Raw genomic sequence first — 114,285 nt, 5'->3', positions numbered from 1 at the left:
GCCGCAGCCTGATCGATCATCGGCCGCTGGCCGCGAGCCTTGACTCCACTTTCGCGGAGGTTGCGCGCAGCCGTGACGGTCGTCAGTCGTTCGTCGGACAGTCTCACCGGGATCGGTTCGACGGCCCGCTGCAGTCGTTTGGCGAATGCAGTCGCGATACCGGCGGCTTTACCTTGCTCACCGCGCAGCGTCTGTGGCAGTCCGACGATAACCTCAACGGCCTCGTATTCGGACACGATGGCGATAATGCGCCGGATATCCGGCGCGTCGGGCCCACGCTCCTTCGAGCGTGGAACCGTTTCCACCGGTGTCGCGAGGATGCCGTCGGGGTCGCTTGACGCGACGCCGATGCGAACACTGCCGACGTCGATGGCGATGCGCCGCCCGCGACCAGGGTCGTCGATGCCGGGGCGATCGGGACCCTGCTGCGTAGCCACCACCGTCAGCTGCCGCCCGCCAGCTCTCCGACTCTGTCCCGGATCGCATCGAGCGCTGCCGGGATTCCGGCGGAGTCCGAACCCGAGCCCTGGGCCATGTCGGGCTTTCCGCCGCCGCGGCCACCGATCTTGGGACCGAAGGACGCGACAAGCTCGCCGGCCTTCACACCGAGACCCTGGGCTGCCTTGCTGGATGCGACCACGAACGGGACCTTGCCGTCGACGTCACCGAGGAGAGCTACAACGGCAGGTTCGGAGCCGAGTCGGCCCTTGATGTCCGTGACGAGGCTGCGCAGATCGTTGCCGCCGACTCCCGCGGGAGCAGGCTCGGCAATGACCAGGACGCTACCGATGCGCTTGGCCTTGGCGACGTACTCGCCTGCCGACGCCAGCACAGCCTTGGCCTTGGTCTGCTCGAGTTCCTTCTCGGCCACCTTGAGTCGCTCGACGAGAGCCTCGACTCGAGCAGGCACCTCTTCCGAAGGAACCTTCAGCGAGGAGGAGAGCCCGGCCAGCAGCGCGCGCTCCTTGGCGAGGTAGCGGTAGGAGTCCAAACCGACGTACGCCTCGACGCGTCGGATTCCGGAGCCGACCGACTGCTCACCGAGCAGCGTGACCTGACCGATCTGGGCGGAGCTTCCGACGTGAGTACCGCCGCACAGTTCCATCGAGAACGGACCGCCGATTTCGACGACACGAACCTCGTCGCCGTAGTTCTCACCGAAGAGTGCCATCGCACCCATCGCCTTGGCCTTGTCGAGATCCGTGACAAATGTGTTGACCGCGTAGTTGGACGCCACGGCTTCGTTGGTGAGTGCCTCGATGTCCTGCTTCTGGGAGTCGGACAGCGCACCCTGCCAGGAGAAGTCGAAGCGGAGGTAGCCCGGCTTGTTGAGCGAACCCGCCTGAACGGCGTTGGGGCCGAGCACCTGACGCAGCGCCGCGTGCACCATGTGGGTACCGGAGTGCCCCTGGGTTGCACCCTTGCGCCACTCGGCGTCGACGTGCGCGAGAACGACGTCGCCCTCGGTGATCTCGCCCTTCTGCACCGTCACCTTGTGCGTCCAGACCTTCTTGGCGATCTTCTGCACGTCGTTGACCTCGGCTTCGAGGCCCGGCGCGGTGAGCGAACCGATGTCGGCGATCTGTCCACCGGACTCGGCGTAGAGCGGGCTGCGGTCGAGGATGACCTCGACGTCCTGACCGGCCTTCGCGACCGGCACGCGGACACCGTCGACGATCAGTGCGAGGACGTGAGCCTCGGAGACAAGCTCGTCGAAACCGGTGAACTCGGTGGCACCTCGATCGAGCAGTTCCTTGTAGACCGTGAGGTCCGCATGCGCGTGCTTGCGCGCTTGAGCGTCGTCCTTGGCGCGCTTGCGCTGCTCGGCCATGAGCGTGCGGAAGCCGTCTTCGTCGACGGTGAGACCGGCCTCGGATGCCATTTCGAGCGTGAGGTCGATCGGGAAGCCGTAGGTGTCGTGCAGTGCAAACGCCTGATCGCCGGCGATGACCGACTTTCCGGACGACTTGACCGTCTCGGCAGCATTCTCGAACAGGGCCGAACCCGACGCCAGCGTCTTGAGGAACGCGGTCTCCTCACCGACGGCAACGTTCTCGATGCGCGTGAAGTCGGTTTCCAGAACCGGGTACGACGGCGCCATCGTGTCGCGGACGACGATCATGAACTCGCGCATGGTGGGCTGCTCGCTGCCGAGCAGTTTGGCCGAGCGCACGATACGACGCAGCAACCGGCGCAGGACGTATCCGCGGCCGTAGTTGCCGGGGTTCACACCGTCGGCGATCAACATCGCGGCGGTGCGTGCGTGGTCGGCGATGACGCGGAAACGGACGTCAGAAGTGTGATCGGTCCCGTACACGCTGCCGGTCAGTTCGGCGGCCTTGTCGATGACGGGGCGGAGAAGGTCTGTCTCGTAGACGTTTTCGACGCCCTGCAGGAGGAACGCAACGCGCTCGACGCCCATGCCGGTGTCGATGTTCTTCTTCGGCAGCGGTCCGAGGATCGGGTAGTCGCCCTTGTTGGTGCCCTCGCCGCGCTCGTTCTGCATGAACACGAGGTTCCAGATCTCGATGTAGCGATCCTCGTCGGCTTCCGGGCCACCCTCGACGCCGTACTCGGCGCCGCGGTCGTAGAAGATCTCCGAGCAGGGGCCGCACGGTCCGGGTATGCCCATGGACCAGTAGTTGTCCTTCATGCCGCGGCGCTGGATGCGCTCTTCGGGCACACCGACCTCGTCGCGCCAGATCGAGAACGCTTCGTCGTCGTCGAGATAGACGGTTGCCCACAAACGCGTGGGATCGATGCCGTATCCGCCGTCCTCGACCGAACCTGTCAGCAACTGCCAGGCGTGGGAGATGGCTTCCTTCTTGAAGTAGTCACCGAAGGAGAAGTTGCCCGCCATCTGGAAGAAGGTGTTGTGGCGGGTGGTGATGCCGACCTCTTCGATGTCCAGGGTGCGGACACACTTCTGCACAGACGTCGCGCGCGAATAGGACGGCGTCTGCTGCCCGAGGAAGAACGGCACGAACGGAACCATGCCCGCGTTGACGAACAGAAGGTTCGGGTCGTCGAGAATCAGCGAGGCGCTGGGCACCTCGGTGTGGCCGGCCTTGACGAAGTGGTCGAGGAATCGCCTGCGGATCTCGTGGGTTTGCACTAACCGGTCCTTACCTTCAAGAGCGTCGAGCTATGGGTGTCCAGACTAACGCGTCGACCGGTGGAACCTGGCAGGCGTCAGCCACGAACGATTCGGCGGAGTTTGCTCACCCGATCGGCGATCTCTCGCTCGTTGCCGTGTGCGGTGGGCTGGTAATAGTCGACACCCACCAGATCGTCCGGTGGATACTGTTGCCGCAGAACACCATCACGTGTGTCGTGCGGGTACTTGTATCCGACTGCGTTGCCCAATTGCTCGGCACCCTTGTAGTGCCCGTCACGCAGATGCGGCGGTACCAGTCCGGATTTTCCGGCGGCCACGTCGGCCATGGCTGCACCGAGAGCGGCGATCACCGCACCCGATTTGGGAGCCGTCGCCAGATGAATGGTGGCCTGTGCCAGCGCCAGACGAGCCTCCGGCATACCGATCAGCTGCACTGCCTGGGCAGCGGCGGTGGCAGTCTGCAGCGCCATCGGGTCCGCCATGCCGATGTCCTCGCTGGCATGAACCACCAGACGCCTCGCGATGAAACGAGGGTCTTCGCCCGCGGTCAGCATCCGAGCGAGGTAGTGCAGGGCGGCATCGACGTCGGAGCCGCGAATGCTCTTGATGAAGGCGCTGATGACGTCGTAGTGCTGATCTCCGGCACGGTCGTACCGAACCGCGGCCTTGTCGACACTGGCCTCGACGGTCGCGAGGTCGAGCACCACCGGGCCCGAAGAGTCACCGGCCGTGTCCAGTGCAGCTCCGGCAGCGGCCTCGAGTGCCGTCAGGGCTCGGCGTGCGTCACCGGCCGCCAGACGAACGAGGTGTTCCATCGCGTCGTCGTCGATCGCGATCGCTCCCCCGAACCCGCGCTCGTCGGTGACCGCACGCTCGAGCAGTTCCTGGACATCCGCAGCGGTGAGCGATTGCAGTTGCAGGACCAACGAGCGCGACAACAGCGCGGAGACGACCGAGAAGGACGGGTTCTCGGTGGTCGCGCCGACCAGGAGCACGATCCGGTTCTCGACCGCGGCGAGCAAGGCGTCCTGCTGGGTTTTGGAGAAACGATGGACCTCGTCGATGAACAAGACGGTCTGTTCGCCGTTCAGCAGACGACGGCGGGCAAGTTCGATGACACCGCGGACTTCCTTGACGCCGGCGGACAGGGCAGACAAAGCCTCGAACCGGCGGCCGGTAGCGCCCGAGATCAACGAGGCGAGCGTGGTCTTGCCGGTGCCGGGAGGTCCGTACAGGAGAACCGATGCGGCGCCGGACCCCTCGACCATTCTGCGCAGCGGAGCACCAGGGCCGAGCAGGTGCTGTTGACCGACAACTTCACCGAGAGTGAGGGGGCGCATGCGGACAGCCAGAGGAGCACCGGGTGGCACCGAGGACAATGCGCGCTCGGCGACAGACACGACATCGGGTTCGTCGACGATCGCGGATTCCTCCGGAGTTGCCTCGAACAGGCCGTCTTCCGCCACCACGCCGTCTTCCGCCACCACGCCGTCTTCCGCCACCACGCCGTCTTCCGCCACCACGCCGTCTTTCGCCCCCACACTGTCTTCCGCTTGCCAATCGCTCACGAATCGACGCTACTAGAGACCACCGACGCTTGACACAACCCGCAGTTCCGCCAGCCCTCACGTCCTCGGCAAAGGCGCTGTAATAGCGTTGTCGCCATGAGCACCTCCGAGATCGCCACCGTCCTCGCGTGGCACGATGCACTCAACTCCCAAGACATCGACACGCTTCTGCAGTTGTCGAGTGACGACATCGAGGTAGGCGGCCCCAAGGGCGCGAGCCAGGGACTCGCTGCCCTGCGCGAGTGGGCCACCAACGCCGGCATCACGCTCGTCCCCGGGAAGATGTACGTCCACCATGGCGTGGTCGTCGTCGAACAGACCGCAACGTGGGCGGCCGAACCGGACAAGTCCGCGACCCTGGCCTCGGCTTTCCGAGTCGTGGCCGACCAGGTGACGTCGACGTTCCGCCATCCTGATCTGGCGACGGCGCTCGCGGCGACGGACCTGTCCGAGAACGATCTGGTCTCCGACAACTGAGCGGACTCGACCGAAAAAGGGCGCTCGTGCTGCATGCACGGGCGCCCTTCTGCGTGTGATCAATCAGAAACTCAACTGAACTCGGTGCGCAGCGCCGCCACGACGTCGCGGGCGTGTGCCTCGACGGCGTCGTTGCCGGCGAGCTTCGCCGAACGCGCGAGCCTTGCCCAGCGTCCCACCAGTGCGTCGGCGCGTGGAATCGAGAGATAGTGCTCGCGGACAGCGGCGATACGTGAATGATCCTCGGGCAGGTACAGATAGGTGCTGAGCCAGACCCAGATGAGTTGGGCCTCGACGATCCTGCGCCCCAATTCGGCCTCGTCGGCCAGGGCCGGCCACATCCCGACGACCTCGGCCCGCCAGGCATCGACCATCGCCGACGCCCGCTCTTCGGTCAGGTCGATGTTGCACAGGCAACCGGGGAACGACACCAACGCGTAGGTGATGTCGAGGAGGGCGTCGCGGTAGCCACCCCACTCGTAGTCGAGGAACTGCACGCCGTCGTCATTGACGATGATGTTGTCGGGGCACAGGTCCGACGGGCTGAAGGCGCGGAATCGACCGCCACTGAACAGTGTCTGCGCGTGCTGAACCTGCTCGAGAATGTCCGAACTCACATCGATGCCGAGACTTTCCACCAACATCGCGGGAACACCGGCCACTGCGCGTCCCACTTGATCCGCCACTTCATCGGAGCAATGGGCGACCTCGGCTCGACGCAGCAGTGCGGTGAAGTCGTCCTCACGGCCGACGGTCGCGGCGTGCATGCGCCCCATGGCCTGCGCCATGGCCATCAGCGTGTGAGTGACGGTGTCCGGGTCGGAGTCTTCGAGTCGGACGCTGATTGCGGTGGCGTCGCCGAGATCACTCAGGATCAAGAGGCGAGCATCGAGGTCGGACGCCAACAGTTCGGCGCCGGGGCGTGCGTCCTTGGCAAGCGCGTTGGCGAACTGATACGACACCGCTTCACGAAGGAAAGCGGTCTCGACGTCGAAGTCACCTTCGGACGCGGCGGGGAGCGCAATCGCGGTTTTGGTGGCTCCCTGGAAGTTGTCGCGGACCTGCTTGATCACCAGCGTTCGAGGCAGCGAGAACGGGTTCTCGGCGACACGTACGCGTAGCACGACGGTGCGGCCACTCCCCCCGAGATCGACTGGATCCACCAGGGTTACGGGTGCCCCTGTGCGGCGTGTCAGCAACTGCTCAGCAGCTGCGACGACTTCGGAAACGGGGTCTGCCAGTAATGCGGTCATCACCGACCAACTTACCCGTTAGTGACTCCGATCATGCCCAGCTCATCCACTCACAGCGGCGAATTCAAGCTCTCACAGCGACAGAAATTGCCGTCTACCTGCGGTGATGACAAAAGTCCCTAATCGCCACACCGGCACACAGTTCTCGCGAGAATTCTGCTGTCGGTGAGCAGAACTCCGAACCGGTGATGTCATGGAGTTTTGTCCTCGTCGACAAATCGAGAAATGCCTTTCAACGCTGCTTCGAATTCCTCGTCGGCCCGGGTTCTAACCCAGAGGACGAGCACGCAGGCAGTGACGATCCCGACCAGGTTGACAGCCAGTTGCAGCGACGACAACCCGGCGATCCGCCATTCTCCGTTTGCTGCCGCAACCACCGCGAAACCGGCGGCAGGAACCGTGGTGACGGAGATGAACACTCCGACCAAGGCAGCGGACTTCGACGAGACGAGTGCCAGCATCCCAGCCGCACCGGCAAGAAGCGCGACGACAAACGAGATGGGCCCGACCTTGTAGACGAAATCGACCTCGTGGAGCGATTCGAGACTCACGACGTCCATCCACCCGAAGAACTTCACCACGAACGTTGCGGCGAGAGTCACGCCCATCGCGATGGGGAATCCGACGGCGAGCGCGAGAATCGAACGTCGACGCAACCGTCGATCCCGCCGTACGAGTGCCACAGCCAGCGCGGCCAGCGGCCCGAACTCCGGGCCGACGACCATGGCGCCCACGATCGTGATCTGAGAGTCGGTGACAACGCCGATTGCCGCGAGCAGACATGCGATCGTCAGGAACGCGACGAACAATCCGTTGAGAGTTGATTCTTCCCGAGTGCGGGACAGCAATTCCTCCCACACGACGGAATCCGCGGGATCACCCGGCACGTCGCGCTCAGCTTTGCGCGCCGCCGCCGACAACACCGTCTCGACTGGTACGAGCGTCATTCCGCCGTCCTCGGCGACGCCGAGAGCGGTCAGAGCATCGACGACGTCGTTGGCCGCCTCACGGGCGACGTCGGCCTCCACCATGTCGCCGGCGGGATGAACCGCGACATCACGTAATACGACGATGTGTGTCGCGCCCCGCTGCGACGCGAGCGCACCGAGAACTTGCTCGGTGCGCTCGGTCGGGCAGATCACCCGCAAATGCAGCATGGCGATCCGGTGTCGGCTCTACTTGGCTTCGACGGTGTCGCCTTCGGACTTCTTGTCCTCTGACTTCTTCTCGGGCTTCGCATCAATACCCGATTCCTTGCGCTGCTGCGCAGAAATCGGTGCCGGAGCATCCGTCAGCGGGTCGACGCCGCCACCGGACTTCGGGAACGCGATGACCTCACGGATGGAATCCATGCCGGCGAGGAGAGCTGTGATGCGGTCCCAGCCGAAAGCAATTCCGCCGTGCGGAGGCGCGCCGAAGGCGAAGGCGTCGAGAAGGAAGCCGAACTGCTCCTGCGCCTCTTCCTCGGAGATACCCATCACCTTGAACACTCGTTCCTGAATGTCCTTGCGGTGGATACGAATACTGCCGCCGCCGATCTCGTTGCCGTTGCAGACGATGTCGTAGGCGTAGGCCAGAGCGGAATCCGGATCGGTGTCGAATGTGTCGAAGAACTCCGGCTTCGGCGACGTGAACGCATGGTGCACGGCGGTCCAGGCGGAGTGGCCGAGCGCAACGTCACCGGATGCAGTGGCGTCTGCGGTCGGCTCGAACATCGGAGCGTCGACGATCCACACGAAGGCCCACGCGTCGGGATCGATGAGGTCCTTCTTGCGTGCGATCTCACCACGGGCTGCGCCGAGAAGGGCGCGCATCGGCTTCGTTGCGCCGGCTGCGAAGAAGATGCAGTCACCCGGCTGAGCTCCGACGTGGGCGGCCAGGCCCTCACGCTCGGCGTCGGTCAGGTTCTTGGCAACAGGTCCACCGAGAGTGCCGTCTTCGCCGACCAACACGTACGCCAGGCCCTTGGCCCCGCGCTGCTTCGCCCATTCCTGCCAGGCGTCGAGTTGCTTGCGCGGCTGGCTTGCACCGCCGGGCATCACGACGGCGCCGACGTACTCCGCCTGGAACACGCGGAACGTCGTGTCCTTGAAGAAGTCCATGCACTCGACGAGTTCGATGTCGAAACGCAGGTCCGGCTTGTCGCTGCCGTAACGACGCATTGCCTCGGTGTAGGTCATGCGGTCGATCGGCGTCTTGATCTCGTGGCCGACGAGCTTCCAGAGCGCCGTCAGGATTTCCTCGGCAAGCAGGATGATGTCGTCCTGGTTGACGAAAGCCATCTCGATGTCGAGCTGAGTGAACTCGGGCTGACGATCGGCGCGGAAATCCTCGTCGCGGTAGCAACGCGCGATCTGGTAGTAGCGCTCGATGCCGCCGACCATGAGTAGCTGCTTGAACAGCTGCGGGCTCTGCGGCAGTGCGTAGAAGCTACCGGGCTGCAGGCGTGACGGTACGAGGAAGTCACGGGCACCCTCCGGCGTCGAACGCGTGAGCGTCGGAGTCTCGACCTCGACGAACTCGTGGTGCGCGAGTACGCCGCGCGCTGCAGCACTTACCTTGGAACGCAAGCGAATTGCGGATCCGGGCCCTTCACGACGCAAGTCGAGGTATCGGTACTTGAGGCGTGCTTCTTCGCCGACCTGATCGTCGAGCTGGAACGGCAGCGGTGCGCTTTCGTTGAGAACCTCGAGTTCGGTGGCGTTGACCTCGATTGCTCCGGTGGGGATCTCGAAGTTCTGGTTGCCCTCGGGGCGAACCTCGACCGTTCCGGTTACGCGAACGCAGTATTCCGCGCGCAGACGGTGCGCCTGCTCGGCCACGTCACCTGCCCGGAAAACTACCTGCGCAACTCCGGATGCATCACGGAGATCGATGAAGATCACTCCGCCGTGATCACGACGCCTGGCTACCCAACCGGTGAGCGTTACGGTCTGCTCTGCCTGCTCGGGTCGCAATGAACCGGCGAGATGTGTGCGCAGCACGGGATTCCTTTCGAACTACTTCCAATAACCGACGACCGACTACTTTGCCTGCGATCCTACGGAGCGAACTGCGCAGAGCGGAAACGCGGACCCGCATCCCATGCGAAGCTATCTCCAGAAGTGACGGCAAGCACTTGTTCACGACAGCAGAAAGCGGACATAGATGACCTTCAACGAGGGGGCCCGCGGCGAAGCGGGACGCGTTCAGGTTCAAGGCGGCGGGGGCGGCGGTGGCCGCGGCGGCAAAATCGCGATCGGCGGTGGCGCGGGCGGCATCATCGTTCTGATCCTGGCACTGTTGTTCGGCGGTGACCCCGGCTCACTACTGGGCACGTCCACCGAAACTTCGAGTTCGTCGACCGGACTGTCGTCGGTCGACGAGTGCACCGGCGCTCAGGCAAACGCCGATGTGAACTGCCGCGTCACACTGACCGTCGGAAGCCTCGACGACGTTTGGGAACAGCAGTTGGTCAAGCAGACCGGTACGGCGTACGTGCGACCCGAAGTCATTCTGTTCAGCGGTTCGGTCAACACCGGTTGCGGCCAGGCGTCGAGCGATGTCGGTCCGTTCTACTGCCCGGCGGACCAAACGGCGTACTTCGATACGAGCTTCTTCCAATTGCTCGTCGACCGTTTCGGTTCCAGTGCCGGACCGCTCGCACAGGAGTACGTGGTCGCTCACGAGTTCGGACATCACATCCAGAATCAGCTCGGCGACATCGGCCGCGCGCAGGCCGACCCGCAGGGTGAGCAGTCGGGTGCGGTTCGCACCGAACTCCAGGCCGATTGCTACGCAGGCGTCTGGGCGCATTTTGCCGACACGATTCCCGATCAGGCGACCGGTCAACCGTTCCTGAAGCCCTTGTCAAAAGACGACATTCGCGACGCGTTGTCCGCCGCCTCGTCGGTGGGCGACGACCGTATCCAGAAGTCCACGACCGGTCGGGTCAACCCTGAAGGCTGGACACACGGTTCCTCGGCACAGCGTCAGGCGTGGTTCATGACCGGATACCAGACCGGCCAGATCTCGTCGTGTGACACGTACTCGGCGCGGGATCTGAACAATCCGCCCGATCTGAAGCGGTAGAGAACCTCCGAAATACCATCCCGCCGACAATTTTTTCTGTCTTGACAGATTTGGTTGTCGGTGGGATGGTTTTCTCATGTTGGAAGTTGCAGTCATCGATCGTCCCGCAGCTGCCGAGGCCTCGCTCGATCCGATCCGCCAACGGATTCTGGCTGAACTGGCAGTTCCGGCATCAGCATCCTCGCTGGCACCCCGAGTGGGTTTGACACGCCAGAAGATCAATTACCACTTGCGCACTCTCGAGGAACACGGACTCGTCGAACTCGTCGAGGAGCGCAAGCGGGGAAACATGACGGAGCGGATCATGCAGGCCAGCGCCGCGTCGTACGTCATCTCCCCCGCTGCAATGTCGGCGCTCGCGCCGGACCCGAGCCGGTTCCCGGATCAGCTCTCGGCGCGCTGGCTCGTCACTCTCGCGGCGCGGATCGTCCGAGAGGTCGGCGAACTGATCGCCGGCGCAACTGCGGCCGGAAAACCGTTGGCGTCCTTTGCCATCGACAGCGACATCATCTTTGCCACGGCGGCCGACCGCGCCGCCTTCGCCGGCGAACTCGGGGAGTCGATCAACTCACTTGTGGCCAAATACCACGACGGCAATTCCGAAGCCGGGCGCAAACACCGCTTGGTTGTCGCCCTGCATCCCAGTCTCACCACACCCCACGTCACCACACCCGAAACGGAGCAGTAGCGATGTCCGAGAAATTCGAAATCCGCCGCGAGGTGGTCGTCCCCGGAACTCCCGAGCAGATCTGGGCCGCGATCTCGGCAGAGACGGCCGGCTGGATGTTCCCGTCTCCGCTCGAAATCCCTGCGGACGGCAGTAGTCCGGACAGCCCGATCATCGCGACGTGGGAGCCGCCCCGCGAGCTCGCCATCCACATGCAAGGCCCCGACGGCTGGTTCAACAACCTCGAGTACGTCGTCGAGGCCCGCGACGAGAGCACCGCCGTTGTCCGCTACGTCCATGCCGGAGTGTTTGCCGAGGACTGGGACAACCAGTACGACGGCGCGGGTAAGCACACGGACTTCTACCTGCACAGTCTCGGACAATACGTGCGGTACTTCGCCGGCAAACCCGTCACCTATGTCTCGGCCGAAGGCCCGGAATCCTCGTCCTCGCCGCAAGCGATGGGAACGCTTCGCAGCGCCCTCGGAATCACCTCGGGCACCGCTGTCGGTGACGCCACGTCGGTGGAAGTCCCCGGAATCGGAACCGTCGACGCGATTGTCGACTACATCAACGACTGGTTCATCGGCTTGCGTACCGAGGACGCATTGCTGCGGTTCTACGGACGAAACGCCTTCGGCGGCACCGTCGACGCGGCCCATCACCTCTTCGCAGAGGGCGCTGACGGTGGATCAGCAACGACAGCGTGGCAGGCCTGGCTCGACGGCGTGTTCGCCTGAGTCGTCACACTCCCCGCTCTGCTGACACGCGACCGTCGTCGATCGCGGTCAGCAAAGCGGCATGATCGCGTGCGTTGCGTTTGGCGTAGGCAGCCGCGAACTCCCCGATCGCGAAATCGAATTCGGTTCCGTCACCGAGATATTCGGCGATCGCAATCCGATCGGACGAGCGAGCATGCGCATAGGCCAGGACCCTCGCGCATAGTCGCCCGTAGAGTTCCATCCCTTCGGGTTTCATGGTTTCGATGACCGCTGATCCCTTGCCGTCCCGAAGTTGGCGGATGTAGAAGTCGTGCTCATCCTCGTCGAGTCCCGGTCCGCGCTCCCACCCCAGGAAGATGTCACTGGTGGCCTGCATCAGGCGCTGCCCGTTCACTACTCGTTCGCCCTCGTTGGAGAAGGTGGGGCCATCGACGTACGCCGAGAGAACGGACGGCTGCGCCTCCTTGACCTGCAGGATCAACGGATCGTCGTCGTCGACGCCTTTCATCAGGATCATCCACGCGCGCGTTCCGACGCTCCCGACACCGACAACTTTCCGCGCGATGTGCGTCATCTCGAAGCTTTCGAGCAACACCCGACGGTCCCACTGCAACGTGCTTCGATAGGAACGAACGCGCTGACGTAGCAACTCCTCGATCTGAGTGAGGTCGGTGCCCGCGAACAATTCCTCTGCCGGCACGATCAGCGGCGGGTCACTGATGAACCGCCTTCTCCCGTCGACGATTTCGGTGAATTTTCCGGCAGCCTGAGCGCTGTCTCGGCGACGAGCCTTGTCCAACGTCGCCTGGGTCCGCTCGAGCATTCGCTTCTTCAAATCGACGCGAAGTTCTTCCAGTCCGTCTTCGGGTGCGATGTGCGCGTACCAGACTGCAAGGTTCCCCAATCCTGCCTGAGCGATCAGGGTTTCGCGATACTCGGCCGCACACCCGCGAACGATCTTCTTACGCTCTTTGCCGGAGTATCCGTTGTCCTTCGCTGCGATCGCCAAACTGGCGGCCAGTCGTTTCACGTCCCATTCGAACGGCCCCGGGTACGTTTCGTCGAAGTCGTTGATGTCGAACGCGAGCTTTCGCTCGGGCGTCGCATAGATACCGAAGTTGCTCAGGTGTGCGTCGCCGCAGAGTTGGCTGTTCAGGCCGGAATCAGGGCTTCGGGACAAGTCGTCCGTCATCACCAGGGCAGCACCACGGAAGAACGAGAACCGGGACGCCGACATGCGCCCGTATCGGATGGGCACCAGGTCCTGTACCCGCGACTTCGCCTGCAATTCCAGCAGTGATATCGGATCGCGGTCACTCTCAGTCAGATCCGCGAGCGCGGCCAATGGCGTATCTCTACGCGCCTGGCGACCGCGCGCCCGCCTCTCGTCGACAGTGGGATGCTCGGTACGCACTGCTGTCATCTGCCCGACCTTTCACTCGCAACGGCTATCGCTACGAACTCGACGCGTCGGGCGTCGTTCGGCCTCCTGATCCGCGCGCTGCGCGTACCAGGAGTTCCGGACTTGACACCAACGCCTTGCGCCACGGAAGTACCCCGTCGATCTCGATCTGAATCGACAGGCTCAACACGGTCCGAATCAGAACGATCATGCCCAGAACTGCGGCGTCGGTCAGCGACGGTGAAGACGTCACAGTCTTCACCAGATCAGCGGCGACAAGGATCTCGAGCCCGAGAAGGATGACCGCACCCATCGTCTCGCGCAGAGTGCGAAACGCTGAACTACCGTCGCGCGTTCGACTCCAGGCGCGCCCCGCGATCACGAATGCGAACACGAACCCGAGGACCATGGCGACAACACCGAGTACTTCGAACCATTCGGTGACAAGCTCGAAGAACCTGATTTTGTCCATGATCATGATTCTCGAGGTAATGCACCGATAAGTCGAGGTGACACGACGGAGTCAGCTGAAGATCCGCTCGATGTCGTCGAGTCGCAGCTCGGTCGCGCGAGGAGAATAGCCCGAGCCCCACAGGCTGTCGTCGACGTAATGGACGTTCCCCGAGCGGACAGCGGGAAGACGCTCCCAGAGCGGGTTCATTGCCAACTGCGCGCGGACGTCCTGCTGGTCCTGGAATGCACCCACGATGATCACGTCGCTGGTCACCTGATCGAGTTGCTCCGCTGTGAGTGTGCGGGTGAACTCCTCCGATGTAGCTCGATCGCCCGGGAAACCGAGAGCATCGAGAAGAGCGTCGACCTGGTTGTAGACGACACCGTTCTCGCCGGTACGCAGCAGCATCACCGACGGTAGCGAGCCGAGGGCCGAGAGCCGATCCTTGATTGCGAGGAGGCGCTCTTCCGTTCTCGCGTTCAATTCCGCAGCAGCTTCTTCCCGTCGGACCGCGACGCCCATCGAGGTGACCAACTTCTTCATCTCGTCCCACGTGAGGTACCCGTTGAAGCCGGCGAACACTGGAACACCGGTCGCAGAGAGTTCGTCGTAGGACTTTGCCGCATAAGCATTTCCGGCGGTCAGGAGCATGACGATCAGATCCGGCGACGCGCCGATGATCGCTTCCTTGTTCCACGTTCCCGCCGTGCCGAGGTTCGGGATGTTCGCCGCCTCCGGCATCGTGCGCAACACCGCGTCGCCGCCCACCCCTTCGAGACCGAAGAAGCCGCCGACGATCTTCTCCGGCGGCACACCGAGGTCGAGGACCGTCGCCATGGCGCTGACGTGGGCGATGACCATTCGCTGCGGATCCGACGGAATCTCGACTCTGCCCGTCTCATCCTGCACTGTGACGAGACCACTTGGCGCCGAGCCGTTTTCGTCGCTGCTGCACGCTGCCAGCAATGTCGCAGCCGCGACACCGAGCCCGGCGCCGAGGAATCCCCTGCGTGTCAGCGCATCGACGATGCGTTCCCACCGCTCGTCTGTATCGAGTGTGGTGTTATCGAGTGCGGGCGCCAGGCAGATCGAGTTCGGCACAGTTCGGTCCATTCGTTCGAGCGGTCGAAGATCTCCTCGATTGTGGCTATCGAACCGTCGAAACTGAACAGGATTTCGAGCCGACATCTATCGCTGTCCGGTCACACCTTCTTGACGACGCTCGACTTCAATTGCATCGGTCCGATGCCGTCGACCTTGCAGTCGATGTCGTGGTCGCCAACGCCCTGAACAAGGCGGATGTTGCGCACTTTCGTACCTGACTTGATGCCGGTCGGACTGCCCTTCACCTTGAGCGTCTTGACGACCGTCACCGTGTCTCCGTCCGCAAGGATGTTGCCTACGGCATCTTTCACCACACCCAGTTTCACCACACCCGAGTCCTCGCCGGCACTATCGGTCGGCGCCCACTCGTGCGCGCAGGACGGGCAGACCATCAACGCGCCCATCTCGTAGGTGTATTCGCCGGCGCATTCGGGGCAAGGGGGCAAGGTGTCTTCCACGCGGTTCATCCTATCCACCAGGCACCCGATCCCCATTTTTTGCATTTCATGAGGCATTCTTGGGCGAAATATTGCATTCGATGAAACTTTGCACTCTGTGCAATTATGGATGAAATGGGAACCGAAACTCTCGGATTGCGCGAACGAAAACGAATTGCGACGAGGCAGCTGATCGAGCACACTGCCGTCGAACTCGTCCTCGACCTGGGCTATGACGAAGTGACCGTCGAGAAGATCTGCGAGGCCTGCAATCTGTCGACCCGCACGTTCTTCAACTACTTCCCCACCAAGGACGCGGCGATCGGTGGGCTCATGCTCGTCGTGCCAAGTGAGGCAACCATGCTCACGCTCATCGGCGAGCACCCGGACGATCCGCTGCGCGGCGCCCTCGCGGTCTTCGAGGCGGCGATGCAGATCGTCGACGAGCGACCCGATCTGCTCGCGCATCGACGCGAATTGTTCGAACGTCATCCCACGCTGTTGCAACAACATCTGGCCACCTTCCACGATCTTGAAGACACGCTCACCCGGATCCTCACGCGGGAGTTGTCGCACAGAACCGAGTATCGCCGCCTGCACTCGGATACAGCCGCTGCCGACGAAGCCACGGCAACGGTCATCACCGCAGGCGCCGCGATGCGTTACGTCTTCCGAAAATGGCAGAACAGTGAACGGGCAAGCCCCAGAACCGACTTGCTTGATCCGGCGCTACTCCTGATGGCTCGAATACTCAGGTCCGAGAGCTGATCCACACTCTCGCACCAGCTGTCACTCAACTAAGGAACTACATGTCCACTCGAGAAGCTGCGACCGTCGAGCCCGACGGCACGCATACCGATACCGAGGCCGCGCCGGACAAACGGTCGATCATCCTCGTTTTTGTCGGGCTTATGATCACGATGCTTCTGGCATCGCTCGACCAGATGATCTTCAGCACCGCGCTCCCGACCATCGTGGGTGAATTGAACGGCGTCAACCACATGGTCTGGGTGACGACGGCATACATCCTCGCCTCGACCGTCATGATGCCGGTGTACGGAAAACTCGGTGACCTGATCGGCCGCAAGGGCCTCTTCATCGGCGCCATCAGCATTTTCATCGTCGGTTCGGTGATCGGCGGCCTGTCCCACGACATGACCACACTCATCGCTGGTCGAGCCGTGCAAGGACTCGGCGGCGGCGGATTGATCCTGCTGTCCCAGGCGATCATCGCCGACGTCGTCCCCGCCAGGCAACGCGGCCGGTACATGGGTGCGATGGGCGGCGTGTTCGCACTGGCTTCGGTTGCCGGCCCCCTTCTCGGTGGATGGTTCACCGAGGGCATCGGCTGGCGCTGGGCATTCTGGATCAACATCCCCCTCGGGCTCCTCGCCATCGCGAGCGCAATGGCATTCCTTCACCTGCGGAAGCCGAACCTCGGCAAGCCTCGCATCGACTATCTGGGAATGGTCTTGGTCGCAACGGCCGCAACCTGTCTGATCCTGTTCACCACTTGGGGCGGCAACACCTACGCCTGGGGGTCAGGCGTCATCATCGGGTTGATCGTCGGCTGCATCGTGACCGCAGTGGCGTTTGTCTTCGTTGAGAAGCGTGCTGACGAACCGGTAATTCCGATGCACCTGTTCGCTCAACGAAACTTCGTGTTGACCACGGTCGCGGGTCTGATCATCGGCATCGCGATGTTCGGTGCGCTCGCCTACCTGCCGACCTACATCCAGATGGTGACCGGTAAGAACGCCACCGAAGCAGGACTGATGATGATTCCGATGATGGCAGGCCTGCTGGTCGCCTCCATCGGATCCGGTCAGCTGGTCAGCAAGACCGGCCGCTACAAGATCTTCCCCATCGTCGGAACATCCATCGTCGCAGTCGCTCTTGTCCTGCTCTCACGTCTGACGCCGTCGACCTCACTGCTGGTCTTCGGTTGCTACATCGCACTCATGGGTATCGGCCTCGGCCTCGTCATGCAGATCTTGATCTTGATCGTGCAAAACACCTTCCCCGCGGCGGAAGTGGGAACGGCCACCGCGTCGAACAACTTCTTCCGTCAGATCGGTGCGTCGTTGGGCAGCGCGATCGTGGGCAGCCTGTTCGCCTCGCGTCTGACCAATCTCCTGGCCGAGCGACTCCCCGCGAATGGCGGCGCGGTCGGTGGTGACGAGAACTCCTTGACCCCGGGAATCCTCTGGAAGTTGCCCAGCCAGGTTCGCGAGATCATCGTCGGTGCGTACAACGACGCGCTGGCGCCGATCTTCCTGTACCTCGTCCCCTTGGTCATCGCGGCAGTTGTCCTGTTGCTCTTCGTCAAGGAGAAGCCACTCGCGACGACGATCGATCGCTCGGCACCCCCGCTCGAGTAATTGACTATCGTGGCGTGATGTCGCACGCACCGAATACGCCCAGACGCACTCTCGCTGTTCTGGGCGTATTCGGCGTTGTGGTGGTCGTAGTTGTCGCCGGCGCACTGTGGTGGTTCGCGCGCGGCGACGACGCTCTTGCCGGCGAGAATCTCGATTCGTTCCCGGCCGTCGACCACAGCATTCTCGGCGCTCAGCAGAGTGCGTTACTGGGCGTCCTCGAGCAGGAGTGGGAGTCAGGGAGTCCCGGCACCAAGTACGCCGAGGGTGTCGAAGAATCGTGGTGTGCCGATTTCGTGAGCTGGTCGATGAACCAGATCGGCACGCCGTTCTCGAACCCCAACTCAGGGTCGTGGCGCATCCCCGGGGTGTACACGCTGCAGGAGTATTACGAGTCCGTCGACGCGTTTGTCCCCTACGGTCAGGACTACCAGCCCAAGGTCGGCGACACGATCCTGTACGGCGACTCGAGCCCCTTCGGCCAACACGTCAACGTCGTTCTGGTCAACGACGGCGGCACTCTGACGACCGTCGGCGGCAACGAGAACAACAAGGTCATGCTCCATCGCATCGTCCCGTCGGAAGTCCCGGGGATCGTCGGGTTCGGCGTCATCTGAGCCACCCCCGCCGTCGTAGCTTGATGGTTCTTGCGATGTGCAGAGGTGAGGCTACAGATTCGGGGTTGCCGTTGGATGGCACTTGCTATCAACCAATATTCGGATAATTCCGTGTTTCCGTCATTGACAGATATTAGACATCTGTGAAGAAGTTTCCCTGCCAACTAGATTCGTATCCAGCTGTCCCCCACCCAGAACAGGAATTCGATGCGCCCTGGTGAGCTCACCACTCTCGAGCAGATACAACTCATGGCCCGCGCGGCTGCTACGCAGGCCATGAGCACGCCGTCGATGCTCCGGCTGCGGCTCGGCCGCTACCCCGCTCGCACACCCGAACTGCGCAAACGCCCACTCCCCGACACCAAGCTGTGCAGCGAAGCGCTCGATCACGCCAGAGGAACCCTCTCCCCCGCGGTCTTGAACCACAGCCTGCGCTGCTGGATCTGGGCCGACGCCTTCGCGCAGATCGATGCGATCGAGTACGACCCCGAAGATCTCTTCACTGCGTGCGCCCTTCACGATGTCGGACTGGGCGCAGAAGGATCGGCCGAGCACGGGTGTTTCACCTACATCAGTGCCGCAGACGCAGAAGAACTCGCGACCCGAGTGGGAACTTCGGAGAGGTCGGTACGGCGAATCGGCGAAGCGATCCGTCTACACATGGATCTGACCGTCGACCGCGGCGCGGGCGCTGACGCCTATCTACTGCATGCCGCAGCGCATTTCGACGTTGCCGGTCGGCGTGCGCCCGAAATTCCGCGAGCAACTGTTGATGCAACAATCGCGGAGTACCCGCGAACAGGGTTCACCGACGAGTTCGCGCAATCGATGCGGCGCGAGGTCGAGCTCCGTCCGCACTCTCGCGCGGCGACGCTCTGGAGATCGGGAATGGCCCTGCCGTTGCGTACCAATCCCCTGGATTGGAAGAGCCGGTAACTACGAAAAGTCCTCGAGCACTGCAGTTCGCGGCCCTCCGACGTTCCCGGTATTCACCACGCCGACGGGTTCGATCAACATCACCTCCGCTTCTTCCTCGGCGATCGGGCAATGTTCGACTCCGCGAGGTACCACGAACAGTTCACCGGGCCCCAGTGGAACATCTCCGTTTCGGAGTTGGATTCGAATCTGCCCCTTCGTCACCAGGAACATTTCGTCGGTGTCGGTGTGGGAGTGCCAGACGAATTCACCTTTGATCTTGACGATCTTGATCTCGTAATCATTGAGGGCCGCAATCTTCTTGGGCGACCAGTGCTCGGCGAACTGACCGAACTTCTCGCGGAGCGATACCGCTGTTGCCGAACTGTTCATGTTGTTCCTCCCTCGGGCGCGACACCATCGCGATGACGACCCCGCCACTCTTCGTCACCCGCGGCAGCTGCGTCTTGTACGTTTCTGACATGGATCCCCGCGGCGCACAGATCACCGCGTGGGCACCGGGCCTCGCGGGAATCACCGAGGTCTTCCATGCCGATTTCGTCGGACACGCCTATCCCAAACACACGCACGATCAGTGGTCTCTGATGCTCGTCGACCGGGGCACGATTGCATACGACCTCGATCATCGCGCTCATGGCGCAGCACCCGAGATCGTGACTCTGTTGCCGCCAGGCATCGCACACGACGGAGTTCCGGTCACCGAGGCCGGATTTCGTCAACGAATCCTTTACCTCGACACGTCAGTTCTCGGTGAGGTCCTCATAGGCCCGGCGGTGGACAGCCCCGAGATTCGAGACCCTCTGCTGCGCCACCGCATCGATCAACTGCACTCTGCACTCGGCCCACACGGCGAATCACTCGAAGCCGAAAGTCGCCTGGGGTTCCTCGCTGAAAGATTGAACGAGATCCTCACACCGGCCACAGGTCGATCCCGTCACATGCCGACCGTTGACGAACGCGTTGCCGATCAACTTCGGGACCTGCTCGATGCGCGACTCACAACGGGAATCACGATGCGGGAAGCGTCGAACATCCTGCAACGGAACCCCACGTATCTGATCAAGAACTTCGCGAAGCATTTCGGGCTTCCGCCTCACAAGTACGTGACGGGACGTCGAATCGATCTGGCGCGACGCGCAATCCTCGCCGGGCGCGAATTGGCGGACGTGGCCGTCGACGTCGGATTCCACGATCAATCCCACCTGTCGCGGCACTTCGTCAAGCATGTCGGGGCGCCGCCCGGTAAATACGCACTGAACGTGGTCGGCAGAGCGCGCTAGTCGAAGCACCTGGCACAGGTTTCGTCGAGCAGACACTGGTTCCGGTCAGCTGGAGTCAGTGTCCACTGAATGAAAACGGTGTCAGGTCCCAACGATCAAGCAGCCGTCTCGAGGTCGACCAGGAGGAAGTCCTCGCGCAGCGGCCCGTATTGACGATCGGTCAGCTGATACGAGCGCAACGCGCGAGGCGCGCGGGCCAACTCGTAGAACCGCTCGGACCCGGACACGAATTGCCTCGATGCCCAACCCCAGTTCGGGCCGTGCGGAAACTTCGGGTCGGGCAGCATGTCGGACTCCATCGACATCAGCCGTAGACGGCGAACCACTCCGGTAGTGGAGGCATTCTCGTCGAAATCGGTCCACGCCTGACGGGCATTTGTGTCGTCACGAGGAGTTCCGGAGGAACGAACCACCGAAGACGCAGAGCGTCGACCACTACCGGCGTGATCATCGTGTCGAAGTTCGCCGACGCACCGACCACTCGACCGGCTCCACCGCATCGTCCAGCCCGAGAACCACGCGAGCTGCATTGCGCCCTTGATCGAACAGGGACTGGCGAACTGTGGTCAAGCCGGCGTCCGATGCGGCTGTTGTGTCGTCCCATCCGACGACTGCGACATCGTCGGGCAGCGCGAGGCCGAGTTCACGGGTCGCGTCCAGAACCCCCAGAGCCAGTTCGTCACTCATCGCCAAGATGACATCGGGCCTTCGGCTCTCGGGAACGTCGAGAAGGGACCGAGCCATCCGCGCACCCTCGCTCCGCTCGTTGACGGTGACGACCCCCACCCGCACCGAGGGCCAATCGAGGCCCGCGTCGCGGACGGCGCGCTCGTAGCCCTCGAGCCGATGGCGGGACACCGGAAAGAACGCTTCACCTGGATCCACGGCCATCCGAATCTCGGACCGACGCTCACGATCCCACGGAAGGCTGATCACCGCGGGCCGCTGCGCCCCCGACAACCCGACTGCCGCGATCGCAACGGCGCCGGCAACATCGTCCATCCCGACGAGATCCACACCCTCGTGCAACGGCCCACCCTGGATGCATGCGGGTTTTCCGGTGCCGACAATCGCGTCAAGGATGGGATCGTCGAAGACGGTGGTCCAGACGACAAAGCCGTCTACTGCCGCGTCGCGAACTCTGTCGACGTCTCCCGGTTTCCCCGAGTTCGGCAGCATCATCAATCCGGCGTTCGCATCCAGGCACGCTTCGGCGACTCCCGAGAGGAATCGCCGAGCTACTGCGTCTTCGAAGGCATACGTCAGCTTCTCGCTGAAGACGACCGCGATGTTATTGAATTTCCCGCTCCGCAAGGACTGCGCCGCCCGGTTAGGGCCCGCGTACTCGAGCTCTTCGGCGGCGGCGAACACCTTGGCTCGCGTTGATTCAGACACGCGCTCGGGCTGTGCGAAGGAGTACGACACCGACATCACCGACACGCCTGCGGCCTTGGCGACGTCGGCCATCGTCGGTCGACTCGAACGCTGCGCACGTATGGCCATGAGCATCAGCATAGCGAGTGCAAAATATCCATTGCGCAGATGTGTATCGATACATGTATCGTTACACAACATGACTGCTCGACTGCCGAAGGCAACCACGCTACGGCTGATGACACTGGCCGGAGCAGCCTTCGCCTACGTGACGGCCGAAATGCTCCCCGTCGGACTGCTCAGCGAAATCTCGACGGACCTCGACGTCACCGAAGGGCGTGTCGGCCTACTGCTGACCTTCTACGCATACGGTGTCGCGGCCTTGACGCTTCCGCTGATCGGAGCGGTCAAAACCTGGCCGCGACGACGCGTCGTCGTTCTGACGGTGGCCACCCTCGCGGTGTCGCAACTGGTCGCAGCATTGGCCGTCAACTATCCGATGCTGGTGATCGGACGATTGCTCTGCGCTGCGACGCACGGCGTGTTCTGGGCTGTCGTTGCCCCGGTCGCAGCCACTCTGGTTCCGCGCGGACAACAGGGCAAGGCCATCGCGATGGTGTATGCCGGTACGTCTCTCGCATTTGTTCTCGGAGGTCCACTGTCTTCGGCGATCGGCCAATCCTGGGGTTGGCGGACTGCGTCGGCGGCAATCGGTGTGGTGGCAGTGGTCATCGCTTTCTCACTGCATCGTGCGTTGCCCGAAATGCCGGTCGATCAACTCCATCGGAGCAAGCGAGACAAACCGAAGCCGACACCGGCGATGAAACGGGCACTCGCCGTCATCTGCGCGGCAACGCTGTTTGCCGCCCTGGGGCAGTTCGCTTCGTACACGTTCTTCACACTTCTGGTGGAGGAAAGCCTCGGCTCGTCCGGTGGCATCCGTACCGCGATGCTTCTGGTCTACGGCGCCGCCGGCGCAGTCGGAGTGTGGGTCGCCGGCAAGTACTACGACCGCCGACCGCGTCTCTTCACGCTCATCTCGATCGCGACGGTGGCAGGCGCGCTGGCCATCTTCTGGCTCTTGGCGCCGTCGATGGGAGCGTTCGCAGTTGTCGCCACGATCTTGTGGGGTGCGGCGTTCACCACCGTTCCGATCTGCCTCCAGTCCTCGGTTCTGCGCGCCGCTCCGATCGGGACCGACCGTGCCTCGGCCATCTACGTCGTCGTGTTCCAGATCGCGATTGCAACGGGCGCTCTGCTCGGTGCGGCCGTCGTCGACAGTGGCGGGCTCTCACATCTGGCGGGCATAGGGGTCGCTCTGATGATCGGTTCGTTGGTGATAGTCGGGTTCGGCCGACGCGCATTTCCCCGCGAACCGCAGCGGTCTACTCACTCCCCCACCGACGCGGCAGCGACGGTCGCGTCGTAGATCAGGGTGTATCGCCAGAAAAGTCGTCTCCTGATCCGGCTACCGGGCAAACACAACGCGGCCGCGCGTCGGACGTCAGCCATCGACTCACCCGGTTCCGCGGTGGGAACCGTCATCGCCTTCAGTGGCTCGGAGGCAACCCGTCGATGCTTGACGACGCCGACGACGGGATTGCACACGGTCGCCAACACCGACAGGAGTGCGTCGGTTGCTGTGGTCGATCGATAACACCCGACCACGACGAGCCGCCCGCCCGATTCGAGCAGGCCGCTCAGCCGCTTCATCGACTCTTCAAGTGGAAGATGATGCAACGCCGCGACGACTGTGATCGCGTCGTACTTCGCCTCGGATGCAAAGTCCTCGATCCGCCGTGCTTCGATGATCACGTTCTCGTCGTCGACAAACCTTGCGCGTACGGCGGCCGACGTCGTCAGGTCGGGTTCCACACCGACCACCACGTCGAACCGCCGCCGCAAGAGGTCGATCAGATTGCCGGTCCCGCTCCCCACGTCGAGAGCGCGACCGGACCTGACCCCGCGCAGATTACGTAGAACCCACCGGCCGTAGTGATCGTTGTGACTCCACGGATGGCGTCGGTTGAAACCGTCCAAGCGCGCAATCACACCCATACCCGACGGTATCAATCCGACCCCGGGCACCGGCCGTCACAACCGCGGGTCAACCGGCTCCGATTCGAGAGCCAACACTGCGAACACGGCCTGGTGCGCTCGCCACAATGGTTCACGGTCGACGAGCCTGGATACCGCCTCCATGCCGAGCGCGTACTCGCGCAGCGCCATCGACTGCTTGTGTCCGAGGTTGCGGTTACGCAATCTCGCAAGAGTCGACGGTTCGAGGTAGTCGGCACCGTAGATCAATCGCAGGTACTCCCGGCCGCGGACCTTGATCCCCGGCTGAACCTTCGCGTTGTACCCCCGCGGTCCGTGAATCTGATTCGCCAGCGGTTTGACGACCATCCCCTCACCACCGTCACCGGTGAGTGACTCCCACCACTTCGTCGCTTCGGACACCGAGTCTTCGGAACCGAGATCGACCACCAGGCGACGTGTAGTGGTAAATCGACTCGGGTCGGCCGCGGCCAGGCGGTCCGAAATACCCAGGTGCCATTCGTGATCCCGTTCCCCGTACGACTTGCCCTCGGCCGCCAGAATCTGGAACGGCGCGATGGTGACGCCGTCCAGTCCGTTCGTCGGCCACACGTACCGTCGGTACGCCTCTCCGAAGCGCTCGATACTGGCGGCCCGAACAGTTGTCTGTTCGAACATCTCCGCCACGTCCAGGCCCCGCGCCCCGGCCTGCGCCAACACGGCCTCGCGAGCTGTGAGGTCTGATCGCCCGGCCGCCGCGACCGACGCGTACTGCGAGCGCAGCAGACCTTCCGCTTTGACGTTCCACGGCAACAGTTCGCAGTCGAGGAGCAGCCAGTCGGTGCCCAACTCTTCCCACAACGCAGCGGAGGTGACTGCGGCGGCGATGTCGTCGATCAACTGCTGAGTCAGGTCGTCGTCGAAGAACTGGCGGCCGGTGCGGGTGTGCACCATCCCGCTGAGCGCATCCGGTGCGTCGAAGCGGGACTGAGCAACCGATCGATCACGGCACACGAGCACCACTGCCCGCGAACCCATGTGCTTCTCTTCGCAGATCACTGTTCCGATTCCGCCGGCCCGGTATGCGTCGAACGCGGTCGACGGGTGTTCCAGATAATCATCGGATTGGGCGCTCGCGCAGGGCGCCATGGTCGGCGGTAGGTACCGCAGCCATTGCGGCGCGACGGCGAATCGGCTCATCACTTCCAAGGCGCCGGCAGCGTTGTCGGCGCGAACGGACACTCGACCGCGCAGTTCGGTGTCGACGCCTGTTGTTTCGAGGACGTCGGCGAGATCGAGCACGTCCGGATCGCGAGTCGGCGGTGCCAGCGGTACCACCGGCTCGTACCAAACCTGCTCCGCCGGAACCGACACGATCTCTCGTTCCGGGTATCGAAGGGCGGTGAGGGATCCACCGAACACACAGCCGGTGTCGAGGCACGCGGTGTTGTTGATCCATTCCACCTCGTGCACCGGAGTGTGACCGTAGAGGACCATCGCTGATCCTCGGTAGTCCTGCGCCCACGGGTATCGAACGGGCAAGCCGAATTCGTCCGTCTCACCGGTGGTTTCACCGTAGAGCGCAAAGCTTCGCACTCGGCCGGAGGCCCTGTTGTGGTAGTCCTCCTTGAGACCGGCGTGCGCGACAACGAGTTTGCCGTCGTCCAGGACGAGGTGCGCGACGAGACCGTCACAGAAGTCGACGACGCTTTCGCGGAACTCCGCCGACTCGGTGGCCATCTGCTCGAGGGTCTCGGCGAGTCCGTGACTCGGCGTGACCTTCTTACCGCGCAGCGCCTTGACGAGTTTGTTCTCGTGGTTACCCGGAACCGCTATCGCATGTCCCGCCGCGACCATCCCCATGACCAGACGCAGCACACCGACCGAATCCGGACCTCGATCCACGTAGTCACCGAGGAAGACGGCAGTTCGCCCGTCCGGCGGCACCGCATCGACAGCTCTGCCATCCGTCCCGAAGTCGACGGTGTAGCCGAGTTTCACGAGGAGCGTCTCGAGCTCACTTCGACATCCGTGGATGTCACCGATGACGTCGAACGGACCACGCTCGACACGCAGATCGCTGCGGAGCGGGTGGCGCAAGAATGTGGCTTCGGAAACCGCGTCCTCACCTCTGAGGATGTGAACCGAACGGAAGCCTTCCTTACCCAACCCGCGGAGCGAGCGAGTCAACTGTTGGTGCTGGCGGCGAATCACGTCGCGTCCGAACGTCCGATCAGAGCGAGCGTCGTTTCGTGCAGAACAGACCGATTCCGGAACATCGAGCACGACTGCCACCGGCAGTATGTCGTGCTCGCGAGCCAACGCAACGAGTCGCTTGCGCGCAGCGGGCTGCACGTTGGTCGCGTCGACCACCGTGAGGCGTCCGCGTCGCAAACGCTTGGCCGCGACGAACTCCAGCACTTCGAAAGCATCGGACGTCGACTCCTGTGAGTTCGGATCGTCACTGACCCACCCTCTGAATGTGTCACTCGAGAGGGTTTCGTAGTCACCGAAGTGGCGCGCCGCAAAGGTCGACTTTCCCGAGCCACTGACGCCGATGAGTACTACCAGGGCGAGATCTGGAATCTCGTACACCGTCATGTCGTTCGTGCCTCCTTCGTGAAGATTGCCATCTGTGTCGGCCCGCCGAGGACCGGATCAATTGCTCCGATAAATTCGAACTCCACGCAATAGCCGTGGACTCGGGCCGTTTCGGTTGCCCAGTCGTCGAATTGGGTCCGTGAGAACTCGAACCTGTGATCGGGGTGCCTGAACTCTCCCGCGGCCAATGCCGGATACAGCACGTTGTAGTCGGCATTCGGAGTAGTCAGCAGCACATACTGCGGTGCTGCGTCCACGAAGACCGATCTGACCAGCGCCGGCAGGCGCGCCGTGTCGACGTGCTCGACCACCTCCATCAGCACGGCTGCGTCGAAGCCTTTCAAGCGTGCGTCGCGGTACGTCGCGGACGACTGCATCAAAGACACACGTTCACGCTGGACGTCGGACATTTCGGTGAACTTCAATCTGCGTTGCGCCCGTGTCAGTTCGCGCGCGCTCACATCGACGCCGACAAGTTTGTCGAATCGAGCGTGCGGCATCAGCGCCTCGAGCAATTTACCTTCGCCACAACCGATGTCGACAATTGTTCTCACGTGCAGTCGCTGAAGCGTCGCCAAAACTGCGTCGACGCGAAGGCGTGCCAGCGGCGGATCCGGTCTCGGTGCTTCGATCTGCGCCTCAGCTTGTTCGGGAATCAGTCGATCGACCACCGATTCGACCAGGTCGCGTCGACGAGCCAGGTAGCGGGACATGATCAGCGCGGAATCCGGATGCGACGCCAACCACTCTCCAGCGACGCGGATCAATTTGTCTGCCTCGTCAGGTCCCACCCAGTAGTGCTTCACATCGTCGAGGACGGGCAACAGCACGTAGAGGTGCCGTAGGGCACTCTGCACCGTGTGTTCCCCGGTCAGTGTCAGCGACACGAAGTCGGAGTTTCCCCACGTCGGTAGGTGCGGATCAAGCTGCACCGGTATCGCGGTCACGTCCCAGCCCAGCGGCTCGAACAGCCGACGAGGCAATTCCGCATCGCTGCCACACGGAACCACCGGAATCGAGACGGTCAACGCGAGTTCGGCTCCGACGAGTTCCGGGTGCGACTTGCACGTTCCCGTCAACGCGGTGCGAAACAGCTTCGACAGAGCAACCGAGAGTATGGACGACGCCGCATACGGCCGATCGTTGACGTACTCCCCCAGCGAAAAGTTGTCGCCACTCTTGCCGCGTCGATACCTACTCTGCACAAGTTCGATGGGGTCGACGTCCACAATCACTGCCACCGTGGTCTTTTCGGCCGTGGCCTCCGGGTACAGAACCGTGGCGGTGCCGATCGCCAAGTCGAAGCTTTGCACGCGGTCGGGATGTTTGTGCAGCAGGTAGCTCAACGCGGTCGCATCAGGAGTCTGCGGGGTCGGGGTGGACGTCAGTGTGAGTAGCACCAGGCGAATGTAGCCCGGCAAACGTCCGGGGCGCCTCCGATTTACGCGCCCGCGGCCGTCAGAACAAAGTGAGAGCTGCTCCCGCACCCACCAGTTCCCGAGGCGCCTCACGCGGTTCACTGCCAGCCGCACTGACGTCTCGATGCTCCGAACGACCACCCAACCCATGACGCTCGATCAATGGCTCGACACGGCTTGCGAGCCAACGCTTGTATTCGGGAGTGACATACGCACCCCGCCCGTACAGCTCGCGGTAGCGACGGATGAGTGCCGGATGTTCCTGAGCAAGCCAATTCATGAACCAACCCCGAGTACTCCCCCGCAGGTGCATCGGGAAGACCGTCACACTCGTCGCACCGGCTTCGGACAGTGCCTCGAACAGACCGTCGAGGTGACTGGTGGAATCGGTGAGGAACGGAATGACCGGCGCCACCATGACATTGCACGAGAATCCCGCGTCGGTGATGGCCCGGATCATCTCGAGACGCGCCCGCGGTGACGGGGTACCAGGCTCGATCTGCTTCTGAAGTGCAGCGTCGTTGATCGCCAATGACACTCCGATTCCGACGTCGACCTGCGCCGCCGCCATTTTCAACAGCGGCAGGTCCCGTCGGAGCAGAGTTCCCTTCGTCAAGATCGAGAAGGGAGTTCCCGATTCGGTCAACGCGCGAATAATGCCGGGCATCAAGCGGTATCGGCCCTCGGCTCGCTGATAAGGATCAGTGTTGGTACCCAGTGCCACTGCCTCCCGTTTCCAGGACTTTCGCGCCAATTCCTTGCGGAGCACCGCGGCAATGTTCGTCTTCACGACCACTTGGGAATCGAAATCCGCGCCGGCGTCGAGGTCGAGGTACTCGTGACTCGGTCTCGCGAAGCAATATCGGCATGCGTGCGAGCAACCACGAAAAGCGTTGAGGGTGAAGCTGAACGGCAACGTCGACTCTTCGGGCATCTTGTTGAGCGCGCTCTTGCAGAGCACCTCGTGAAACGTGATTCCCTCGAACTCGGGAGTCTGCACGGAGCGAACCAACCCGGCCCGTTCGAGTCCGGGTAGCGCTCCGTCATCTGCATCCAATGCCTGACCCGACCACCTCATGGCCCCAAGTCGAACACTTGTTCTAAGGTATGTCAAGATGGAGCGAATACCCGACCGTGCCTCACCACGGCCGGGAAGTTGTTGGCAGAATTCGGTGCATGTCGAACAGAATCAATATTTCGTCCGGTTCCGAATGGGAACCCAAGATCGGTTACTCCCGTGCCGTGCGCATCGGTAACCAGATCGCAGTCTCTGGCACCACCGCTCCTGGTGAGACCCTCACAGATCAGACCCGCGCAGCGCTCGAAACTATCAAGGCAGCACTTGCCGAGGCCGGCGCCTCGCTCGACGACGTCATCCGCACTCGCATGTACCTGCGCGACATGACGCAGTGGGAGCAGGCCGCTCTCGCGCACGGTGAAGTGTTCGGCGAGATTCGTCCCGCCACGACCATCCTCGAGGTCAGCTCGCTGATCGACCCCGCTCTGCTCATCGAGATCGAGGCCGACGCGGTTCTCAGCTGATCGCCAATCCGGACATTTGTGAAATGGGCGCCTAGTCTGAGCCGATGAAACCGATGCGGCTGTATCCGTTGACGCTCGCGCTCGGCATCACCGCCGCTTTCCTCTCGCCCGGTTCTGCACTCGCAGATCCGGGCGAGAGTCTTTCGACGGCTTGCGGCAGCCAGTTGAGCAATGCCGAGGTGGGCCGGATTGCCGAACTCAGCGACGTCACGACGCTGAACGGTGCCGGACTGCCTCGGCTCGAGACCGCTGTCGAACGTCATCGTGAGATCACGTCGATCCTCGTCTCACACCACGATTGGCGAGGCTTGTTCTCCATCGGCCTCGACGCTGTCGAACACGAGGCGGTGATGCCTCTTCAGCGAGACCCTGCAGCCTTCGCCGATGACGAGTGGGCCCATTCCGTCAGCTTCGACTTGCTGCGCAGGTACCTGGTGAACGTCCATGCGGAGTTCACCGATACTCCCACCGATCCGGCGTGGACCAACTACTTCGCCCTGACACGTCAGTGCGACGCCAGTCCAGCACGGGTTGCCATGGCCGGCTACAACGCGCATCTCACCGTCGACCTCGCTCACGCCGTCGCCACGTCCGGAACCACTGCGGAGGATGTCACCGATTTCTACAAGATCGTCGATTCCATTGCCGTCAAGGGTGGTTCGATCGTGACCCTCACCAAGGCCGAGTACGACGCCGATCTGGGGCCGCTCTGGCGGTTCTACTTCGTCGGCGAAGGACTCGACCGATTGGCCGGAAACTCGCAGCCCTCGGAACTGCTGCTCCGCGCCGCCGACAGCGGATACAACACCATCACACTGGCCAACGGATTCGCCCTCCAGAATCCGCAGACACGTCCGGGCGCAGAACAGGAGATCGACGCACTCTGGCGTACTACGGATTCCGCTCTCGACGTACTCTCGCGACTCGGCGGTCTCTGACATCTCACCCTCCGCTGCCTGAAACGGACACACCTGCGACAATGACCCCATGACGGGGCACTCGGCGGGGCAAGGCATCCAGAGTCCCGCCATGCGCCGGGTGCGAGACCTGTTGCGCGGGCCCGCAATTGTCTGCGACGGCCAGGCAACCATCCGCGAGGCCGCGAAGTTGATGACCGATGCGGGCCGCCGTGCTGTTGTGATCCCGACGGAGACAAGCGGTTTCGGAATCTTCACCGAAGGTGACCTACGCGCTCGCGTGGTAGTCGGTGGTATCGACAGCAATCAGCCGGTATCAACAGTGATGACGCCGTCAGCAGTGACAGTCGATCCGGATCGATTGGGCGCCGACGCCGTGACCGACATGCTCGAGTACGGATTGCGCCATCTCCCGGTCGTGACCGAGGCAGGCGCACTGATGGGTGTGCTCGAACTCAGCGACCTCCTGACTTCGGCCACCAATCAGGGTTTCGAACTGCGCGCAGCGCTCGCCACAGCACAGGACGACGCCCACCTCGTCGAAACAGCCCGCGCGGTCCCTGTTCTGGTGACGGAATTGGTGGCCTCACGGGTCTCACCGCTCGACATCGGCGCGACGCTGGCCGTGCTGATCGACGTGACGGTCAGGCGAGCCATCGAATTGGTGGTGGGCGGAGACGAGCGACCGGATTTCGCGTGGCTGTCGCTCGGCAGCGTCGCCAGGCGTGAAGCGCTCCCCTCTTCGGATATCGACAGTGCGCTGGTGTGGGGCGGCGAATCACATCACGAGGGAGCCGACGCCGCGAAGACCATCCACGACATCCTCGATCTCTGCGGGTTCCCTCGCGACACCAAGAACGCCGTCGCGACCCAGGCCAGGTTTGCTCGGACGCTCCCACAATGGCGCACTGCGCTGCGGAAATGGGTATCCAATCCGTACCAGGACCAAGCCCTGGTCATGTTGTCGATGCTGGCGGATGCCCGCGTCGTCGCAGGCGATCCGGCGTTGGATCCTCGCCCTGCGGCGTTGGATCAACTGCGACTGCACCCGGCCGTCATGCGACTGCTCCTTCGCGAAGCGGTCGGCGACAAGGCAAAGCTCCATTCGTTCAAGGACGTGATGACGCGTCGGACCGGAACCGTCGACCTCAAAGCCAGCGCCGTCCAACCGATCGTGAACATCGCTCGATGGGCGGGGATTTCCGTGGGCGCCCGCACGAGTTCGACACTCGAACGCCTCAAGGCTGCGGCGGGAAGCGGTTTCCTACTCGACGACGACGCCCAGGTACTGATCGAATCTTTCGAGGTGTTGCAGCAGATTCGTGTCCGCCACCAGACCGATCAGTTCGCGGCAGGTCGGCCACCGACCGACGAAGTCGTGATCTCCGAACTCACTCCGCTCTCGCGGAGCTTGCTGAGCAATGCAGTGCGCGAGGTCGCAGGTGTGCAACGACGACTCGAATATGCCGCGTCCGCGTCGGCGCTACCCGACATCGACCCGTGAATCGCACTGCGCTCGAACAGGTTCTGGCGGCGGAGCGCCTCGAAGGCTGGGATCCGAGTAACGAGCAGATCGCGGAACTCGAGGCCGTCATGATCGGGATGCTTTCTCGGCGTGAGTATTTCGAGCAGGAGTTGGCGCGAGCCGTCGGCCTGTCGTCACCAATTCCCCCGCGGATCCGCTGGCGAAGATCAGCGCCGTACGTCTATCGCGGTACATCGGTGCTCGAGAACAATTTCGACGTGCGAGATCCCGCCGCACTGCAATCACTCGAGTTCGCGGCGACCGCGCTTCGTCTGGGTGAGGCGCATCTCGGCGGCGACCTCGTACCGCACACGCGAGACACAGCCGAACTTCTCCTACTTCACCAGCACGTTTTCCAAGATCTGTACCAGTGGGCCGGACACATCAGAACCGTCGACATCAGGAAAGGTGCGGCAACGTTTGCTCCGGTCTCGGCGATTCGGAACTACCTGTCCGAGGTGGAAGAGATCATCGCCGCCGTCGATTGGGTAGCGCTCGATCACGGCGCTGCGTCGTTCGCGCTCGCATCGGTGTACTCGACGCTCAATCATGCCCACCCGTTTCGGGAAGGAAACGGGCGAACCGGAACACTCTTCCTGCACCGACTCGCCGCCGACACCCGATATCAGCTCGACTTGTCGCGGGTGAGCAGAACCGAGTGGGTATCCGCGTCCAGGGATTCTGCGCCTTTCCGGCCCACCGGGACCCCGTCGCCTCGCCCGTTCATCGATCTGTTCAATCGCGCTCTGACTCGCTGACGCAAACATCTGCTGCCCGTTCCAGGCGGACTGAACACCGTTACTGCTGAGTGAGCACCGCTTCCGACACGCTGGAAGCGGTGCTCACTCGAAGAAAAGGGTGCTCACTCGACCATCAACCGGGCAGCGCGAACTCTCCTGCGTCGGACCAGCGCTGACGCTCGGCTCCGAATGCGACGGACTGCATCGCGCGGAACTCCTCGATCGAGCGCGAGTTCGACGCGAGGAACTCCTGATGCTCAGCCAGCGAGAAGCTGCCGTCCTCGATCTCGACTCCCCCGCCGCGGCCGGCCGCAGTGTCCGCGCGCAGATCCATCAGCTCTTCCGGCTCGACGGGGTACCAGGAGATCCGGTCGAAAAATCGCAGCAACCAGGGAGTGCCCTCCTCGAACGGGCCCGACTTCGCGGGGTGGCGGTGATTCCACACCTGCGTCGTACGCCCGACGAACTGGTACCCGCCCGGGCCTTCCATGCCGTAGATGCAGAGGTAAGCCCCACCGATCCCGACGGCGTTTTCGGGGGTCCAGGTGCGGGCGGGGTTGTACTTGGTCGTGACAAGGCGATGACGTGGGTCGAGCGGCGTCGCGACCGGAGCTCCGAGGTAGACGTCGCCGAGCCCGAGCACCATGTATTCTGCGCCGAAAACGGTGTCGAACACGTCGTTCACGGATTCGAGACCGTTCATCCGGCGGATGAACTCGATGTTCCACGGGCACCACGGCGCGTCTGCGCGCACTCCGTGCATGTACCGCTGGATCGCTTCGCGCGTAGCCGGGTCGTCCCACGACAGTGGCATCCGCACAGTGCGACTGGGCACAACGAGTTCGTTGGCCGCAGGCAAGGTGTCCTCCGCCTCGGCGAGCATTCCCATCAGTTTGCCGACGGGCAGCACGTCTGGGTCGACGCGGACCTGCAGGCTACGGATTCCCGGGGTGAGATCGAGTAGTCCGGCCGGCTTCTCGGCTTCGAGTCGCTGATGCAGTGCATGTGCACGCGCACGTAACGCCAGGTCGAGATTCATGTCGCCGTATTCGACCAACACATTGTCATCGCCTGAGCGCCGGTACGTGACCGCGGTGTCGCCGTCACGGCGGGCTATGACGCCGTCGTCGCCGTCACCACCGGAGGAATGCACAACCGAATTGGACGCTCGACGCGATACTCCGAGGTCACGGCGGGAGGCTGCCCGGTCGGCGCGGACCGGCACGAAGCGAATCTTGTTCCCGGGAGCCAACTGTCCAAGCTTCCAGCGATCAGCAGACACCACCGTGATCGGGCAGACGAAGCCGCCGAGGCTCGGTCCGTCGGGTCCGAGGAGGATGGGCGTGTCGCCGGTGAAGTCGAGTGCACCGATCGAATACGCGTTGTCGTGGATGTTCGAAGGGTGAAGTCCCGCTTCGCCGCCGGTGGTTCTGGCCCAGTCAGGTTTCGGACCGATCAACCGGACTCCGGTGCGGTCGGAGTTGAAGTGGACCTCGTACTCGGTCGCGTACAGCGTGTCGATGTCGGAGCGGGTGAAGAACTCCGGCGCCCCGTGCGGGCCCTCGGTCACCGCAAGTTCCCAGCACGTGTGTATCGCCGGAACATGCTCGGCAGGAACACCTCCCGCTGCCCCGGTCGCCTGTCCGAGTTTGAGAACGTCCCCCGCCCGCAAAGTCCTACCTTCGTGTCCACCGAACCTGCCCAGGGTGAAGGTCGACGCACTGCCGAGATAGTCGTCGGTCTCGATTCCGCCCTGTACGAGTACGTAGATGCGCAGTCCTGGGCCGCTGAGCGTCCCGACGTCGAGCACCGCTCCAGCGGGGACGAAAACAGGACGCCACTGACCGTGGGCGATGCCGTCGACGGTCACAGACACCGGAGCGCCCGTGACGCACACCGTGGTGTCCTCGTCGAACGTCATCGCAGGTCCGGCCATCGCGCATTCGATGCCGGGTGCGCCTTCGGGATTTCCGAGTGCGGTGTTTCCCAACCGAAACGACAGGTCGTCCATCGGGCCCGACGGTGGGACACCGATCTGCCAGTACCCGACGCGCCCTGGATAGTCCTGAACCGTCGTCAACATTCCGGGACGCACGATGGTCAGTTTTGCGTTCATTCGTCTGCCTCCGGCCGTGTGACGATCATGCGGACGGCCGTCGGATCGAAGCCGTTGCACGGGTTGTTGATCTGCGGGCAGTTGGACACGAGGACGAGCGCGTCGCGTTCGGCACGCAACGCGAGCCGCTTGCCTGGCGCAGACAGTCCGTCGACGATTCCGAGTGTGCCGTCGGGGTCGACCGGGACGTTCATGAAGAAGTTGATGTTGGACACCAGGTCCCGCTTGCCGAGCCCCCATTTTGCGCCCTCGACGAGGAAGTTCTCTACGCACGCGTGCTGATGCTTGGTGTGGTGGCCGTATCGCAGGGTGTTCGATTCCTGTGAGCACGCTCCGCCGACGGTGTCGTGGTTTCCGACCTCGTCCGCGACCAGGGTCATGAGTGGAGTTCCGTCGTCACTTCGGAGCACGGATCCTGTGGTCAGAAACAGATTCTGCTGCGCTGTGACCGTCGCTGCTGCCGAGTACCGAACGCTGTGATCGTCACCGGCAAAGACGAGTGTGTCGACGGCTTGATTTCCGTGCAGATCGACGATTGTCAGGACGTCGCCGGCGCGGACAACTGCGGACCACGGCCCGAACGCGTCAGCAATCTCGTCGAGGATCACCGTTCCGGGAACGAGGGCGGGGACATCCAAGGTGGTGGTCATGCGATCTCCTCCAGGTTCGAAGCCGTCCAGGCGTCTTCGGTATTGAGCACTGCGCGTTGGTATTCCGGCCCGAGATCGTCAAGGCTGCCGAGTTCGTCGGCCGCGTTCCACGCGAGCACTTCGAGGGACGTGGTGGGAAACTCCAGCGCCGGATCGAGTGGGTGCGCGGTGTTGGCGATCATCACGATGACCGGCAGGTGGATCAGAAGGTCGACCGTCGCGCCGGCGCCGGCGGAACCCGTACTGGTGAGAGCGCCGTCCGCCTCGACGCGGACACCATGGAAGAAGGACAACGGCGGCGCAATGTCCTGCGGCCCGAGTCCGTTCTTCGCGGCAGCGACGGTGAACAGTTCACGACCGGCGGGTGAGGCACTGTGCAGCGAACCCTGCCCGTACTTCGCCTCGTTGGTAGCGCGTGACGTCGTTCCGCAGAACGCGTCGTGGTGACCCGACGTGTCGGCGACCACCGTCGCGAGTACTCGCCCCTGATCGGAGAGCAACGGGTGCCCGACACCGAGATAGGCCTGCCATGGCACCTTGACGGTATCGGCGACGTTGAGACGCTCCCAGGGGGCGTCGGCGCGGTAGAGCAAGATGTTTGCACAGGCGCTGCCGACGATGTCGCGAAGTCGTAATCGGGTTCCACGGGCGAGAACCTTGGTCGTGTATCGCCCACCCGGCACTGTTTCAGCCCAGGTCAGACTCTCGGAAGCGACGTCCGCGGGCGGGTTCGGCCAGCGGGTGGCCGGCAACACCGGCATGGAATCTGTGATCGTTCCGGCCTGGGACCGGGCATGCTCGCGCGCTCCGGCGGTGGTCTGAGTACTCATGGTCAGGCTCCGATCGTGACGGGATTCGGGGTGGCGCGGCCACGTGGGAAGCAAGCGACTCCCAGCCCCACGACCAGCGCTACCGTGATGGGCGCGGCCCACTGCAGAATGGGGTACTCCCCGGTGGGGTTGAAGATCTCGGCTCGTGGCCAGGACAGGTTGATCACCATCAGCGCGCCGTACACAACCGCGGCGATGTTGACCGGAACTCCCCAGATGCCCAGGGAGAAAAGCTTTTTGCCTTCGGCGTCGAACTTGGGGCCGACTGCCGTGCGAGGCCATCCCTTGAGACGCTGAACCAGCAGCGGCACCGTCACCATGAGGTAGGCCAAGTAGATCAAGATGATGCATACGCTGGACAGGGTTGCGAAAATTGCCGAGTTGCCTACGTTGACGGCCAGGACGGCAATGCAGACCAGACCGATGAGGACGGACGGCGCGATAGGTGTTCCGGTGCGGGGGTTGACCTTTGCCAGTACCTGCGAGGCAGGAAGCCGCCCGTCGCGGGCCATGGAGAACATCAGCCGTGAAGCAGCAGTCTGAATGGCCAAGGTGCACACGAACACTGCGATCGAGACGTCGATCAACAAGACCGTGCCCCACGGCGAACTCAGAATAGAGGTCAGTACGTACGGCAAACCTTCCGTGGCCAGGCGTCCGTCGGTCAGTGAGGGCGCTGCCATCAACGCGCCGAGGATCATCAAGCCGCCGCCGAGCGCGGAAGCGGAGAGTGCAAGGCGGATCGTACGAGGTGCGACGCGTCGGGGGTTGCGGGTCTCCTCGGCCAGTTCGCCTGCCGAACCGAAGCCGACCATGACGTAGGCAGCCATCAGTCCGGACATGATCCACGCCCAGGCGTATCCGGGCTGACCGCCGGCACTGCCGGTGTCGAAGACGACGTCCGGTCCGCGCTGAGCGTGGGTGAAGAACATCCCGATCACCGCGATGACACCGACGATTTCGCAGGTCACGCCGATGTTGTTGATACGCGACATCCAATTGACGCCGATGCAGTTGATGAAGGTGGTCAGAACCAGAAGTACCGAACCGAGCAGTACGGCATTGGCAGCACCGCTCGAGGAGGTGAGTGCACTGTCCTCGCCGATGATCTGGAACCCGCTCCACACATTGGGGAGCACGACCTGCAAGGCGATCGCGGCGGCGGACGCGGTGACGATCTGAGCGAGAATCATGAACCAACCGGCGAACCAGCCGACGATTTCACCACCCATCCGCCGCGACCACTGGTAGATGGCGCCCGAAATCGGATATCTGGCAGCAAGTTCCGCGAAGTTGAGAGCAACCATGAACTGACCGATGAAGACGACGGGCCAGGTCCAGAAGAACGCCGGACCCGCGAAACCGAAACCGAGGCCGAACAATTGAAAGATCGTGGTCAGGATGGAAACGAAGGAGAAGCCCGCGGCGAACGACGCGAACTTTCCCAGCGATCGATGCAGCTGCTGCTCGTAGCCGAACTCCGCGAGGTCACCGTCGTCGTGAGGCGAAGAGGCGAGTGCGGATGCGGTGGTGGGCTGCGCAGCCGGGGTGGTTGCACTCAACGGCGTACTCCTTCGGCGAAGCGATTCAGAGGCGAATAACTGTCGATTGATAGTTTTCGCGAAATCCACTCGCCGCAGGTGACGCCCGCGTATACGATTCGCCTGATTCTGTAACAGGCTCGTTGAGTACGTTTCGAGCACGTGACCGAATGCTCACAGCGACGGCCACCCCGCATGTAAGGCCAGAGCCTGCCACTATGGAAGGCGTGACCAACGCCGGCCCCGGACGACCCCGCCTGACCGCTCGCCGACGCCCGGGTGGGACTGCCCGGGCGGAGATCTTGGATGCAGCCGCTGAACTGTTCACCACCCGAGGCTTCGCCGCGACGTCGACACGCCACATCGCCGAAGCAGTCGGAATGCGTCAGGCGTCGCTGTACAACCATTTCGCCACCAAGGACGACATCCTGGTTGCACTGCTCGCCGACACCGTGACTCCGGCGCTCGACTTCGCGGAGAATCTCAGGCCACGCGGCACCTCACCCGAGGTGAAGCTGTACGCGCTTTCGTACATCGACGCGGCCCAACTGATCACCGGACGGTGGAACCTCGGCGTCCTCTATCTCTTGCCGGAACTGAGAAGCGACAGGTTCATGTCGTTCCGAGCCGATCGCGATCGGCTTCGCGAGCAATACCGGGCCCTCGCCCAGGCAGTGCTCGACGCGATTGACGATCCAGCATCAACTCACCTGGCCGAGCTTCCGTTTCGCCTGGTAGAAAGCGTGATCAGCGCGCGAGCCGACGCAGTCGAAGGCACCCCGATCCCCAACGCCGCCGTCATCGCCGGGTCGGCACTGCACATTCTGGGGTGGCGCCAGGATCTTGATCCCATCCACACGGAAGCGGCAGAGCTCATTGCGAACGCAGAAAAGCCGAAATTGTCCGGGGCTGCATCAGCTCCGGACAATTTCGACGCAATGAGGACCTAAACGGCCACGAGACTAGACCGAGAGGGACTGTCCCGGGAAGATCAGGTTGATGTTCGGGACCTGGCTGGCGAGGTTCTCGAGCGAGATGCCGTGTGCAGCAGCGATCTTCGACAGGGTGTCGCCTGCCTTGACCACGTAGTTGCCGCTTCCGGTGCTTGCTGCCGGAGCCGACTCGACGGAAGCCTCAGCGGTGACGGGGGCTGCTGCGGCCTCGTAGTTGCCTGCGGTGGTGCCGGTGGTCAGGTACTGACCGCAGACGGGCCATGCGCCGACGCCCTGGCCTGCGAGAACGTTCTCGGCGACACGGATCTGCTCAGACTGGCTGGCGTTGGCAGCGTTGCCCGATCCACCGAACGCGTTCCAGGTGCTCTGCGTGAACTGCAGTCCGCCGTAGAAGCCGTTTCCGGTGTTGGCGGCCCAGTTACCGGAGGACTCGCAGTTTGCGACTCCGGACCAGTCGTGGCCGGCTGCCGAAGCGGTGCCGGTGCTCATGGCGAGCGGGATTGCGACGACTGCGCCTGCGGTTGCAACTGCGCCGAGGGCGCGCTTGAAGGTGATGCTGGTCATTGGGTAAATCCTCTCCGCTACCGCGGACGAGGTCGGCCCGGACGCTTTCACGTCTCGTCGATCGACTCGTCTGTTTCACTCCTGCCCCGCGAAGGTTTCGGGAGTACCGGACCCGCGGGGCAGAAGCACGCAGTTGCGGGTCGGTGTTTGCCCGGTAGTTTCGGGCTGTCAACGACCGTAGGCGATGGTCACGGATTGGTCACGGGGCAGTTTTCCGGCACTGCCGTACCAGATTCAGTCGAGATTCAAGAAATAACCACAGGTCAACTAGTTGATTCGAGCTTCAACCATACCGATCGTTATCCGTCCGTTATGTGGCAACCGTCACTGCCATTTTGTGACCCACCGCACCGAAACAGGCCGTGTCGGAACGCAAAACAGCCCCATTCAGATGTTAAGAGAGTCCTGGCAACGAGCAAAAACCAACCGCCCCAATCATTATGGAGAATGAACTGGTGATCGTCGCAGTAGAAGGACCCAGCGCCGCCGGCAAGACCACCTGGTGCCGAACCCAACTCGGTGGACAAACGGCAGCGGAAGGATTCGTCGCCGAGTATCAGCCCACGGGGCGCGAGCCGGACGGCACGGATCTCGACGTCCAGGCAAGTTACTGGGCAACCGTCAATTCGAAGCGATGGTCGCAAGCGGAAGAACTCGAATCGAGAACCGGGATCGCGCTCTGCGACAGCGACCCGCTGAAACTGCACTACAGCTGGTGTCTCGCCGCGGTGGGCGCCGCACCTCGGGAGCGATTCGAGTACGAGCTCGAGGCAGTCGAGACGGCTTTTACGCGCCTCGAACTGGGTCTCGCGGATCTGACCGTCATCTCGATACCGTCACCGAAGCAACTTCGACTGCAGCGCGAAGGAGACCCCAGCCGCCGACGACGGCATTTCGAGCTTCACGCGGCGCTCGCCGAGCCGCTCACCCACTGGTACTCGGCGGTGGACAGGGTGGATCCAGGTCGCGTTCTGTGGGGCTTCCCGACACTGCTCGATCTTTCGCGCTGTCCCCCACCTCGATCGGATCGCAGCGATCCGGGCCTCTTGCGCGCGATGATCAACGAGTTGCCGCCACTCCCCAGATAGCAAGCGGCTACTCGATCTCAGCGCGCTCGTTCGACCCTGGCCTCGTCCCACACCGGAGACTCGCTCTCGTACACGTTCCCGTCCGATCCGAATACCAGGAACCTGTCGAACCCGCGCGCGAACCAACGATCGTGGGTTACCGAGATGACGGTGCCGGCAAACTGTGCGATGCCCTGTTCGAGCGCGTCAGCCGAATGAAGGTCGAGGTTGTCTGTCGGCTCGTCGAGCAGCAACATCGTGGCGCCGGAAAGCTCGAGGAGCAGAATCTGCAGGCGCGCCTGCTGTCCGCCGGACAGGTCGTCGTACTTCTGTTCGGCTGCTTGGGACAATCCGTAACGGTCGAGCGCGCGGCTCGCCGCTTCACGCCCCATTCCGTTTCGGTGTTCGTCGCCCATGTGCAGGATCTCGAGCAGCGTGTTCCCGGTCAGATCAGGCCTGGAATGGGTCTGCGCAAACAATCCGGGACGTACCCGGGCACCCAGCGTCGCAGTACCCCCGTGCTCGACCGGCGCGATGTCGAGCGCCTCGACGGGCAGATGCTCGGTCCCCGGATCGGTCCCACCACCCGCCAAGAGACGAAGGAAATGTGACTTCCCGGATCCATTGGAGCCCAGCACGGCAACCCGATCTCCGTACCAGATCTCGGTGTCGAAAGGCTTCATCAATCCGGTCAGCTCGAGATCCTGACATACCAACGCGCGCTTGGCGGTTCGCCCGCCCGCCAGCCGAACTGTCACCTTCTGCTGAAGTGGAATCGCTTCGGGTGGCCCTGCCTCCTCGAACTTCGCCAACCTGGTTTGCGAGGCGTGATACCGCGCAGCGACGCCGTCGTTGAACTTGGCCTTTTCACGCAATCGCAGAACCAGGGCACGCAGTTTCGCGTGCTCCTCGTCCCAGCGTCGACGCAGTTCTTCGAATCGAGCGTTGCGATCCTCGCGGGCCTGGTGGTAGCTGGCCAGCCCAGCGCCGTGGGTCCACGACGTTGCGCCGCTGATTCCGGGCTCGAGCGTCACGATGTGGGTGGCCGCGTTGGCGATCAGTTCGCGGTCGTGGCTGACGAACAAAACCACTTTCGACGATTCCGAGATCGTCTTTTCCAGCCATCGCTTGCCCGGAACATCGAGGTAGTTGTCCGGCTCGTCCAGCAGGAGTGCGTCGTCGGGCCCAGCGAACAGTGCTTCGAGAACCAACCGTTTCTGCTCGCCACCGCTGAGCGAGTTGGCCGCGCGCCACTTCGCACGGTCATAAGGAACACCGAGAGCCGCGGTAGTGACCTTGTCCCAGAAGTCTTCGGTCTCGTAGCCGCCCACATCGGCCCAATCGGCCAGCGCATGCGAATACTTCATTTGAGTTGATTCCTCGTCGCGCTCGATCATCGCGTTTTCTGCCGTATCGAGCGCCAGTGCTGCATCCCGGATCCGCGCCGGAGAGACGGACAACAGAAGATCGCGCACGGTGGACTCGTCGCGAACCTGGCCGACGAATTGCCGCATCACGCCCAGTGTTCCGGATCGAGTGACAGCTCCCTCGTCGGCGACGGCGTCTCCGGCGACAATCCGAAGCAATGTCGTCTTACCAGTCCCGTTGGGCCCGATCAGTGCAGTCTTTGCACCGTTTCCGACCCGAAAGCTGACACCGCTGAGCAGTTGTCGACCATCAGGAAGGAAGTAGTCGACGTCGGCGATGTTGAGGTGGGTCACGCTCTCAAGGGAACCCTACCCACGGCGATCTGCCAAACCATTATTCCTGCCTTCGCTGTCGAGTTCACGACCGTCATGGGATCGTCCGACCGCATCGAGCGCCGCCAGATATCCGAAAACCATTGCGGGACCGATAGTTGCACCTGGACCGGCATAGGTATGACCCATGACCGGCGAGCTGGTATTACCTGCTGCGTAGAGCCCGTCGATGACCGAACCGTCGGCGCGCAACGCTCGCGCGCGAGCGTCCGTGTTGATGCCGCCTTTGGTCCCCAGGTCTCCGGGCACCATCTTCGCGGCATAGAACGGACCCTTCGTGAGTTCTCCGAGGCTGGGGTTGGGCTTGTTGGTGCAGTCGCCGTAGTAGTGGTCGTATCTGCTTGTCCCACGGCCGAAGTCGCGATCGACTCCGTCCCGCGCGTGACTGTTGAATCGTGTGATGGTCGCGGACAGCGCATCGCCCGGCACTCCGATCTCGGCAGCGAGTTCGGCAATCGATCCAGCTCGCACGATCGCACCCGATTCGATCCACGACCGAGGTATCGGCCTGCGCGCCGGCACTCCCGCGAACAGATAACGGTCACGATACGTCTGATCGAAGATCAGCCAAGCGGGGATGTTTTCAGCGGGTCCTTCACCTCGGCCGTACTTTCCGCCGAACATGGCGTGCGCGGCTTCGACGTAGGGAAGCGACTCGTTCATGAAGCGCTGACCGCTGGCGTTGACCATCAGGCTTCGAGGCAACGAGCGTTCCGCCAAGGCGAACCACGGGCCTTTGGGCAGCGGAATCGACGGGGCCCACCACGCGTCGTCCATGTACGAAATTGCCGCATCGACGCGTAGAGCTGCACGTATACCGTCTCCGGTATTGGTCGGCGCCCCGAGAGTCCACTGCGCACTACTCGGCCGGCGCTGATACTCGCCTCGCATGTCGTCGTTGTTGTCGAACCCGCCGCACGCGAGGATGACACCGCATCGAGCGTGCATGGTTCTCTGCACTCCCCCGGACTCGAGTCGCGCACCCACGACACGATCATTGTCGGTAACCAAATCCACAAGCCTCGTTCCGAGCTCGACCGTCACTCCGGCGTCCCGAACTCCGAGCATCAGTTCCGCCATGAGCGCCGGCCCGAGCCCGATCAGCTTCTTCTTCCGAGCTTTTGCGACCAGGGATCTCATTCCCACCCGAAGCATTCGCACCGGCCCCCGCCAATGCCGAACCCCCGTGCTCAGCCAACGGTAATCAGATTGTTGGACAACCATGTTGAGCGGCACCTTCATGTACGGCGGATGAAGGGTCGCGAGATCGTCGCCCAGAGCTCGCGCGTCGAACGGGCGCGGCTCGCACGAGCGGCCGCTTGCAAGTCCGCCAGGTGCCTCGGGAAAGTAGTCGGAGTAACCCTTCACCCATTCGAGCTCGAGTGCAGAGTGCCGAATCAGGAAATCGAGGGCTTCCGGGCCTCGATCGATATACGTGTCGATACGGTCGGTGTCTGCATCCTCTCCGACAATGCTCTTCAGATATGTTCGCGCAGAGTCGATATCATCCGCCGGCGCCTCGCGGCGAAGTATCGAGTTTCCCGGAATCCACACTCCGCCCCCGGACCGGGACGACGAACCGCCCCAGTACTCCGACTTCTCCACGAGAATTGTCGAGAGTCCGTTGCGGGCTGCAGTGATGGCTGCGGACATGCCGGCAGCCCCCGATCCCACAACGATCACATCCACCGCTGGTACATCCACTACCGAGAGCTCGGAGTTTCGAGAGTTCTCGTTCATCACTGGTCACGACCTTTCATGTCATCGTCATCCTGCGTGCGCCACCGGGATCCCTGAACCGCGTCGAGTGCCCCCTCGACGCACACGGGAAGTGATGCCCCACGCTTCTGGGGGTTACGTATCCATTGCCGATAGCCGAACTCCGCCGCCGCCAACATCAAGTGAACGAGTAGTCCTGGTCGGCTGTCATTTTCAGGATCGAGTTGCATTCGTTGTGCCACCAACTCCACCAACCGATCACGATGCTCGGGCGCGATCAGAGCGACTCGATCCATCAGGTGCGGCGCGGTGCGGAACGCTGCTCGCCACTGATCGATCTCCGCGGACTCGAAAGCATTGGAACGCTCGAGGATTGCCCGCGAGATCGCAAGATCAGCCGACTGAGATGCCGGGCGATCCTCGAGCAGTGTCACGATCCCGGCACCGCCCTGCCTGACCGGGTCCAACAGCAGATCCTCTTTGTTACGAACGTGCCGGAAGTACGTACTCGCCGACACCCCCGCTGCTGCCGCAATCTGCTCGGTGGTCACATCCTCGAAACCGTCACGCGCGAACAGATCGAATGCCGCACGTTGAATGTCTGCTCGCACCTGCAACCGTTGTCTCTCCCGTAGTGACATCAGCAACGTCCTCCCGCCTCGGCCGAGATCCGGCCATTCTCGATAATGGGAGTCTCACCTATTGTGACAGTCACTGTCAATATCCAATTCTCTGTCAGATATCAGCAGACCTCGGCATTTCGTTGACAGGGCATTCGATGCCACGACAAGCTTCGAAGATGAAACGATGGTTCGCGGCGGGCTTCGGAACGGCGATCGTCTCGCGATCACTTCTGCGCAAAGCACTCATCTTCAAGTTCCGACGCGACGTACGTGCACTCAATTCCGGCAATTACCGGCCGCTGTTGAATTCCTATCACCACCACGCGGTGCTCAGATTCGCCGAGGGTGATCATCGGTGGGCAGGAGTGCATGCCGGACGGGACCAAATCGAGACGTTTCTCCAGGAATTTGTCGACGCGGGGCTTCAAGGCGCGGTCACCGAAGCGTATTTCGGTGGTCCGCTCTGGCGCATGACACTGCTCGCCCGATTCGACGACCGAGCCCGTGGCCCGGACGGCGCCGTCATCTATCAAAATCGAACAGTGCTTCTCGTTCGAACCAAGTGGGGAAGAATCGTCGAGCAGGAGGACTACTACGAGGACACCGCCAGAATCGGTGACTTCGACAGACGGCTCCGCGAAATCGAAGCCGGACGAGCCTGTGGCACAGTCGCGGAATGACGGACGTCAGGATTGACCGCCACCGGAAACTATCAGCATTCCTGTCTTCCCGGAACGATGTCGAACTGGCCCGACTGGTCGACACCGCTCGAGTCTCGAGCGTAGGCGTGGGCGGCGCCGCAGGACTCGTCGGTGTCTGCGAAAACAGGTTCGACAGCGTTCCGGTCTTCACCAAACGCATCCCACTGACCGAACAGGAACTCGCCGACGTGGGCTCTACTTCCAACCATTTCGACTTGCCGACGTTCTGCCAGTACGGCATTGGGGGCCCGAGCTTCAACGCCTGGCGAGAGCTGGCCGCGAACGTCATGGTCACAGAGGCCGTTCTGGCCGGCGAAACACAGTCGTTCCCAATGCTTTACCACTGGCGGGTGCTGCCCGGTCGATCGCCGGTTGCACTCGAACACGCCGACATCGCTTCCGTTCCCACCGCCTGCGCCAGTAGTGAAGCGCGGGTCCGCCTCGAAGCACTCGCCACTGCGCCGTGCAGCCTCGTACTGTTCTGCGAGTACATCGCACACCCGATCTCGGATTGGCTGCAAGACAACCCGGCCGCCAAAGCTGCCGAAGTCGAGCGACAGTTTTCGGAGATCGTGGCGTTCTTACGCGATCGACAGTTGCTGCACATGGACGGCCATTTCGGCAACATGCGCACCGATATGGAGCGGATCTACCTCACCGACTTCGGACTGGCCACATCCCCACACTTCGACCTGTCGACTACCGAACATGACTTCGTCCGGCGCCATGCCACCCATGACGCCGACTACGCCGCCATGCTTCTGGTCAACTGGCTGGTCACCGAGGTCTGCGGAGTGCCGAGACCGAAACACGGCGGACCAGTCGCCCGCAACCAGTACGTACGACGATGCGCCACAGGTCATGTCCCAGGTGATGTGGCACCGGAGGTGGCCGCGATCTTGACCCGGCACGCGCCCGCCGCTGCGAGAATGAACGACTTCTACTGGCGATTGTTCGACGGCGACTTCGATGCGCCCTACCCTCATGCCGCGGCAGTTCCGACTTCCGGTCGAGGACAGGGTTTTCCCTGAACTGCCGTCTCCACATCTCAGGGTCCATGTCATCCTCCGGACCGATGTGCTGGTCAGCGCCGTAGGGCACAGTTCTCATCATGATTGAACTGAGGGGATTGACCAAGGTTTACGGACCGACGAAAGCGGTGGACGATTTGTCGTTCACGGTCAAGCCGGGCATCGTGACGGGCTTTCTGGGCCCGAACGGTGCGGGTAAGTCGACGACGATGCGGATGATTCTGGGTTTGGATCAGCCGACGTCGGGTGCGGCGTTGATCGAGGGCAAGCCGTACCGGGAGTTGAAGACGCCGTTGCGGACGGTGGGCGCGTTGTTGGATGCGAAGTGGGTGCATCCCAATCGCAGTGCGCGGGCGCATCTGCAGTGGATGGCCGCTTCGAACGGGATCCCGAAGTCCCGCGTGGACGAGGTGCTCGGGTTGGTCGGGTTGTCCGAGGTGGCGGGCAAGAAGGCCGGCGGGTTCTCGTTGGGTATGTCGCAGCGTCTCGGGTTGGCGGGTGCGTTGTTGGGTGATCCGAAGGTGTTGTTGTTCGACGAGCCGGTCAACGGTCTCGATCCGGAGGGCATCGTCTGGATTCGTAAGTTCATGCAGCGGTTGGCGGCCGAGGGCCGCACGGTGCTGGTGTCGAGTCACCTTCTCTCGGAGATGGCGTTGACGGCGGAGCAGTTGGTGGTGATCGGCCGGGGTCGGTTGATCTCGGATTCGACGGTCGCGGAGTTCGTGGATCGCTCGTCGGAGTCGACGGTGCGCGTGCGCAGCCCACAATTGGACGCTCTCCATGCCGCATTGACTGCCCACGGACTGACTGTCCGCGAGGAGCATTCAGGATCGGAGCCGGTGTTGGTGGTGGTGGATTCGACCACTGATGTGATCGGGGGTCTGGCTGGTTCGCAGGGAATCGTGTTGCACGAGTTGGCGTCTGTGCAGGGGTCGCTCGAGGACGCGTTCATGAAGTTGACCGGAGACGATGTCCAGTACCACGCATCCGGTATCGATCCGGGTGCCGGAGCCCACCACACAAACACACAGCACGCTATGGGAGGTGCACTGTAATGGCTGTTCTCAGTGCTGAACGTATCAAGATCACCACGACCAAGTCGCCGCTGTGGTGCACGATCACAATCATCGTCCTAGGGTTGGGCGTCGCCTGGATGATCGGGCGTTCGTCGAGTTCGAGCATCCAGGCGTACAACGACGAAGCCGCATCAGGAACTCCTGATTTCGAGAAGTTCCTCCCCACGTTCAATGAAGCGGGACTGGGAGTTTCCGGCTTCGGCGTCATGGTCCTGATGATCATGGCGGCCCTCGCGATTACCAGCGAATACCGCTTCGGCATCATCCGCACCACCTTCCAGGCCATCCCGAGCCGGGCTTCGGTCCTGATCGCCAAAGCCGGCCTGATCGGCGCCTTCGGCGCGGCGCTGTCCTTCGTTCTCATGCTCGGCGCGGTATTCATCACCAAAGCTGCTGCAGGCTCTGAAGGTTCCACCAATCTGGCGCTCGACAACGCCGATGCCTGGCGCGCCGTCTACGGCGTACCGATCTTCGCCTTCCTCTGCGTTGTCCTTGCCATCGCCGTCGGAGCACTCCTGCGGCAATCTGCCGGCGCTATTGCATTGCTCCTGCTCTGGCCGCTGCTCATCGAGAGCCTGTTCGGCATGTTCGGATCCTTCGGTAGAAACGTCACACCGTTCCTCCCGTTCGCCAACGCCGACCACTTCCTCTCTTCGGGTTCGAGCACCAATTTCCATTGGGGCCCTTGGGGAAGCCTGTTCTACTTCGCAGCATTTGTGCTGGTGGTTTTCGGAATCAGCATCGCCGTCGTCAACAAGCGCGACGCCTGACCTAACACCAAGACTGGCCGTACCGGAGATGTTCCGGTGCGGCCAGTTTCTTGTTGCCACAACCGCGGTCCACAGAAGTTAGGATAGGCTCACTTCCATCTGATTCGGCAACGAACTGAGGCAACGGACAGCGATGCAGACTCTGACAACCCAGACTATTTCCACTCCGGGCACCGAAATGCGTGTGTGGCGCACGCCGGCGCTCGATCGGAAATGCGTGGTCTTTCTGCATGGCGCCGGAGTTGATCATCGAATGTTCGACGACCAGGTCGCGGAACTCGCGGGCGCCTATTCCCTGTTCCTGCCCGACCTACGCGGTCAAGGGCTGTCGATTCTCGAGGAAGGCCACCGCGCCACTCTCGACACTGTGATCGACGACGTGAAGGTCATGCTCGACTCGCTCGGAATCGATCGCGCAAGCATCGTCGGACACTCGTTCGGCGGAAACATCGCGCAGGAGTTCACCCATCGTCATGCGAATCGAGTAGACAAGCTCGTCATGATCGGCAGCCCTGGCCAGCACCGGGAAATGAGTGGAACCGCTGCCTCGGCGATCAAAATCGGCACGCATTTGTATCGACGGATTCCGTGGGGTCCCTTTGCCTTTTACAGTGGCCGGTGGTCGAGTCGAAATCCCGCAACTCGCAGATACGTTGCAGACTGCATGCTGGCCGCCGGACGGCAGACCTGGCTGGATCTGGGAACAAGCGGGTTCGCGTCACTCTGCCCGGTGGATACGGCACCCCGAAAGGAGACCCTCCTGATGCGGGGAGAGGTCGACATGCCGCGCCAACTCGATCGAATCTACGACGCCCTGAGCGACCAGCTACCGGACCTGATTCGCCGGGTGGTGATCACCGGCGTCGGACATCAATGCACACAGGACAATCCGGAAGAGGTCAACCGCGCGCTGGTCGAGTTCTTGGCAGACTGACCTCACGTGTCAGCGTTCCAGGTGCGCGGCAAGCTCTTTCATCCAATCGAGGAATGCCGGCGGGCCGTCGAACTGGACGCCGTCGACAGCAGCCACTTCCGGTGCAATGTCATCGCCCTTGACCACCAACGCTTCTCCACCCGAGGCAAGGACAGCAGCAAAGGCAGGTAGGTCACCACGGTCGTCGCCCGCGTACGCGACGACGTCGACGCCTGCGGTGGCGATCACGCGAAGGAGGCCTGTCCCCTTGTCCTCCTCAACGGGTGGACGCAATTCTTCGACCAACTTGCCGGGCTCACGCCGCAACCCGGTCCGGCTCGCGATTTCTGTCGTCGCTGCTTCCACCAGGCGCTGCGCGACCGCTCGATCCGCGGCCCGACGCCAATGCACAGCCACCGCAAGGCCTTTGCTCTCGACGTGGATGCCAGGAACTGACTGAGAGTCGAACAGGCGACGCAGTTCGGCTTCTGCTTCGGCGACGGCATCACTGAACGCAGCGACGGCCGGAAGCACTTCGATTCCGTTCTCCGTCCAGGTCTCGACGCCGTAGGAACCCATGAGAACAACCGAATCCAGACTCAGTCGTTCTCGCAAGAACGACGCCGGCCGTCCCGAGAGCAAGCCCACCACGCCGAAGTGCCTCGACAAAGTCGCGAGCACCTCCTCGGCACCGGGCAGGAGCGCACTGGCCGACGGATCGTCGACGATAGGTGCAAGCACGCCGTCGAAATCCATCACCAGCCCACACCGAGCTGGATCGGACGTGAGTCGGAGGATGACGTCCGAAGCGGTTCGCATGGTTCGAGTGTGCCAAATCGATCGCACCCGCATAACCAACACCGGATCAGAATGTAATCTCTGCCACTTCGTCCAGGTTGTCCGGAAAGCGCAGGGTGAGCCGTGTCCACTCCCCTCCGGCGCCGCTTCTCTCCGATACAGTTCTCACGACGCTTACCAACTGGGGGGTAATGATGAGCGAATTGACTGTCGTCACTGACGACATCCGAAGGTACGGCTCGACGTCGGCCGAAGCTGCAGGACACATCGCGCAGGCCGCCGCCGTCGATCTGGGCGCCAACATCGCGGCAGTCGCACCAGCCGTCGGTCCTGTCGGCATCGAGTTTCTCGCGGCATTCGCGCGCGCCCAGGCAACTCACACCAAAGATGTTGCAGCACTGGCGACCTTCTACGCCGGCAACGCAGCAACGGCGAGTGCAGCCGCTCAGGCCTACGACACCACAGATCTTTCAACCGCGTCAGATCTCGCCGGCATCGCTGGATCGACGGACGTGACCGCGTGAACAGCGATCGCGTCGACACCGATCGCATGAACACCGAAGACGACTCGACGACGGTCCTCGAATTCCTTCAAAGTGGTGCTCCGGCCCCGGCATTGCCGAACAACACGGTCGAATCGATGCTCGCCGGCATACCGGTTCCGGCATTACCCGGAATCGAAGATCTGTTCGCGCCGTTGATCGAACTCGGGAAGAGCCTCGGCACCGGCACTTTTGCCGGCACCGATCCCGTCGGCATCTTCAACCAGGCGTCCACTCTCATCGACCAAGCCATGGGATTGTCCCAAAGGGCGGTCGCCGAGGTGGGCCAGACCTGGAACAGCACCGGCAGTGAAGCCGCGACCGAACTGTCGCGATCCGCCCAGAACAGCGGCGCAGAATTGAGCGAACGCGGAACCGCGATATCGAAAACCGCTGCTGCCGCCGCGGAATCGGTGCAGCGAGGCAACGCGAATCTCGCGGCGATCGCGCAGTCCTTCGCGACCACGGTTGCAGCTGCTGCACCGATCGCGTGGACACCACCAGGACAGGCGATGCTGATTGCCTCCGCAGCCGAACACATGCAGGCAGCCGTCGCTGCGGTGACACAGACTCGCGGGGAAATGCTCGGGCACACCGCTGCCATGAACGCCCTTGCCGGGTCGATCCCCGTGCCGACTCCACCGATCGGTGAGGCTCTCGCCAACCTTGCCACTCCGGAGGCGCTCGCCGACGCCGCCCGTCAGATCGCCCAACCTCTGGCGGCATCAGCCGCGTCGGCATCGCCGCTGTCTGGATCGCAGCTGTCTGGATCGACCGATGCCGGCGACGCACCGTTATCCGCGCACTCAGGAACCGATGCCGTTCGGACCGCGGCAGCGCAGGCAGGCGCCGGACTTCCGACCGGCGTCGACAAGCTGTGGGGCGCAGGCAATTCATCGACGTCACTCGCAGCCGGCGGGTCGCCGTCGCCCAGTGCGACAGCGAGCTCCGGCGGAGCATGGGTGGGTGGAAGCGGCACTACCGGTGGAACGATGAGAGGCGCAGCGGGAGTTGCTGCAGTTCAACCGGTTCCGGTAGCAACGCCCGGCCTGGGTGCACCATCTTCGGCGGTCGGCAGTAGCGGCATATCGCCGGGCGGCATGATGGGCGGCGGTCCTCGCGGAACGCGGGACGACGAGTCGTCACGCACGACTCCGGGGTATCTCGTCAGCGCCGGTGACGAAAACTCGATGGTCGACGATCTACCGATGGTGTCACCGCCCGTGCTCGGTGCCGAGAATCCCGATCAGTACCTGTTCCGAGATCTCTGATCGGGACTCCCCGGCCGGGGCGGCATTACAACCTCAAACGAAGCCCAACTCCCGTACCGCCGCACGCTCCTGCTCCAATTCGCTGACGGACAGGTCAATCCGTTCGCGTGAGAAGTCGTCGATCGCGAGATCCGGAACGATAGCGAATTCACCATCGGCACAGGTCACCGGGAAGGACGAGATCAATCCTTCGGGCGCCCCGTAGGAACCGTCCGAACAGACGGCCATGGATACCCAGTCGTCCTCGGCCGTTCCGATCACCCAGTCGCGGACGTGGTCGATCGACGCGCTGGCCGCACTTGCCGCAGAGGACGATCCACGCGCAGCAATGATGGCGGTGCCTCGTACCTGCACAGTCGGGATGAAATCGTTCTCCACCCAGTCTCGGTCGTTGATCACCGCGAGCGCAGGCTCACCCGCGACGGTCGCGTGGGACAGGTCCGGGTACTGCGTCGCCGAATGGTTTCCCCAGACGGACACCTTGCGCACCGACGACGCACGAACGCCGGTCTTCTTCACCACCTGCGCAATCGCTCGGTTGTGGTCGAGGCGCGTCAGCGCACTGAACCGAGTATCGGGTACATCCGGCGCGTTGTTCATCGCGATGAGAGCGTTGGTGTTGGCCGGGTTTCCGACGACCAGCACCTTGACGTCCGAGGCTGCGTTGTTGTTGATCGCCTTCCCATGCGCTGTGAAAATAGCGCCGTTCGCGCTCAGCAAGTCGGCGCGCTCCATCCCCTTGCTCCGCGGACGTGCACCGACCAGCATCCCGACGTTCGCGCCGGAGAAGGCGACATCGGGATCGTCGGTGATGTCGATGGAGCTCAGCAAGGGAAATGCGCCGTCTTCGAGCTCCATCGCGACGCCTTCGGCAGCGGACACGGCGGCGGGAATCTCGAGCAGTCGAAGTTTGATCGGTACGTCAGCGCCGAGCATCTCCCCCGCAGCTATGCGGAAAAGCATGCCGTAGGCGATCTGACCCGACGCTCCGGTCACCGTGACGGTTACGGGCGCAATACTCATTGCCGACTCCTCACCTGCCGTTTTCACGACTGTCCGTTCTACAACGCTGTAAGAACGGTTTCCACGCTAGTCGAGTAATCCGGCCACTTCGTGGTCTGTCAGTGTGGTTCTCGGCACTCGTCCCTCCGCCGTCACGAGTTCGACGGCGCGGTAGAGCGGACGCTCGGCCAGTCCGGCGCCGCGGGCTTCGGCACGCAACTGTTCGATCAGCACCGAGGACAACGCGGCAGCCGGTACCAACTCACTGGCCGCCAGGGCGTCGGCGAGCTTGCGGAGTGCAAGGATCTCCAATTCGCGCCCGCCCCCTGCCGTGTAGAGCGCGAGCGGTATTCGCACGGTGGACCGACCGTCACCGAGTGTCAGGCTGACCTCGCTGATCCGGCCGGATCGCACCGTCAACGCCGCCGTGAGCACCTCGGCCACATCGACGTCGTTGGTGCGAAAACCAGCTTGTGCTCGAATCCTGTTGCCATACAAGGTGATATGCCGGCGCAGCGTCATCAGAATCGCCATTGACGTCGGAACCGCGATGACGGCACCGACGATCACTCCGACCGTCATCGTCGAGAACACACTGACGATCAACCCGACGACCACACCGAAGACCACAACAACAACGGCGAACTTCTTCAGCCGCGGCGCGATCAACGCCACGGGAACCAGATCGAGCGAAACCGGTTCAGCCTCAGTGCTCAACGAGATCCCCGAGCTTGTCGACAACTTGGTCGAGCGGCACCGTCTCCTGCTCACCTGTCGCCAATTGTTTGACAACGACAACGCCCTCTTCGAGCTCGCGCTCGCCGAGAACCAACGCGACTGCGGCGCCCGAGCGATCGGCCGCTTTCATCGAGCCCTTGACGCCACGATTTCCGTACGCCAGGTCGACGCGAATCCCATTGGCACGCAACTGGTGTGCGATCTTCACCAGTGCCGCCTTCGCCTCGGCTCCCATCGGTACACAGAAGACGTCGACACGTGCCGGTGGCGCAACCGACTTACCCTCGGCCTCGAGCGCGAGAACCGTGCGGTCGACGCCGATTCCGAACCCGATCCCCGAGAGCGGCTGTCCGCCCAGCTGTTCCATCAGTCCGTCGTAACGACCACCACCACCGATTCCGGACTGCGCGCCCAGTCCGTCGTGCACGAATTCGAAGGTCGTCTTGGTGTAGTAGTCGAGGCCGCGGACCATGCGCGGGTTGACGACGTAGGGAACTCCCAAGGCGTCGAGGTGCGCTAGTACCTCGTCGAAGTGCGCCTTGCAGCTCTCCGAGAGGTGATCGAGCATGAGCGGTGCGCCGGCCGTCATCTCGCGTACATCTGGGCGCTTGTCGTCGAGCACCCGAAGCGGGTTGATCTCGGCGCGTCGACGTGTGTCTTCGTCGAGCGGAAGTGCAAAGAGAAACTCCTGCAGCAGTTCGCGGTACTGCGGTCGGCAGGTGTCATCGCCGAGAGAGGTGATTTCGAGGCGGAAGCCGTCGAGCCCCAACGACCGGAATCCGGCGTCGGCGATCGCGATGACCTCAGCGTCGAGCGCGGGGTCGTCGATCCCGATGGCCTCGACGCCGACCTGCTGCAACTGGCGGTAGCGGCCGGCCTGCGGGCGCTCGTAGCGGAAGAACGGGCCCGCGTAGCTGACCTTGACCGGCAACTGTCCACGATCGAGGCTGTGCTCGATGACGGCACGCATGACACCGGCGGTTCCCTCGGGACGCAACGTCACCGAACGGTCACCGCGATCGGCGAACGTGTACATCTCTTTGCTGACGACGTCGGTCGACTCGCCGACACCGCGCGCGAACAGGCCGGTGTCCTCGAAGATCGGCAATTCGATGTGGCCGTACCCGGCCAACCTGGCGGCGCGCGTCAAACCGTCACGAACGGCGACGAATTCGGCTGACTGCGGCGGAACGTAGTCCGGAATTCCCTTGGGTGCAGAGAAGGTGCTGGCTTTACTCACGAGAGGTACTTTTCCTTATTTCTGTGCGCTGAGTCCAACGAGAAACGGGTTCGAGCTTCGCTCGGCGCCGATCGAACTGTTGCCACCGTGCCCGGGCAGGACCACGGTCTCGTCACCGAGTACCAGTAGCTTGCGGGCGATCGAAGCGAGCAACTGCTCGTGATTTCCGCCTGGCAGGTCGCTGCGCCCGATGGAACCCTGGAACAGGGTGTCACCTGTGAACGCCAAGTCCACGGGCCCGCTCTCGGTGTTCGCCTGGGTGCGGAACACCACCGATCCCTGCGTGTGCCCGGGCGTGTGGTCCACGACGAACGTCATTCCGGCCTCGGTGATCTTGTCTCCGTCGCTCAGTTCGATCACCTCGTCCGGCTCCACGAACGTCATGCCCTGAATGAATTCCTTCATCGTCGGGCCGATCCCCCGTGCCGGATCGCTGAGCATGTAGCGATCCTCGGGATGGATGTAGGCGGGCACGGAGTACCGCTCGCAGACCTCGCGGGCCGACCACACATGATCGAGGTGACCGTGGGTCAGAAGTACTGCATTGACCGACATGTCCTTGGAGTCGAGATATTCGAAGAGCGGCTCGGCTGCATCCTGACCCGGATCGACGACTACGCATTCGCACGCGTCGTCCTGAGCGAGTATGTAGCAGTTGGTTTGGAACATCCCGGCCGGAAAACCAGTGACGAGCACGGGGGCAACTCCTCTTCGAAGGGTGGAAACGAACAACACGCTGTCGGTTACAGCCTAAGCTGCTGCCCCGCCAGTAAGTTCTCAGGTTGCAATGGGAGACTCTGACGACGAGTAGAGCCGCTTGCCGAAGCCGACCCCAGGGTGTCGCTCGGCGGGCCGACCACGATCCACCCGCGATACGGAGGACTACAGCAGTGCCGAGTAACGAGCAACGCCGCGAGGCGGCGAAACGCAAGCTCGAGCGTCAGCTCGAACGTCGCGCAGAACGTGCCCGCAAGCGCAAGCAGATGACGATAGCCGGAACTGCGCTCGGCGTGGTCGTCGTAGTCGGTGTCGTCGGTGGACTCATCTGGTTCAGCAATCGCAGTGACGACGACGCGAACACCACCAACACTGCTGCCGACGATTCGAGCCTCACGCCGCAGACCGCGGGCGCAATGCCGGCCGGTCTGTCGACGCCGCTGGCCGACACGGTTTCCTGCTCGTACCCGGCTGACGGCGCTACCGCGTCCAAGGCCAACAACCCTCCTCGTACCGACGGGATTCCCACCACCGCGCCGGACGCGACGCCGAGCATCAGCGTCGAGACCTCGCAGGGAAACATCGGGCTCACGCTCGACGGAACGAAGTCTCCGTGCACGGTCAACAGCTTCGTGAGCTTGGCGCAGCAGGATTACTTCAACGACACCACCTGCCACCGCATGACGACGAGCCCCTCGCTCCAGGTTCTGCAGTGCGGTGACCCGTCGGGCACCGGCACCGGCGGACCGGGCTACGGATTCGACAACGAGTTCCCCACCACGGCGTACGCCACCACCGACCCGGCAGCGCAAGAGCCCGTCACCTACGCGCGCGGCACGGTTGCGATGGCCAACACCGGGGCACCCGGTAGCAACGGCAGCCAGTTCTTCCTCGTCTACGGCGACTCACAACTCCCGCCGCAGTACACGGTTTTCGGCACGATCGACGAGACCGGTCTCGCCACTTTGGACAAGGTCGCGGCCGGCGGATCGACACCAGAGGGTGACGGCAAGCCGAATCTGACCACCGACATCAAGACAGTAAGGCTCGACTGATGCGACGTAATCCTGTGATGCGCTTTCCTGTAGTTATTGCCGCTGCAAGCGCCGCAGCGCTGCTTCTGGCTGGTTGTTCCAGTGATTCCGGTAGCTCGGACTCGCCGTCCAGCACCTCCAAGGCGAAGACGACAACGGCTGCCATGCCGCCGCTCGACATGTCACAGTTCGACGCACTCCCGCCTGTCCCGACTCCGGCGTCGGCGACTGTCGACTGCTCGTACCCGAGCGCGGCGGGCGCTGCAAAGACCGTCAATCCGCCGAACTCCACGGGCGTGTCCACCGAGGGAACCGTCAACGTCGCGCTCACGACTACGGCCGGCCCGATCGGGATGGAACTGAATCGCGCAGCAGCCCCCTGCACTGTCAACAGCATCGTGAGCCTGACCGAGCAGAAGTATTTCGACGACACCCCGTGCCATCGACTCTCGACGATGCCGGGTCTGCAGATTCTCCAATGCGGCGACCCGTCGGGTAAGGGCACCGGTGGACCGGGGTACCAATTTGCAAACGAGTACCCCACGACCACATACGCTGGGAACGACCCGGCGCTGTCGCTGCCGGTCGTCTACCCCCGTGGCACTCTGGCGATGGCTCATTCGTCCGTACCTGACAGCAACGGTAGCCAGTTCTTCCTCGTCTACGAGGATTCGATGCTGCCGCCTGACTACACGGTTTTCGGCACCATCGACGACTCCGGCCTGGCGACGATCGAGAAGATCGCAGCCGACGGCGACGACGGAGGCATGGGCGCAACCGGTGGCGGCGCACCCAACACCCCGATCACCATCGAGACTGCAGTAGTCGCCTAACCCTGCTGTGCGCCTTTGTTAACCGCCCGCGGTTAATAAAGGCGCACAGCAGTTTACGAAGCAGAGGTCACGCGGTAGACGTCGTAGACGCCTTCCACATTGCGAACCACGTTGAGCACATGACCCAAGTGCTTCGGGTCGCCCATCTCGAAGGTGAACTTGCTGATCGCCACTCGGTCACCTGAGGTGGTGACCGAGGCCGACAGGATGTTCACTTTCTCGTCGGCCAACGCCTTGGTGACGTCGGAAAGCAACCGATGACGATCGAGCGCCTCGATCTGGATCGCGACCAGGAACACCGACGTCGCTGACGGTGCCCATTCGACGTCGATGATTCGCTCGGACTGATCGTGGAGCGAGTTGGCGTTGGTGCAGTCGGTACGGTGCACGCTGACCGCCCCACCGCGCGTGACGAAGCCCAGAATCGAATCGCCCGGAACCGGCGTGCAACACTTTGCGAGTTTTGCCACCGTGCCGGGTGCTCCGGGAACCAGAATTCCGGAGTCACCCGTACTGCGGGTGCGCACCGGCATGGTCGACGGCGTCGAACGCTCGGCCAGTTCCTCCTCGACGGCGCCGACGCCGCCCAGATGAGCAACCAGTCGCTGCACGACGTGGTGCGCCGACACCTGGCTCTCGCCTACCGCCGTGTACAACGCCGAGACGTCGGGATAGCGAAGTTCATGCGCGATCGTGCTCATCGATTCGGCATTCATCAACCGCTGCAACGGAAGTCCCACACGGCGGACTTCCTTCGCGATCTGATCCTTGCCGGACTCGAGCGCCTCTTCGCGGCGTTCCTTCGCGAACCACTGACGGATCTTCGCCTTGGCACGCGGCGAGACGACAAACGTCTGCCAATCTCGGCTCGGCCCGGCGGTGGCAGCCTTCGACGTGAAGACCTCCACCACTTCGCCGTTTTCGAGAGTTCGTTCCAGCGCGACCAACCGGCCGTTGACCCTGGCACCGATGCATCGGTGCCCGACCTCGGTGTGCACCGCATACGCGAAATCGACGGGAGTCGATCCGGCAGGCAACGTGATCACGTCACCCTTTGGCGTGAAGACGAAGATCTCCTTGACCGCGAGGTCGTAACGCAACGATTCGAGGAACTCCCCCGGATCGGCCGCTTCACGTTGCCAGTCGAGTAGCTGACGCATCCACGCCATGTCGTCGACCTCGGCGATGTCGCCCGCGTGCTTGCCCTTGGTCTCCTTGTACCGCCAGTGCGCGGCGATACCGAACTCCGCGGTCCGGTGCATGTCCTGGGTCCGGATCTGGACCTCCAGGGGCTTGCCTTCCGGTCCCACGACGGTGGTATGCAGCGACTGGTAGACGCCGTAGCGCGGCTGTGCGATGTAGTCCTTGAAGCGTCCGGCCATCGGCTGCCACAGTGAGTGGACAACGCCGACCGCGGCGTAACAGTCACGCACTTCTTCACACAGGATGCGGACGCCGACCAGATCATGGATGTCGTCGAAATCGCGGCCCTTGACGATCATCTTCTGATAGATCGACCAGTAATGCTTGGGCCGGCCTTCGACGATGGCGTTGATCCGCGAGGCGGACAGAGTCGAGTTGATCTCGGCGCGAACCTTGGCCAGATAGGTGTCACGAGAAGGCGCGCGATCGGCGACCAGTCGAACGATCTCGTCATACTTTTTCGGGTGCAAGATAGCGAACGAGAGATCCTCGAGTTCCCACTTGACGGTCGCCATTCCAAGTCGATGTGCAAGTGGCGCAATGACTTCGAGAGTCTCTCGCGCCTTACGTGCTTGCTTTTCGGGCGGCAGGAATCGCATCGTGCGCATGTTGTGCAGACGATCCGCAACCTTGATCACGAGCACGCGCGGGTCCCGCGCCATCGCGATGATCATCTTGCGGATGGTTTCGCCCTCGGCGGCGGTGCCCAGAACGACCTTGTCGAGTTTGGTGACTCCGTCGACGAGGTGAGCGACCTCGTCACCGAAGTCCTTGGTCAACTCTTCGAGTGAGTACCCGGTGTCCTCGACGGTGTCGTGCAGAAGGGCTGCGACGAGGGTGGTGGTGTCCATACCCAACTCGGCCAGAATGCTTGCCACGGCCAACGGATGCGTGATGTACGGATCGCCGGACTTGCGACGCTGGCTCGAATGTCTGTCCTCGGCGACGTCGTACGCACGCTGGAGCAGCGCGAGGTCGGCCTTCGGATACAGCTCACGGTGGAGGCTGACCAACGGCTCGAGCACCGGGCGGATGGTGGCGTTGCGCTGACCGGTGATGCGCCGAGCAAGCCGAGCGCGCACCCTACGGGAGGCGGAAGCGGGCACGGCCAGGTTTTGCCCACCCCGATTGCCGGCAGTTTGCGCAGATCCCGAATCGTCGGGCACCGCGGACTTCGATGGTGTCGTCTCCGGAGCCGGATCTGCACCCGTCTCCTGCGACACTGCACCCGAGTTCTGTGATCGATCAAGATTCGACGTCATGTCGCCACCTCCTACCACCGAGTTGGTTGAGGCAACCGCCCTGCATCGGGTAATTGCCCTGGAGGTCTAACTCGACCCCCAGGAGACAACTTTAATACTCAGACCTTCACCAGGGATGTCAGTGGGTACTTCAAGAAGCGATCTCGACCGCGCAGTTCCTCGATCTCGAGCACCACTGCGACGCCGACGACGTTCGCTCCACCCAACTCAACCAACTGTACAGCCGCCTCGAGTGTCCCTCCGGTAGCCAGAACGTCGTCGATCACCAGAACATTCCGCCCGGTGAGATCGAAGCCGTTTGCAGGAATCTCGAGCGTCGAAGATCCGTACTCGAGGCTGTACGAACGAGAGAGCACCGGCGGCGGCAGTTTGCCGACCTTCCGCACGGCCACCACCCCAGCACCCATCTTCGCAGCCGCGCCGGCACCGAGCAGGAACCCGCGAGCATCGACGGCGGCAATCGTGTCGGCGTCCGGAGCACAGGCGACAAGGGCGTCGAGCACGGCCCCGAACCCCTCGGCGTCGGCGAACACCGGAGTCAGATCGGCGAACCGAACCCCGGGCCCGGGAAAGTTGTCCGCCCAACGGGTCAGCCGAACAACGGCGTCTCCGGCAGCCCGGTGGATTGCGATCAATTCTTCAGGCGTGTGCAAGGCAACACCATTCGAGACGCTCATCTGCGTAATACCCATCTGTCCATGTTCCAGCCGGTAGCGGCCCGAGTCGGATTGACCAACACTGCCGACATGCCTGGAGCTACAGCGACAGTTCGTAGTTGATTGAACAGTGGAATCGTAGGCACCTGTGTCCACAGGATGTTCTCCGCCTCCACCGAGAGTCCCAATTGCGCACTGGTGCTCGCATCCACGTTCAACTGATCGATGATCTGATCGATCCGTGCATTTCCGTACGTACCGAGGTTTGCGCCGTTGCCCGATCGCAACGCTCCGCGCGCGTCGATCATGCTCGCTGTTCCGCCTGCCCCGACTTTGCCTGCCATGCCGGAAAGCACAGCGTCGACTCCCCCGGACTGCAGACTCGCAGGATCGAAGCTGTCGGTACTCGCGTCCTCGATCGTGATTCCCGCCGGAGCACACGCGGCTTTCGCTTCAGAGACGATCTGCGCCCGCACCGGGTCCGGTGCGAGGTACCCGACCCGGACGGTCAACTGGTCGAGATCGGCTTCCGACAACGACGTCTTCGCGGCATCGACGTCGGCATTGGCGTACCGGTCACCGTCGACCGCAGCGGCGTCGCTGTAAACGAGTGAATCCGGCGCCATCAGTCGCGAATCGACCACGCCGGAACCCAGACCAGCCTGCGGCGCGTTATCCGTCTGCCCGAACTTCTCGAACAGAGTTGTCCGCGGAACACAATGCGCGAACGCTCGACGGGCGGCTTCGTCGCCCAGCGAACCAGACGTCGCGAGAACGAACTGCTCGATCGACCGCGACGGAATCTGTTGGACGTCGAACCCGGACGGAGTACCGAGCTCGCCCGCCGACCCGGAAGCGACGTCGACGACCTCGATCGAGTTCTTGTCGAGATCCTCGGTCAGATTCACACCACGTGGCCAGACGACGATGCGATCGGTCGCGGGCTTGTTGCCCCACCACCGCTCGTTCGCGACCAGCACCAGGCCGTCGTCGGCGCTGTACGAGTCGATTCGATACGGACCAGCGGAAGGCAGTACGGAGGTGTCCACCTGACCTGGAGTCAGGTTCCACCCGGTGTTCCAGAAGTCGGCGATCTTCGACAACGCTTCGGTGTCACCGGCATTCACCGCGCTCACCACGTCGCCGACTCCGGCGCGCTGCGTCACGATGTGTGAAGGCATCAATGCAGTCGCACCGAACAACGACCGCCAATCGGTGAACGATCGCCCGGGCTTGAAGAAGACAGTCGCGTCCTTCGACCCGCTCTGGCAGTCGATCCGGTCGATGTCCGCGTAACCGAGATTGTTCGCCGTGTCGAACATGGGCTTCACCGCACCATCGACGTCTTTGGTGAACTTGCCACTCGACGCCGCCCAGGTGAGGACCAGATCGTCACAGGACATCGGAATCCCGTCGGAGTACACCGACGCCGGATTGAGCTTGTACGAGACCGTGAGCACGTCACCGGGCAACTCCGACGCCGTTCCGATGTCGGTGTCCGACACAGGTGCTCCGGCCGGGCCGGTGAACGTGAAGCCGGGAAGCACCCGGCCGAACGCAGCCATCGCCCCGGACACCGATCCAGCTGTCGTGTTGGCGTTGTACGTGGAGATGGAGTTGTCGATGGCATATCCGATGGACGGAACCTGCTCGGCGCTTTCCGAGCAGGCCGCCAACGAACCGGCAGCCACAGCGGTGGCCGCAACGAACGTCATCGATCGAACCAGTGTGCGTGTTCTTGGGAGCATGTTCAGTGCCCCTTCTTGTTTCGCTTTCCGGTCGGCCGCACACCCGGCTGCGGAGCAACCGGCGCACGGCGTGCAGCTGGTGCGCCGACGGCAACCGTCTGCGTACCCTTCTCGGCCAGCGTAGCCCGGCGCGAGAGCACCTTACGAGTGTGAGCGGCAACGGGTCCCCAGCGTTCCTTCATCGACACCAGGAGCGGCGTCGCGAAGAAGATCGAGGAGTACGCACCCACGATGATGCCGACGAGCTGAACCAGTGCAAGGTCCTTGAGCGTGCCGACGCCGAGCATCCAGACCGCGACAACCATCAGAGCGATCACCGGGAGCACACTGATGACGGTCGTGTTGATCGATCGCATCAAGGTCTGATTCACCGCGAGGTTGGCCTGCTCGCCGTACGTCCGGCGCGTCAGATGCAGAACACCGCGTGTGTTCTCTTCGACCTTGTCGAACACCACCACTGTGTCGTACAGCGAGAAGCCGAGAATGGTGAGCAAACCGATCACCGTCGCGGGCGTCACCTCGAAACCGACGAGCGAGTAGACGCCGGCAGTGACGATGATGTCGAAGAACAACGCGACGATCGCGGCTACCGCCATGTCCCGCTCGAAGCGGATGGCGATGTAGATACTCACGATCACCAGGAACACAATCAGCGCGATCAGCGCCTTCTTGGTGATCTGGCCGCCCCAGGTTTCACTCACGTCCGCAAAACTGATGGCCTGCGCCGACGGGTTCCCGTTCTTGTCCTTGGGCTGGAACTCGTCGAAGAGCGCAGACTGCAGATCGTTGATCTGCGTCGCGTTCAACGTCTCCGACCGAATCTGCACGGTGGCGCTGGCACCCGAGCCGACCGTCTGCACGCTGACCGGCTCGAACCCGAGTGTGTCGGAGTAGACGGTTTCTACCTCCGACGTCTCGACTCCACCCTCGGCCGGGAACTGAATGCGCGATCCGCCCTCGAAATCGATACCGAAGGTGAAGCCGCGCAGGATGATGCTGAGCAGCGCAATGGCGACCAGAGCGCCGGTCAGTCCGTAGTAGAAACGACGCCTGCCGACGACCTCGAACGCACCCGTTCCCGTGTACAGCCGCGAGAGCCAACTGTGCTTGGGCATCGCGCCCTGATCGACGCCGGAGTCGGTGATCTCCGACCGGGCTGCGGCATCGGCGGACTCGGCCGAGGAACTGTTGTTGGACCCCACCGGGGAGTTGTTGGACTCGCTCATGCTCGTGTCTCCTTAGCCGACGCAGCGGCGGCAACCTTACGTTCGCGGGCAACCTCTTGCACTGCGCCGAGACCGTTGACGCTGGGCTTGGACCAGAACGCCGAACGGGACGCCATGCTGACCAGTGGCCACGTCACGAGGAACACGACAATCACGTCGAGAATGGTGGTCAGACCCAAGGTGAAGGCGAAGCCTCGCACCTGTCCGACCGCCAGCACGTACAGAACTGCAGCCGCGATGAAGCTCACCGCGTTGCCGGACAGAATTGTTCGGCGCGCTCGCGCCCAACCGCGTGGCACCGCGGAGCGGAAGCTACGGCCCTCACGCATTTCGTCCTTGATGCGTTCGAAGAACACGACGAACGAGTCGGCGGTCATACCGATACCGATGATCAGACCAGCCATGCCGGCCAAGTCGAGTGTGAAGCCGATGTATCTGCCGAGCAGAACCATGATCGCGTAGACCATGACTCCGGAGAGGATCAGCGACAACGCCGTCAGGACGCCGAGCATCCGGTAGTAGACGAGGCAGTACAGCAGAACGAGAACGAGACCGACCGCGCCGGCAATCAATGCCGCCTGAAGTGAGGCCAGGCCGAGCGTTGCCGAGACCGTCTCGGCCTCGGAGGCTGCGAACGAGAGCGGAAGCGAACCGTACTTCAGAGTGTTGGCAAGTTCTTTGGCGCTCTCCGCAGTGAAACTGCCCGTGATCGAGGTCGCGCTACCCGCAGGCGTTGCACCTTGAATCGTGGGAGCGCTGACGACCTTCGAGTCGAGCGTGAACGCTGCCTGCTTGCCGATGTTGGCTGAGGTGAACTCGGCCCAGGTGTTGCTGCCGGTCGTCTTGAACGAGAGGCTGATCTCGTGGCGCGACTGCTGCGAGTTGAAGACCGAAGACGCGTCGGCAATCTCCTGGCCGTCGATGATCGAAGGACCGAGAAGATAGATGTTCAGTCCGTCTTGCGAGCACGCGACCAGCGGAAGAGTCGGGTCGTCGTTTCCACGGAGCGGATCCGCGACGGAGCAGTCGAGGTTCGCCACTGCTTGCTGCTGCACCGTCGGATCGCTGCTCTGTCGGAGGGCGCGCGCTGCGGCGATTTCCGCTGCTGCTGCGTCGCCTTCGTCGGTGCCGTCACTCGATGCGTCCGCGGGGGGAGCCGGTGTTGTCGTCTCCGGCGCCGGGGTTGCCTCCGGAGTCGTCGGGTCCTGAGCCAGGAACGGGCGGTTCTGCGGCGTCTGGGTCCCGTCGGCCGGTACCTCGGGAGCCGGGGCATCAGTGGCCGGAGTTTCGGCCGCCGGCGCCTCAGGGGTAGCTGTCCGGTTCGCGTCACGGGTGGCGACATCGATCGAACCCGTCACCGGGCGGATGTACAGACGGGCGGTCTGGCCGAGCGAGCGAGCCTGCGCACTGTCGTCGCCGGGAACGGTGATGACGAGGTTGTCACCGTCGACGACGACCTCGGAGCCGGAAACGCCGAGACCGTTGACGCGGGTCTCGATGATTTCCTGAGCCTGCTTGAGACTGTCCTGACTGGGAGCGCTGCCGTCCGGGGTACGAGCGGTCAACGTGACGCGCGTTCCACCCTGCAGGTCGATGCCGAGTTTCGGCGTGGCCGACTTGTCTCCAGTGAAGAACACCAGGGCATACAGTGCCACCACCAGGACCCCGAAAAGGGCCAGGTAGCGGACCGGATGCACCGTTCCGGTGGAAGGTGCCACGATCTTTAAGTCTCCTCAGTAGGTGCAGAGCTTCAGTAAATGCAGGGCTCGGGCGGTCGACGACCACCCGAGCTGCGGCGTTCGAACTGCAAGGATTGATCAACGGGATGAACTGAGCTGCTGGTGAAAGAACTACTCCGATGAAAGAACTACTACAGACCAACCGATCTGGACGTGTGTCCGAGTTCACAACTCTAGAACACGTGCCAGGTCGACGAAGTCAGGACTCCTTGGTGAGCCGGATTTCGGTGTCAGCAGCTGATTCTTCGATCTCGGAAACCGAGTCGTCGTCGTACTCGTCGGTTTCGGCCGTCTCGACAACGCGCTCACGGATGACCAGACGCGACCAGGTGGTGATGACACCGTCGGCGATCTCGAGGTCCACGGTGTCGTCGTCCAGAGAAGCAATCGTGGCATAGAGCCCGGCCGTGGTCTGCACTCGATCGCCGACCTGCAGCGAGTCCTGCATCTCGGAAGTGGCAGCCAAAGCCTTCTTCTGCTTGCGCATGCCCAGGAACATGGGCACCAGCAGTGCGAGGATCAAGAGTGGGAAAAGCAAACTCGACATGTGTTGATCAACCTCGGTTGTGTTGCACGTTTTACGCCGCGATGGTCCCGGATGGACCTACGCAATACACCAGTGTGCCATTAGTTGCTGAGGATTCCTGACAGATCGGCCGTTCAAGTAGGCCTTTCCAGTCGAAATTCACTCTCCGTTCGGATCGAACAACGTGGCCTGCGGTTCGTTGACACGAACCTCGATACCGCCCGCTGCGGCATCCGGCGGCGGTGTCATTCCGAGTTGAGTCCAGGCAGCGGCGGTAGCCACGCGTCCTCGCGGCGTCCGGGCGATCATCCCGGCCCGAACCAGGAACGGCTCGCACACTTCTTCCACCGTCGACGGTTCCTCGCCGACGGCCACCGCAAGCGTCGACACGCCGACGGGCCCGCCGCCGAACGACCGCACCAATGCACTCAGTACGGATCGGTCGAGACGGTCCAAGCCCAACTGGTCCACGTCGTAGACAGCCAAGGCCGCCTGAGCGACGTCCATGGTGACGATTCCGTCGGCGCGCACCTCGGCGAAGTCGCGAACCCGGCGCAGCAATCGGTTCGCGATACGCGGTGTCCCCCGCGAGCGTCGTGCGATTTCGGCCCCGGCGTCAACTTCGAGATTGACTCCCAAAATTCCGGCCGAACGCATCAGAATCTGTTGCAGCTCTTCGGGTTCGTAGAAATCCATGTGAGCGGTGAACCCGAAGCGGTCGCGCAACGGACCGGTCAGCGCACCTGACCGCGTAGTCGCACCGACCAGCGTGAACGGTGCAACCTCCAGAGGAATCGACGTGGCACCCGGCCCCTTACCGACGACGACGTCGACACGGAAGTCTTCCATCGCCAGGTACAACATCTCCTCGGCCGGACGAGCGATTCGGTGAATCTCGTCGATGAACAACACGTCACCCTCGACGAGATTGCTCAGCATCGCGGCCAGGTCTCCGGCGCGTTCGAGCGCCGGTCCGGACGTCAACCGCAGAGAAGAGCCCAACTCCCCCGCGATGATCATCGCCATCGACGTCTTGCCGAGTCCGGGGGGACCGGACATCAGGATGTGATCAGGTGTGCTGCCGCGAAGTTTTGCTCCGGTGAGCACGAGCTGCAGTTGTTCGCGAACACGGGGTTGCCCGATGAAGTCGTCGAGACTCTTGGGGCGCAAACTCGCTTCGACATCGCCGTCTCCCGCCACCAATTCGGCAGAGACCTGCGACTCGTCGTCGAAATCGTCGATCGGGTCGAAGTTCATCGAGTCTTACCGAGCAGCGACAGAGCAGAACGCAGTGCTACCGACGTAGTGGCCTCGGGCGATTCCGCCAGGACCGAATCCGTGGCTTGCTCGGCCTGCTTGATCGGGAAGCCCAGACCTTCGAGAGCCTCGACGATCTGATCACGGATCGAACTGCCGACGACGACACCGGAAGCCGCGCCGGCCGTCGTCGCGACCGCGTCGACTTTGTCGCGCAATTCGACAACCATGCGCTCAGCGCCGCGTTTTCCGATACCGGGGACCCTCGTCAACGCCGTCAGGTTGCCTTCCGAGAGCGCCCGCCGCAATGCGTCCGGTTCGAGAACTGCAAGAGTTGCCATCGCCAGGCGCGGTCCGACTCCGGAAACCGTCTGCAGGAGGCTGAACAGGTCCTTCGACTCGGTATCGGAAAAACCGTAGAGCGTCATCGAGTCTTCGCGAACGATCATCGTCGTGAACAGTCGCGCTTCGCTTCCCCGATGCAGTGCACCGAGAGTCACCGGGGTGGCATTGACCCGATAGCCGACACCTGACGCTTCGATGACCGCGTGGTCGAGCGCAATATCGAGTACCTCGCCGCGTACCGACGCGATCATCGTGAACCTGCCTTCTTCATCTCGGCCAATTTTGCCTGATACTTACGCATTTGTTCAGCGGCCATCGCCTCGGCGCGGGCCATTCGCTCGATCATCGGTGCTCGCCAGCAGTGACAGATCGCGAGCGCCAGAGCGTCAGCGGCGTCAGCCGGTTTCGGCGCCGTCTTCAAGTTCAGGATTCGCGTCACCATCGCGGTGACCTGCGCCTTGTCGGCGTTACCGCTGCCGGTAACGGCGGCCTTCACCTCGCTGGGCGTGTGGAAACACACCGGGATACCGCGTCTGGCGGCAGCGAGCGCGACAACTCCGCCTGCTTGCGCCGTCCCCATCGCCGTACTGACGTTGTGCTGCGCGAATACACGCTCGATCGCGACGACCTCCGGCTTGTACTGCTCGATCCACAGCTCCGCCGCATCGGAGATCCGCAGTAGCCGAGACCCGAGGTCCATCTCGGGCGGGGTCCGCACCACGTCGACGGCAATGGGGCGCACTTTCCTGCCGTTGCTCCCGTCGACCACGCCCAACCCGCAGCGAGTCAAGCCTGGGTCCACTCCGAGCACGCGCACTTTGCCACACCTCTCCATACCGAACAGCTGTTCGATAGCTTAGCGGTGCGCGGGCCTACTACCCCGCATCAACACGCAACCCGGCCGAGACGCGGACGTCAGGGCCGGGTTGAGTTGAAAAGCAATCAGTCTTCGAGAGCCGCGAGAACCTCGTCGGACAGATCGATGTTGGTGTAGACGTTCTGCACGTCGTCAGAGTCTTCGAGCGCGTCGACGAGCTTGAAGATCTTGCGTGCGCCGTCGACATCCAAGGGAACCTCGACGGAAGCGCGGAAATCGGCTTCAGCGGAGTCGTAGTCGATGCCGGCTTCCTGAAGTGCCGAACGTACGGCAACCAGATCCTGTGGCTCACTGACGATTTCGAAGGTTTCACCGAGATCGGTGACTTCCTCGGCACCGGCGTCGAGCACAGCCATCAGGACGTCGTCCTCCGACTGGCCGTTCTTCTCGAGCGTGACGACACCCTTGCGAGCAAACAGGTAGGAGACGGAACCCGGGTCAGCGAGGTTGCCACCGTTACGGGTCATCGCGGTGCGAACTTCACCGGCTGCGCGGTTGCGGTTGTCGGTGAGGCACTCGATCAGAACGGCGACGCCGTTGGGTCCGTAGCCCTCGTACATGATGGTCTGCCAGTCTGCGCCGCCCGCTTCTTCACCGGCGCCGCGCTTGCGCGCACGCTCGATGTTGTCATTGGGAACAGACGTCTTCTTCGCCTTCTGGATGGCGTCGTACAAGGTGGGGTTGCCCGTGGGATCGCCACCGCCGGTTCGTGCCGCCACCTCGATGTTCTTGATCAGCTTCGCGAAGGATTTGCCACGACGTGCGTCGATCACAGCCTTCTTGTGCTTGGTGGTGGCCCATTTTGAGTGGCCGCTCATGCGATTCAAGCCCCTTTCCTGCTGCGTTGCGCACGCCGAATGCGCGTCTTTCAGCTCTGCCGATGTTACCCGTCCCACGTCACAACTCGCTGCATCCCCCGACACGAATTAGTCAAACCGCGCATTATTTGCATAGAATGCAAACATGTTGGTTCGAATAGATCACGCCTCCGCAACTCCGCTCGCGGAGCAGATTGCAGCCGGGGTTCGTGGCTCGGTCATCCGCGGTGAGATCGGACCAGGTGACCGCCTGCCGTCCGCTCGCGCTCTCGCCGAGTCGATCGACGTCAATCTCCACACGGTTCTTCGTGCGTACGCAACACTCCGCGACGAAGGCCTGATCGACCTCCGACGCGGACGTGGCGCCGTCATTCGCGCCGAATTCGACTCGGGAAGAACAGCTCTCAACGAATCTGCGCGCGAGTTCGTACGGCAGGCCCGAAATCTCGGACTCGACACTGCGCACATGCTCGACCTCATCAAGGAGACCAGCACACAATGACGACCAGCAAGATCCGACTCTGGACAGCAGCTTCGCTGACTCTGATCCCGACCCTGATTCTGGTGTTCGCACGCTTCGCGTGGGGTGACCGCCTACCCGAGACCGTCGCGAGCCATTGGTCCGGATCGACCCCGGACGGGTTCAGCACCACGACGACGTTTTTCGCCATCGCGCTGGTGATTTCACTGGTGGCTGTCGTTTGCGCCTGTGCCGTCGCGGCCCGTTCGAGCGACAACGCGCCCTTGTTTCTCGCCGTAACCTCGATCTCGAGTGCGACACTGGCGACGATCTGGATTCTGAGCGTCGCCTTGACGATCGACGCCGGGTCGCCGGAAGACGCGCGTATCGGCTGGTGGATTCTTGCGCCGATCGCGGCGGTACTCGTAGGAGTTCTGGCATACGCGCTGCCTGACCAGCAACGAAGCGGCCCGGAGTCGCCACTGCCGACCCCGACGCTCGACACTCCGCTGACGGCCTCCGAACGTGCAGTGTGGGTCGGGCAGGTCCGCAGCGTCTGGCCGTGGATCGTTACCGCCGGCCTCGTAGTGCTCGTGATCGCGACTGCCGCATACTCGGATTGGTGGGTTGCCGTGATCCTGGGTGTGTCCACCCTCGCCGTCACAGCATTCGCGTCGGTCACCGTGCGCGTCGACCGTCACGGTGTCGGCATCAGTTCCTGGGGCGTTCGATGGAAGAAGATCCCCATCTCGAAGGTGAAGTCCGCATCAGTCGACGCGATACGTCCGGCCGAATGGGGTGGATGGGGTTACCGAATGACACCGCGCGGAACAGCCGTCACTCTCCGCTCGGGTGAGGCCATCGTGGTCACTCTCGAGAACGGACGACTGTTCGCCGTGACCGTCGATCAGCCGGAAGACGGTGTGAAGCTGATCAATTCGTTGGTTCAGGCTGGTTGATTCACGAACAACGTCAATTTACGAACAACGTCAATTCACGAACAACACGGCAGCGGCATTGCCGGCGAGGTAGAAGCCGGCAATGCCGAACACCCAACCCATCGCGCTGTCGCCGTGGCGTGAGATGAACGAGTCCACCCCGCTCAGCGGCTTGTCCAGTCGGTCGCCGGCCACGATCCGCCCGCACAACAGAAGCACTGCCGGAGTGGCCATGATCAGGCAGTATCCGGCAAGTATCGACGCAGACGTGACTGCGGACAGCCCAGCAGCGGTGATCATCGCGATCGCCGCCAAGTAGGGCAGCATCGTCACCAACTCGGCGGTCCCGGCAGCAATTGCCATAAGTACAACACTTCTCGCGGAACTGCCCGAGCCGAGCACCCGCTCTCGCCAAACATGAGTTCGATCGGCCTGACCGGATGTGCGCCTCTTCTCGGAATCGAATCGAAAACTCCACGCGAACAACGCGATACCCAGTATCAACTGCGCACCGCGGGCGGCGGGGGTTTCGAGCAGCGGGGCGACGACAGGCATACCTGCCCGTGCCGTCGTCCAGACTGCCACCCCGACAACAAAATAGAACGTCGTGATGACCACCAGATACGTCAGCAGCCTGCGAACCTGCGGTCGTCCCGGCATCAACAACATCCAGACCGGGACGACCAATGTTCCGATGCTCGTACTGTCCAGCAGGGCGAGCCCGCCCAGCGTGGTGAGCAGGACGAGTTCCACGTCAGTCGTTTCGGCGCTCGGGTATCGCTGTCTCCCTCGTTCGGACTGCATTCACGATGTCGAAAGCACCGATGATCGCGAGGATCACGCCGAGTGGTCCGCCGCGAAACCAGAAGAACTCGGCGTCACGCGCGAACAGCCACAGACAGCCGCCACCGACGACCAAGAGAATGCCGATCATCAACTCGAAGCGAATTTTCATACGTCGAGCCTGTCTTCTCTATCGAATCCGCACATCAGCCATCGGAACAACGCCGACCTCATCATTTGGTATGACAAGTCAGGCGCCCCGATGTGCTCTGATAAGTCTGTGGTGACCAGAAGTCGGAGTGTCGGCAAGTGGAACGATCCGCTCATCGCCTTCGGCCTGTTCGCGATCGGGGTACTCCTCTACCTGGTCGGCCTGTACCAAATGTGGACCGATGTCGGAGGGGTCGCCGACGTTCCCGCCGGGGTTCGGATCGGGATGCTGGCTCTGCTGTGTGCGATCGACTCGTTCCGGCGGGTGCGTCCGGCAACGGCCTTGGCGGCGGGGGCCGTCATCGTCGCGGTCGACGCCGCTCTGGGACCCACTCTGCCGATGTGGCTGGTCCTCTCGGATCTCACCTACGCCGCAGTTCTGTACGGGACGGCGCGGCTGGGCCGAGTGGTGTGTTCTCTGACCGCGGTGACGGTTGCCGCGCTCACCGCACTCGTCTACCTGTCCACCCAGGACGTCCGCGCTGCGGCAGGGGCAGGCGTCGTGACGGCACTGTTCTTCGGTACACCGGTGTGGTGGGCACTGGTCATCCGTCGACAAGTCGAACTGACCGAGGCCGAACGCGAGCGTTCCAGAGTCCACGAAGCACTCGCCGCTCTAGACCGCGAGGCCGCAGTCGCTCACGAACGAGCAACCATGGCGCGCGATCTGCACGACGTCATCGCAAGCCACCTCTCCGCCATCGCAATCCATTCGGAGGCGGCACTGTCCACCACAGCTCTCTCCGGTGAACGGGGCGAACCAGACGACGGCTTGCGGGAGATGATCGGGGCGATCAGATCGAGCAGTCTCGCGGGCCTTTCCGAGATGCGGTCGATGATCGAACTGCTCCACGCCGGGGACGACGAGACCCCGGACCCGCGTTCCTCTCCCCCGCGGCTGACCGAGTTGCCCGTCGTCCTGGACGCAGTTCGGGCAGCCGGTGGCACCGTTCACGTTGCGATCGACATCGATGCTGCCGACCTGCCGAGCGTGGTCGATCACACGGCGTATCGGATCACCCAGGAAGCGTTGACCAATGCGCTCAAGCATGCACCTGGTGCGCCGATCTCGATGTCGATCTCTCTCCAGCACAATGCATTACAGATCGAGATCCGAAACCCCGTCGGTCGCGACACATCCCATCCGCGGGCTGGAACGCGTGGACTTGCAAACATGCGTCACCGCGCCGAGCTGCTGGGCGGTTCACTCGACGCACTTCCGGTCGACGGAGAATGGACGGTATGCGCGCAGCTACCGGTCCCCGCACCGAACGGAACGGATCGGTGATCACCGTCGCCCTGGTCGACGACCACGCCGCGATCCGCTCCGGCCTGGCGATGATCCTGCGGCAGCGCGACGACATCGATGTCGTTGCAGAAGCCGGTGACGGAGCGTCGGCGATCACCGTCACCCGCACGCATCAACCCGACGTCGTACTCATGGACGTCCGGATGCCAGGCACCGACGGCATCGAGGCGACGCGTCAGATCATCGGGACGACCCGCAGCCGGGTTCTGGTGTTGACCACCTTCGACCTCGACGAATACGTCTTCGCGGCCTTGCGCGCTGGCGCGTCGGGATTCCTGCTCAAGACGGCGACCGCGGACGAACTGACCAGCGCTATCCGCAATGTCGCGGCCGGAGATGCAGTGCTCGCTCCTCGTGCGGCGCGTGCACTGATCGGCGAGTTCGTTCAGCGTGCACCCAACCCACCGAACCGCTGGGATTGAGCGAGCTCACCGACCGTGAACGTGAGGTGCTCGCGCTGTTGGGGACGGGTATGTCCAATGCCGAACTGTCGCGTGAACTCGGTGTCGGTGCTCCGACGGTGAAGTCGCATGTGTCGCGAGTTCTGGCGAAGTTGCACCTCACCTCGCGCGTCCAGGCGGCGATCCTTGCCCGCGAACTGGAGCTGTAGGTTCGGCCGAGGCTGGCTACTCGAGTTATCCGCGAACCAGATCGACGAACATCTCGTGTACTCGACGGTCACCGGTTACCTCGGGATGGAAAGAAGTGGCGATCACCGAGCCCTGCCGAACCGCAACGATCCGGCCCGCGGCCTCCCCCGCGGCGGCGGGAACCTGTGCAAGGACCTCAACGCCCGGTCCAACTCGCTCCACCCACGGCGCGCGGATGAAGACGGCGCGGATGGGATCTCCGATGATGCCCTCGAACTCCAGGTCTGACTCGAAAGAATCGACCTGTCTACCGAAAGCGTTGCGGCGCACCGTCATGTCGATGGCGCCGAGATGCTCGGCGTCCGGTCGGGTGTCGAGTACCTCGCTCGCCAGCAGAATCATGCCGGCACACGAACCGTAGGCCGGCAGACCGCCGCGAAGACGCTCACGCAGCGGATCCAACAGTTCGAACACCTGCAGAAGCCGGCTCATGGTGGTGGATTCGCCACCCGGAATCACGATTCCGTCTACCTTGTCCAGCTCCTCCGGCCGTCGGACACCCACGGCATCCGCACCCGAATCATCAAGTGCAGCAAGGTGCTCGCGAACATCACCCTGGAGGGCGAGTACACCGATCAACGGACGCGTCATCACACAGTTCCTGTCTTGTTCTCACGGCTGTCGGGTTCGCGTTCCAGACGCGTCAAACCCTCCTGAACCACCGCTGCCACCATGTTGCCATCGCGATCGTAGATACGCCCCTGAGTGAGCGCGCGACCGAAACCTGCCGACGGCGATGTCTGGTCGTAGAGCAACCACTCGTCGGCCCGGAACGGACGCAGGAACCACATCGCGTGATCGAGTGAAGCAGTCTGCGTCTTCACGCCGCGGTGCGGGACTTTCGAAGTTCCGAGCAGGGTCATGTCACTGAGGTACGCAAGCGTGCAGATGTGCAGCAGCGGACGATCCGGCAGAGGCTCGCGGTAGCGCATCCACACGCGCTGTTGTGCGGCGAGATCCGGCGCTGACGCACTCTGCTCGGCCGGCACAATTCTGATGTCCCAGTTCTTCCACTCTTGGTAGAACTGGGATTCCGCCAACTTGGGGACGGTCTGCGCGTCCTGCAAGTCCTCCGGCGCCGGAACGGAAGGCATCCGATCCTGATGCTCGATACCTTCGTCCTCGACGTGGAACGAGGCCGACATCGTGAAGATCGTCTTGCCGTCCTGGACTGCGTTCACCCGGCGGGTGCAGAACGAGCGCCCGTCGCGGATGCGGTCCACCAGGTAGACCGTCGGAATCTTCGGGTTGCCCGGGCGCAGGAAGTATCCGTGCAACGAGTGCACGTGGTAGCTCTCGTCGACGGTACTCACCGCAGAAACCAACGACTGCCCGGCAACCTGCCCGCCGAACGTCCGCTGAAGTGCGGTGGGATGGACCGCACCACGGAAGATGTCCTTCTCCAGGTGTTCGAGCGCGAGGATCTCCTCGATACCAACCATGAGTCCTCCGGAAATAGACCGCCGCAGTGGGCGCGATGACGGTTCACAATATCGCCTCGGCGAGCGGGCACGGCACCATGGTGGGCGTGAGCACATTCATCCCGTCCACTCCCCTCGCCCTGGCCGAGCAGATCGCAACGCTGAGCGGATCATTTCCGTCGGTCGCGGTAGTAGCGATCGACGGACCTGATTGTGCGCAGCCGTCTCGGCTCGCGGAACTGGTCCGGGCCGCCGTCGAGTCGCACAGCAGGCCGAGTGCTGTTGTGTCACTGCACGACTACGTGCGGCCGGCTTCGCTGCGATACGAGTTCGGTCACGAGGATGCGCTGAGTTACCGCACCATCTGGTTCGACTATCCGGCACTCGATCGTGAAGTGATCACCGCTGCCCGCACCAAACGAGCGTTCTTGCCGAAACTCTGGGACGAACCCACCGATCGATCGGCTCGCTCGACCCGCGTCCCCGTCCATGAGCGCGCGGTCATCGTGATCGCCGGTCCGATGTTGCTCGGGCGTGGGCTGGAGTTCGACGTCAGCGTCCGCCTGGACATGAGCGAACCTGCCATGCGGCGGCACACACCGGAGGCGGATCTGTGGACCGTCGACGCACTCCTCGAACACCGCTCAGAGATGTCCGAGGAGGTCGATTTCGAGGTCAGGTACGACCATCCGGCCCGGCCTGCGGTGCGGTCTCGCCCGTGAAGGTCTCACTGCGATTGATCTCACTTCAGGCGACCTCACTTCGGCCTACCTCACTTCGGGCGATACAGCCTGGTCAGGCCTTCTTGGACGACTGCAGCAACCATATTTCCTCGGCTGTCGAAGATTCGTCCCTGCGTCAATGCGCGACCGAAGCCCGCTGACGGCGACGTCTGGTCGTACAACAGCCACTCGTCGGCCCGGAACGGCCGCAGGAACCACATGGCGTGATCGAGCGAGGCGCTTTGCATGGCGACGTCCATGTGAGGGCCTCGGGAAGATCCGAGCAGCGTCATGTCGCTCATGTACGCAAGCGTGCACACGTGAAATACCGGGTCGTCCGGGAGAGCCTCGCGGGAACGGAACCATACTTGCTGCTGTGCGGCAGCGCCTGGACGTTTGTTGATGTCGGCCTTCGGCACCATCCGGAGGTCCCAATCGGCCCACTCGCGAGCCAACCACGCAGTCTCGGGGTCTTCCGAATCCTGGGCGATGGCCAAGGTCTCGGGGTCAGGGACCGGTGGCATCTCGTCCTGGTGCTCGATGCCTTCGTCTTGGACGTGGAAGGACGCCGACATCGTGAAAATGGCTTGCCCGTCTTGAATTCCGGTGACCAAGCGGGTCGCGAACGATCGACCGTCCCGAACACGATCAACCAGAAAAACGGTCGGCTCCATCGGATTGCCCGGACGCAGGAAATATCCGTGCAACGAATGAACTGAATAGGCCGGATCGACCGTGCGTACCGCCGACACCAATGCCTGACCGGCGACCTGGCCGCCGAAAGTGCGGGTCAGGGTGGTCTCCGCGATGATTCCTCGAAAGATGTCACGCTCGAGGCGTTCCAACTCCAGAATTTCTTCGATCCTCGCCATCGATGCTCCACATCTTCCCGTGTACCGACGTCTACCGACCTTCACACAATGCCTGACGCACCCCCGGCCACCAAAGTGGGCATCCGAAAACACCGAGCGACGGGGCGCATCGACTCAGAATGGCGGTGGATCGTCTCCGCCGTCGAAGGTCCTCCTCGGGGCCTTCTTCATCCGCCGGTGCATCCGTATCCGCTGACGCCGGCGCTCACCCCGCACACGAGAGGCCTTGTTCTCCAGACGTGTGCGCCGACGCCGACCACCCTCGGGCAGTACAGGCTCGAGCATTCCCGCCAGCAGACCTGACGGCCTGGTTCGGTAACAATGTCCGGTCGGCGAGGTCAGCATGACACTCCGGTCCGGGTTCGAGATGTGCAGCCACTGACCGGAATGCTTGAGGCGGTGATGGTTTCGACAATACGCACTCAGATTCGACGCCACGGTCTTTCCACCACGAGCGGGATTGCGATGATCAAAGGGCTCAGTGTGATCAAGATCTGAATTCCATGCAGCGACATCGCAGTGCAACCACTGGCAGCTTCCTGCGATCACCCGCACCCAGGTGTCGAGGACAGTGCCTGGGCGGTAGACCGACGCCGAAGGAACAACGGGCGGAGGTACTGGCTCGCACTCACCGGAAGACTCGAGCGCGGCATCGACTGGTACTTTCACCTTCCGAATCAGCGCACCCGCGGCGATGTCACGCGCATGCTCTGCACTGATCACTCCATAACCGTCAAGGTGAGCGGGTTCGTCTGCACCTGGTGCGTCACCGCCCTGAAGCGTTGATTCCAGCATGACCACGTGAACCAACGGCCGACGCACCACGACAATCCCGCTTCGATCTTGTGGGCAATCGTCCCGGCCGCAATCGCACGGCAGAATCGTCGACCCGGATACCAACGCTCCCAATGCGTCAGCTCGTCGTTGCTCGTACTTACGGGAATCGTGTCGACACACCGACATTGCCAACTCCCGCAACCGACGGTCGAAAGCCCGTGCTTCCTCCGCCGGAATACTCCCCAATATCCGCGCCATTCCGTCCTCGGCAGCGCTCACACCCACGAACCGATCAGCCAGGGCGCGGCGTCGACGTTCGCGTATCCCCTCGGGATCCACCACGGCGACGATCCGGTCGATAGCCGCTGTCAATCGGCGACCGGTCAAGCCGGTACCGCCAGGCATCGGTGGCGCCGAGATCTTTTCGAGGAGTTGCCGTTCCACCTCGTCGATCAAATCGTCAGCGACGTTGGCCGTAGCGGAGTCGATCAATCCGACTCGATACAGATCCAGTTCTCCGCGCGCCATGGCGGCACGCGTGCGATGGAGCCGAGACTTGAGAGAAAAGCCGAGACCGATCAACTTTCCCGCTGCGGCACGGCCCATGGTCAATGCCGCGCCGAGCTCGGCCTCAGCCAGTTCGTGAGCGGTAGACGACCAAGCACCATTATCGGTGTGGTCAGCGCTGCGACGCTCGAAAAACTCGGCAATGGCAGCCAGTTTCCGTTCCGCGAGCATCGATTCGCGCGCATGCAGATCGGCGATGAGATCGATGAGGGCGCAGTCGGATTCGGCACCAGGCAGCTGCGCTGCGGTACCCGAACTTCCTACTCCGTCATCGAACATTCCTCAACATTATTCGAATATACGTTCGATAGCCATGATTTCCAGGAATCAGTCCGAACAATCCCGATTGACCGAAAATTGTTGCGGAGCAACCTTTGCGGCCACTCGTGTTCCGGCAACGGATTCCCCTACTGAACCAGGGCGTTGATAATGCGGGCAGCTTCGGCCGGGTAGATAGGGCGGTCGGACCCACCACTCAATACCCAGTGGACTGGACTACCTTCGTCGAGGACTCGGAGTTGCACGTCGAGCGGAAACGCATCGATGTCAGCTGAGTCGACTGCAAAGACATGGACAATCTCATGCCCAGGTCGCCCCTCGAACTCGAAGATGTTCTCGACGACCTCGAGCAACTCGACGCTTCCCAACCTGACACCGAGTTCCTCCGCGAACTCGCGTCGCAGCGCTGCCTCGGCCGTCTCACCGAACTCGATACCGCCACCGATCAATCGATGAAAGTTCTCCCCCGTGACAGAGTCCGTGCCGTCGAGCATGAGTACATGACCGGAACGGACAGGTATCCCCAGTGAGATGTTACGAATTGACGACATACGACACAGTTTAGGTGGCCAACTCGAACACCATTTGAATCCGACGACGGCGAATATCACCAAAAGTGATGGGGTGGGCGCAAATACGACTTGGACTTGCCGAGACTCCCGATGACAGACTCGAACACCATTCCCGGACAAAAGAACCCATTGAGGAACCGATGAACGACGCAAATACCTGGACCGCACGACTCGCCGCACTCGACCTGACCCTCCCGCCTGTTGCCACCCCCGCAGGCTCATACCTTCCCGCCGTTCAGACGGGGTCATACGTCTACACGTCGGGGCAATTGCCGCTCGTCGACGGCACTACGACGTGCATCGGCAAGTTGGGCGAGGGCGTCTCCGTCGAAGACGCCGCCCAGGCGGCGCGGTTGTGCACTCTCAACGGACTCGCGGCCGTTGATGCCTTGGTCGGTCTCGACCGCATCGTTCGGGTCGTCAAGGTCGTTGGATTTGTTGCTTCGGGATCCGGATTCTCGCAGCAACCCCAGGTGATCAACGGTGCGTCCGACCTGCTGGCCGAGATCTTCGGTACCGCTGGACAGCACGCCCGCTCTGCGATCGGCGTGGCCGAACTCCCCCGAAACAGTGCCGTCGAGGTCGAGTTCGTGTTCGAGGTATCGGACAGCATCTGACGGTCCGCCACACCCCGAAGGGCGGCGGTTGCCAATGCAACCGCCGCCCTTCTTGTGTGAAGACTTTCAGGCACTGAGCCCGGTCGTCGAACCTGCTGTCACCAACCGCGCTCTGCGAGGCGGTGTCCAACGGGCAGGTCGTCGACGTTGATGCCGACCATTGCCTCGCCGAGTCCGCGCGAGACCTTGGCGAGCACGTCCGGGTCGTCGTAGAACGTGGTGGCCTTGACGATGGCCTCGGCGCGCTGCTTCGGGTTGCCGGACTTGAAGATGCCCGATCCGACGAACACGCCCTCGGCGCCGAGCTGCATCATCATCGCAGCGTCTGCGGGGGTGGCGATGCCGCCGGCGGTGAACATGGTGACAGGCAGCTTGCCTGCCTTGGCGACCTCGACGACCAGTTCGTAGGGGGCCTGCAGTTCCTTGGCGGCTACGTACAGTTCGTCCTCGCTCAGCGAGGTCAACCGGCGGATCTCGCCGCGGATGGTACGCATGTGAGTGGTGGCGTTGGAGACGTCTCCGGTGCCGGCTTCACCCTTCGAGCGGATCATGGCCGCGCCTTCGTTGATGCGACGGAGCGCTTCACCGAGGTTGGTGGCGCCACAGACGAAGGGAGCGGTGAACTTCCACTTGTCGATGTGGTTGGCGTAGTCGGCCGGGGTCAGGACCTCGGACTCGTCGATGTAGTCGACGCCGAGGCTCTGCAGGATCTGCGCTTCGACGAAGTGACCGATGCGTGCCTTCGCCATGACGGGGATGCTGACGGTGGAGATGATGCTGTCGATCATGTCCGGGTCACTCATGCGCGAGACGCCGCCCTGTGCGCGAATGTCTGCGGGGACCCGCTCGAGTGCCATGACGGCGACGGCGCCGGCGTCTTCGGCGATCTTGGCCTGCTCAGCGGTGACCACGTCCATGATCACACCGCCCTTGAGCATTTCAGCCATGCCGCGCTTGACGCGGGCGGTGCCGATGGCGGTGGTGGGGGCAGAGTCGGGGGTGCTCACAGCAAACTCCTGCAGTAGTGGCGTGACAAAAGAAACGAGGCACGGCGAACACACGAGTTCATTCGCTCGGAGGCCTCTGGCCAGAACTCTAGGACTAACCGGCCTTCGATTCCGTATCCAATTTGCCATTGCTGGCCTTAAACGGCCGCGAGCACTGAACGACCGGACGATCAGCGGATGGAACGCACTTCCGGATCCTCGGAACCGTCCGCAATCGTCGCGGCCTCCACCAGGAGGTTTGCCAGATCCAACGGGTAGACGGGCTCACCGGACTTAGCCAGTCGGCGGATATCGTCGGCGCTGCACCAGCGATGGCCTGTGATGGCACGCTGTTCCAATTCCGTGTGGCCTTGGAAGACCGGCTCGAAGCCGTGAGTGCGCGTAGCGAAGAACAGCTCTTCCGAACGGATCAGCTCACCGTCGAACGGGAAGATCGCCACCCGACGCCAAAGCGGACCTCGCAGATTCTCCGGCGCCACGACGAATCCGGTCTCCTCCTCGATCTCACGAACTGCGGCCGCTCGCAGATGTTCGCCGCGTTCGAGCCCGCCGCCGACGGTGAACCAGAAGTAAGTGTTCGGGATCTTGGGATCGTGCCCGCGCAACAGCAGCACCCGATCTTCCTCGTCCAGCATCACCACGCGGGCAGAGGTCCGTGACGTATCCACGGTGATTCCCTCGGGCACCGCCGCCGCGGTCGTGCGCTCCGATATCTCGAAGTACTGAGGTAGCGGTGCCGTTCCCCCGAGGTGCAGCCAGCGAACAAGTCGACGCGTACGCAACGCGAGAGTGTCGCGCACCGCGTCGTTGTGGAACCGCCGAGCGATCAGGACCCTCGCCTCGGCATCGGCCAACTCGGCCACCAGTTGAGGTCGCAGCGACGTCGTGCCGTAGGCAGCGAGAGCATTGGACAGCCGGTTCTCGGCAAGCTCGCGATCCTGACGATCCGCACGTTCGGCGGCGTCCGCCAAGGTGACGAATCTGCGGGCGTCGTCGGCGCTCATGTCCACAGCCGCCGCGCGGACAACCGCGGCACGACGGGACAGAGCCGCATCGAGCGCCAACCACGACTGATCCGAACGCACATGCAGTCGATCGAGTCGGTTCGCCGTCCCGTACGCCCACAGTCCGACGACCAGGACGACGGCAGCGACGAGCCCGAGAATGAAGATTGTCAGAGCGGAGAAGGTCATGAACCCACCACGCGTACGCCGGTGCCGCCAACCGTGACGGTCTCGTAGACACGCAGGATCTGTTCGGCCACCACCGGCCAGTCGTATTCGGCAACAACACTTGTCGCGGTGTTGACCAGCGCGCGTCGTCGATCCGGGTCACCGAGAACGGAATCGATTGCCTCGGCCAAGGCATCGGAGTTCCCGATGGGGACCAGCAAGCCGGCCTGACCGTCGCGAAGAACACGGCGGAAAGCGTCCAACTCACTGGCCACGACGGCAGTGCCAGCCGCCATGGCCTCGACCAGCACGATCCCGAAGCTCTCACCGCCGAGATTGGGCGCACAGTAGACGTCCGCACTGCGAAGCGCCGACGCTTTCTCCTCATCGCTGACCTGCCCGAGCAGGCGGAGATGCTTGAAGTACTTGCCCGCCTCTTTGCGGAGTTTCTCCTCGTCGCCGCGTCCGACCACGATCACTTCGAGATCCGGGTGACGCTCGACCAACTCCGGCAGTGCGCCGAGGAGGACGGCCATCCCCTTGCGCGGTTCGTCGTAGCGACCGAGGAACAGAATGGTTCCACCTTCGCGCGGGTAGCCGGGCAACAGATCGGCCTCGGCAAACGCTGCGACATCGACGCCGTTGGGAATTTCGACCGCGTCGGATCCGAGGGACTCGACCTGCCACCGACGCGCCAACTCCGAGACTGCGATCCGGCCACTGATCTTCTCGAGATACGGAGCCAAGACACCCTGAAAAGTGCTCAGCACCAACGACTTCGTGGTCGACGTGTGGAAGGTGGCGACGATCGGGCCTTCCGCGATACGCAACGCGAGCATGGACAGACTCGGCGCATTGGGTTCGTGGATATGTAGAACGTCGAAGTCACCTTCCGCGATGAACTTGCGGAGGCGGTTGTTCGCCGTCGGGCCGAAAGACAACCGCGCAACAGAACCGTTGTAGGGAATCGCGACGGCTTTACCTGCGGAAACCACAAAATCCGGCAACTCGTCGTCATCGGACGACGGCGCAAGCACACTCACTTTGTGACCACGTTCGATCAGCACCTCGGCCAGATCCACCACGTGCGCCTGCACGCCACCGGGGACGTCGAAGGAGTACGGGCAGATCATGCCGATCTTCATTCACCCTCCATGCGGGCGAGCCGCGATTCGGAGAGGTCGGAGCGCCACAGCGGCTGAAGCATGTGCCAGTCAGCGGGGTGCGCTGCGATGTTGACCGCGAAACGGTCGGCAAGTGCCTGCGTGGCCGGGCCGACTCCGCCGGATACGTCGATCGGCGGGTCGATCTTGAAACCCCAACCGTCGGGAGTGAACCAGCAGTGGACCGGAAGTAGCGGCGCGCCGGTATCGATCGCGAGCTTCGCCGGGCCGGCGGGCATGCGAGTGGGTTCTCCGAAGAAGGTGACGGGCACACCCTTCTTCGCCAGATCGCGCTCCCCCAGCAGGCACACGATCTTGTTCTCGCGCAGATGCTTGGACAGTTCGACGAATGGAGGATGCTCCCCGCCGCTGAGCGGAAAGATCTCGAAACCGAGACTCTCGCGGTATTCGACAAACCGTTCGTACAGGGATTCGGGCTTGAGTCGCTCGGCAACGGAGGTCAACCCACCCCATTGCTGAACACACCACACGCCGGCCATGTCCCAATTACCGCTGTGGGGCAGCGCCAATACCGCGCCATGACCTGCTGCCATTGCTTTTTCCAGATGTTCCTGGCCCTCGACCAGCGCATGCAACGCCTTACCTGTCGCGACCAGGTCCATCGACGGTAGACGGAATGCCTCACGCCAGTACCGGGCGTACGAGCGCATAGAATCCTTGATCAACTGATCCGGAACTTCCTCCGGCGTCGTGCCCAGAACTCTCGCGAGGTTCTTCCTGAGTTGTTCGGGTCCGCCCTTGCGTACCGCGAAATCTGCTCCGGCGTCGAACAGCTTGACCGCCACCGATTCCGGCAGGCTTCGTACCAGACGCCAACCCGCGGCGTATCCCAGATCGGTTGCACGCTCGGCAAAGCTCATTTCTCTGCCTCGCCGTCCGTTTTAGGCTCGCCGTCGGTGTTCGGCGCGCCTTCGACCGTCGATGCCGCCGGGGCGATCGGCAGAAGTTCCCGGGCGCCAGGCGAATTGCGCACCGCGAGCACTCGTTGGAAGACCGTCACGATACTTCCGGCGGCAAGTACCCACATCGCGATGTGAATCGCCCACGGTAGACCCATACCTGTCAGGCCAGATCCGACCAACACGATGATCAGTCGGTCCGGGCGCTCGATCCACCCGCCGTCCGCAGTCAGCCCGCTCGCCTCCGCGCGCGCCTTCGCGTACGAGATGACCTGCGAGGTGACGAGGCAGATGAGCGTCGCGACGAGCAGCCACTTGCTGTTCTCGTGGTAGACCGCCCACCAGGCCAGGCCGGCAAAAATCGCGCCGTCGGCCACGCGGTCGCAGGTCGCGTCCAGTACCGCCCCGTACCGCGTTCCGCCGCCGCGAGCACGAGCCATTGCGCCGTCGAGCATGTCGAACATGACGAAGAACCAGATGAACAAGGTTCCCCAGAACAGATGTCCGGACGGAAACAGCGTCACCGCACCGGCGACGCTTGCCACCGTGCCGATCACCGTCACCGAGTCCGGCGTCAGACCGGTCTTGACCAGCGCCTTCCCCATAGGTGCCGTCACCTTGGACACCGATGCGCGCCCGAAGAAGCTCAACACCGCAGGAACCCTCCCCGTCGTGAGTTCCGGTTCGGAACTCGTTGCAGCAATGCATCCTGCCATGAAGCCGGATGCATCAACCTATTGTTGCCAGGCACCGGCGAGTAGTCCCCTGGTCTCCCGCAGCAATTGCGGCATCACCTTGACCCCACCGAGCACGGTGATGAAGTTGGCGTCGCCGCCCCAACGTGGCACTACGTGTTGGTGAAGGTGCTCGGACAGCGAACCGCCCGCGGCAGCACCGAGATTCAGACCGACGTTGAATCCGTGCGGATTCGACACGCTCTTGATCACCCGCAACGCACGCTGGGTGAACGCCATCAACTCGGCGCTCTCCTCCGGCGTGAGGTCTTCGAGGGCCGCGACCTTGCGGTACGGCACCACCATCAGGTGACCCGGGTTGTACGGGTACAGGTTCAAGACCGCGTAGACGTGTTCACCGCGGGCGACGATCAACCCTTCCTCGTCCGACATTTTCGGAATGTCGATGAACGGTTCACCCGTCGTACCCGGGGTGTTGGGCGCCTCGGTGATGTACGACATCCGATGTGGCGACCAAATACGCTGCAAATGATCAGGATCGCCGACGCCGTGGTCGATCAGCGAACCCGGACCATCGTCACCGGGGGCGCTCACTGCGCCACGCTTGGCTGCACCAGTTCGGCTGTCGGCGAGGCATTCTCGCGGCGGCCGATCCACTCGGTGATGATCCGGACGGCGTCGTCGACGGGAATTCCGTTGATCTGGGTGCCGTCACGGAAACGGAAGCTGACCGCGCCGGCTTCCACGTCACGCTCGCCCGCGAGGAGCATGAACGGGACCTTTTGCGTGGTGTGGTTACGGATCTTCTTCTGCATCCGGTCATCACTGAAATCGACCTCGGCGCGAACACCGGCTGCCTTGAGCTTCTTCGTGACGTCGAACAGGTGATCGGCGAAGGCCTCGGCCACCGGGATTCCGACGACCTGCACCGGCGCCAGCCACGCCGGGAACGCGCCCGCGTAGTGCTCGGTCAGGACACCGAAGAACCGCTCGATCGAGCCGAACAGCGCGCGGTGGATCATGACCGGACGAGTCTTGACGCCGTCGTTGCCGGTGTATTCGAGCTCGAACCGCTCGGGCAGGTTGAAGTCGAGCTGGATGGTCGACATCTGCCAGGTGCGGCCGAGGGCGTCCTTGACCTGAACGGAAATCTTGGGACCGTAGAAGGCGGCTCCGCCCGGATCCGGCACCAGCGTCAGGCCGGAAGCTTCACCGACCTCGGCGAGCGTTGCGGTCGCCTCTTCCCAGACGTCGTCGCTACCGACAAACTTGTCCGGGTTCTTGGTGGACAGTTCGAGGTAGAAGTCGTCGAGGCCGTAGTCCTTGAGCAGGTTCAGAACGAACTGCAGGGTGGTGGTCAGCTCGTCGCGCATCTGCTCACGGGTGCAGTAGATGTGAGCGTCGTCCTGGGTCATGCCGCGCACACGGGTCAGTCCGTGGATGACGCCGGACTTCTCGTAGCGGTACACCGAGCCGAATTCGAAGAGCCGCAACGGCAATTCACGGTACGAGCGTCCGCGAGCACGGAAGATCAGGTTGTGCATCGGGCAGTTCATCGGCTTGAGGTAGTAGTCCTGGCCCGGCTTGCGCACGGTGCCGTCCTCGTTCAGTTCCTCGTCGACGTGCATCGCCGGGAACATTCCGTCGCGGTACCAGTCGAGGTGACCGGAAACCTCGTACAGATGTCCCTTGGTGATGTGCGGAGTGTTGACGAACTCGTAGCCCGCCTCGATGTGGCGGCTGCGCGAGTAATTCTCCATCTCCGTGCGGATGATGCCGCCCTTGGGATGGAACACTGGCAGACCCGAACCGAGCTCGTCGGGGAAGCTGAAGAGGTCCAGTTCCGTACCGAGCTTGCGGTGATCACGACGCTCGGCCTCGGCAAGCAGTTCCAGGTACTCGTCCTGAGCCTCGGTGGACTCCCACGCGGTGCCGTAGACACGCTGCAGATCGGCGTTGTCCTGGTTGCCACGCCAGTAGGCGGCGGAGCTTCGGGTCAACTTGAAGGCCGGGATGTGCTTGGTGGTCGGAATATGCGGGCCGCGGCACAGATCGGACCAGATCTTGTTGCCGGTACGAGGATCGAGATTGTCGTAGATGGTCAGCTCGTTGCCACCCACCTCCATGATCTCGGGATCGTCGATACCGGACTTGTCATCGATCAGTTCGAGCTTGAAGGGCTCGTCGGCCAACTCGACCCGAGCGTCCTCGATCGAATCGACCACTCGACGCGAGAAACGCTGCGATCCCTTGATGATCTGCTTCATACGCTTTTCGAGCTTGGCCAGATCCTCCGGAGTGAACGGACGATCCACTGCGAAGTCGTAGTAGAAGCCGTCCTTGATCGGCGGACCGATGCCGAGCTTCGCGTCGGGGAATTCTTTCTGAACCGCCTGCGCGAGGACGTGGGCCGCGGAGTGCCGGATGACGCTGCGGCCGTCGTCGGTGGATGCTGCCACCGGCTCGACATCGACATCGACCTCAGGTGTCCACGACAGATCCTTGAGCGTTCCCTCGCCATCGCGGACAACGACGATCACGTCGGGCCCCTTCGTGGGGTATCCGGCTTCGCGCACTGCAGTCCCGGCGGTCGTCCCCGCGGGCACCCGAAGTGGGGCGGCTGAGTGCTCTGGCGCGGGACTGGTCACGGCGATGTGCTCCTAAAGGTATTGCGACAAGTTAGACAGGCGTCGTACCCACTGCGAGCACGCGCACGATCATGTTATCGGCCCTACCGACATGGTGAGACAACCGAGTGAAGGAAACCGGGCCGCGTTCAGCTCACAGTGGCGACTCGAGCCACGAGTAGTCCAGGCCCACCCATGTCCCGATCAGGCCGAAGGTGCCGAGCACCCACAAAGTCGCCAGGACGATCACTGTGGTGAACAGAACGCCCAACCCCTTGACGAACAGCGACTGCTTGCCGAACCATTCCATGAACCTGTCGTATCGAGCCTTCGCGAAATGAAGGAGTCGATGTGCCCACGCGAACTCCGACGCCAGTATGCCGAGGCCGGCGAAGACGATGAGCCAACCGGGCCCGGGGTACGGAATAGCCACGATGCCTGCTGCGAACACGATCGTGCCCACGACTCCCACACCGATGCGGTACGCAAGATTGAGGGTGGGCCGCGCGGCGATTCCAGCGCGCCACCGCTCCCAGCGGGACTCTGCGTCTTGGAAGACGGACAGGTCTGAATCGTCGACGGGAGAATCGACCTTTTCGGTACTCAAGTCGGTCACCTTTTCGGTCGCGAAATGTCTCTTCGACCAGGCTACCGAAATCATCGGCCGGCGACCTGCGACGACGGTCTGCATGCCGAAACAACCGTGCCCTCGAACAGCTGTGCTCTCAAACGACTGTGCTCTCAAACAGCTGTGCTCTCAAACGACTGAAGGCGTCCCCGATGATCGGGAACGCCTTCAGTGCTTTTCTGTGGTCCCGGCTGGGATCGAACCAGCGACCTTCCGCGTGTGAAGCGGACGCTCTCCCACTGAGCCACGGGACCGTAAGTCATCCGAACGCATGCGCTCGAACGAGTTGGAACATTAACACGGCTGCGCGATGAATACGAATCACCAGGTTGGCATTCGTTTTGCTCCAGGCGACCCCGAAATCTACGAATTCGAGCTGATTTCAGACCGTATTCATCGCCAAGACGGACAGTTGCAACGCGCGCGACGGGCCAATTCGACTCCGAACACGCCACTGAGCTGGTGATTTGTGTGTATCCGACACGGTCGGCTAATGTTTCCAACGCACCGAGGAGAGCGAGCAGCTCCCCAAGCAACACGGTGCGATGCGGACGTGGCGCAGCTGGTAGCGCACAACCTTGCCAAGGTTGGGGTCGCGGGTTCGAATCCCGTCGTCCGCTCGAGAGGTGTGACTCAACCTTTTACGGTGGAGTGGCCGAGTGGTGAGGCAACGGCCTGCAAAGCCGTGCACACGGGTTCGATTCCCGTCTCCACCTCGCGCGATTAGCTCAGCGGGAGAGCGCTTCCCTGACACGGAAGAGGTCACTGGTTCAATCCCAGTATCGCGCACCACGTCAGGCCCTCGGGCCTGATGGTCAAGACCTGCTTGCAGGTCTGATAAGTTAGAAAAGTACTGAGTTCCGGTAACGGAGTTCATTGCTCATGCGGACGTGGCGCAGCTGGTAGCGCACAACCTTGCCAAGGTTGGGGTCGCGGGTTCGAATCCCGTCGTCCGCTCCACTTTTCTCCAGAACCCGCGCGATTAGCTCAGCGGGAGAGCGCTTCCCTGACACGGAAGAGGTCACTGGTTCAATCCCAGTATCGCGCACCATTTGAAATTGCAAGAAGCCGGAACCTCAGGGTTCCGGCTTTTTGCGTTCGAGCGCCGAACACATCAACCGCAGTACAGACGCAAGCCCTCTCGGGAATCCACGTCAGTACTGCGGTTGATGTAGCTGATCAGATTGTTGTAACTGATCAGTGAGAGAAGCGGTTCGCTGCCGAAGTCATCGCGCGCAGCGAGGACTCAGTCGACGACTCCGCAATCCCCATCGCCCAGCTCCGACGGCCGTCGCACTCGGTAAAGATGAACGTCGCCGTGCGGTGGCCGATCTGGTGCTGATGGAAAGACAGGATCTCGAGCGAGATTCCCGCGTCGTGCAGCATCGACGTCATGGCCGAGATCGCGCCAGTCGAGGTGGCGGAAGCCTTCTGGATGCGCTCCCCCAGACCGAGAGTCGCTTCGAAAGTCCAACGACCCGGCGCAATCTTCTCGGAGGACCACGCGCCCAAACGGATCGGGCCGCTCATAGCCGCATACGTGGACTCGAACTCGGTCCAAGACATCGCTGAGCATTCGGCGCGCAGGCCGGCTGGCAGGGATTTTCCGTGACGCGTCGCGAAAGGATCAGCAGCGGTAGAAGAAGAATCAGAAGCAAAGGCAGAATCAGAAGCGAAGGCGAAGTTGTAAGTCATGATCGTGGTCTTCCTGGAATGAAGTGGAGGACCAACTGGTAGCAAGACGACCCGCAGCGAGGGGTCGGTCCGATTCAGACCCCGCTACGGCGGCTTACTACGAGAATTCGCTTCATGAGAGACGAGGCTAGGCGGCCCGGTTCGAGAATGCAACCCGGACCGCCTCCGCACAGGTCAGACCTGAGCCGATTTGTGCCCGGCGATCAGGGCGCGATACCACTCGAACGAGGTCTTCGGTGTGCGCTTCTGGGTATCGAAATCGACGTGGACCAGGCCGAATCGTTCCTGGTAGCCGGCTGCCCACTCGAAGTTGTCGAGGAGTGACCACACAAAATAGCCACGGACGTCGACACCGTCGTCCATTGCCGATCGGAGGGCGCGAAGGTGCGCATCGTGGTAGTCGATTCGCGCTTCGTCCGCGACGACGCCTGCGGCATCCGGTGCGTCGTGGAATGAACATCCGCTTTCCGTGATGTAGATCGGCGGCAGTGCGTCACCGAACCGAGCCTGGAACGTCCGCAGGATCTCACCCAGCCCTTCGGGAACGATCGGCCATCCGAAATCGGTTGTGGGATAACCGGTAATCGCGACAGGCGCAAAGGGCAGGCCCGGCGGTAGGTCGACCTCGAGCACACCTTCGGTCCCCTGGCCTTCCACCGGAGCGGCAATCATCGTCGGCTCGTAGTAGTTGATCCCGTACCAGTCCAGCGGCGCCCCGATGATTTTCAAGTCCTCGTCGACGGGACCGCTGAGCAGCTGAGCGAATTCGTCGGCGGGGTACTTACCGACCAATATCGGGTCGGCGAACATCCAATTGACGACGTGGTCGTAGATGTCGGCAGCCATCACGTCTTCCGGGGAATCGGAAGCGGCACGCACCGGTGCATGGTTCGAGGCGATTCCGATGTTCGTGCATCCGGTTGCCCGAAGCGCTTCGACAGCGAGGCCGTGCCCGAGCAGCTGGTGATGTGCGGCTTGGAAAGCCTCGAACCCCAAGGCCAGGCCGGGGGCATGAACTCCCAGGGCATGACCGTAGAGCGTATGCACTACCGGTTCGTTGAGCGGCATCCACATTCCGACACGATCGGACAACCGTTCGCCGACGACCTGGGCGTACTCCCCCAGCCGGTACGACGTGTCTCGGTTCATCCAGCCGCCCTGCTCTTGCAGTGCGAGGGGCAGATCCCAGTGAAAGAGAGTGACGGCAGGAGTAATTCCCACCGAACACAGTCGATCGATCAGGCGGTCGTAGAAGTCGAGCCCTTTCGCATTCACAGCCCCCGATCCGGTGGGCAGAATTCGCGACCACGACAGGGACAGCCGATAAGCGTCGAGCCCGAGGTCTTTCATCAACTCGATATCCGATTCCCAGCGGTGATAATGATCGGCAGCAACCGCTCCGGTGTCGCCCCCGACGACTACACCGGGGCGGTCACAGAACTCGTCCCAAATCGACGGTCCGCGACCGTCTTCGGCCACAGCTCCTTCGATTTGGTAGGCCGCGGTGGCGGTTCCCCAGACGAAGGAAGACGGAAATTCTGGTGTCGGCTGCCGAGTCATGTCGGTCAGTTAATCAAAGAACCGTGCAAAACACGCAGCTTTGTTGGACACTCGACCAGTATCAAGATCCAGTACCGTTCGGCCTAACCGAACGAACGAGACAAAGGCCCTGCTTGATGACGGATAACACCCGCACCCTGACGAGGGCTCGGATCGCCACTTCGGTGGCCTTCGGACTTCAAGGATTTCTGCTCGCCGCCATTCTGACGCAGCTGCCGCAGTACAAGAATTTGTTCGAGCTGAGCGAGACACTGGTTGTGGTTGCGGTTGTCACCGTGTCCGTCATCGCCGGGCTCGGCAGCGTGCTCGCCGAGATTCTGGCCGTGAGAACGTCGAGCAAGATGACTCTGCGAACCGGACTCGCCGTCATCGCAGTCTTCGGCGGGGCAACCGGAATTGCGCCCAACGCGGCGATGTTCTTCGTCTTCCTGGCGATCTACGGCATCGGACTCGGCATGGTCGACGCCGCCGCCAACATGCAGGCAGTCTCGATCCAACACGCCAAGGGTCGCTTCATCCTCTCCTCGTTCCATGCTTCCTGGAGCGTCGGAGCGATTGTCGGCGCTCTGTTCATCTCTGCTACCGCAAGCCTCGATATCTCGATCCGCATCACGCAGGTGATCGCGGGAGTTGTTGTCGGACTGATGCTTCTGGCCTTCGGCCCGCAACTGCTCGATCGCTCCGAGTCTCCGGTTGCCGATGCAAACATCACGAGCACCGCGAAATTCACCGTACCCACCCGCGCCTTCGTCCTGCTCGGCGTCGCGATGGCATTGTTCTATGCGGTCGACTTCAGCGTCGGAAACTGGTCGACGCTGTACGTCAAGGACGAACTGCTCGCCGACGCCGGGACGGCCGCCCTTTCCGTGGCGGCGTACCAAATCGCGGCACTGGTCGCACGACTGACCGGCGACTACTGGGTCGGCAAGTTCGGTGAGACCACCGTCGTGCGGATCGGCTCTCTGATCGGCGTGGTCGGCATGACGATCGTTGTCCTAGCGCAATCTCCCGCCGTTGCCATCGCCGGCTTCCTGATCGTCGGCCTCGGCGTACCGGTGATCGCCCCGATTTGCTTCAGCGCGGCCGGACGGATGGCTCCCCCGGATCAGGTCGACGCGGTGATCGCACGCATCAACCTCTTCAACTACGTCGGCACGGTGGTCGGCGGCGGCATCGTCGGCGCGGTCGCTGCCTTCAGTGACCTTCGAATCGGGTTCCTGATTCCGCTGGCGTTCTGCGCGATCTTGATAGTTCTTGCTCCCGCGTTCGCACCGAAACGAGCCACGACGCCGGTCGCCGAGAACGCCGCTTGAGCATCACGCTCGACGAAGGTGGTGTACTTGATCAACCGAATCATGCGCGCGAGAGGTAGAAACTGACGTGACGATCACCGTTGACCGGGCCGGAATCTGGGATTCCGAAGCAATCGCCGACGTGGCAGCGGTGACGTTTCCGCTGGCTTGTCCACCGGACGCATCCGACGACGACATCAGTGCCTTCATCGACAACGTCCTATCCGTCGACAAGTTCTCCGAGTATCTGACGGACCCGACACGAACCGTTCTCAAGGTCATTCGCGACGGCTCGATCGTCGGCTACGCGATGCTCGTCGACGACGAGCCCGCCGACCCGGACGTCAAAGCTGCTGTGACACTTCGCCCGACGACGGAACTGAGCAAGTTGTACGTGCTTCCGGGAAACCACGGAACCGGCGCGGCAGCATCCCTGATGGACGCGGTTGTCGACCATGCACGACGCAGCGGAAGTGCCGGGATCTGGCTGGGTGTCAATCAGGAAAATCTGCGCGCCCAGAAGTTCTACGCCAAACACGGCTTCACCCAGGTCGGCACGAAGACTTTTCTCGTGGGGGCACAACTCCACCACGATTTCGTGATGGAGCGCCCCGTCAGCTGACAGGCCTGCTGATCAGCCGGCCGCGACCTCGAAACGAGAAAGTGCGAGCAGACGCGAGGTCGCGCGCAGGTACTTCTTCTTGTACCCACCGGCAAGCATCTCGGGGGTGAAGATCTCGTCGAGGCGTGCGCCGGAAACGGTGACCGGGATGCTCGCGTCGTACAAGCGGTCGGCGAGAACCACGATGCGCAGTGCAACAGACTGATCCGTGGCCGGGTGAACGCCGTCGATGAAGACCGCCTTCACCCCCTCGACCAACTTGTTGTAGCGCGACGGATGCAGTGTGCTGAGGTGCTTGCACAGCTCGTCGAAGTTGTCGAGCGTGGCGCCGTCGATCGCCTCGGCCCGAGAGACCAATTCCTCCGAGGAGATGGGCTCCGGTGCGGGCGGGAGATCGCGGTGACGGTAGTCGGGGCCGTCGACGCGAATCGTCTCGAAGATCGAGCCGAGCTTCTTGATCTCGCGAAGGAAATCCTGAGCCGCGAAGCGACCCTCACCGAGCTGGCCGGGAAGCGTGTTCGACGTCGCGACGATGGACACGCCGCGCGCGGAAAGCTCCGAAAGGAGGCGAGAGACGAGCATGGTGTCGCCCGGATCGTCGAGCTCGAACTCGTCGATGCAGAGAACGCTGTGGTCGGCGAGCGCTTCGACCGCTTTGTTGAAGCCGAGAGCGCCGACGACGTGTGTCAGCTCGACGAAGGTTCCGAAGGCCTTCGGCGACGGAACGCTGTGGAAGATCGACGCCAGCAAGTGAGTCTTACCAACACCGAACCCGCCGTCGAGGTACAGGCCGGCGCCGGTCGCCTGGGTCTTCTTGCCGAACAGTCCGCGGCGTCCACCACTACGGATCTTGGTTACGCGCTTGGAGAATTCCTCGGCCTTGGCGACAGCAGCTGCCTGGCTCGGTTCCTTCGGATCAGGAATGTAGGAGGCAAAACTCACCTCGTCGAACATTGCGGGAGGCACCATTTGAGCTACCAGTTGATCGGCGGGTACCACCGGGCTGCGATCGACAAGACGTTCATGCATCCGTCAAGGGTATCTACGTGATGTGATCTCTCATGTGCACCGTATGGATATTGCGACCTACTTCACACCAGGCCACGAAGCCGAACTCCGCGGCTTGTACGCCTATCCGGCGAACCTCTCCCAACCCTGGATGCGCGTGAACTTCGTTTCCAGCATCGACGGGTGCGTCTCCGTCGACGGAGTGAGCCATGGACTGGGCACACCTGCAGACAAGTCGGTATTCGGGATCTTGCGCGAACTTTGTGACGTCGTCGTGGTCGGCGCAGGCACAGCGCGAGCCGAGAACTACGGGGGTGTGCAGATCTCGGACGCAGCCCAGGCGCGACGAAAGGCGGGCGGCCTCGCTCCGGTCCCACCGATCCTCGTCGTCTCGGCGCACGCGTCGATCGACCCTGAAAGCCGGCTCCTACGAGATACCGAAATTCCGCCGATTCTTGTTGTCGGTAGCGCCGCGGACAGCGCAGCGATTTCAGCGCTGAGGTCGGCCGGAGCGCAGGTGGAGGTGACGGACTCACCGAATGTCAGCAGCGGCGACATCGACAGGGCCTTGTCGGCTCGCAAGCTCCGTCGCGTGCTGTGTGAGGGAGGGCCGTCACTTTTCGGGCAGTTGATCGAGGACAATGCCGTCGACGAACTCTGCATCACCACTTCACCTCAACTGGTGGGGAGCAAAGTCGGCCGAATCTCGCTCTCCCCCAATGCAATGCCCACGTCGATGCATCCCGCTCACATTCTCGGCGATTCGGACGGCACGATCCTCACTCGATGGGTTCGTCAGCAGCCACGTCGGTGAACCTGGCACTCTGGTCGGCATGCGCAGAGTTGCTTTGATGGCCGTCGTCCTCGCGACGTGTTGTGCGTGCGGCGCCGGGCCGTCGCTTCGGCCCGCCGTCGCGGTCGAGGGCCGCACCGACGGCAGCCCTGCCCAGAGCGAGGGACCGTCACCCGATGCGCCGCCGGTTGACCCCGGCGTCCCGACCGACGACATACCGTGGCGAGACTGCACCGGCACGTCACTCGCCGACCAGGCTCTCGCAGCGTCGAGCGCCGGCGTCATCCTCGAATGCGCGGAATTCAGTGCCCCCATCGACGTGACCGGCGCCATCGACGGCAACTTCACTGCCGGCTTGACCCGCGCTCGGACGTCGTCGACGCCTGCCAACGCGTATCCGATCGTGTTCACATCCGGCACCGACCGTTCGTCGGGAAACTCTCTGGCCATGCTCGCTACGTCCGGCTTGACGACGGTGCTCGCGGACCACCCCGTCGTTGCCCTGGATCGACGCGGAATCGACAGGTCCACCGCAATCGACTGCATGACGCCGGAGATTCGGCGCGGCCTTCACGATCTGGGCCAGTTCGACGCGGACTCCACCGGCGACGCCGCCGACGCGGTCGCCGCTCTCGGTCACGATGCAACCATCGCCTGTACCGACTATCTCGATCCTCAAGAACTGAAGTTCGGCGCGGACTCCGCGGCCGAGGACATCGACGCTCTACGTACGCGGTGGGGCGTCGAGACCATCGCTCTGTGGTCGGCAGGGTCCGGCTCGGACATCGCGCTGAGCTACGCGGCAGCCCACCCCGACAACCTCGCGAGGTTGATCCTCGATTCTCCCGCTCCGGTGGCCACGGACGCTGCCACCGAGGCAGAGAGCCGCGTGCAGGGCGAGGAAGCGGCGTTGACCGCATTCGCTCAGCGATGTGTGGCGCTGGGGTGCTCGCTCGGACCTGATCCGAAGAAAGCGGTCACGGACTTGATGGAGCGCGCTCGGGCCGATGAATTCCAGCCGCTGTCCGCCGCTGCGGTGTCGAACGCGATTTCGGCGAGCCTGTGGACTGCCGGAACCAACCGTGAGCAAGAGACCCGCTCGCTCTCAGACGCTCTGTCCGCGCTCGGTACCGGCAATGCTTCGCCGATTCGAGAGCGCGCCGCCCGGGCAGAGAACGAGGTGGACGGTGACGGCCAGTTCATCGGACGATGCACCGACGGCATGCAGTGGCCGGGGATCGGGCGCGTCCGCGAACTGGCGGACACCTGGGGCACCAACTATCCGGTATTCGGTCGAGAAGCCGCGCTCGGTTTGCTCGCATGCGCCAGCTGGCCGTCGACCGCCAACTCTCCCCTGCCGAATCAGTTGAAGCCCGCCGTCCTCGTGCTGAGCGGTCAGGGCGACCCGGCCGTCGGAAACTCCGGACTCTCGACCGTCACCGGCGTCGTGACCAACGCGGGGTCGCGCTTCGCAACCCTGGACTGGCAGGGTGCGGGTCACCCCGCGGCACAATCCACCTGCGCGCAGCAGGCGATGAGGGCATACCTCACCGACGCCTCCCTGCCCAGCAACGGAAGCGTGTGCCCGGCCTGACTCGGGCGCTTGTCCACCACGACCGAAAAGGGGTGCATCCCCCGATCACACCCTGCTCCGGTGTACCGTGCCGAAGTGTTCCTTCGACAGCTCGAGCCGCGTACCGGGCGGACAACCCAACAAGTCGTCAACTTCGTTTTGTGGCCGATCGCCGTGATGACCGTGCTCAATCGTGTCATCGTCACAGCAGTCAACGGCGCCATCACCGATGACTTCCGACCGGTCTACAACGCCGCGCTGGCGTTCTGGAACGGGCGCGACGTCTACACCGCAGATTTCAACTCCGTAGACCCCCATTATCTGTACCCACCATCGGGTTCCTTGTTGATGGCACCCCTGGCGATCCTCGATCCCGAGCGCTCGCGGTGGCTGTTCATCGGTGTCAATGCCGTCGCCATTCTCGTGGCTCTCTACCTGCTGTTGCGCTTGTTCGACCTGACGATCAGTTCCATCGCGGCGCCGATTCTGGTGCTCGGTGCTTTCATGTCGGAGACGGTCACCAACACGTTGGTGTTCACCAACATCAACGGCCTCGTACTGCTCGGCGAAGTTGCCTTCCTCCTGCTGCTGATGCGCAAGAAGGATCTGTGGGCCGGCGCCGCGATCGGTCTCACCATCGCAGTGAAACCCACTCTCGCGCCACTGCTCCTGCTGCCGCTCGTTCGCGGTCAGTGGAAGGTGCTCGTCACCGCCCTGGGCATCCCGTTCATTCTCACGGTCGTGGCATGGCCGCTTGCGTCGGATCCGATGGACTTCGTCCGCCGCACCGTGCCGTACCTGCTCGAATCTCGTGACTACTTCAACAGTTCGATTGTCGGAAACGGCGCTTACTTCGGTCTGCCCGAATGGTTGATCCTGCTGTTGCGCGTCGTGTTGGCCGCCATGGTCGTCGTCTCTCTGTGGCTTCTGTACCGCTATTACCGCAACGACGAACTCTTCTTCCTCACCACCGCGACCGGTGTGATCATGACCGCGTCGTTCCTGCTGCCATCGCTCGGCCAGATGTACTACTCGATGATGCTGTTGCCGCTGTTGATGTCCGTGGTGCTCAAGAACTCGGTCATGCGGAACTGGCCGGCGTGGCTCGCCGTCTACGGCTTCATGACGTTCGACAGCTGGTGGTCGAACCGCTGGCCGACCTTCGGCCGGGCAGCCGAATACACCAAGAGCACCCTCGGCTGGAGCCTTCTGCTGATCGTGATCTTCTGTGTCCTCGGATACCGGTATCTGGTCGCGCGTCGCGAGGGCCGCTTGGATCGCGGAATCGATCCCGCCTACCTCCTCGATCCCCCGCTCGATACCGTCTCACCTGCCGACGAAGCCGAAACGGCGACAAAGCATTAGCGTGGAGGCATGAGTTCTTCACACGATGGCATCGACAGCACACCTGAGGTCACGTACACCGAGAGCGAGTGGCGCGAAAAGCTGACTCCGGAGGAGTTCGCCGTCCTGCGCCAAGCCGGCACCGAACGCCCCTTCGTCGGCGAGTACACCGACACCACCACGGAAGGCGTTTACTCCTGCCGAGCGTGCGGAGCCGAACTGTTCCGCAGCACCGAGAAGTTCGAATCGCACTGCGGGTGGCCGTCCTTCTTCGATCCGGCGGATTCGGATGCCGTGATCCTGAAGGAGGACAGCTCACTCGGGATGCGCCGTGTCGAGGTCATCTGCAAGAAGTGCCACAGCCACCTCGGTCACGTCTTCGAGGGCGAGGGATACCCGACGCCGACCGATCAGCGGTACTGCATCAACTCGATCTCGCTGGTTCTCAAGCCCGCTCAGTAGCCAGGTCGTGGGCTACCCCGTGTCACTGGTAGCCCACGATTCGAGACTTCAACTCAGAAGTCCCAGTTCAGCGCAGTCGGGCTCAGACCAGCCGCGTTCAGATCCTCGTTTCGAGCGACAAGACCGTCCTTGACTGACCCGATCCCACCACCGATCGCGCCGGACGTGATGTCCGTCAACGAGGCATCGCCGCCCGTGACTTCCTTCGTCACGATCGCAGCGGACGCTCCCGATACCGCATCGTCGAAAGCCCCCCGCGCGATCTGCTGCAATCTCGAACCGGTCGGGAGCGGGTTCGGGTCAGGGCCGACACGATCCGGCGTCGTCTTCAACCCTCCGTTCGCAAGTCCCTTGATGAAACCGTCGCGGCCCTCGGTCACGACCTTGCCACCGTCGATCGACTGGCGATGATCCATCTTCATCTGCCCGAGTTGAATGGCGAGGCCGGAGAAGACGGCAGCGGCAGCTTCCACTGCTGCGGCCTCGATCACTCGTATCAACAATTGCTGCAACAGCATTCGGACCGTGAGTGTTGTTGCCACCTCAGCCGCCACGATTCCGGCGGTACTCGCACCCAGTGTCGGGACAGCGGCCGCCAGCATGGCGGCAATCTCGAGCGCCAGTGCGCCCAGCGCCGCGAGGATCGACAGTTTGGTGTACTCGATGTCCGTGCCGGTATCCGTGCATGACTGACCCAGTTCGGCCGCGGTAGAGGACAACCGCTCGAAGACCTCCGCAACTCCCCCGGCCTCCGACCAATACCGAGACAACGAGTCGCCGGCTCGACCGTCGATCGATGCCAGTACTGTTTGCAATCCGTAACCACCGGCAGCGGCCGAAGCCTCGATCCGATCAGCCGCGCCTGACCAGGCATCACCCAACCTCCACAGTGCCGTTTCGTCTCCTTGCGGCCAGTCACTGCCCACCGCAACCGACGCAACCGCCTGTAGCCAGCCTGGAATCTCGAGTCCCATCAGAGCCCACCCGCCATGTCGTCGGCAAGCGAGGTGTCGATCGATTCGAAACGATCGGTGATCTCGATCAGCGTGGCGGTCAATTCGCGGAGCGCGCCCGCGACCAGTGTCATCCCGCCGACTGCTGACTCCGCACCGGGAACATACGCGTCCGAGAATGCGGTTCCGAACTGGTCAGCGCCCCAGCACCCCTCTTCGGCGCCGGCCACTGTTTCCAGAGCACTCCGCGCCTCGTCGAGATCGGCAGCGACCACCTCGAATGCTGGTGCAGCACTTCCCATCGCGGCCACGTCCACGTCCAGTTCAGACATTGCCGGAGCTCCTCAGAACGGTGCGGTCCCAGTGCTCGTCGCCGCCGACCGGCACCGACGCCGGACGAGGCGCGAGAATCTCACGCAATCCGAGCACACCGGGAACGAGGTCGGGCAAATCGATCCTGGCCGCTTCGGTGAACGGCCTCGACATCTCGGCAACCTGTCGGCGCATGTCCTCCGCCGCAGATGTGGCCGTGGCCAGGATCAGATTTCCCAACGCTACCGGCGAATGCTTGCCGTAAGCGCTCCCGGAGAGGGTGACTCCCACGGTCGCCCCAGAAGCGTCTACGACGACTTCCACGCTGCCATCACTCGAGCGTGCACTCGCCGTCGCTCGTGCGATCTTCTCCTGCATATCCGCCAGCGATCGCGTTCGCTCCAACAGATCAACCTGCATCGAATCGATCTGAGCCCGAAGAACTTCGACCTGTCCCCTCATCGAACCAACATCCGCTCCACTCACGATGGCCCCCACCTTCGATAGATCGTGACACCTGATTCAGGCGCTCACGAGGTTCGACGCGGGAGGTCGCCGATCGGTTCCGTCAGCGCGAACGAAGCACGGGCGGATCGAACGCCTTGACCAGCGGCAGAACCCCTTGGAATTTCTCGATCTGCACCAGAACGTGCTGGCCGGTGCACCCGTGCGAAAGCGAAGACGTGCCGACGTCTGGCGTCAGAACGTTGGGATTTCCGTGAACACACAGCGAATCGGGATCGGCAGGATCGAGCGGGTCGTACCACGCCCCGGTCGACAACTGGACGACGTCGCTCCGCAAATCCGAATCGACGATCACACCAGCCAGGCACGCCCCGCGATCGTTGAATACGCGCACCACGTCCCCAGCCGACACGCCGCGCGCGGCCGCTGCATCCGGGTGCATACGAATCGGCTCGCGTCCCTGAATCTTCGATGCCTGGCTCGCAGCGCCGTGATCGAGTTGGCTGTGCAGCCGCGTCTTGGGCTGGTTGGCGATCAAGTGAAGCGGGAATTGCGTGGCCCGTGGTCCACCCAGCCACTCGTCGGGCTCGTACCAGCGCGGATGGCCGGCGCAGTCGTCGTAGCCGAAAGACTCGATGGTCTCGGAGAAGATCTCGATCTTCCCACTCGGAGTCGAGAGCGGATACTTCTCGGGGTCCTCGCGGAAGTCACCGAAGAGCACGAGGTTGTCTTCGGTTCGCATCCGGTAGTGCCCATCCGACCAGAAATCCTCGAACGTCGGTGTGTTGCCGCCGTCTGCATCGACGAACGGCCGCCATTGACCGTAGAGATGCTCGATCCACTCCTGTGAGGATCTCCCCTCGGTGAACTGCTCCCCGAATCCGAGCGCAGAAGCCAGAGCGGCAAACGTGTCGTAGTCGTCTCGCGAATTCGCGAAAGGTGGAACTACTTGCTGCATCGCGACCAGAAGTGGATCATTTCGTGTGCAGCTCAGGTCATTTCGTTCGAGCGACGTTGTCGACGGGACAACGATGTCGGCATTGCGAGCCATCGGCGTCCAGTAGGGATCGTGAACGACGATCGTGTCCGGACGCGCAAATGCCCGTCGCAGCCTCGGGAGATCCTGGTGGTGGTGAAACGGATTGCCACCGGCCCAGTAGACCAACCGAATATCCGGATAGGTCAGGCGCCTGCCGTCGTAGTCGAACTCCTCGCCGGGCGAGAGCAAGAGATCGGAGATCGCGGCCACCGGAATGAAATCGGGCACCGGATTCACACCTTGTGAGAAGGTCGGCAACGGATACGGCACCGGAGCCAGACCCGGCTCGTTCATCGAACCGTAGCCGTGGCCGAAACCGCCACCCGGAAGCCCGAATTGGCCGAGCATCGCGGCGAGTGTCACGCCCATCCACGGTGCCTGTTCACCGTGTTTGATGCGTTGCAACGACCACGTGACGGTCACCAGCGTCCGGCCGGACGCCATTCTCCGAGCCAGGTCGGTGATGAACTCCGCCGGCACCCCGGAGATCTTCTGCGCCCAGCGCGGATCCTTCGGTACACCGTCGGCACGTCCGAGCAGGTAATCCTCGAAGCGTTCGTAGCCGACGCAGAAGCGGTTCAGGAAATCGCGATCGTGCAGGTCCTCCGACGCCAGGACAAACGCCAGGGCAAGCATGATTGCCACGTCGGTTCCCGGAACGGGTGCGATCCACTCACAGTCGCCATCGACGTCGTCGCGCAACGGACTGAAGGAGACGATCTTTCCGCCGCGGGCACGAAATGCGTCGAGCGCCCCGCGCGTCGGATGATCGCTCGTACCACCGGCATTGACGCCGGTGTTCTTGATCGGTACTCCCCCGAACGAGACGAGAAGATCGGAGTGCTTGGCGATGACGTCCCACGACGTGGAGCGCGCGAACAACTTCCAGTGTGTTCCGACCACACGCGGCATGATGACACCGGTGGCACCGAGCGAGTAGCTGTGGACCGACTTGGTGTATCCACCCAGCTGATTCAGAAATCGGTGAACTTGGCTCTGCGCGTGATGGAATCGACCGGCGCTGGCCCAGCCGTACGAGCCGCCGAAGATCGCGTTGTTCCCGTGCGTGTCGACCACGCGACGCAACTCGCGGGAGAGGAGTTCGGTCAGTTCGTCCCACGAGACCGAGACGAACTCGTCCGCTCCACGTCGGTCGCTGGGACCAGGCCCGTTCTCGAGCCAACCGCGGCGCACCGCCGGGCCCGAAACGCGAGCCCGACTGCGCACCGAACCGGCGAGGTTCCCGAGCATCGGCGAGGGATTCGAATCACCCTCGTACGGATGCACGGCGGTCACCTCGCCGGCAACCGATTCGGCGGTGAACATTCCCCAATGGGACATGTGTTGACGACGCCGGTTCGGTGCAGTTGTCACAGAAACTACTTTCGAAGTAGATCAGGGTAGGGAAAGGACCAGCTTCTCGATGTCCACGCGCGGCCCGGTGAAGAACGGCACCTCTTCGCGAACGTGCAAGCGAGCTTCGGTGGCACGCAGATCGCGCATCAGATCGACGATACGGATGAGCTCAGGCGCTTCGAACGCGAGAATCCACTCGTAGTCCCCCAGAGCGAAGGCCGGGACCGTGTTGGCGCGAACGTCCTTGTACGAACGAGCAGCCATACCGTGATCGGCGAGCATCTTGCGACGCTCCTCGTCGGGGAGCAGGTACCACTCGTACGAGCGGACGAACGGGTAAACGCAGATGTAGTCGCCCGGATCCTCACCCGCGATGAACGAGGGCACGTGGCTCTTGTTGAACTCCGCGGGGCGGTGCACCGCCGAGTTGCTCCAGATGGGAGCACTGGCCTGTCCGAGGACGGTGGTGCGGCGGAAATCCGCGTACGCGGCCTGAAGTTCCTCGATGCTGGCCGCGTGGGTCCAGATCATGAAGTCCGCGTCGGCGCGCAAGCCGGCGACGTCGTAGATGCCGCGAACCACGACGCCCTTGTCTTCGAGACCCTCGAAGAACAAGCGGGCGTCCTTGACCGCAGCTTCCCGATCATCGCCCAGCACACCGGGTTCCACCTGGAACACGGAGAACATGAGGTAACGGATTTCAGAGTTCAGTTTGTCGAAATCAAGGCGTGCCATGGGTCTATCGTGCCACTCGCTCGAATATCCGTGTAGCCGCCGTCGTGCCGACTGCGACACACGCCGGAACCCCGACGCCGTGCAGCCACGACCCGGCCACTTCGAGGCCGTCGAACTGCGTCATCCCGGACTCGATTTCAGCCACGATTTCCGTGTGACCTGGGGAGTACTGGGGAAGACCGCCGTGCCACCGCTGTACGAAGCTCGCTCCTGGCTCCTCGGTGATTCCGGTCACGGTCTCGAGATCGGTGCGCGCAAGTTCGATCAGTTCACCATCCGGCCGGTCGACGATCTCCGATGCGCCGAATCGACCGAACGACACCCGAACGAGATGCTCGCCGCGATCAGCGAGGTGCGTCCACTTTCGGCTCGACAGCGTGAACGCCTTGGCGGTCAGGTCGGCGTCGGTGGCAACCAGGATCCCCGAATTCTGCGGAAGGTCGACCTGACCGGACAAGCGGAGCGCCACCACCGCGGACGACGCCAGTTCGATCCGCGACGCGATACGCGCAATATCCGCATCGACGCCGGCCAACAGCACCGCTGCGCGCGGCGCCGGAACAGCCAGAATCACCGCGTCGACGCTGCCGAGCGGATCGACGTTCCAACCTTTCCCGTCCCTGCGTAACTCGGAAGCCTCGCCGCGGACGAACGTCGCGTCGGCGGCCTGCCGCAGCGCATCGAGCAAGATGCCGTAACCGTCCCTGAGCGCTCCGAACACTGGTCCGGGTGCAGGTGTCGGCACTGCGGCTGCAACTGCATCCGTGAGGCTCTGAGCGCCCGCATCGAGCGCCGCAGCGAGTGTCGGCAAAGCTGCACGCACTCCGATGGTCTCCGCCAGGCCCGAGTACACCCCGCCGAGAAGGGGATCCACCGATCGGCTGACCACCTGATCACCGAATCGCCCTGAAACCAGTTCGGCAACACTGCAATCGGAACCGCGGGTCCACTCGAACGGAACGCCTGGTTCGGCAGCTATGCGCGACAGCGTCTGCTCGTCGACTAGATCTCTCACCGACTCGGACGATGCCGGGATTCCCATCAGGGTTCCGGCAGGAAGTCGATTCAGTGAGCCCTGGGACCAGATCAACGGGCTCAACCCCGCGGGGTAAACGATCTGATCGGTCAGTCCCAGCTCGGAGAGAAGGGCAGGGACTTCGGGCCGACGGGCGATGAACGCCTCGGCGCCGATGTCGATCGGGCCACCACCCAGATCAATCGTTCGCAGCTTCCCGCCCAGTCGCGGAGAGTCGTCGACGACCGTGATGTCGGCAACGGAGCCCAGACTGCGCCGAAGCCGGTACGCGGCAACCAGACCGGAGATTCCGCCTCCGATCACCGCGACCGACGGCCGAGTGGTTGTCACAGCGAGTGCACCAGCTCCACCGCCGAGGTGATCGCCGTGGGATCGGTGTCGGGAAGAACTCCATGGCCGAGGTTGAAGATGTGGCCGATGGCACCGGCTTCGATCGCGCGGTCACCTTCAGCGGCGATCCGGCGCACCTCACGATCGATCACCTCGGGGCCCGCGAACAGTACAGCGGGATCGAGATTGCCTTGCAGCGCCTTGCCCGGACCGACACGACCGGCCGCGACGTCGAGCGGAATCCGCCAGTCGACACCCACGACGTCGGCACCTGCCTCCCCCATCGCGCCGAGAAGTTCACCGGTTCCGACACCGAAGTGGATACGCGGAACGCCGGCAGCGGCAACCTCGGCAAACACCCGTTCGGAATGCGGGAGAACAAATTCCCGGTAATCGGCCAGCGAGAGCGCGCCGGCCCACGAGTCGAACAGCTGAACCGCGTCGACACCCGCCTTGAGCTGCGTCTGCAGGAAGCAGATCGTGGTGTCTGCCAGGCTTCCGAGCAACGCGTGCCAGGTCTTCGGATCGGAGTGCATGAGCGCCTTGGTCTTCTCGTGGTTCCGGCTCGGACCACCCTCGACCAGATACGACGCCAAGGTGAACGGCGCTCCGGCAAAGCCGATCAGCGGAGTCGAGCCCAACTCGGTGGTGAGAAGTCGAACGGCCTGCGCGATTGCCCCGACCTCTTCGGGGACCAACCGCGGGAGGGCTGCGACGTCGGCGATGGAGCGAATCGGATTGGCAACCACCGGTCCGACGCCGGCAACGATGTCGAGATCGATTCCCGCAGCCTTGAGCGGAACAACGATGTCCGAGAACAGGATTGCCGCGTCCACGTCGTGACGGCGCACCGGCTGCATCGTGATCTCACAGACCAGCGCCGGATCGAAACACGACTCCAACATGCCGATCCCCGCGCGGATCTCGCGATACTCCGGCAACGAACGTCCGGCCTGGCGCATGAACCACACCGGCCGTCGACTCGGAGTGCGTCCGGTCGCCGCGGCGAGCAACGGTGCGTCGGGCAAAACTCGCCGAGCGCTGTATTCCGCCGACCCGGTCATGCCTGAATTCATGTTGTCCAACCCGCTCATCAGTCCTCGCGCTCTCCGCCAACGTGTGTCTTCGATCGACTCAATGCTGCCATGTCCCACACTCGGGATCGGACACCCGAGCGGTTCGTGAGCGGCCACACACCCGAACCACACTCGGTCGGCGCGCCTCCACCTACCCGCCCTTATCCCCGACTAACGTCCTGACCTGTGACGACATCCGGATCGACAGCCGACCCGGCCGAGTTCCGTGCCGCCGTGGAGGCGATGACCGCTGCGCGGGTTCGGCCCGAGATAGAGGTCGGTCCCATCCGTCCGCCGCAGCGTCTCGCTCCGTACAGCCACGCAGTGGGAGCCGAGGTTCTGCACCCGGACTCCGACGTCGTGGCCGAGCAGTCCGAAGGCGACGCTTTCGGCCGCCTGATCCTGTTGTTCGATCCGGACGGCGACGAGGCGTGGAACGGCACCATGCGGTTGGTGGCCTACATACAGGCAGATCTTGACGAAGCCGTCGCCGCGGATCCACTACTTCCCGAAGTAGCCTGGAGTTGGCTGGTGGACGCACTCGAAGCCGGACCGGAACCTTTTGTGGCCCTGGGCGGTACGGTCACAGCCACAACTTCCGTGCGATACGGCGACATCGCGGGCCCGCCGCGAGCCCACCAACTCGAGTTACGTGCATCCTGGACTGCAACGTCATCGGAATTGGCTCACCATGTCGAGGCTTTCTGTGAAGTTCTCGCGTACGCGGCAGGACTTCCGCCTGCCGGGATAACCACGCTGTCGCGGCAGGGCGACTAACTCCACTACTCGTTTACGCATTCCCCCGGAAAAATACTAGAACCTGTTCTAAAATGAGTCATGCAACGTCTCAGCGGACTCGACGCGACCTTCCTCTACTTGGAAACACCGACCCAGCTATTGCACGTTTGTGGACTCGTACTGCTCGACCCCTCGACCATTCCGGGCGGTTACGACTACCGGAAGCTGCTTCGCGAGTTGGACTCGCGGATGGCCACGATGCCGACCTTCCGGCGCAAACTCAAAGATTCCCGCCTCAATCTCGACTACCCCGTGTGGGTCGACGATCACGATTTCGACATCGAGCGGCACTGCCACCGGACCGCGGTACCTGCTCCGGGCACACACGCGGAACTGGCAGAACTCGCCGGACACATCGCGAGCCAACCGCTGGATCGTTCCCGCCCACTATGGGAGATGTGGGTCATCGAGGGACTTGCCGACGGACAGATCGCCGTCATGTCGAAGATTCATCACAGCGCTGCCGACGGTGTCACCGGCGCGAACATCCTCGCTCAGCTGTGCAGCCTCGAACCGGATTCACCGGCGCTCGTGGATCCCACCGCACAGGGTGCGGGCGACGCGGGAACGCTGGACATCGCCATCGGCGGACTCATGGCCGTCATCGCCCGGCCCGCAAGAATTGCCCGTCTGGTCCCGGGCGGAATCGCCATGCTCCCCAAGTGGGTGACGCGTGCACGAAAGGGTGAAGCGATGCCTGCTCCCTTCACCGCGCCGCGGACCTCGTTCAACGGCGCGATCACCGGCCACCGCAACGTCGCCTTCAGCCAGCTCGATCTCGCGAAGGTCAAAGCCGTCAAAGATCGCCACGGCGTCAAGGTCAACGATGTGGTTCTCGCGCTGTGCGCGGGTGCTTTGCGGACCTACCTCGAGGACCGCGACGAACTGCCGGAGGACTCACTCGTCGCGATGGTCCCCGTATCGGTCCACGGTAAATCCGATCGGCCGGGCACAAACCAGATCTCGGGCATGTTCACGCAGCTGGGCACCCAGATCGGCGATCCGGTCGAGCGTCTGCACGCGATCAGCGATTACAACGCCACCTCGAAGAACCACAACGAGGCTCTGGGTGCGAACATGCTCCAGGACTGGTCCCAGTTCGCATCACCAGCGGTGTTCGGCGCCGCCATGCGGGTGTACTCGTCGCTCAAACTCGCCGAGCGTCACCCCGTCGTGTCCAACCTGGTCGTCTCGAACGTGCCCGGGCCGCCGGTCCCGCTCTACTTCCTCGGCGCCCAGATCAAGGGAATGTTCCCGCTCGGCCCGATCTTTCACGGGGCAGGACTCAACGTGACGGTGATGTCACTCGACGGAAAACTCGACGTCGGCATCGTCAGTTGCTCCGATCTGGCACCCGAATTGGACCAGCTCGCGCAAGGTTTCGGAGCCGCACTCGACGAACTGTTCGACGCTGAGGTGACAACCCCGGCCCCGACTGCGACGTAGAGTCAGTGACCATGTCCGAAGTCACCGATGATGCAACCGAGCCCACCTCCGACGTAGTTCCGCTGCTCGTTCCGCGTGACGGAGTTCCGGACGTCATCACCACTGCCGCCGGTGTCGCCGACGCCGCGGCCGCGCTGGCCTCCGGCCACGGCCCGCTCGCCGTGGACGCCGAGCGGGCATCCGGATTCCGTTATTCGGCACGGGCGTACCTGATCCAGCTCCGACGCGAAGGAGCGGGATCGTTCCTGCTCGACCCGATCCCGACAGCGCAGGACCTGCAGCCGTTGGCCGAGGCGATCAACCCGTTGCAATGGGTGCTGCACTCGGCCGATCAGGATCTCCCCGGCCTCGCCGAACTGGGCCTGACACCGGCCGAGCTGTTCGACACCGAACTGGCCGGTCGACTAGCCGGGTTCGAACGAGTCGGACTCGCCGCGATAGTGGAACGAACCCTTCGGGTGGAACTTCGCAAGGGTCACGGGGCCGCGGACTGGTCGACACGTCCGCTGCCGGACGCCTGGTTGAACTACGCCGCCCTCGACGTCGAAGTGCTTCTCGAACTGCGCGACGCCATGGAAGCCGAACTCGAATCCCAGGGCAAGCTCGAGTGGGCGAAGGAGGAGTTCGAGTACATCCGTCTGGCCGGCCCGCCCAAGCCCAAGCCCGACCGTTGGCGTCGTACATCGCACATCACCTCGCTCAAGACCACTCGGCAGTTGGCGGCAGTACGGGCGCTGTGGCAGGCGCGTGAGGATCTCGCGCGCAAGCGCGACGTGTCGCCGAGCCGGGTTCTCCCTGACTCCGCCATCATCGACGCCGCTCTCAAAGATCCTCAGTCGCTGGATGCGCTCCGTTCGCTTCCCGTGTTCGGCGGACCACGTCAACGCCGGTATTCGCGTGTGTGGATGGACGCGCTGGAAGCTGCGCGCAGGCTCCCGGACAGCGAGCTTCCGCCGAAGACCCCGCCGATCATCGGACCCCCTGCCGCCGGCCGGTGGGCTCGCCAGGACCCGGCGGCGGCCGATCGACTGACGGCGGCTCGGGCCGCACTGTCGGACCTGAGCAAGGAAGTGTCGGTGCCCGTGGAGAATCTGCTCCAACCCGACCTGGTCAGGCGCCTGTGCTGGGACTGGAAGTTGGAACCCGACTCCGACATCACCGAAGTCGAGAGCGCAATCGAGACCAAGCTCACTTCCGGTGGCGCACGTGGCTGGCAACGCACTTTGACGGTTCCCGTCCTCGCCGAGGCACTGAACTCCGTGGTCCCGGCCGAGCCCGAAGTAAAAGAGCCTGAATCCTGACCTGACCCCGGTGTGAGGTTGGAGCAATTCGGCACGTTAAGTTACCGGTCAGTAATGGGCAGTAGTACGCTCGATACGAGGCCGGACGCCTGGCCGTGATCGCCGAACCAACGTCTCACCGCACTTCGGAGTGGTGGGCAGCTCCATCAGGAGGAATTCGCGTGGCTCCATCCACAAACAACCAACGCAACGTCGTCTTCGTCGACGGCATTCGCACCCCGTTCGGCAAGGCCGGCCCGAAAGGCATGTACGCCGACACGCGCGCAGACGATCTCGTCGTCAAGGCGATTCGTGAGCTGCTTCGCCGTAACCCGCAGCTCGATCCCGCACGGATCGACGAAGTGGCTGTCGCAGCCACCACGCAGACCGGTGACCAGGGCCTGACCATCGGCCGCACCGCTGCGATCCTCGCCGGTCTCCCCGAAACCGTTCCAGGATTCGCCATCGACCGCATGTGTGCCGGCGCGATGACCGCCGTCACCACCACCGCGTCGGGCATCGGCTTCGGCCAGTACGACGTCGTGATCGCCGGTGGCGTCGAGCACATGGGCCACCACCCGATGGGTGAGGGCGCAGACCCCAACCCGCGCTTCCTCGCCGACCGCCTGGTCGACCCGAGCGCCCTCGTGATGGGTAACACCGCCGAGAACCTGCACGACCGGTTCCCGACCATCACCAAGGACCGCACGGACGCCTACGCCGTCAACAGCCAGAACAAGTACGACGCTGCCAAGAAGGCCGGCTTCATCGCCGACACCCTGGTCCCCGTCGCCACCCGCAGTTCCGCGGGCTGGGGTCTGGCCACCGAAGACGAGCCGCCGCGCCCCGGAACCACCGTCGAAGATCTCGCGAAGCTCAAGACGCCGTTCCGCCCGGCCGGACGAATCACCGCCGGTAACGCCGCCGGACTCAACGACGGCGCCACCGCAGCACTGCTCGCCGGTGAGGACACCGCAGCCGAGCTCGGCCTGCCGGTCGGCATGCGCATGGTGGGCTTCGCCTACCAGGGCGTCGACCCCGCCGTCATGGGCATCGGCCCGGTTCCCGCCACCGAGAAGCTCCTGGCACGCACCGGCCTGAAGATCGAGGACATCGGACTCTTCGAGATCAACGAGGCGTTCGCCGTTCAGGTCCTCGCGTTCCTCGAGCACTACGGAATCGCCGACGACGACCCGCGCGTCAACCAGTGGGGCGGCGCCATCGCGTGTGGCCACCCCCTCGCTTCCTCGGGCGTTCGCCTGATGACGCAGCTCTCCCGCCAGTTCGCGGCGCGTCCCGACGTGCGCTACGGCTTGACCACCATGTGCATCGGACTCGGCATGGGCGGCACCGTCATCTGGGAGAACCCGAACCACGCTGACTACCAGGCAGGGGTTAACTAAATGTCTGATATTGCAACAGCATTCGCCGACGAGGTCGTGACGAACGCCTACACGAAGATCATCTCGGTCCCCGGCATCGAGGGCCCGTTTGCACTGATCACCCTCGACAACGGCTTCGACCACACCAAGCCGTCGTCATTCGGTCCCGGCGGACTCGCAGCATTCGACGCTGCCCTCGACGAAGCCTTTGCAGCCAACCCGGTTGCCATCGCCGTCACCGGCAAGCCGTTCATCTTCGCCGCCGGCGCGGACCTCAAGGGTGTTCCCGCGATCACCTCTCGCGAGCAGGGACTCGAGCTGGGCCGCTTGGGTCACAAGGTGTTCCGACGCCTGCGTGAGTCGTCCGTTCCCACGTTCGCCTTCATCAACGGTGTCGCTCTGGGCGGCGGCCTCGAGGTCGGCCTGCACAGCCACTACCGCACGGTTGCCGCCAATGCGGGCGCACTGGGTCTTCCGGAAGCATTCCTCGGCCTGGTCCCCGGTTGGGGCGGAACGCAGTTGCTCCCCAACCTCGTCGGCCCGTCGAACGCCGTCACCGTGGTGATCGAGAACTCGCTGAACCAGAACAAGGTGCTCTCCCCCAAGAAGGCACTCGAACTCGGCGTCGTCGACGTCGTTCTCGATTCTGCCGACTTCATCGAGCAGTCCCTCGCCTGGGCGTCGCAGGTCCTCGCCGGCACAGTTACCCCCGCTCGCCCCGAGATCGATCGTGGCCAGGGCTGGGACGACGCGATCGCTCGTGCGAAGGCGATCGTCGACGGCAAGACCAAGGGCAACGCTCCCGGCGCCGTCAAGGCCGTCGAGCTGCTCGAACTGGCTCGCAGTACCGACATCACCGATGCCGCCTCGCTCGACAAGGGCTTCGCGGCCGAGGACGAGGCTCTTGCCGATCTCCTCCTGACCGACGAACTCCGTGCAGGTCTGTACGCCTTCGATCTGGTGAACAAGCGCGCCAAGCGCCCCGCCGGAGCACCCGACCGCTCGCTCGCCCGCAAGGTCAGCGGCGTCGGCATCGTCGGTGCCGGTCTCATGGCCAGCCAGCTCGCACTGCTCTTCGTCCGCCAGCTCAAGGTGCCGGTCATCCTGACCGACATCGACCAGGAGCGCATCGACAAGGGTGTCGGTTACGTCCACACCGAAATCGAGAAGCTCCAGGGCAAGGGACGCCTGTCCCCCGACGCTGCGAACCGCCTCAAGGCGCTCGTCTCCGGCTCACTCGACAAGGCCGCGTTTGCCAAGACCGACTTCGTCATCGAAGCCGTCTTCGAGAACATGGACGTCAAGAAGAAGGTCTTCGCGGAACTCGAGCAGTTCATCGCTCCCGAAACCATCCTCGCGACCAACACCTCGTCGCTCTCCATCACGGAGATGGCGTCCGAGCTGAAGCATCCCGAGCGCGTGGTGGGCTTCCACTTCTTCAACCCGGTTGCCGTTCTCCCACTCCTCGAGATCATCAAGGGCAGCAAGACCGACGACGCTACGCTCGCAACGGCTTTCGCCACCGCGAAGTCACTGAAGAAGTCTGCTGTCCTGTGCGGCGACAAGGCCGGCTTCGTCTTCAACCGCCTCGTCACCCGCACCTTGGGTGAGGTCATGTCCGCCGTCGACGAAGGCACCCCCTTCGACGTCGCGGACAACGCCATCGCCGAACTCGGCATGCCCATGTCGCCGTTCACCTTGCTGGCCCTCGTCGGACCCGCAGTGGCTCTGCACACCGGTGAGACCCTGCAGGAGTCGTACCCGGACCGGTTCAAGAGCTCACCTGGACTCGAAGCACTCGTCGAGGCTCGCAAGCCCGGCGTGTGGACCTGGGGCGAGAACGGTCAGGCCGTCGATCCCGAGGTCGCCGCACTGTGGCCGCAGGGTGACAAGGTGTCCACTTCGGAAGAGGTCCTCGAGCGCACACGTCGTGCGTTTGCCGAGGAAATTCAGATCATGCTCGACGAGGGCGTCGTAGCGGCAGCCGAGGACATCGACCTCTGCCTGCTGCTCGGCGGCGGGTTCGGATTCTGGAACGGCGGCATCACGCCGTACCTTGACCGGACCGGTACCTCCGAGGCTGTCAACGGCAAGCGCTTCCTCGCACCTGGTGTTGCCAGCGTCTGAGTCAGTCGATCGACCCGTCACGGACGGCGCGCCTTCGGGTGCGCCGTCCGTGGCGTTTGCGCAGGTTCAGAATAGGGTTCCCACATCGTCTTTCACGATGTTCTCGAGCGCACGCTCTGCGACGGCGGCGATAGTCATCGACGGATTGCACGCAGCGGAGTTCCCCGGCAACAGAGCGCCGTCGAGCACGTACAACCCCCGCTGGCCCAGAACCCGACCATCAAGATCGCACACCGAGTTCATGCAGGCACCGCCGAGGGGATGCCAGGTGGACGGCAGTAACGCGTTGGTGTCGGTGAGCAGTCCTCCTGCCGCGATCCGCTGGGCCGCAGGTCCGATGTGGCCTTGCTGGATCGCAGAGTCGCCATCCCTCGGCCAACGGAGCACCGCCTCGCCTCGCGCTGAGTCGTACACGAACCGACCTCGGTCGCTGCTGACCCCGAATCCGACCATCACCGTGCTGTGAGCGTCGAACGCCACCGGCGGGAACGACGCCTGAATGACGGTGAACGCGTTATGCGGGTCGTCCCAGTTCCGGCTGCCGTAGACGACCGGCCCGCCCTGTGTCGCACCGAAATTCTCCGCGAGATCCGACCAGATGTAGATCCGGTCGGCATTGGTCCCCCATCCCGCGCCGAGTTCGTCGGGCAAATCCGTGATCCGCCCCGTTGCTGCGGCGCGGACCAGGAGTTTGGTGGTGTTCATGCTGCCGGCAGCCATCACGAGCGCATCCGTCGTCAAAATCTTGTTCTCGAGAATCTTGCCGGAAATGTCGGTCCGGTCCACGTACACACGCCACCGTCCGTCGGCCGCCCGCTCGACATCGGTGACCTGGTGCAGAGTCTCCACATTCACCAATCCGGTCGCTTCCGCTGCCGCAATGTAGGTGACATCCACCGAATGCTTGCCCCCGTTGTTGACACCGAGCGCGCCGTCACCGTTGGTGTACGACGGCTTCATCTCACCCCTCAGTTCGGCCAACGCGTAGTTCCAGTCGATCGGCATCGGAATCTTCGACACGGGTAGACCGGAACGCGTTGCGTTACGCGCGAATACACGTGCCGCCTCGTAGTTCGGGCTGGAAATCAGTTCGTCGGGTGCAGTTTCCACTTGCAGCATTCGCGCCACCCGCGGGTAATGGACGCGGTCCATTCGTGCGTAATCGAGCTCCTCCGGAAAGTGCGTGTTGAAGACCGCTTCTTCCGGTTGCAGCGTCATCCCTTGGTACACAAGCGATCCGCCGCCCACCCCGGCTGCGCAGATCGCGGTCATGTTCTCACCGGTCACCGTCTCCAACAAACCCGCGTATGGCTCGAAGATCGCCGGCCTGCCGAACAGAGTCGGGTTGGACTGATGCCAGAGAATACGCTTGTCCGGACTGGCGGGATGCGGAAAAGTTTCGGCATTCGGCCCGGTCTGCCACCGAATCCCTCTCTCCAGCAGGGTGACCGGAACCCCGGCCTCGGCCAAGCGAAGTGCCGTCACCCCTCCGCCGAACCCCGAACCGATAACCACGACACGGTGCACTTCACGTGTCAGCGGAATCCCTGTTGCAGCCTTGGCAGTGCGTGGCGCCATCATCGCGACTCCCACGGCGGCCGTACCGGCCAAGAACGATCTACGTTTCACTCCGGACATGACTGGTGCTCCCTCGAAGAATGTCGCCAGAGAATTCCGGGCACGCCAAAACTAGACACTCTGACGCTCGAGTGTCAAGGTTTTGGCGGAGCAGGCGAGGAACTACGAGGTCGACCGGATTGCGGGCCCGAGCCACCTCGAGAGAAAGGCCCGCAAGGAGTCATCGGAATGGACGAGGTCACTGTCGAATGCAACAACCGAAAGCCCCAGTCGCACGGCAATTTCCACTATCTCATCCAACTCCGCCTCCGTGGCGAGGCCACGTTCGACCATAGGGGCGAGCATCTGACCAGCGAAAGGTATTGCTCGACTCATCATTTCGAGATCGAAGACAGGGTTTCCCCGCTCGGCGAGGAGCAGAGTCGCGAGCACCGGGTGAGCACGCACGGCAGTTCGCGCGGCAACGATGAATTCGACGACGTAGTCGCACGCCGTGTCAACCGACTCCACCTGTGCCGTGATCTCCCCGAGAACCTCGACAGCGAGACCGCCCATCGCCTGGGAGACGACCTCTTCACGTGTACCGAAAATCGAGTACACCGTCTGGCGCGAGACACCGGCCGCGGTGGCAACTGCGGCAATGTTCACAGCCTCGAATCCGCCACCTTCGATCAGCCCGAGGGCGGCGCCGAGAATCTTCTGCTGTGATCGCACGAGGAAAGTATCGCCCACCGAAACGGCGCCCTGAGAAGCGCGGTCGAGATCCGACTCCCACCTGCATAAACGGCACGATCGGTTTCGTTTGGCTGCCGAAATTCAGTAGGTTAGGCTGCCCTTCATGAAAACATCT

General features: G+C 63.0%; 109 protein-coding genes, 6 tRNA genes and 1 pseudogene (2 of these 116 only partly in view). 48 read left to right on the top strand and 68 right to left on the bottom strand.

Annotated elements, in window-relative coordinates:
- From ruvX to AC3WQS_RS19995, 3 genes are all read right to left on the bottom strand, one after another.
- Positions 1-440, bottom strand: partial view of a Holliday junction resolvase RuvX gene (gene ruvX / locus AC3WQS_RS20005; RefSeq protein WP_003944838.1) — the 5' portion only. Its footprint begins 94 nt before the window's first position; the window shows 440 of its 534 coding nt (coding positions 1-440); its start codon is at positions 438-440; its stop codon lies off the left edge, out of view.
- A gap of 2 nt (positions 441-442) precedes the next feature.
- Positions 443-3,115, bottom strand: a complete 2,673-nt coding sequence (alaS, locus tag AC3WQS_RS20000) for an alanine--tRNA ligase (RefSeq protein WP_084325915.1) — start codon at positions 3,113-3,115, stop codon at positions 443-445.
- Positions 3,116-3,192: 77 nt separating this feature from the next.
- Positions 3,193-4,539, bottom strand: coding sequence for a replication-associated recombination protein A (locus AC3WQS_RS19995; RefSeq protein WP_370627684.1), 1,347 nt, complete (start codon positions 4,537-4,539; stop codon positions 3,193-3,195).
- A gap of 243 nt (positions 4,540-4,782) precedes the next feature.
- Here AC3WQS_RS19995 and AC3WQS_RS19990 point away from each other — a divergent pair, with 243 nt between their 5' ends.
- Positions 4,783-5,163 carry a nuclear transport factor 2 family protein gene (locus AC3WQS_RS19990; RefSeq protein ID WP_019748359.1) on the top strand — a complete coding sequence of 127 codons (381 nt, stop codon included), beginning with the start codon at positions 4,783-4,785 and terminating at the stop codon, positions 5,161-5,163.
- Between the two features lie 71 nt (positions 5,164-5,234).
- Here the strand turns inward: AC3WQS_RS19990 and AC3WQS_RS19985 are convergent, their stop codons facing one another.
- From AC3WQS_RS19985 to aspS, 3 genes are all read right to left on the bottom strand, one after another.
- The gene (locus AC3WQS_RS19985; protein ID WP_024487255.1) at positions 5,235-6,416 is read right to left on the bottom strand and encodes a protein kinase family protein; all 1,182 of its coding nucleotides are present in this window, start codon (positions 6,414-6,416) and stop codon (positions 5,235-5,237) included.
- 191 nt (positions 6,417-6,607) lie between these two features.
- On the bottom strand, positions 6,608-7,573 hold the full coding sequence (locus AC3WQS_RS19980) for a DUF389 domain-containing protein (protein WP_019748357.1): 966 nt from the start codon (positions 7,571-7,573) through the stop codon (positions 6,608-6,610).
- A gap of 18 nt (positions 7,574-7,591) precedes the next feature.
- Positions 7,592-9,400 carry an aspartate--tRNA ligase gene (gene aspS, locus AC3WQS_RS19975; RefSeq protein WP_084325914.1) on the bottom strand — a complete coding sequence of 603 codons (1,809 nt, stop codon included), beginning with the start codon at positions 9,398-9,400 and terminating at the stop codon, positions 7,592-7,594.
- A 163-nt stretch (positions 9,401-9,563) separates the two neighbouring features.
- Between aspS and ypfJ the strand changes: the two genes are divergently transcribed.
- The 3 genes from ypfJ to AC3WQS_RS19960 all read left to right on the top strand — a co-directional run bounded on the left by ypfJ (position 9,564) and on the right by AC3WQS_RS19960 (position 11,894).
- On the top strand, positions 9,564-10,487 hold the full coding sequence (ypfJ, locus tag AC3WQS_RS19970; protein ID WP_003945028.1) for a KPN_02809 family neutral zinc metallopeptidase: 924 nt from the start codon (positions 9,564-9,566) through the stop codon (positions 10,485-10,487).
- Between the two features lie 76 nt (positions 10,488-10,563).
- Positions 10,564-11,175, top strand: a complete 612-nt coding sequence (locus AC3WQS_RS19965; protein ID WP_060938538.1) for an ArsR/SmtB family transcription factor — start codon at positions 10,564-10,566, stop codon at positions 11,173-11,175.
- 2 nt (positions 11,176-11,177) lie between these two features.
- Complete coding sequence (locus AC3WQS_RS19960) at positions 11,178-11,894, top strand: SRPBCC family protein (protein ID WP_060938537.1); 717 nt, start codon at positions 11,178-11,180, stop codon at positions 11,892-11,894.
- Positions 11,895-11,898: 4 nt separating this feature from the next.
- On the opposite strand, the gene AC3WQS_RS19955 is transcribed toward AC3WQS_RS19960, so the two are convergent.
- The 4 genes from AC3WQS_RS19955 to AC3WQS_RS19940 form a co-directional block, all read right to left on the bottom strand.
- Entirely contained in the window at positions 11,899-13,299 is a 1,401-nt protein-coding gene (locus AC3WQS_RS19955) for a DUF2252 domain-containing protein (protein WP_019748352.1), read from the bottom strand.
- Between the two features lie 31 nt (positions 13,300-13,330).
- On the bottom strand, positions 13,331-13,750 hold the full coding sequence (locus tag AC3WQS_RS19950; RefSeq protein ID WP_007728052.1) for a DUF1622 domain-containing protein: 420 nt from the start codon (positions 13,748-13,750) through the stop codon (positions 13,331-13,333).
- A 51-nt stretch (positions 13,751-13,801) separates the two neighbouring features.
- Positions 13,802-14,833 carry an ABC transporter substrate-binding protein gene (locus tag AC3WQS_RS19945; protein WP_492712357.1) on the bottom strand — a complete coding sequence of 344 codons (1,032 nt, stop codon included), beginning with the start codon at positions 14,831-14,833 and terminating at the stop codon, positions 13,802-13,804.
- Positions 14,834-14,934: 101 nt separating this feature from the next.
- Positions 14,935-15,294 carry a zinc ribbon domain-containing protein YjdM gene (locus AC3WQS_RS19940; RefSeq protein WP_020969567.1) on the bottom strand — a complete coding sequence of 120 codons (360 nt, stop codon included), beginning with the start codon at positions 15,292-15,294 and terminating at the stop codon, positions 14,935-14,937.
- Positions 15,295-15,408: 114 nt separating this feature from the next.
- Here AC3WQS_RS19940 and AC3WQS_RS19935 point away from each other — a divergent pair, with 114 nt between their 5' ends.
- From AC3WQS_RS19935 to AC3WQS_RS19920, 4 genes are all read left to right on the top strand, one after another.
- A complete protein-coding gene (locus AC3WQS_RS19935; protein WP_024487257.1) occupies positions 15,409-16,041 on the top strand; it encodes a TetR/AcrR family transcriptional regulator in 633 nt (210 codons plus the stop codon).
- 41 nt (positions 16,042-16,082) lie between these two features.
- Complete coding sequence (locus AC3WQS_RS19930) at positions 16,083-17,654, top strand: MDR family MFS transporter (protein ID WP_492712356.1); 1,572 nt, start codon at positions 16,083-16,085, stop codon at positions 17,652-17,654.
- 17 nt (positions 17,655-17,671) lie between these two features.
- Positions 17,672-18,268: a CHAP domain-containing protein gene (locus AC3WQS_RS19925; RefSeq protein WP_153211197.1), complete on the top strand. Its 597-nt coding sequence runs from the start codon at positions 17,672-17,674 to the stop codon at positions 18,266-18,268.
- 207 nt (positions 18,269-18,475) lie between these two features.
- On the top strand, positions 18,476-19,204 hold the full coding sequence (locus AC3WQS_RS19920) for an HD domain-containing protein (RefSeq protein WP_492712355.1): 729 nt from the start codon (positions 18,476-18,478) through the stop codon (positions 19,202-19,204).
- Here the strand turns inward: AC3WQS_RS19920 and AC3WQS_RS19915 are convergent, their stop codons facing one another.
- The gene (locus tag AC3WQS_RS19915; protein WP_047888361.1) at positions 19,205-19,576 is read right to left on the bottom strand and encodes a cupin domain-containing protein; all 372 of its coding nucleotides are present in this window, start codon (positions 19,574-19,576) and stop codon (positions 19,205-19,207) included.
- Between the two features lie 89 nt (positions 19,577-19,665).
- Between AC3WQS_RS19915 and AC3WQS_RS19910 the strand changes: the two genes are divergently transcribed.
- On the top strand, positions 19,666-20,484 hold the full coding sequence (locus AC3WQS_RS19910; protein WP_024487806.1) for a helix-turn-helix domain-containing protein: 819 nt from the start codon (positions 19,666-19,668) through the stop codon (positions 20,482-20,484).
- A 95-nt stretch (positions 20,485-20,579) separates the two neighbouring features.
- Here the strand turns inward: AC3WQS_RS19910 and AC3WQS_RS19905 are convergent, their stop codons facing one another.
- Positions 20,580-20,897 carry a hypothetical protein gene (locus AC3WQS_RS19905; RefSeq protein WP_492712354.1) on the bottom strand — a complete coding sequence of 106 codons (318 nt, stop codon included), beginning with the start codon at positions 20,895-20,897 and terminating at the stop codon, positions 20,580-20,582.
- A gap of 34 nt (positions 20,898-20,931) precedes the next feature.
- A complete protein-coding gene (locus AC3WQS_RS19900; protein ID WP_492712352.1) occupies positions 20,932-21,987 on the bottom strand; it encodes a LacI family DNA-binding transcriptional regulator in 1,056 nt (351 codons plus the stop codon).
- Positions 21,988-22,057: 70 nt separating this feature from the next.
- Between AC3WQS_RS19900 and AC3WQS_RS19895 the strand changes: the two genes are divergently transcribed.
- A complete protein-coding gene (locus AC3WQS_RS19895) occupies positions 22,058-23,287 on the top strand; it encodes an MFS transporter (protein ID WP_492712350.1) in 1,230 nt (409 codons plus the stop codon).
- On the opposite strand, the gene AC3WQS_RS19890 is transcribed toward AC3WQS_RS19895, so the two are convergent.
- The 4 genes from AC3WQS_RS19890 to AC3WQS_RS19875 are packed head-to-tail and all read right to left on the bottom strand — an operon-like array spanning position 23,248 to position 28,992.
- Complete coding sequence (locus tag AC3WQS_RS19890; RefSeq protein WP_047888414.1) at positions 23,248-23,916, bottom strand: class I SAM-dependent methyltransferase; 669 nt, start codon at positions 23,914-23,916, stop codon at positions 23,248-23,250. The two genes, AC3WQS_RS19895 and AC3WQS_RS19890, sit on opposite strands and share 40 nt — an antisense overlap.
- 36 nt (positions 23,917-23,952) lie before the next feature.
- The gene (locus AC3WQS_RS19885; protein ID WP_492712349.1) at positions 23,953-26,496 is read right to left on the bottom strand and encodes a polynucleotide kinase-phosphatase; all 2,544 of its coding nucleotides are present in this window, start codon (positions 26,494-26,496) and stop codon (positions 23,953-23,955) included.
- Positions 26,493-27,917 (bottom strand): 3' terminal RNA ribose 2'-O-methyltransferase Hen1, encoded by a 1,425-nt coding sequence (locus tag AC3WQS_RS19880; protein ID WP_492712347.1) that lies wholly within the window; start codon positions 27,915-27,917, stop codon positions 26,493-26,495. The genes AC3WQS_RS19885 and AC3WQS_RS19880 overlap by 4 nt, the downstream gene beginning before the upstream one ends.
- Positions 27,918-27,954: 37 nt before the next feature.
- Positions 27,955-28,992: an Rv2578c family radical SAM protein gene (locus AC3WQS_RS19875; RefSeq protein WP_492712345.1), complete on the bottom strand. Its 1,038-nt coding sequence runs from the start codon at positions 28,990-28,992 to the stop codon at positions 27,955-27,957.
- A 98-nt stretch (positions 28,993-29,090) separates the two neighbouring features.
- Here AC3WQS_RS19875 and AC3WQS_RS19870 point away from each other — a divergent pair, with 98 nt between their 5' ends.
- From AC3WQS_RS19870 to AC3WQS_RS19855, 4 genes are read left to right on the top strand one after another with little or no spacing between them, the layout of a single operon-like run.
- Positions 29,091-29,456: a RidA family protein gene (locus AC3WQS_RS19870; RefSeq protein WP_019748335.1), complete on the top strand. Its 366-nt coding sequence runs from the start codon at positions 29,091-29,093 to the stop codon at positions 29,454-29,456.
- A 53-nt stretch (positions 29,457-29,509) separates the two neighbouring features.
- The gene (locus AC3WQS_RS19865; protein ID WP_492712387.1) at positions 29,510-30,394 is read left to right on the top strand and encodes a DUF5995 family protein; all 885 of its coding nucleotides are present in this window, start codon (positions 29,510-29,512) and stop codon (positions 30,392-30,394) included.
- A 49-nt stretch (positions 30,395-30,443) separates the two neighbouring features.
- Entirely contained in the window at positions 30,444-31,877 is a 1,434-nt protein-coding gene (locus tag AC3WQS_RS19860; protein WP_223257836.1) for a putative nucleotidyltransferase substrate binding domain-containing protein, read from the top strand.
- Positions 31,874-32,656 carry a Fic/DOC family protein gene (locus AC3WQS_RS19855; protein WP_021344194.1) on the top strand — a complete coding sequence of 261 codons (783 nt, stop codon included), beginning with the start codon at positions 31,874-31,876 and terminating at the stop codon, positions 32,654-32,656. Before AC3WQS_RS19860 ends, AC3WQS_RS19855 begins: the two co-directional genes overlap by 4 nt.
- Positions 32,657-32,771: 115 nt before the next feature.
- Here AC3WQS_RS19855 and AC3WQS_RS19850 read toward each other — a convergent pair whose 3' ends face one another.
- Genes AC3WQS_RS19850 through AC3WQS_RS19835 form a run of 4 tightly spaced genes read right to left on the bottom strand, consistent with a single transcriptional unit; the run spans position 32,772 to position 37,796 of the window.
- Positions 32,772-34,754 carry a 5-oxoprolinase/urea amidolyase family protein gene (locus AC3WQS_RS19850; protein ID WP_060938527.1) on the bottom strand — a complete coding sequence of 661 codons (1,983 nt, stop codon included), beginning with the start codon at positions 34,752-34,754 and terminating at the stop codon, positions 32,772-32,774.
- Complete coding sequence (locus tag AC3WQS_RS19845) at positions 34,751-35,404, bottom strand: urea amidolyase associated protein UAAP2 (RefSeq protein WP_021332947.1); 654 nt, start codon at positions 35,402-35,404, stop codon at positions 34,751-34,753. Before AC3WQS_RS19845 ends, AC3WQS_RS19850 begins: the two co-directional genes overlap by 4 nt.
- Positions 35,401-36,234, bottom strand: coding sequence for an urea amidolyase associated protein UAAP1 (locus AC3WQS_RS19840; RefSeq protein ID WP_279218262.1), 834 nt, complete (start codon positions 36,232-36,234; stop codon positions 35,401-35,403). Before AC3WQS_RS19840 ends, AC3WQS_RS19845 begins: the two co-directional genes overlap by 4 nt.
- A gap of 2 nt (positions 36,235-36,236) precedes the next feature.
- On the bottom strand, positions 36,237-37,796 hold the full coding sequence (locus AC3WQS_RS19835; RefSeq protein WP_042951823.1) for an amino acid permease: 1,560 nt from the start codon (positions 37,794-37,796) through the stop codon (positions 36,237-36,239).
- Positions 37,797-37,993: 197 nt separating this feature from the next.
- Between AC3WQS_RS19835 and AC3WQS_RS19830 the strand changes: the two genes are divergently transcribed.
- Positions 37,994-38,725 carry a TetR/AcrR family transcriptional regulator gene (locus AC3WQS_RS19830; protein ID WP_492712343.1) on the top strand — a complete coding sequence of 244 codons (732 nt, stop codon included), beginning with the start codon at positions 37,994-37,996 and terminating at the stop codon, positions 38,723-38,725.
- A gap of 12 nt (positions 38,726-38,737) precedes the next feature.
- On the opposite strand, the gene AC3WQS_RS19825 is transcribed toward AC3WQS_RS19830, so the two are convergent.
- Positions 38,738-39,292, bottom strand: coding sequence for a LysM peptidoglycan-binding domain-containing protein (locus AC3WQS_RS19825; protein WP_019748325.1), 555 nt, complete (start codon positions 39,290-39,292; stop codon positions 38,738-38,740).
- Positions 39,293-39,732: 440 nt separating this feature from the next.
- Between AC3WQS_RS19825 and AC3WQS_RS19820 the strand changes: the two genes are divergently transcribed.
- Positions 39,733-40,380 (top strand): hypothetical protein, encoded by a 648-nt coding sequence (locus AC3WQS_RS19820; protein WP_030245609.1) that lies wholly within the window; start codon positions 39,733-39,735, stop codon positions 40,378-40,380.
- Positions 40,381-40,397: 17 nt separating this feature from the next.
- Here AC3WQS_RS19820 and AC3WQS_RS19815 read toward each other — a convergent pair whose 3' ends face one another.
- From AC3WQS_RS19815 to AC3WQS_RS19805, 3 genes are read right to left on the bottom strand one after another with little or no spacing between them, the layout of a single operon-like run.
- Entirely contained in the window at positions 40,398-42,080 is a 1,683-nt protein-coding gene (locus AC3WQS_RS19815; protein ID WP_020969548.1) for an ATP-binding cassette domain-containing protein, read from the bottom strand.
- Positions 42,081-42,095: 15 nt separating this feature from the next.
- The gene (gene kstD / locus AC3WQS_RS19810; RefSeq protein WP_256064604.1) at positions 42,096-43,859 is read right to left on the bottom strand and encodes a 3-oxosteroid 1-dehydrogenase; all 1,764 of its coding nucleotides are present in this window, start codon (positions 43,857-43,859) and stop codon (positions 42,096-42,098) included.
- A complete protein-coding gene (locus AC3WQS_RS19805) occupies positions 43,859-44,479 on the bottom strand; it encodes a TetR/AcrR family transcriptional regulator (RefSeq protein ID WP_492712339.1) in 621 nt (206 codons plus the stop codon). Before AC3WQS_RS19805 ends, kstD begins: the two co-directional genes overlap by 1 nt.
- Before the next feature lie 158 nt (positions 44,480-44,637).
- Between AC3WQS_RS19805 and AC3WQS_RS19800 the strand changes: the two genes are divergently transcribed.
- The 5 genes from AC3WQS_RS19800 (at position 44,638) to AC3WQS_RS19780 (ending at position 48,973) form a co-directional block, all read left to right on the top strand.
- Positions 44,638-45,141 (top strand): nuclear transport factor 2-like protein, encoded by a 504-nt coding sequence (locus tag AC3WQS_RS19800; protein ID WP_230091149.1) that lies wholly within the window; start codon positions 44,638-44,640, stop codon positions 45,139-45,141.
- The gene (locus tag AC3WQS_RS19795; RefSeq protein ID WP_060938523.1) at positions 45,138-46,193 is read left to right on the top strand and encodes a BUD32 family EKC/KEOPS complex subunit; all 1,056 of its coding nucleotides are present in this window, start codon (positions 45,138-45,140) and stop codon (positions 46,191-46,193) included. Before AC3WQS_RS19800 ends, AC3WQS_RS19795 begins: the two co-directional genes overlap by 4 nt.
- An 80-nt stretch (positions 46,194-46,273) precedes the next feature.
- Complete coding sequence (locus AC3WQS_RS19790) at positions 46,274-47,248, top strand: ABC transporter ATP-binding protein (protein WP_264610422.1); 975 nt, start codon at positions 46,274-46,276, stop codon at positions 47,246-47,248.
- Complete coding sequence (locus AC3WQS_RS19785) at positions 47,248-48,039, top strand: ABC-2 transporter permease (RefSeq protein ID WP_019748317.1); 792 nt, start codon at positions 47,248-47,250, stop codon at positions 48,037-48,039. Before AC3WQS_RS19790 ends, AC3WQS_RS19785 begins: the two co-directional genes overlap by 1 nt.
- 133 nt (positions 48,040-48,172) lie before the next feature.
- Positions 48,173-48,973, top strand: a complete 801-nt coding sequence (locus AC3WQS_RS19780; protein WP_492712337.1) for an alpha/beta fold hydrolase — start codon at positions 48,173-48,175, stop codon at positions 48,971-48,973.
- Positions 48,974-48,982: 9 nt separating this feature from the next.
- Here the strand turns inward: AC3WQS_RS19780 and otsB are convergent, their stop codons facing one another.
- Positions 48,983-49,771, bottom strand: a complete 789-nt coding sequence (gene otsB, locus AC3WQS_RS19775) for a trehalose-phosphatase (protein ID WP_283308982.1) — start codon at positions 49,769-49,771, stop codon at positions 48,983-48,985.
- A gap of 173 nt (positions 49,772-49,944) precedes the next feature.
- Here otsB and AC3WQS_RS19770 point away from each other — a divergent pair, with 173 nt between their 5' ends.
- Entirely contained in the window at positions 49,945-50,274 is a 330-nt protein-coding gene (locus AC3WQS_RS19770) for a type VII secretion target (RefSeq protein WP_029255293.1), read from the top strand.
- The gene (locus AC3WQS_RS19765) at positions 50,271-51,563 is read left to right on the top strand and encodes a hypothetical protein (RefSeq protein WP_492712336.1); all 1,293 of its coding nucleotides are present in this window, start codon (positions 50,271-50,273) and stop codon (positions 51,561-51,563) included. Before AC3WQS_RS19770 ends, AC3WQS_RS19765 begins: the two co-directional genes overlap by 4 nt.
- A 33-nt stretch (positions 51,564-51,596) precedes the next feature.
- Here AC3WQS_RS19765 and AC3WQS_RS19760 read toward each other — a convergent pair whose 3' ends face one another.
- From AC3WQS_RS19760 to AC3WQS_RS19745, 4 genes are all read right to left on the bottom strand, one after another.
- Positions 51,597-52,586: a malate dehydrogenase gene (locus tag AC3WQS_RS19760; protein ID WP_492712335.1), complete on the bottom strand. Its 990-nt coding sequence runs from the start codon at positions 52,584-52,586 to the stop codon at positions 51,597-51,599.
- Positions 52,587-52,652: 66 nt separating this feature from the next.
- Positions 52,653-53,282 carry a hypothetical protein gene (locus AC3WQS_RS19755; RefSeq protein WP_492712334.1) on the bottom strand — a complete coding sequence of 210 codons (630 nt, stop codon included), beginning with the start codon at positions 53,280-53,282 and terminating at the stop codon, positions 52,653-52,655.
- Positions 53,272-54,543, bottom strand: a complete 1,272-nt coding sequence (hisS, locus tag AC3WQS_RS19750; RefSeq protein WP_019748310.1) for a histidine--tRNA ligase — start codon at positions 54,541-54,543, stop codon at positions 53,272-53,274. Before hisS ends, AC3WQS_RS19755 begins: the two co-directional genes overlap by 11 nt.
- Before the next feature lie 15 nt (positions 54,544-54,558).
- Positions 54,559-55,239, bottom strand: coding sequence for an MBL fold metallo-hydrolase (locus AC3WQS_RS19745; protein WP_019748309.1), 681 nt, complete (start codon positions 55,237-55,239; stop codon positions 54,559-54,561).
- Positions 55,240-55,433: 194 nt separating this feature from the next.
- Here AC3WQS_RS19745 and AC3WQS_RS19740 point away from each other — a divergent pair, with 194 nt between their 5' ends.
- Positions 55,434-56,315, top strand: coding sequence for a peptidylprolyl isomerase (locus tag AC3WQS_RS19740; protein WP_047888380.1), 882 nt, complete (start codon positions 55,434-55,436; stop codon positions 56,313-56,315).
- Entirely contained in the window at positions 56,315-57,127 is an 813-nt protein-coding gene (locus AC3WQS_RS19735; protein ID WP_492712332.1) for a peptidylprolyl isomerase, read from the top strand. The genes AC3WQS_RS19740 and AC3WQS_RS19735 overlap by 1 nt, the downstream gene beginning before the upstream one ends.
- Before the next feature lie 53 nt (positions 57,128-57,180).
- Here the strand turns inward: AC3WQS_RS19735 and AC3WQS_RS19730 are convergent, their stop codons facing one another.
- The 10 genes from AC3WQS_RS19730 to AC3WQS_RS19685 all read right to left on the bottom strand — a co-directional run bounded on the left by AC3WQS_RS19730 (position 57,181) and on the right by AC3WQS_RS19685 (position 68,784).
- The gene (locus tag AC3WQS_RS19730; RefSeq protein ID WP_029255290.1) at positions 57,181-59,592 is read right to left on the bottom strand and encodes a RelA/SpoT family protein; all 2,412 of its coding nucleotides are present in this window, start codon (positions 59,590-59,592) and stop codon (positions 57,181-57,183) included.
- Positions 59,593-59,690: 98 nt separating this feature from the next.
- The gene (locus tag AC3WQS_RS19725) at positions 59,691-60,269 is read right to left on the bottom strand and encodes an adenine phosphoribosyltransferase (protein WP_019748305.1); all 579 of its coding nucleotides are present in this window, start codon (positions 60,267-60,269) and stop codon (positions 59,691-59,693) included.
- The gene (locus AC3WQS_RS19720) at positions 60,266-61,996 is read right to left on the bottom strand and encodes an ABC transporter substrate-binding protein (RefSeq protein WP_042951810.1); all 1,731 of its coding nucleotides are present in this window, start codon (positions 61,994-61,996) and stop codon (positions 60,266-60,268) included. The genes AC3WQS_RS19725 and AC3WQS_RS19720 overlap by 4 nt, the downstream gene beginning before the upstream one ends.
- 2 nt (positions 61,997-61,998) lie before the next feature.
- A complete protein-coding gene (gene secF, locus AC3WQS_RS19715) occupies positions 61,999-63,222 on the bottom strand; it encodes a protein translocase subunit SecF (protein WP_099698670.1) in 1,224 nt (407 codons plus the stop codon).
- Entirely contained in the window at positions 63,219-64,940 is a 1,722-nt protein-coding gene (gene secD / locus AC3WQS_RS19710; RefSeq protein WP_060938516.1) for a protein translocase subunit SecD, read from the bottom strand. Before secD ends, secF begins: the two co-directional genes overlap by 4 nt.
- Before the next feature lie 220 nt (positions 64,941-65,160).
- Complete coding sequence (gene yajC / locus AC3WQS_RS19705; RefSeq protein ID WP_047888383.1) at positions 65,161-65,508, bottom strand: preprotein translocase subunit YajC; 348 nt, start codon at positions 65,506-65,508, stop codon at positions 65,161-65,163.
- A 138-nt stretch (positions 65,509-65,646) separates the two neighbouring features.
- Positions 65,647-66,744 (bottom strand): Holliday junction branch migration DNA helicase RuvB, encoded by a 1,098-nt coding sequence (gene ruvB / locus AC3WQS_RS19700; RefSeq protein WP_019748300.1) that lies wholly within the window; start codon positions 66,742-66,744, stop codon positions 65,647-65,649.
- A complete protein-coding gene (ruvA, locus tag AC3WQS_RS19695) occupies positions 66,741-67,340 on the bottom strand; it encodes a Holliday junction branch migration protein RuvA (protein WP_007732953.1) in 600 nt (199 codons plus the stop codon). Before ruvA ends, ruvB begins: the two co-directional genes overlap by 4 nt.
- Positions 67,337-67,906 carry a crossover junction endodeoxyribonuclease RuvC gene (gene ruvC / locus AC3WQS_RS19690; RefSeq protein ID WP_020907638.1) on the bottom strand — a complete coding sequence of 190 codons (570 nt, stop codon included), beginning with the start codon at positions 67,904-67,906 and terminating at the stop codon, positions 67,337-67,339. The genes ruvA and ruvC overlap by 4 nt, the downstream gene beginning before the upstream one ends.
- Positions 67,907-68,031: 125 nt before the next feature.
- Positions 68,032-68,784 (bottom strand): YebC/PmpR family DNA-binding transcriptional regulator, encoded by a 753-nt coding sequence (locus AC3WQS_RS19685; protein WP_007732951.1) that lies wholly within the window; start codon positions 68,782-68,784, stop codon positions 68,032-68,034.
- A gap of 145 nt (positions 68,785-68,929) precedes the next feature.
- Between AC3WQS_RS19685 and AC3WQS_RS19680 the strand changes: the two genes are divergently transcribed.
- On the top strand, positions 68,930-69,286 hold the full coding sequence (locus AC3WQS_RS19680; protein ID WP_492712330.1) for a GntR family transcriptional regulator: 357 nt from the start codon (positions 68,930-68,932) through the stop codon (positions 69,284-69,286).
- Positions 69,283-70,203, top strand: coding sequence for a hypothetical protein (locus AC3WQS_RS19675; protein WP_070386645.1), 921 nt, complete (start codon positions 69,283-69,285; stop codon positions 70,201-70,203). The genes AC3WQS_RS19680 and AC3WQS_RS19675 overlap by 4 nt, the downstream gene beginning before the upstream one ends.
- Before the next feature lie 30 nt (positions 70,204-70,233).
- Here AC3WQS_RS19675 and AC3WQS_RS19670 read toward each other — a convergent pair whose 3' ends face one another.
- Entirely contained in the window at positions 70,234-70,935 is a 702-nt protein-coding gene (locus AC3WQS_RS19670) for a GAP family protein (protein ID WP_492712328.1), read from the bottom strand.
- A 1-nt stretch (position 70,936) separates the two neighbouring features.
- Positions 70,937-71,137: a hypothetical protein gene (locus AC3WQS_RS19665; RefSeq protein WP_003943331.1), complete on the bottom strand. Its 201-nt coding sequence runs from the start codon at positions 71,135-71,137 to the stop codon at positions 70,937-70,939.
- 111 nt (positions 71,138-71,248) lie between these two features.
- On the opposite strand from AC3WQS_RS19665, the gene AC3WQS_RS19660 reads away from it, so the two are divergent.
- Both AC3WQS_RS19660 and AC3WQS_RS19655 read left to right on the top strand, forming a co-directional pair.
- Complete coding sequence (locus tag AC3WQS_RS19660) at positions 71,249-72,463, top strand: sensor histidine kinase (protein ID WP_322742009.1); 1,215 nt, start codon at positions 71,249-71,251, stop codon at positions 72,461-72,463.
- A pseudogene (locus AC3WQS_RS19655) lies at positions 72,418-73,094 on the top strand (response regulator). The gene AC3WQS_RS19660 and the pseudogene AC3WQS_RS19655 overlap by 46 nt, the downstream one beginning before the upstream one ends.
- A gap of 25 nt (positions 73,095-73,119) precedes the next feature.
- On the opposite strand, the gene pdxT reads toward AC3WQS_RS19655, so the two are convergent.
- A complete protein-coding gene (gene pdxT, locus AC3WQS_RS19650) occupies positions 73,120-73,725 on the bottom strand; it encodes a pyridoxal 5'-phosphate synthase glutaminase subunit PdxT (protein ID WP_003943308.1) in 606 nt (201 codons plus the stop codon).
- Positions 73,725-74,576, bottom strand: a complete 852-nt coding sequence (gene tesB, locus AC3WQS_RS19645) for an acyl-CoA thioesterase II (RefSeq protein ID WP_019748293.1) — start codon at positions 74,574-74,576, stop codon at positions 73,725-73,727. Before tesB ends, pdxT begins: the two co-directional genes overlap by 1 nt.
- Positions 74,577-74,611: 35 nt before the next feature.
- Here tesB and AC3WQS_RS19640 point away from each other — a divergent pair, with 35 nt between their 5' ends.
- Entirely contained in the window at positions 74,612-75,277 is a 666-nt protein-coding gene (locus tag AC3WQS_RS19640) for a nucleoside/nucleotide kinase family protein (RefSeq protein WP_258955631.1), read from the top strand.
- Positions 75,278-75,327: 50 nt separating this feature from the next.
- Here AC3WQS_RS19640 and AC3WQS_RS19635 read toward each other — a convergent pair whose 3' ends face one another.
- From AC3WQS_RS19635 to AC3WQS_RS19625, 3 genes are all read right to left on the bottom strand, one after another.
- The gene (locus AC3WQS_RS19635) at positions 75,328-76,149 is read right to left on the bottom strand and encodes an acyl-CoA thioesterase (protein WP_092765557.1); all 822 of its coding nucleotides are present in this window, start codon (positions 76,147-76,149) and stop codon (positions 75,328-75,330) included.
- Positions 76,150-76,263: 114 nt separating this feature from the next.
- Positions 76,264-77,772, bottom strand: coding sequence for an HNH endonuclease signature motif containing protein (locus AC3WQS_RS19630; protein ID WP_492712325.1), 1,509 nt, complete (start codon positions 77,770-77,772; stop codon positions 76,264-76,266).
- 128 nt (positions 77,773-77,900) lie between these two features.
- On the bottom strand, positions 77,901-78,323 hold the full coding sequence (locus AC3WQS_RS19625) for an NUDIX domain-containing protein (RefSeq protein WP_021332940.1): 423 nt from the start codon (positions 78,321-78,323) through the stop codon (positions 77,901-77,903).
- Between the two features lie 161 nt (positions 78,324-78,484).
- On the opposite strand from AC3WQS_RS19625, the gene AC3WQS_RS19620 reads away from it, so the two are divergent.
- Positions 78,485-78,961 carry a RidA family protein gene (locus AC3WQS_RS19620; RefSeq protein WP_020907630.1) on the top strand — a complete coding sequence of 159 codons (477 nt, stop codon included), beginning with the start codon at positions 78,485-78,487 and terminating at the stop codon, positions 78,959-78,961.
- Between the two features lie 98 nt (positions 78,962-79,059).
- Here AC3WQS_RS19620 and pdxS read toward each other — a convergent pair whose 3' ends face one another.
- The 9 genes from pdxS to AC3WQS_RS19575 all read right to left on the bottom strand — a co-directional run bounded on the left by pdxS (position 79,060) and on the right by AC3WQS_RS19575 (position 87,427).
- The gene (gene pdxS / locus AC3WQS_RS19615) at positions 79,060-79,968 is read right to left on the bottom strand and encodes a pyridoxal 5'-phosphate synthase lyase subunit PdxS (RefSeq protein WP_003943338.1); all 909 of its coding nucleotides are present in this window, start codon (positions 79,966-79,968) and stop codon (positions 79,060-79,062) included.
- 170 nt (positions 79,969-80,138) lie between these two features.
- On the bottom strand, positions 80,139-81,161 hold the full coding sequence (locus AC3WQS_RS19610) for an NUDIX hydrolase (RefSeq protein WP_021344149.1): 1,023 nt from the start codon (positions 81,159-81,161) through the stop codon (positions 80,139-80,141).
- Positions 81,158-82,285: a glycosyltransferase family 4 protein gene (locus tag AC3WQS_RS19605; protein ID WP_003943332.1), complete on the bottom strand. Its 1,128-nt coding sequence runs from the start codon at positions 82,283-82,285 to the stop codon at positions 81,158-81,160. The genes AC3WQS_RS19610 and AC3WQS_RS19605 overlap by 4 nt, the downstream gene beginning before the upstream one ends.
- Positions 82,282-83,184, bottom strand: a complete 903-nt coding sequence (locus AC3WQS_RS19600) for a phosphatidylinositol mannoside acyltransferase (RefSeq protein ID WP_042919909.1) — start codon at positions 83,182-83,184, stop codon at positions 82,282-82,284. Before AC3WQS_RS19600 ends, AC3WQS_RS19605 begins: the two co-directional genes overlap by 4 nt.
- A complete protein-coding gene (gene pgsA / locus AC3WQS_RS19595) occupies positions 83,181-83,876 on the bottom strand; it encodes a phosphatidylinositol phosphate synthase (protein ID WP_042951804.1) in 696 nt (231 codons plus the stop codon). The genes AC3WQS_RS19600 and pgsA overlap by 4 nt, the downstream gene beginning before the upstream one ends.
- Positions 83,877-83,957: 81 nt before the next feature.
- Positions 83,958-84,512: an ATP adenylyltransferase gene (locus tag AC3WQS_RS19590; RefSeq protein ID WP_019748284.1), complete on the bottom strand. Its 555-nt coding sequence runs from the start codon at positions 84,510-84,512 to the stop codon at positions 83,958-83,960.
- Positions 84,509-86,566, bottom strand: coding sequence for a threonine--tRNA ligase (gene thrS, locus AC3WQS_RS19585; protein ID WP_492712321.1), 2,058 nt, complete (start codon positions 86,564-86,566; stop codon positions 84,509-84,511). Before thrS ends, AC3WQS_RS19590 begins: the two co-directional genes overlap by 4 nt.
- Before the next feature lie 133 nt (positions 86,567-86,699).
- Complete coding sequence (locus AC3WQS_RS19580) at positions 86,700-87,152, bottom strand: TIGR02611 family protein (RefSeq protein ID WP_029255280.1); 453 nt, start codon at positions 87,150-87,152, stop codon at positions 86,700-86,702.
- 203 nt (positions 87,153-87,355) lie between these two features.
- Positions 87,356-87,427 (bottom strand) — tRNA-Val (locus AC3WQS_RS19575).
- 293 nt (positions 87,428-87,720) lie between these two features.
- On the opposite strand from AC3WQS_RS19575, the gene AC3WQS_RS19570 reads away from it, so the two are divergent.
- From AC3WQS_RS19570 to AC3WQS_RS19550, 5 genes are all read left to right on the top strand, one after another.
- Positions 87,721-87,793 (top strand) — tRNA-Gly (locus tag AC3WQS_RS19570).
- A gap of 25 nt (positions 87,794-87,818) precedes the next feature.
- Positions 87,819-87,889, top strand: a tRNA-Cys gene (locus AC3WQS_RS19565).
- A 1-nt stretch (position 87,890) separates the two neighbouring features.
- A tRNA-Val gene (locus AC3WQS_RS19560) sits at positions 87,891-87,965 on the top strand.
- 92 nt (positions 87,966-88,057) lie between these two features.
- Positions 88,058-88,133 (top strand) — tRNA-Gly (locus AC3WQS_RS19555).
- A 16-nt stretch (positions 88,134-88,149) separates the two neighbouring features.
- Positions 88,150-88,224 (top strand) — tRNA-Val (locus tag AC3WQS_RS19550).
- Positions 88,225-88,370: 146 nt separating this feature from the next.
- Here the strand turns inward: AC3WQS_RS19550 and AC3WQS_RS19545 are convergent.
- Both AC3WQS_RS19545 and AC3WQS_RS19540 read right to left on the bottom strand, forming a co-directional pair.
- On the bottom strand, positions 88,371-88,868 hold the full coding sequence (locus tag AC3WQS_RS19545) for an alpha-isopropylmalate synthase regulatory domain-containing protein (RefSeq protein WP_070385159.1): 498 nt from the start codon (positions 88,866-88,868) through the stop codon (positions 88,371-88,373).
- A 174-nt stretch (positions 88,869-89,042) separates the two neighbouring features.
- On the bottom strand, positions 89,043-90,428 hold the full coding sequence (locus AC3WQS_RS19540) for a GH1 family beta-glucosidase (protein WP_492712319.1): 1,386 nt from the start codon (positions 90,426-90,428) through the stop codon (positions 89,043-89,045).
- A 116-nt stretch (positions 90,429-90,544) separates the two neighbouring features.
- Here AC3WQS_RS19540 and AC3WQS_RS19535 point away from each other — a divergent pair, with 116 nt between their 5' ends.
- Together AC3WQS_RS19535 and AC3WQS_RS19530 are read left to right on the top strand one after the other, a co-directional pair.
- On the top strand, positions 90,545-91,741 hold the full coding sequence (locus tag AC3WQS_RS19535) for an MFS transporter (protein WP_445387763.1): 1,197 nt from the start codon (positions 90,545-90,547) through the stop codon (positions 91,739-91,741).
- Positions 91,742-91,808: 67 nt separating this feature from the next.
- A complete protein-coding gene (locus tag AC3WQS_RS19530; RefSeq protein WP_003942603.1) occupies positions 91,809-92,342 on the top strand; it encodes a GNAT family N-acetyltransferase in 534 nt (177 codons plus the stop codon).
- A 12-nt stretch (positions 92,343-92,354) separates the two neighbouring features.
- Here AC3WQS_RS19530 and zapE read toward each other — a convergent pair whose 3' ends face one another.
- Positions 92,355-93,371, bottom strand: a complete 1,017-nt coding sequence (gene zapE / locus AC3WQS_RS19525; protein WP_019748277.1) for a cell division protein ZapE — start codon at positions 93,369-93,371, stop codon at positions 92,355-92,357.
- 43 nt (positions 93,372-93,414) lie between these two features.
- Between zapE and AC3WQS_RS19520 the strand changes: the two genes are divergently transcribed.
- From AC3WQS_RS19520 to msrB, 4 genes are read left to right on the top strand one after another with little or no spacing between them, the layout of a single operon-like run.
- Positions 93,415-94,164, top strand: coding sequence for a pyrimidine reductase family protein (locus AC3WQS_RS19520; protein WP_445387762.1), 750 nt, complete (start codon positions 93,415-93,417; stop codon positions 94,162-94,164).
- Between the two features lie 19 nt (positions 94,165-94,183).
- Positions 94,184-95,737: an alpha/beta fold hydrolase gene (locus tag AC3WQS_RS19515; RefSeq protein ID WP_019748275.1), complete on the top strand. Its 1,554-nt coding sequence runs from the start codon at positions 94,184-94,186 to the stop codon at positions 95,735-95,737.
- Positions 95,738-95,797: 60 nt separating this feature from the next.
- Positions 95,798-97,081 carry a glycosyltransferase family 87 protein gene (locus AC3WQS_RS19510; protein WP_019748274.1) on the top strand — a complete coding sequence of 428 codons (1,284 nt, stop codon included), beginning with the start codon at positions 95,798-95,800 and terminating at the stop codon, positions 97,079-97,081.
- Positions 97,082-97,090: 9 nt separating this feature from the next.
- The gene (msrB, locus tag AC3WQS_RS19505) at positions 97,091-97,522 is read left to right on the top strand and encodes a peptide-methionine (R)-S-oxide reductase MsrB (protein WP_003942631.1); all 432 of its coding nucleotides are present in this window, start codon (positions 97,091-97,093) and stop codon (positions 97,520-97,522) included.
- A gap of 53 nt (positions 97,523-97,575) precedes the next feature.
- Here msrB and AC3WQS_RS19500 read toward each other — a convergent pair whose 3' ends face one another.
- The 7 genes from AC3WQS_RS19500 to hemE all read right to left on the bottom strand — a co-directional run bounded on the left by AC3WQS_RS19500 (position 97,576) and on the right by hemE (position 104,842).
- Positions 97,576-98,496: a WXG100-like domain-containing protein gene (locus AC3WQS_RS19500; RefSeq protein ID WP_492712316.1), complete on the bottom strand. Its 921-nt coding sequence runs from the start codon at positions 98,494-98,496 to the stop codon at positions 97,576-97,578.
- Positions 98,496-98,807: a hypothetical protein gene (locus AC3WQS_RS19495; RefSeq protein WP_019748272.1), complete on the bottom strand. Its 312-nt coding sequence runs from the start codon at positions 98,805-98,807 to the stop codon at positions 98,496-98,498. The genes AC3WQS_RS19500 and AC3WQS_RS19495 overlap by 1 nt, the downstream gene beginning before the upstream one ends.
- Positions 98,800-99,273: a YbaB/EbfC family nucleoid-associated protein gene (locus tag AC3WQS_RS19490; protein WP_232816759.1), complete on the bottom strand. Its 474-nt coding sequence runs from the start codon at positions 99,271-99,273 to the stop codon at positions 98,800-98,802. The genes AC3WQS_RS19495 and AC3WQS_RS19490 overlap by 8 nt, the downstream gene beginning before the upstream one ends.
- Positions 99,274-99,355: 82 nt before the next feature.
- On the bottom strand, positions 99,356-101,632 hold the full coding sequence (locus AC3WQS_RS19485) for a molybdopterin guanine dinucleotide-containing S/N-oxide reductase (protein ID WP_492712384.1): 2,277 nt from the start codon (positions 101,630-101,632) through the stop codon (positions 99,356-99,358).
- Between the two features lie 54 nt (positions 101,633-101,686).
- On the bottom strand, positions 101,687-102,382 hold the full coding sequence (gene hemQ / locus AC3WQS_RS19480) for a hydrogen peroxide-dependent heme synthase (RefSeq protein WP_019748269.1): 696 nt from the start codon (positions 102,380-102,382) through the stop codon (positions 101,687-101,689).
- A 4-nt stretch (positions 102,383-102,386) separates the two neighbouring features.
- Complete coding sequence (locus tag AC3WQS_RS19475; protein ID WP_492712315.1) at positions 102,387-103,748, bottom strand: protoporphyrinogen oxidase; 1,362 nt, start codon at positions 103,746-103,748, stop codon at positions 102,387-102,389.
- The gene (gene hemE / locus AC3WQS_RS19470) at positions 103,745-104,842 is read right to left on the bottom strand and encodes a uroporphyrinogen decarboxylase (RefSeq protein WP_021334677.1); all 1,098 of its coding nucleotides are present in this window, start codon (positions 104,840-104,842) and stop codon (positions 103,745-103,747) included. The genes AC3WQS_RS19475 and hemE overlap by 4 nt, the downstream gene beginning before the upstream one ends.
- Before the next feature lie 168 nt (positions 104,843-105,010).
- On the opposite strand from hemE, the gene AC3WQS_RS19465 reads away from it, so the two are divergent.
- The 5 genes from AC3WQS_RS19465 (at position 105,011) to AC3WQS_RS19445 (ending at position 111,857) form a co-directional block, all read left to right on the top strand.
- Positions 105,011-105,601, top strand: a complete 591-nt coding sequence (locus AC3WQS_RS19465; protein WP_019748266.1) for a DUF3000 domain-containing protein — start codon at positions 105,011-105,013, stop codon at positions 105,599-105,601.
- A 60-nt stretch (positions 105,602-105,661) separates the two neighbouring features.
- Positions 105,662-107,068 (top strand): WS/DGAT/MGAT family O-acyltransferase, encoded by a 1,407-nt coding sequence (locus AC3WQS_RS19460; protein ID WP_019748265.1) that lies wholly within the window; start codon positions 105,662-105,664, stop codon positions 107,066-107,068.
- A gap of 11 nt (positions 107,069-107,079) precedes the next feature.
- Complete coding sequence (locus AC3WQS_RS19455) at positions 107,080-108,369, top strand: HRDC domain-containing protein (RefSeq protein ID WP_400820821.1); 1,290 nt, start codon at positions 107,080-107,082, stop codon at positions 108,367-108,369.
- A gap of 161 nt (positions 108,370-108,530) precedes the next feature.
- Positions 108,531-109,751 (top strand): thiolase family protein, encoded by a 1,221-nt coding sequence (locus AC3WQS_RS19450; RefSeq protein WP_279218999.1) that lies wholly within the window; start codon positions 108,531-108,533, stop codon positions 109,749-109,751.
- Positions 109,752-111,857: a 3-hydroxyacyl-CoA dehydrogenase NAD-binding domain-containing protein gene (locus AC3WQS_RS19445; RefSeq protein WP_047888396.1), complete on the top strand. Its 2,106-nt coding sequence runs from the start codon at positions 109,752-109,754 to the stop codon at positions 111,855-111,857.
- A 66-nt stretch (positions 111,858-111,923) separates the two neighbouring features.
- On the opposite strand, the gene AC3WQS_RS19440 is transcribed toward AC3WQS_RS19445, so the two are convergent.
- Both AC3WQS_RS19440 and AC3WQS_RS19435 read right to left on the bottom strand, forming a co-directional pair.
- Entirely contained in the window at positions 111,924-113,495 is a 1,572-nt protein-coding gene (locus AC3WQS_RS19440; protein WP_080910839.1) for a GMC oxidoreductase, read from the bottom strand.
- 102 nt (positions 113,496-113,597) lie between these two features.
- Positions 113,598-114,149 (bottom strand): TetR/AcrR family transcriptional regulator, encoded by a 552-nt coding sequence (locus AC3WQS_RS19435; protein WP_029255269.1) that lies wholly within the window; start codon positions 114,147-114,149, stop codon positions 113,598-113,600.
- A gap of 124 nt (positions 114,150-114,273) precedes the next feature.
- On the opposite strand from AC3WQS_RS19435, the gene AC3WQS_RS19430 reads away from it, so the two are divergent.
- On the top strand, positions 114,274-114,285 hold the 5' end (the start) of the coding sequence (locus AC3WQS_RS19430; protein WP_020969505.1) for an iron-siderophore ABC transporter substrate-binding protein. 1,005 nt of this gene lie beyond the right edge of the window; 12 of the gene's 1,017 nt are visible here — the first part of the coding sequence; it begins with the start codon at positions 114,274-114,276; the stop codon falls past the right edge of the window.

It is taken from the genome of Rhodococcus sp. FW305-130, from assembly GCF_058788335.1.
The sequence above is the reverse complement of the archived record's forward strand: the minus strand, read 5'-3'. Positions and strand labels throughout refer to the sequence as shown.

Excerpts from the sequence above, each read along its gene's own strand:
- AC3WQS_RS19990 (WP_019748359.1), top strand. The coding sequence starts at position 4,783 with ATGAGCACCTCCGAGATCGCCACCGTCCTCGCGTGGCACGATGCACTC.
- AC3WQS_RS19985 (WP_024487255.1), bottom strand. The coding sequence starts at position 6,416 with ATGACCGCATTACTGGCAGACCCCGTTTCCGAAGTCGTCGCAGCTGCT.
- AC3WQS_RS19980 (WP_019748357.1), bottom strand. The coding sequence starts at position 7,573 with ATGCTGCATTTGCGGGTGATCTGCCCGACCGAGCGCACCGAGCAAGTT.
- ypfJ (WP_003945028.1), top strand. The coding sequence starts at position 9,564 with ATGACCTTCAACGAGGGGGCCCGCGGCGAAGCGGGACGCGTTCAGGTT.
- AC3WQS_RS19965 (WP_060938538.1), top strand. The coding sequence starts at position 10,564 with ATGTTGGAAGTTGCAGTCATCGATCGTCCCGCAGCTGCCGAGGCCTCG.
- AC3WQS_RS19960 (WP_060938537.1), top strand. The coding sequence starts at position 11,178 with ATGTCCGAGAAATTCGAAATCCGCCGCGAGGTGGTCGTCCCCGGAACT.
- AC3WQS_RS19955 (WP_019748352.1), bottom strand. The coding sequence starts at position 13,299 with ATGACAGCAGTGCGTACCGAGCATCCCACTGTCGACGAGAGGCGGGCG.
- AC3WQS_RS19950 (WP_007728052.1), bottom strand. The coding sequence starts at position 13,750 with ATGGACAAAATCAGGTTCTTCGAGCTTGTCACCGAATGGTTCGAAGTA.
- AC3WQS_RS19935 (WP_024487257.1), top strand. The coding sequence starts at position 15,409 with ATGGGAACCGAAACTCTCGGATTGCGCGAACGAAAACGAATTGCGACG.
- AC3WQS_RS19930 (WP_492712356.1), top strand. The coding sequence starts at position 16,083 with ATGTCCACTCGAGAAGCTGCGACCGTCGAGCCCGACGGCACGCATACC.
- AC3WQS_RS19925 (WP_153211197.1), top strand. The coding sequence starts at position 17,672 with ATGTCGCACGCACCGAATACGCCCAGACGCACTCTCGCTGTTCTGGGC.
- AC3WQS_RS19920 (WP_492712355.1), top strand. The coding sequence starts at position 18,476 with ATGCGCCCTGGTGAGCTCACCACTCTCGAGCAGATACAACTCATGGCC.
- AC3WQS_RS19915 (WP_047888361.1), bottom strand. The coding sequence starts at position 19,576 with ATGAACAGTTCGGCAACAGCGGTATCGCTCCGCGAGAAGTTCGGTCAG.
- AC3WQS_RS19910 (WP_024487806.1), top strand. The coding sequence starts at position 19,666 with ATGGATCCCCGCGGCGCACAGATCACCGCGTGGGCACCGGGCCTCGCG.
- AC3WQS_RS19900 (WP_492712352.1), bottom strand. The coding sequence starts at position 21,987 with ATGGCCATACGTGCGCAGCGTTCGAGTCGACCGACGATGGCCGACGTC.
- AC3WQS_RS19895 (WP_492712350.1), top strand. The coding sequence starts at position 22,058 with ATGACTGCTCGACTGCCGAAGGCAACCACGCTACGGCTGATGACACTG.
- AC3WQS_RS19890 (WP_047888414.1), bottom strand. The coding sequence starts at position 23,916 with ATGGGTGTGATTGCGCGCTTGGACGGTTTCAACCGACGCCATCCGTGG.
- AC3WQS_RS19885 (WP_492712349.1), bottom strand. The coding sequence starts at position 26,496 with ATGACGGTGTACGAGATTCCAGATCTCGCCCTGGTAGTACTCATCGGC.
- AC3WQS_RS19875 (WP_492712345.1), bottom strand. The coding sequence starts at position 28,992 with ATGAGGTGGTCGGGTCAGGCATTGGATGCAGATGACGGAGCGCTACCC.
- AC3WQS_RS19870 (WP_019748335.1), top strand. The coding sequence starts at position 29,091 with ATGTCGAACAGAATCAATATTTCGTCCGGTTCCGAATGGGAACCCAAG.
- AC3WQS_RS19865 (WP_492712387.1), top strand. The coding sequence starts at position 29,510 with ATGCGGCTGTATCCGTTGACGCTCGCGCTCGGCATCACCGCCGCTTTC.
- AC3WQS_RS19860 (WP_223257836.1), top strand. The coding sequence starts at position 30,444 with ATGACGGGGCACTCGGCGGGGCAAGGCATCCAGAGTCCCGCCATGCGC.
- AC3WQS_RS19850 (WP_060938527.1), bottom strand. The coding sequence starts at position 34,754 with ATGAACGCAAAACTGACCATCGTGCGTCCCGGAATGTTGACGACGGTT.
- AC3WQS_RS19845 (WP_021332947.1), bottom strand. The coding sequence starts at position 35,404 with ATGACCACCACCTTGGATGTCCCCGCCCTCGTTCCCGGAACGGTGATC.
- AC3WQS_RS19840 (WP_279218262.1), bottom strand. The coding sequence starts at position 36,234 with ATGAGTACTCAGACCACCGCCGGAGCGCGCGAGCATGCCCGGTCCCAG.
- AC3WQS_RS19830 (WP_492712343.1), top strand. The coding sequence starts at position 37,994 with ATGGAAGGCGTGACCAACGCCGGCCCCGGACGACCCCGCCTGACCGCT.
- AC3WQS_RS19825 (WP_019748325.1), bottom strand. The coding sequence starts at position 39,292 with ATGACCAGCATCACCTTCAAGCGCGCCCTCGGCGCAGTTGCAACCGCA.
- AC3WQS_RS19820 (WP_030245609.1), top strand. The coding sequence starts at position 39,733 with ATGGAGAATGAACTGGTGATCGTCGCAGTAGAAGGACCCAGCGCCGCC.
- kstD (WP_256064604.1), bottom strand. The coding sequence starts at position 43,859 with ATGAACGAGAACTCTCGAAACTCCGAGCTCTCGGTAGTGGATGTACCA.
- AC3WQS_RS19805 (WP_492712339.1), bottom strand. The coding sequence starts at position 44,479 with ATGTCACTACGGGAGAGACAACGGTTGCAGGTGCGAGCAGACATTCAA.
- AC3WQS_RS19800 (WP_230091149.1), top strand. The coding sequence starts at position 44,638 with ATGAAACGATGGTTCGCGGCGGGCTTCGGAACGGCGATCGTCTCGCGA.
- AC3WQS_RS19795 (WP_060938523.1), top strand. The coding sequence starts at position 45,138 with ATGACGGACGTCAGGATTGACCGCCACCGGAAACTATCAGCATTCCTG.
- AC3WQS_RS19790 (WP_264610422.1), top strand. The coding sequence starts at position 46,274 with ATGATTGAACTGAGGGGATTGACCAAGGTTTACGGACCGACGAAAGCG.
- AC3WQS_RS19785 (WP_019748317.1), top strand. The coding sequence starts at position 47,248 with ATGGCTGTTCTCAGTGCTGAACGTATCAAGATCACCACGACCAAGTCG.
- AC3WQS_RS19780 (WP_492712337.1), top strand. The coding sequence starts at position 48,173 with ATGCAGACTCTGACAACCCAGACTATTTCCACTCCGGGCACCGAAATG.
- otsB (WP_283308982.1), bottom strand. The coding sequence starts at position 49,771 with ATGCGAACCGCTTCGGACGTCATCCTCCGACTCACGTCCGATCCAGCT.
- AC3WQS_RS19770 (WP_029255293.1), top strand. The coding sequence starts at position 49,945 with ATGAGCGAATTGACTGTCGTCACTGACGACATCCGAAGGTACGGCTCG.
- AC3WQS_RS19760 (WP_492712335.1), bottom strand. The coding sequence starts at position 52,586 with ATGAGTATTGCGCCCGTAACCGTCACGGTGACCGGAGCGTCGGGTCAG.
- AC3WQS_RS19735 (WP_492712332.1), top strand. The coding sequence starts at position 56,315 with ATGCGACGTAATCCTGTGATGCGCTTTCCTGTAGTTATTGCCGCTGCA.
- AC3WQS_RS19730 (WP_029255290.1), bottom strand. The coding sequence starts at position 59,592 with ATGACGTCGAATCTTGATCGATCACAGAACTCGGGTGCAGTGTCGCAG.
- AC3WQS_RS19725 (WP_019748305.1), bottom strand. The coding sequence starts at position 60,269 with ATGAGCGTCTCGAATGGTGTTGCCTTGCACACGCCTGAAGAATTGATC.
- AC3WQS_RS19720 (WP_042951810.1), bottom strand. The coding sequence starts at position 61,996 with ATGCTCCCAAGAACACGCACACTGGTTCGATCGATGACGTTCGTTGCG.
- secF (WP_099698670.1), bottom strand. The coding sequence starts at position 63,222 with ATGAGCGAGTCCAACAACTCCCCGGTGGGGTCCAACAACAGTTCCTCG.
- yajC (WP_047888383.1), bottom strand. The coding sequence starts at position 65,508 with ATGTCGAGTTTGCTTTTCCCACTCTTGATCCTCGCACTGCTGGTGCCC.
- ruvB (WP_019748300.1), bottom strand. The coding sequence starts at position 66,744 with ATGAACTTCGACCCGATCGACGATTTCGACGACGAGTCGCAGGTCTCT.
- ruvA (WP_007732953.1), bottom strand. The coding sequence starts at position 67,340 with ATGATCGCGTCGGTACGCGGCGAGGTACTCGATATTGCGCTCGACCAC.
- AC3WQS_RS19685 (WP_007732951.1), bottom strand. The coding sequence starts at position 68,784 with ATGAGCGGCCACTCAAAATGGGCCACCACCAAGCACAAGAAGGCTGTG.
- AC3WQS_RS19680 (WP_492712330.1), top strand. The coding sequence starts at position 68,930 with ATGTTGGTTCGAATAGATCACGCCTCCGCAACTCCGCTCGCGGAGCAG.
- AC3WQS_RS19675 (WP_070386645.1), top strand. The coding sequence starts at position 69,283 with ATGACGACCAGCAAGATCCGACTCTGGACAGCAGCTTCGCTGACTCTG.
- AC3WQS_RS19665 (WP_003943331.1), bottom strand. The coding sequence starts at position 71,137 with ATGAAAATTCGCTTCGAGTTGATGATCGGCATTCTCTTGGTCGTCGGT.
- pdxT (WP_003943308.1), bottom strand. The coding sequence starts at position 73,725 with ATGACGCGTCCGTTGATCGGTGTACTCGCCCTCCAGGGTGATGTTCGC.
- tesB (WP_019748293.1), bottom strand. The coding sequence starts at position 74,576 with ATGGTTGGTATCGAGGAGATCCTCGCGCTCGAACACCTGGAGAAGGAC.
- AC3WQS_RS19640 (WP_258955631.1), top strand. The coding sequence starts at position 74,612 with ATGACGGTTCACAATATCGCCTCGGCGAGCGGGCACGGCACCATGGTG.
- AC3WQS_RS19635 (WP_092765557.1), bottom strand. The coding sequence starts at position 76,149 with ATGGCGAGGATCGAAGAAATTCTGGAGTTGGAACGCCTCGAGCGTGAC.
- AC3WQS_RS19630 (WP_492712325.1), bottom strand. The coding sequence starts at position 77,772 with ATGTTCGATGACGGAGTAGGAAGTTCGGGTACCGCAGCGCAGCTGCCT.
- AC3WQS_RS19625 (WP_021332940.1), bottom strand. The coding sequence starts at position 78,323 with ATGTCGTCAATTCGTAACATCTCACTGGGGATACCTGTCCGTTCCGGT.
- AC3WQS_RS19620 (WP_020907630.1), top strand. The coding sequence starts at position 78,485 with ATGAACGACGCAAATACCTGGACCGCACGACTCGCCGCACTCGACCTG.
- AC3WQS_RS19610 (WP_021344149.1), bottom strand. The coding sequence starts at position 81,161 with ATGACCTTCTCCGCTCTGACAATCTTCATTCTCGGGCTCGTCGCTGCC.
- AC3WQS_RS19605 (WP_003943332.1), bottom strand. The coding sequence starts at position 82,285 with ATGAAGATCGGCATGATCTGCCCGTACTCCTTCGACGTCCCCGGTGGC.
- AC3WQS_RS19600 (WP_042919909.1), bottom strand. The coding sequence starts at position 83,184 with ATGAGCTTTGCCGAGCGTGCAACCGATCTGGGATACGCCGCGGGTTGG.
- AC3WQS_RS19545 (WP_070385159.1), bottom strand. The coding sequence starts at position 88,868 with ATGACTTACAACTTCGCCTTCGCTTCTGATTCTGCCTTTGCTTCTGAT.
- AC3WQS_RS19540 (WP_492712319.1), bottom strand. The coding sequence starts at position 90,428 with ATGACTCGGCAGCCGACACCAGAATTTCCGTCTTCCTTCGTCTGGGGA.
- AC3WQS_RS19535 (WP_445387763.1), top strand. The coding sequence starts at position 90,545 with ATGACGGATAACACCCGCACCCTGACGAGGGCTCGGATCGCCACTTCG.
- zapE (WP_019748277.1), bottom strand. The coding sequence starts at position 93,371 with ATGCATGAACGTCTTGTCGATCGCAGCCCGGTGGTACCCGCCGATCAA.
- AC3WQS_RS19520 (WP_445387762.1), top strand. The coding sequence starts at position 93,415 with ATGGATATTGCGACCTACTTCACACCAGGCCACGAAGCCGAACTCCGC.
- AC3WQS_RS19515 (WP_019748275.1), top strand. The coding sequence starts at position 94,184 with ATGCGCAGAGTTGCTTTGATGGCCGTCGTCCTCGCGACGTGTTGTGCG.
- msrB (WP_003942631.1), top strand. The coding sequence starts at position 97,091 with ATGAGTTCTTCACACGATGGCATCGACAGCACACCTGAGGTCACGTAC.
- AC3WQS_RS19500 (WP_492712316.1), bottom strand. The coding sequence starts at position 98,496 with ATGGGACTCGAGATTCCAGGCTGGCTACAGGCGGTTGCGTCGGTTGCG.
- AC3WQS_RS19495 (WP_019748272.1), bottom strand. The coding sequence starts at position 98,807 with ATGTCTGAACTGGACGTGGACGTGGCCGCGATGGGAAGTGCTGCACCA.
- AC3WQS_RS19485 (WP_492712384.1), bottom strand. The coding sequence starts at position 101,632 with ATGTCCCATTGGGGAATGTTCACCGCCGAATCGGTTGCCGGCGAGGTG.
- hemQ (WP_019748269.1), bottom strand. The coding sequence starts at position 102,382 with ATGGCACGCCTTGATTTCGACAAACTGAACTCTGAAATCCGTTACCTC.
- hemE (WP_021334677.1), bottom strand. The coding sequence starts at position 104,842 with ATGAGCGGGTTGGACAACATGAATTCAGGCATGACCGGGTCGGCGGAA.
- AC3WQS_RS19460 (WP_019748265.1), top strand. The coding sequence starts at position 105,662 with ATGCAACGTCTCAGCGGACTCGACGCGACCTTCCTCTACTTGGAAACA.
- AC3WQS_RS19455 (WP_400820821.1), top strand. The coding sequence starts at position 107,080 with ATGTCCGAAGTCACCGATGATGCAACCGAGCCCACCTCCGACGTAGTT.
- AC3WQS_RS19445 (WP_047888396.1), top strand. The coding sequence starts at position 109,752 with ATGTCTGATATTGCAACAGCATTCGCCGACGAGGTCGTGACGAACGCC.
- AC3WQS_RS19440 (WP_080910839.1), bottom strand. The coding sequence starts at position 113,495 with ATGTCCGGAGTGAAACGTAGATCGTTCTTGGCCGGTACGGCCGCCGTG.